97 protein-coding genes and 1 pseudogene (2 of these 98 running past the window's edge) are annotated in these 115,343 nt (G+C 61.0%); 33 read left to right on the top strand and 65 right to left on the bottom strand.

Annotated features, from left to right (window positions below; genetic code table 11):
* Positions 1-566 carry the beginning of a methyl-accepting chemotaxis protein gene (locus HU725_RS10685; RefSeq protein WP_186477182.1) on the bottom strand. It extends 790 nt beyond the left edge of the window, so 566 of the gene's 1,356 nt are visible here — the first part of the coding sequence; it begins with the start codon at positions 564-566; its stop codon lies off the left edge, out of view.
* Between the two features lie 250 nt (positions 567-816).
* On the opposite strand from HU725_RS10685, the gene HU725_RS10680 reads away from it, so the two are divergent.
* On the top strand, positions 817-1,731 hold the full coding sequence (locus HU725_RS10680) for a LysR family transcriptional regulator (protein WP_186477181.1): 915 nt from the start codon (positions 817-819) through the stop codon (positions 1,729-1,731).
* Positions 1,732-1,749: 18 nt separating this feature from the next.
* On the opposite strand, the gene madM is transcribed toward HU725_RS10680, so the two are convergent.
* The 9 genes from madM to mdcA form a co-directional block, all read right to left on the bottom strand.
* A complete protein-coding gene (gene madM, locus HU725_RS10675) occupies positions 1,750-2,514 on the bottom strand; it encodes a malonate transporter subunit MadM (RefSeq protein WP_186477180.1) in 765 nt (254 codons plus the stop codon).
* 5 nt (positions 2,515-2,519) lie between these two features.
* Complete coding sequence (madL, locus tag HU725_RS10670) at positions 2,520-2,921, bottom strand: malonate transporter subunit MadL (protein WP_186477179.1); 402 nt, start codon at positions 2,919-2,921, stop codon at positions 2,520-2,522.
* A gap of 63 nt (positions 2,922-2,984) precedes the next feature.
* Positions 2,985-3,902 (bottom strand): malonate decarboxylase subunit epsilon, encoded by a 918-nt coding sequence (mdcH, locus tag HU725_RS10665; protein ID WP_186477178.1) that lies wholly within the window; start codon positions 3,900-3,902, stop codon positions 2,985-2,987.
* Entirely contained in the window at positions 3,899-4,513 is a 615-nt protein-coding gene (locus HU725_RS10660; RefSeq protein ID WP_186477177.1) for a malonate decarboxylase holo-ACP synthase, read from the bottom strand. Before HU725_RS10660 ends, mdcH begins: the two co-directional genes overlap by 4 nt.
* Before the next feature lies 1 nt (position 4,514).
* Positions 4,515-5,306 (bottom strand): biotin-independent malonate decarboxylase subunit gamma, encoded by a 792-nt coding sequence (gene mdcE, locus HU725_RS10655; RefSeq protein ID WP_186477176.1) that lies wholly within the window; start codon positions 5,304-5,306, stop codon positions 4,515-4,517.
* Positions 5,303-6,151, bottom strand: a complete 849-nt coding sequence (locus tag HU725_RS10650) for a biotin-independent malonate decarboxylase subunit beta (protein ID WP_186477175.1) — start codon at positions 6,149-6,151, stop codon at positions 5,303-5,305. The genes mdcE and HU725_RS10650 overlap by 4 nt, the downstream gene beginning before the upstream one ends.
* Complete coding sequence (locus HU725_RS10645) at positions 6,144-6,443, bottom strand: malonate decarboxylase subunit delta (protein WP_186477174.1); 300 nt, start codon at positions 6,441-6,443, stop codon at positions 6,144-6,146. The genes HU725_RS10650 and HU725_RS10645 overlap by 8 nt, the downstream gene beginning before the upstream one ends.
* A gap of 1 nt (position 6,444) precedes the next feature.
* Entirely contained in the window at positions 6,445-7,329 is an 885-nt protein-coding gene (locus HU725_RS10640; RefSeq protein WP_186477173.1) for a triphosphoribosyl-dephospho-CoA synthase, read from the bottom strand.
* Entirely contained in the window at positions 7,330-8,991 is a 1,662-nt protein-coding gene (gene mdcA, locus HU725_RS10635) for a malonate decarboxylase subunit alpha (RefSeq protein ID WP_186477172.1), read from the bottom strand.
* Between the two features lie 261 nt (positions 8,992-9,252).
* Here mdcA and HU725_RS10630 point away from each other — a divergent pair, with 261 nt between their 5' ends.
* Entirely contained in the window at positions 9,253-10,323 is a 1,071-nt protein-coding gene (locus HU725_RS10630) for an enoyl-CoA hydratase/isomerase family protein (protein ID WP_186477171.1), read from the top strand.
* Positions 10,324-10,337: 14 nt separating this feature from the next.
* Positions 10,338-11,489: an acyl-CoA dehydrogenase family protein gene (locus HU725_RS10625; RefSeq protein ID WP_186477170.1), complete on the top strand. Its 1,152-nt coding sequence runs from the start codon at positions 10,338-10,340 to the stop codon at positions 11,487-11,489.
* A gap of 96 nt (positions 11,490-11,585) precedes the next feature.
* On the opposite strand, the gene HU725_RS10620 is transcribed toward HU725_RS10625, so the two are convergent.
* The 3 genes from HU725_RS10620 to mntP all read right to left on the bottom strand — a co-directional run bounded on the left by HU725_RS10620 (position 11,586) and on the right by mntP (position 13,837).
* The gene (locus HU725_RS10620) at positions 11,586-12,317 is read right to left on the bottom strand and encodes a hypothetical protein (protein ID WP_060476622.1); all 732 of its coding nucleotides are present in this window, start codon (positions 12,315-12,317) and stop codon (positions 11,586-11,588) included.
* 107 nt (positions 12,318-12,424) lie between these two features.
* Entirely contained in the window at positions 12,425-13,216 is a 792-nt protein-coding gene (gene hisN / locus HU725_RS10615; RefSeq protein WP_060476472.1) for a histidinol-phosphatase, read from the bottom strand.
* Positions 13,217-13,270: 54 nt separating this feature from the next.
* Positions 13,271-13,837, bottom strand: coding sequence for a manganese efflux pump MntP (mntP, locus tag HU725_RS10610; RefSeq protein ID WP_060476473.1), 567 nt, complete (start codon positions 13,835-13,837; stop codon positions 13,271-13,273).
* A gap of 344 nt (positions 13,838-14,181) precedes the next feature.
* On the opposite strand from mntP, the gene HU725_RS10605 reads away from it, so the two are divergent.
* A complete protein-coding gene (locus HU725_RS10605; protein ID WP_186477169.1) occupies positions 14,182-16,317 on the top strand; it encodes a TonB-dependent siderophore receptor in 2,136 nt (711 codons plus the stop codon).
* Between the two features lie 31 nt (positions 16,318-16,348).
* Here HU725_RS10605 and HU725_RS10600 read toward each other — a convergent pair whose 3' ends face one another.
* A complete protein-coding gene (locus HU725_RS10600; RefSeq protein ID WP_060476475.1) occupies positions 16,349-16,870 on the bottom strand; it encodes an acyloxyacyl hydrolase in 522 nt (173 codons plus the stop codon).
* A gap of 268 nt (positions 16,871-17,138) precedes the next feature.
* Positions 17,139-18,005, bottom strand: a complete 867-nt coding sequence (gene ptrR, locus HU725_RS10595; protein ID WP_217872387.1) for a putrescine utilization regulator PtrR — start codon at positions 18,003-18,005, stop codon at positions 17,139-17,141.
* 107 nt (positions 18,006-18,112) lie between these two features.
* On the opposite strand from ptrR, the gene HU725_RS10590 reads away from it, so the two are divergent.
* Entirely contained in the window at positions 18,113-19,498 is a 1,386-nt protein-coding gene (locus tag HU725_RS10590) for an aldehyde dehydrogenase family protein (protein ID WP_186477167.1), read from the top strand.
* Between the two features lie 36 nt (positions 19,499-19,534).
* Here HU725_RS10590 and HU725_RS10585 read toward each other — a convergent pair whose 3' ends face one another.
* Entirely contained in the window at positions 19,535-21,448 is a 1,914-nt protein-coding gene (locus HU725_RS10585; protein ID WP_186477378.1) for a DEAD/DEAH box helicase, read from the bottom strand.
* A gap of 301 nt (positions 21,449-21,749) precedes the next feature.
* Positions 21,750-22,649 carry a helix-turn-helix domain-containing protein gene (locus HU725_RS10580; protein ID WP_186477166.1) on the bottom strand — a complete coding sequence of 300 codons (900 nt, stop codon included), beginning with the start codon at positions 22,647-22,649 and terminating at the stop codon, positions 21,750-21,752.
* Positions 22,650-22,832: 183 nt separating this feature from the next.
* On the opposite strand from HU725_RS10580, the gene HU725_RS10575 reads away from it, so the two are divergent.
* The 3 genes from HU725_RS10575 to HU725_RS10565 all read left to right on the top strand — a co-directional run bounded on the left by HU725_RS10575 (position 22,833) and on the right by HU725_RS10565 (position 26,657).
* Positions 22,833-24,191, top strand: a complete 1,359-nt coding sequence (locus tag HU725_RS10575) for a glutamine synthetase family protein (protein WP_186477165.1) — start codon at positions 22,833-22,835, stop codon at positions 24,189-24,191.
* A 67-nt stretch (positions 24,192-24,258) separates the two neighbouring features.
* Positions 24,259-25,347: a polyamine ABC transporter substrate-binding protein gene (locus HU725_RS10570; protein ID WP_186477164.1), complete on the top strand. Its 1,089-nt coding sequence runs from the start codon at positions 24,259-24,261 to the stop codon at positions 25,345-25,347.
* 14 nt (positions 25,348-25,361) lie between these two features.
* Positions 25,362-26,657: an NAD(P)/FAD-dependent oxidoreductase gene (locus HU725_RS10565; RefSeq protein ID WP_186477163.1), complete on the top strand. Its 1,296-nt coding sequence runs from the start codon at positions 25,362-25,364 to the stop codon at positions 26,655-26,657.
* 18 nt (positions 26,658-26,675) lie between these two features.
* On the opposite strand, the gene HU725_RS10560 is transcribed toward HU725_RS10565, so the two are convergent.
* Positions 26,676-28,052, bottom strand: a complete 1,377-nt coding sequence (locus HU725_RS10560; protein WP_186477162.1) for an L-serine ammonia-lyase — start codon at positions 28,050-28,052, stop codon at positions 26,676-26,678.
* Between the two features lie 147 nt (positions 28,053-28,199).
* Between HU725_RS10560 and HU725_RS10555 the strand changes: the two genes are divergently transcribed.
* Positions 28,200-29,144, top strand: a complete 945-nt coding sequence (locus HU725_RS10555) for a LysR substrate-binding domain-containing protein (RefSeq protein ID WP_186477161.1) — start codon at positions 28,200-28,202, stop codon at positions 29,142-29,144.
* Here the strand turns inward: HU725_RS10555 and HU725_RS10550 are convergent, their stop codons facing one another.
* The 11 genes from HU725_RS10550 to HU725_RS10500 form a co-directional block, all read right to left on the bottom strand.
* Entirely contained in the window at positions 29,145-30,806 is a 1,662-nt protein-coding gene (locus HU725_RS10550) for a phosphoethanolamine transferase (protein ID WP_186477160.1), read from the bottom strand. It abuts the gene before it with no gap.
* 34 nt (positions 30,807-30,840) lie between these two features.
* The gene (locus HU725_RS10545) at positions 30,841-32,262 is read right to left on the bottom strand and encodes an undecaprenyl-phosphate glucose phosphotransferase (protein WP_060476485.1); all 1,422 of its coding nucleotides are present in this window, start codon (positions 32,260-32,262) and stop codon (positions 30,841-30,843) included.
* Positions 32,263-32,459: 197 nt separating this feature from the next.
* A complete protein-coding gene (locus tag HU725_RS10540; protein ID WP_186477159.1) occupies positions 32,460-33,209 on the bottom strand; it encodes a WecB/TagA/CpsF family glycosyltransferase in 750 nt (249 codons plus the stop codon).
* Complete coding sequence (locus tag HU725_RS10535; RefSeq protein ID WP_186477158.1) at positions 33,209-34,396, bottom strand: glycosyltransferase family 2 protein; 1,188 nt, start codon at positions 34,394-34,396, stop codon at positions 33,209-33,211. The genes HU725_RS10540 and HU725_RS10535 overlap by 1 nt, the downstream gene beginning before the upstream one ends.
* Positions 34,393-35,595, bottom strand: a complete 1,203-nt coding sequence (locus HU725_RS10530; protein ID WP_186477157.1) for a glycosyltransferase — start codon at positions 35,593-35,595, stop codon at positions 34,393-34,395. Before HU725_RS10530 ends, HU725_RS10535 begins: the two co-directional genes overlap by 4 nt.
* Positions 35,596-35,617: 22 nt before the next feature.
* A complete protein-coding gene (locus HU725_RS10525; protein WP_081016576.1) occupies positions 35,618-36,565 on the bottom strand; it encodes a DUF535 family protein in 948 nt (315 codons plus the stop codon).
* Positions 36,566-36,572: 7 nt separating this feature from the next.
* Positions 36,573-37,550: a glycosyltransferase family 2 protein gene (locus tag HU725_RS10520; protein WP_186477156.1), complete on the bottom strand. Its 978-nt coding sequence runs from the start codon at positions 37,548-37,550 to the stop codon at positions 36,573-36,575.
* A 28-nt stretch (positions 37,551-37,578) separates the two neighbouring features.
* The gene (locus HU725_RS10515; RefSeq protein WP_060476490.1) at positions 37,579-38,103 is read right to left on the bottom strand and encodes a serine O-acetyltransferase; all 525 of its coding nucleotides are present in this window, start codon (positions 38,101-38,103) and stop codon (positions 37,579-37,581) included.
* Positions 38,104-38,111: 8 nt separating this feature from the next.
* On the bottom strand, positions 38,112-39,068 hold the full coding sequence (locus HU725_RS10510; protein ID WP_186477155.1) for a glycosyltransferase family 2 protein: 957 nt from the start codon (positions 39,066-39,068) through the stop codon (positions 38,112-38,114).
* A complete protein-coding gene (locus HU725_RS10505) occupies positions 39,061-39,678 on the bottom strand; it encodes an acyltransferase (RefSeq protein WP_186477154.1) in 618 nt (205 codons plus the stop codon). The genes HU725_RS10510 and HU725_RS10505 overlap by 8 nt, the downstream gene beginning before the upstream one ends.
* A 121-nt stretch (positions 39,679-39,799) precedes the next feature.
* Positions 39,800-41,266 (bottom strand): FAD-dependent oxidoreductase, encoded by a 1,467-nt coding sequence (locus HU725_RS10500; protein ID WP_186477153.1) that lies wholly within the window; start codon positions 41,264-41,266, stop codon positions 39,800-39,802.
* Between the two features lie 423 nt (positions 41,267-41,689).
* Between HU725_RS10500 and HU725_RS10495 the strand changes: the two genes are divergently transcribed.
* From HU725_RS10495 to galE, 3 genes are all read left to right on the top strand, one after another.
* Entirely contained in the window at positions 41,690-43,216 is a 1,527-nt protein-coding gene (locus HU725_RS10495) for an O-antigen ligase family protein (RefSeq protein ID WP_186477152.1), read from the top strand.
* A 4-nt stretch (positions 43,217-43,220) separates the two neighbouring features.
* Positions 43,221-45,821, top strand: a complete 2,601-nt coding sequence (locus HU725_RS10490) for a glycoside hydrolase 5 family protein (RefSeq protein WP_186477151.1) — start codon at positions 43,221-43,223, stop codon at positions 45,819-45,821.
* 75 nt (positions 45,822-45,896) lie between these two features.
* The gene (gene galE / locus HU725_RS10485) at positions 45,897-46,859 is read left to right on the top strand and encodes a UDP-glucose 4-epimerase GalE (RefSeq protein ID WP_060476497.1); all 963 of its coding nucleotides are present in this window, start codon (positions 45,897-45,899) and stop codon (positions 46,857-46,859) included.
* Between the two features lie 40 nt (positions 46,860-46,899).
* Here the strand turns inward: galE and HU725_RS10480 are convergent, their stop codons facing one another.
* The 8 genes from HU725_RS10480 to HU725_RS10450 all read right to left on the bottom strand — a co-directional run bounded on the left by HU725_RS10480 (position 46,900) and on the right by HU725_RS10450 (position 55,946).
* Positions 46,900-47,706: a CpsD/CapB family tyrosine-protein kinase gene (locus tag HU725_RS10480; protein ID WP_060476498.1), complete on the bottom strand. Its 807-nt coding sequence runs from the start codon at positions 47,704-47,706 to the stop codon at positions 46,900-46,902.
* 11 nt (positions 47,707-47,717) lie between these two features.
* Complete coding sequence (locus HU725_RS10475) at positions 47,718-49,283, bottom strand: GumC family protein (RefSeq protein WP_060476499.1); 1,566 nt, start codon at positions 49,281-49,283, stop codon at positions 47,718-47,720.
* Positions 49,284-49,303: 20 nt separating this feature from the next.
* Positions 49,304-50,377 (bottom strand): hypothetical protein, encoded by a 1,074-nt coding sequence (locus tag HU725_RS10470; protein ID WP_189657981.1) that lies wholly within the window; start codon positions 50,375-50,377, stop codon positions 49,304-49,306.
* Positions 50,378-50,447: 70 nt separating this feature from the next.
* Positions 50,448-50,990, bottom strand: coding sequence for a polysaccharide biosynthesis/export family protein (locus HU725_RS10465; RefSeq protein ID WP_060476501.1), 543 nt, complete (start codon positions 50,988-50,990; stop codon positions 50,448-50,450).
* Between the two features lie 284 nt (positions 50,991-51,274).
* On the bottom strand, positions 51,275-51,451 hold the full coding sequence (eppA, locus tag HU725_RS23030; protein WP_353844294.1) for an EPS-associated small membrane protein EppA: 177 nt from the start codon (positions 51,449-51,451) through the stop codon (positions 51,275-51,277).
* 364 nt (positions 51,452-51,815) lie between these two features.
* Positions 51,816-52,934 (bottom strand): glycosyltransferase 61 family protein, encoded by a 1,119-nt coding sequence (locus HU725_RS10460; RefSeq protein ID WP_186477149.1) that lies wholly within the window; start codon positions 52,932-52,934, stop codon positions 51,816-51,818.
* 52 nt (positions 52,935-52,986) lie between these two features.
* Positions 52,987-54,129, bottom strand: a complete 1,143-nt coding sequence (locus HU725_RS10455; RefSeq protein ID WP_186477148.1) for a GNAT family N-acetyltransferase — start codon at positions 54,127-54,129, stop codon at positions 52,987-52,989.
* 266 nt (positions 54,130-54,395) lie between these two features.
* The gene (locus HU725_RS10450) at positions 54,396-55,946 is read right to left on the bottom strand and encodes a putative bifunctional diguanylate cyclase/phosphodiesterase (RefSeq protein WP_225915529.1); all 1,551 of its coding nucleotides are present in this window, start codon (positions 55,944-55,946) and stop codon (positions 54,396-54,398) included.
* Positions 55,947-56,134: 188 nt separating this feature from the next.
* Here HU725_RS10450 and HU725_RS10445 point away from each other — a divergent pair, with 188 nt between their 5' ends.
* From HU725_RS10445 to HU725_RS10435, 3 genes are all read left to right on the top strand, one after another.
* On the top strand, positions 56,135-57,754 hold the full coding sequence (locus HU725_RS10445; protein ID WP_186477146.1) for an NADP-dependent glyceraldehyde-3-phosphate dehydrogenase: 1,620 nt from the start codon (positions 56,135-56,137) through the stop codon (positions 57,752-57,754).
* Between the two features lie 111 nt (positions 57,755-57,865).
* Entirely contained in the window at positions 57,866-58,333 is a 468-nt protein-coding gene (locus HU725_RS10440) for a VOC family protein (RefSeq protein WP_186477145.1), read from the top strand.
* A 63-nt stretch (positions 58,334-58,396) separates the two neighbouring features.
* Positions 58,397-59,584, top strand: a complete 1,188-nt coding sequence (locus tag HU725_RS10435; protein ID WP_186477144.1) for a DUF8534 domain-containing protein — start codon at positions 58,397-58,399, stop codon at positions 59,582-59,584.
* 126 nt (positions 59,585-59,710) lie between these two features.
* Here the strand turns inward: HU725_RS10435 and yiaY are convergent, their stop codons facing one another.
* The 5 genes from yiaY to HU725_RS10410 form a co-directional block, all read right to left on the bottom strand.
* Complete coding sequence (yiaY, locus tag HU725_RS10430) at positions 59,711-60,859, bottom strand: L-threonine dehydrogenase (protein WP_186477143.1); 1,149 nt, start codon at positions 60,857-60,859, stop codon at positions 59,711-59,713.
* Between the two features lie 78 nt (positions 60,860-60,937).
* The gene (gene ilvA / locus HU725_RS10425) at positions 60,938-62,500 is read right to left on the bottom strand and encodes a threonine ammonia-lyase, biosynthetic (RefSeq protein WP_186477142.1); all 1,563 of its coding nucleotides are present in this window, start codon (positions 62,498-62,500) and stop codon (positions 60,938-60,940) included.
* A 181-nt stretch (positions 62,501-62,681) separates the two neighbouring features.
* The gene (locus tag HU725_RS10420) at positions 62,682-63,113 is read right to left on the bottom strand and encodes a PACE efflux transporter (RefSeq protein WP_060476508.1); all 432 of its coding nucleotides are present in this window, start codon (positions 63,111-63,113) and stop codon (positions 62,682-62,684) included.
* Between the two features lie 151 nt (positions 63,114-63,264).
* Complete coding sequence (locus HU725_RS10415) at positions 63,265-64,563, bottom strand: ATP-binding protein (RefSeq protein ID WP_186477141.1); 1,299 nt, start codon at positions 64,561-64,563, stop codon at positions 63,265-63,267.
* 6 nt (positions 64,564-64,569) lie between these two features.
* The gene (locus HU725_RS10410) at positions 64,570-65,271 is read right to left on the bottom strand and encodes a response regulator (protein ID WP_060476509.1); all 702 of its coding nucleotides are present in this window, start codon (positions 65,269-65,271) and stop codon (positions 64,570-64,572) included.
* A 183-nt stretch (positions 65,272-65,454) separates the two neighbouring features.
* Here HU725_RS10410 and HU725_RS10405 point away from each other — a divergent pair, with 183 nt between their 5' ends.
* From HU725_RS10405 to HU725_RS10385, 5 genes are all read left to right on the top strand, one after another.
* Complete coding sequence (locus HU725_RS10405; protein ID WP_186477140.1) at positions 65,455-66,624, top strand: efflux RND transporter periplasmic adaptor subunit; 1,170 nt, start codon at positions 65,455-65,457, stop codon at positions 66,622-66,624.
* An 11-nt stretch (positions 66,625-66,635) separates the two neighbouring features.
* Complete coding sequence (locus HU725_RS10400) at positions 66,636-69,758, top strand: multidrug efflux RND transporter permease subunit (protein WP_186477139.1); 3,123 nt, start codon at positions 66,636-66,638, stop codon at positions 69,756-69,758.
* A gap of 61 nt (positions 69,759-69,819) precedes the next feature.
* On the top strand, positions 69,820-70,395 hold the full coding sequence (gene mobA / locus HU725_RS10395; protein ID WP_186477138.1) for a molybdenum cofactor guanylyltransferase MobA: 576 nt from the start codon (positions 69,820-69,822) through the stop codon (positions 70,393-70,395).
* Between the two features lie 204 nt (positions 70,396-70,599).
* Positions 70,600-71,244: a DNA oxidative demethylase AlkB gene (gene alkB, locus HU725_RS10390; RefSeq protein ID WP_186477137.1), complete on the top strand. Its 645-nt coding sequence runs from the start codon at positions 70,600-70,602 to the stop codon at positions 71,242-71,244.
* A 209-nt stretch (positions 71,245-71,453) separates the two neighbouring features.
* Positions 71,454-71,741 (top strand): hypothetical protein, encoded by a 288-nt coding sequence (locus HU725_RS10385; RefSeq protein ID WP_060476514.1) that lies wholly within the window; start codon positions 71,454-71,456, stop codon positions 71,739-71,741.
* Positions 71,742-71,829: 88 nt separating this feature from the next.
* Here HU725_RS10385 and HU725_RS10380 read toward each other — a convergent pair whose 3' ends face one another.
* The 4 genes from HU725_RS10380 to HU725_RS10365 all read right to left on the bottom strand — a co-directional run bounded on the left by HU725_RS10380 (position 71,830) and on the right by HU725_RS10365 (position 74,854).
* On the bottom strand, positions 71,830-72,090 hold the full coding sequence (locus tag HU725_RS10380) for a DUF1652 domain-containing protein (protein ID WP_060476515.1): 261 nt from the start codon (positions 72,088-72,090) through the stop codon (positions 71,830-71,832).
* Positions 72,091-72,352: 262 nt separating this feature from the next.
* Positions 72,353-73,240 carry a pirin family protein gene (locus HU725_RS10375; protein WP_186477136.1) on the bottom strand — a complete coding sequence of 296 codons (888 nt, stop codon included), beginning with the start codon at positions 73,238-73,240 and terminating at the stop codon, positions 72,353-72,355.
* 100 nt (positions 73,241-73,340) lie between these two features.
* Entirely contained in the window at positions 73,341-74,213 is an 873-nt protein-coding gene (locus tag HU725_RS10370) for an alpha/beta fold hydrolase (protein WP_186477135.1), read from the bottom strand.
* A 20-nt stretch (positions 74,214-74,233) separates the two neighbouring features.
* Entirely contained in the window at positions 74,234-74,854 is a 621-nt protein-coding gene (locus HU725_RS10365; protein WP_060476518.1) for a LysE family translocator, read from the bottom strand.
* Positions 74,855-74,982: 128 nt separating this feature from the next.
* On the opposite strand from HU725_RS10365, the gene HU725_RS10360 reads away from it, so the two are divergent.
* A complete protein-coding gene (locus HU725_RS10360) occupies positions 74,983-75,462 on the top strand; it encodes a GNAT family N-acetyltransferase (protein WP_186477134.1) in 480 nt (159 codons plus the stop codon).
* A 3-nt stretch (positions 75,463-75,465) separates the two neighbouring features.
* Here HU725_RS10360 and HU725_RS10355 read toward each other — a convergent pair whose 3' ends face one another.
* The gene (locus HU725_RS10355) at positions 75,466-76,599 is read right to left on the bottom strand and encodes an MFS transporter (protein WP_186477133.1); all 1,134 of its coding nucleotides are present in this window, start codon (positions 76,597-76,599) and stop codon (positions 75,466-75,468) included.
* A gap of 260 nt (positions 76,600-76,859) precedes the next feature.
* Between HU725_RS10355 and mexE the strand changes: the two genes are divergently transcribed.
* The 5 genes from mexE (at position 76,860) to HU725_RS10330 (ending at position 85,636) form a co-directional block, all read left to right on the top strand.
* On the top strand, positions 76,860-78,101 hold the full coding sequence (mexE, locus tag HU725_RS10350; protein ID WP_186477132.1) for a multidrug efflux RND transporter periplasmic adaptor subunit MexE: 1,242 nt from the start codon (positions 76,860-76,862) through the stop codon (positions 78,099-78,101).
* A gap of 12 nt (positions 78,102-78,113) precedes the next feature.
* Positions 78,114-81,293, top strand: coding sequence for an efflux RND transporter permease subunit (locus tag HU725_RS10345; RefSeq protein WP_060476522.1), 3,180 nt, complete (start codon positions 78,114-78,116; stop codon positions 81,291-81,293).
* Complete coding sequence (locus HU725_RS10340; protein ID WP_186477131.1) at positions 81,290-82,708, top strand: efflux transporter outer membrane subunit; 1,419 nt, start codon at positions 81,290-81,292, stop codon at positions 82,706-82,708. Before HU725_RS10345 ends, HU725_RS10340 begins: the two co-directional genes overlap by 4 nt.
* A gap of 164 nt (positions 82,709-82,872) precedes the next feature.
* Entirely contained in the window at positions 82,873-83,928 is a 1,056-nt protein-coding gene (locus tag HU725_RS10335; RefSeq protein WP_186477130.1) for a tetratricopeptide repeat protein, read from the top strand.
* 103 nt (positions 83,929-84,031) lie between these two features.
* Entirely contained in the window at positions 84,032-85,636 is a 1,605-nt protein-coding gene (locus HU725_RS10330; RefSeq protein ID WP_186477129.1) for a response regulator, read from the top strand.
* Between the two features lie 6 nt (positions 85,637-85,642).
* Here the strand turns inward: HU725_RS10330 and HU725_RS10325 are convergent, their stop codons facing one another.
* Positions 85,643-87,709, bottom strand: a complete 2,067-nt coding sequence (locus HU725_RS10325; RefSeq protein ID WP_437180324.1) for a hybrid sensor histidine kinase/response regulator — start codon at positions 87,707-87,709, stop codon at positions 85,643-85,645.
* Positions 87,710-87,927: 218 nt separating this feature from the next.
* Here HU725_RS10325 and HU725_RS10320 point away from each other — a divergent pair, with 218 nt between their 5' ends.
* Entirely contained in the window at positions 87,928-88,614 is a 687-nt protein-coding gene (locus tag HU725_RS10320; protein ID WP_186477128.1) for a type 1 glutamine amidotransferase domain-containing protein, read from the top strand.
* Positions 88,615-88,830: 216 nt separating this feature from the next.
* Positions 88,831-89,550: a CSS-motif domain-containing protein gene (locus HU725_RS10315; RefSeq protein ID WP_225915528.1), complete on the top strand. Its 720-nt coding sequence runs from the start codon at positions 88,831-88,833 to the stop codon at positions 89,548-89,550.
* Positions 89,551-89,570: 20 nt separating this feature from the next.
* On the opposite strand, the gene hppD is transcribed toward HU725_RS10315, so the two are convergent.
* Positions 89,571-90,647, bottom strand: coding sequence for a 4-hydroxyphenylpyruvate dioxygenase (gene hppD / locus HU725_RS10310; protein ID WP_060476529.1), 1,077 nt, complete (start codon positions 90,645-90,647; stop codon positions 89,571-89,573).
* Positions 90,648-90,948: 301 nt separating this feature from the next.
* Here hppD and HU725_RS10305 point away from each other — a divergent pair, with 301 nt between their 5' ends.
* A complete protein-coding gene (locus HU725_RS10305; RefSeq protein WP_186477127.1) occupies positions 90,949-92,535 on the top strand; it encodes an EAL domain-containing protein in 1,587 nt (528 codons plus the stop codon).
* Positions 92,536-92,567: 32 nt separating this feature from the next.
* On the top strand, positions 92,568-93,455 hold the full coding sequence (rarD, locus tag HU725_RS10300; protein WP_060476531.1) for an EamA family transporter RarD: 888 nt from the start codon (positions 92,568-92,570) through the stop codon (positions 93,453-93,455).
* Here the strand turns inward: rarD and HU725_RS10295 are convergent.
* Complete coding sequence (locus HU725_RS10295; protein WP_186477126.1) at positions 93,418-94,989, bottom strand: TerC family protein; 1,572 nt, start codon at positions 94,987-94,989, stop codon at positions 93,418-93,420. The two genes, rarD and HU725_RS10295, sit on opposite strands and share 38 nt — an antisense overlap.
* A 258-nt stretch (positions 94,990-95,247) precedes the next feature.
* Between HU725_RS10295 and HU725_RS10290 the strand changes: the two genes are divergently transcribed.
* A complete protein-coding gene (locus HU725_RS10290) occupies positions 95,248-95,829 on the top strand; it encodes a LysE family translocator (RefSeq protein ID WP_060476533.1) in 582 nt (193 codons plus the stop codon).
* Here HU725_RS10290 and HU725_RS10285 read toward each other — a convergent pair.
* The 4 genes from HU725_RS10285 to HU725_RS10270 form a co-directional block, all read right to left on the bottom strand.
* Entirely contained in the window at positions 95,774-96,661 is an 888-nt protein-coding gene (locus tag HU725_RS10285) for a helix-turn-helix transcriptional regulator (protein WP_186477125.1), read from the bottom strand. The genes HU725_RS10290 and HU725_RS10285 overlap by 56 nt on opposite strands.
* Positions 96,662-96,692: 31 nt before the next feature.
* A complete protein-coding gene (locus tag HU725_RS10280; protein WP_186477124.1) occupies positions 96,693-98,111 on the bottom strand; it encodes a short-chain fatty acid transporter in 1,419 nt (472 codons plus the stop codon).
* A 140-nt stretch (positions 98,112-98,251) separates the two neighbouring features.
* A complete protein-coding gene (locus tag HU725_RS10275; protein WP_186477123.1) occupies positions 98,252-98,908 on the bottom strand; it encodes a CoA transferase subunit B in 657 nt (218 codons plus the stop codon).
* A gap of 35 nt (positions 98,909-98,943) precedes the next feature.
* Positions 98,944-99,642 carry a CoA transferase subunit A gene (locus HU725_RS10270; RefSeq protein ID WP_060476536.1) on the bottom strand — a complete coding sequence of 233 codons (699 nt, stop codon included), beginning with the start codon at positions 99,640-99,642 and terminating at the stop codon, positions 98,944-98,946.
* A gap of 138 nt (positions 99,643-99,780) precedes the next feature.
* On the opposite strand from HU725_RS10270, the gene HU725_RS10265 reads away from it, so the two are divergent.
* The gene (locus HU725_RS10265) at positions 99,781-100,686 is read left to right on the top strand and encodes a LysR family transcriptional regulator (RefSeq protein WP_060476626.1); all 906 of its coding nucleotides are present in this window, start codon (positions 99,781-99,783) and stop codon (positions 100,684-100,686) included.
* On the top strand, positions 100,674-101,495 hold the full coding sequence (locus tag HU725_RS10260; protein ID WP_186477122.1) for an aldo/keto reductase: 822 nt from the start codon (positions 100,674-100,676) through the stop codon (positions 101,493-101,495). Before HU725_RS10265 ends, HU725_RS10260 begins: the two co-directional genes overlap by 13 nt.
* Before the next feature lie 13 nt (positions 101,496-101,508).
* Here HU725_RS10260 and HU725_RS10255 read toward each other — a convergent pair whose 3' ends face one another.
* The 11 genes and pseudogenes from HU725_RS10255 to HU725_RS10205 all read right to left on the bottom strand — a co-directional run.
* Complete coding sequence (locus HU725_RS10255; RefSeq protein WP_186477121.1) at positions 101,509-104,589, bottom strand: error-prone DNA polymerase; 3,081 nt, start codon at positions 104,587-104,589, stop codon at positions 101,509-101,511.
* Positions 104,586-106,004, bottom strand: a complete 1,419-nt coding sequence (locus tag HU725_RS10250) for a Y-family DNA polymerase (RefSeq protein WP_186477120.1) — start codon at positions 106,002-106,004, stop codon at positions 104,586-104,588. Before HU725_RS10250 ends, HU725_RS10255 begins: the two co-directional genes overlap by 4 nt.
* Positions 106,005-106,010: 6 nt before the next feature.
* Positions 106,011-106,631: a translesion DNA synthesis-associated protein ImuA gene (gene imuA / locus HU725_RS10245; protein ID WP_060476540.1), complete on the bottom strand. Its 621-nt coding sequence runs from the start codon at positions 106,629-106,631 to the stop codon at positions 106,011-106,013.
* Positions 106,631-107,239 carry a transcriptional repressor LexA gene (lexA, locus tag HU725_RS10240; RefSeq protein WP_455430542.1) on the bottom strand — a complete coding sequence of 203 codons (609 nt, stop codon included), beginning with the start codon at positions 107,237-107,239 and terminating at the stop codon, positions 106,631-106,633. Before lexA ends, imuA begins: the two co-directional genes overlap by 1 nt.
* A gap of 179 nt (positions 107,240-107,418) precedes the next feature.
* A complete protein-coding gene (locus tag HU725_RS10235) occupies positions 107,419-108,801 on the bottom strand; it encodes an LLM class flavin-dependent oxidoreductase (RefSeq protein ID WP_186477118.1) in 1,383 nt (460 codons plus the stop codon).
* 200 nt (positions 108,802-109,001) lie between these two features.
* Positions 109,002-109,469 (bottom strand): peptide-methionine (S)-S-oxide reductase MsrA, encoded by a 468-nt coding sequence (gene msrA / locus HU725_RS10230; protein WP_186477117.1) that lies wholly within the window; start codon positions 109,467-109,469, stop codon positions 109,002-109,004.
* Positions 109,466-110,383 (bottom strand): homocysteine S-methyltransferase family protein, encoded by a 918-nt coding sequence (locus HU725_RS10225; protein WP_186477116.1) that lies wholly within the window; start codon positions 110,381-110,383, stop codon positions 109,466-109,468. Before HU725_RS10225 ends, msrA begins: the two co-directional genes overlap by 4 nt.
* Positions 110,380-111,387 (bottom strand): ABC transporter substrate-binding protein, encoded by a 1,008-nt coding sequence (locus HU725_RS10220; protein ID WP_225915527.1) that lies wholly within the window; start codon positions 111,385-111,387, stop codon positions 110,380-110,382. The genes HU725_RS10225 and HU725_RS10220 overlap by 4 nt, the downstream gene beginning before the upstream one ends.
* 59 nt (positions 111,388-111,446) lie before the next feature.
* On the bottom strand, positions 111,447-113,534 hold the full coding sequence (locus HU725_RS10215) for an ATP-binding cassette domain-containing protein (protein ID WP_186477114.1): 2,088 nt from the start codon (positions 113,532-113,534) through the stop codon (positions 111,447-111,449).
* 464 nt (positions 113,535-113,998) lie between these two features.
* On the bottom strand, positions 113,999-114,955 hold the full coding sequence (locus HU725_RS10210; RefSeq protein ID WP_186477113.1) for an aliphatic sulfonate ABC transporter substrate-binding protein: 957 nt from the start codon (positions 114,953-114,955) through the stop codon (positions 113,999-114,001).
* A gap of 16 nt (positions 114,956-114,971) precedes the next feature.
* Positions 114,972-115,343 (bottom strand): annotated as a pseudogene (locus tag HU725_RS10205) (ABC transporter substrate-binding protein); it runs 595 nt beyond the window's last position.

Below are 115,343 nucleotides of genomic sequence, written 5' to 3'. Positions count from 1 at the left end.
AGGCGGTGGTGCTTGCCTTTGAGCTCGTTCAGGCCATAGCCCATGGTCCTCAGGAAATTGTCGTTGGCCCAAAGGATATTGCCATCGAGGTCGAACTCGATCACGGCCATGGCGCGGTCGAGCGCCGCAAGCTTACCGCGCGTCAGCGCTTGCTGACCCACGTTCTCGGTGACGTCCAAGGCATATTTGACGATCTTGCTCACCCGGCCGCGCTCGTCCAGCACAGGGTTGTAACTGGCTTCCAGCCAGACGTTCTTCCCCGACGCGTTGACACGCTGGAACGTCCCCGACACGAACTTACCAGCGCGCAGCTCAGACCAGAACTGGCTGTAATCGGCACTGCCAACCAGCGCAGGCGTGCAGAAGTCTCGATGCGATTTGCCGTGCAATTGCTCGGCGGCATAGCCCATGGCGGCGAGAAAATTATCATTGGCTCGCAACACCTTCCCATCCAGGCCAAACTCCACAACCGCCATGGAGCGACCCAGCGCTTCGAACAATCCCTTGTAACTCTGGACTTCAGCCTTCCTGGCCTCTAGTTCATCTTTGAGTGATTTATTGAACATGGAGTGACCTCGGAGTAACCGTCAAGGGATTCGACGTAACTTGCTATCGGCGCGCCATCGCGCGCCTGAATGGTAACGGGGCGGATTATTATTTGACGTCATTGAATCGCCCGCCCTGGCCTAAGGTGACGGCGACGGCGGACTAGTTCGCCATACAAGCCCAGGCGGGCACAAGGCTGATTGCAATGGCGCCGTCAGGCTCTGGCCTGTGGCATGATCAAGGCCCCCAAATCGCGCTGGCCCAATCGGCATGCTGATCGACGAAGAACTGACTCTGAAAAAGCTCGAGACCTTTCTGGCCTTCATGCGCAGCGGCAACCTCGGCCGGGCGGCCGCCGACCTGTCGACCAGTGCGGTCAGCGTACACCGGGCCATCCATTCCCTGGAAAGTGCCCTGCGCTGCCCGCTGTTCAAGCACGAAGGCCGCCAGTTGATCCCCTTGGAAAGCGCCTACGTGCTGGAGAAAAAAGCCCGGCAGCTGATTCAGGACGCCGAACAGATGGTGCGCCACACCCGCGAGGCGGCTGGTTTCTATGCCGAGCGTTTTCGTCTTGGCGCGCTGTACTCGCTGACCGTCAAGACCGTACCGAAGCTGGTGATGGGCTTGAAGCTTCGGCGCAGCGAGCTGAACATCGACCTGACCCTGGGCTCGAATGTCGACCTGTTGCAGCGCCTGAAAAACCACGAACTGGAAGCCATTCTGGTATCGCTGGACGACGGCGCGGCAGATCCGGCCTGCGAACAGCTGGCGCTGTTCTGCGACGATATCTTCCTCGCGGTGCCTACCGACTCGCCGTTCGCCGAGCAACAAGAGGTGGACCTGGCGGACCTGGCCGACTCCACCTTCATCACCCTGACTCCCGGCTTCGCCACCCATCGCGACGGTGCGCGGGTGTTCCAGCAAGCAGGTTTCGAACCGAAGGTGGCGATGCAGGTGAACGACATCTTCACCCTGCTGAGCATGGTCAGCTCAGGCGTAGGCTTTGCACTGTTACCGGGGCGTATCGCAGCCGTGTACGAAAACCGGGTCAAGCTGATAGCCCTGCAGGCGCGCTACCGCCTGCAGCAGCATATTGGTGTGGTATTCCTCAAGGCACGCGAGCGCGAACCGAACCTGCTGGCCTTGCTGGCCGAGTGCCGGATGTACAGCGCCGCCTTGGCCTGAGCCGCAGCGGCGCTGGGCTCATGCAGCTACCGCACGCATGATGAAGAACAACAACGAAGGCCCAAGCAGGCAACCCAACGCCGTGTAGAACGCTGCAGTCAGGCAACCGTAAGGCACCAGTTTCGGGTCGGTGGCGGCCAGCCCACCAGCCACACCACTTGAGGTGCCCATCAAGCCGCCGAAAATCACGGCGGTGCGCGGGTTGTTCAAGCCGATCATCGGCGCCACGAAGGGTGTGGCTATCATCACCAAGATGGCTTTGACCAGCCCTGCGGCAATCGACAAGGCCATGACTTCGGAACTGGCGCCGATGGCCGCACCGGTTACCGGGCCAACGATATAGGTCACTGCGCCCGTGCCGATGGTGGTCAGGCTGACCGCATCGGTGTAACCGAAGGCCAGCGCAACCCCCACGCCCGCCACGAATGACACCCCAATGCCGAAGAACAACGAAATGATGCCAGAAACACCGGCACGCTTGAGCTCTTCGATGTTCACACCAAAGGCCGTGGCAACGATTGCGAAGTCTCGCAACATCGCACCGCCCAATAATCCGATACCCGAAAGCAGCGGAATATCCACCAGGCCTTTCTGGCCACCTGTTATTGCGCCGCCAAAGTAACTGAGCACAAGGCCCAGAAAGATAGCGATGGCCGAGCCGTGCAGGCGGCCATGGGTCAGCTTTGCCGACAGCCAGTAAGACAGCCACATGGTCACGCCAATCACTGCAAAGCCGCTCACCAGGCCGTAGCCACTGATCACTTTCATCATCGATTCGTACATGGCGGTCACCGTTGTGGCGTGGTCAGAGGTTTGTCGGCAACCGGCTCAGGCTTTTTTTGGCCCAGGCGGTCCAGCAACGGCACCATGGCGAAACTGGCCACCACGGCGGCGGTGCCGGCAAGCACTGCCATCGGCCCACCCGACAGGGCACCGAATACATTCTGCTGCGCGGCCATGGCCACCACGATGGGGATGTAGATGGCGCTCCAGAACTCCACGCCTTGTTCGGATTTGGCCGTTATCAGGCCCCGTTTGTTGAGGTAACTGCCGATGAAGATCAGCAGCAGCATGGCGATGCCCACACCGCCGACATTGGCAGGCACGCCCAAAAGCTTGCCCAGCAGCTCGCCGATGAACAGGCCGACCAAGGTGCACAAGGCCAGCAAAGCTACACCGTAGATAATCATTGTTATTGTCCTCGCGTTGGGTCGAAGTTGCTTGTTGTTGTCCTTCGAAAAACACGGCACCGCTCAGTATCGGCCCACCTCCTGGCGCATCAGCGCATCGACGGTGTCCCAGCGCGTGGCGTCAAGCGCCAACACCCTGCCTTGCTCGAACACCGGCCGGGCCAGGCCGCTGAGCACGCTGCCCGGTGGCATTTCCAGGTGCAGGCGCACACCGCGTTCATAGGCGTTGCGCAACGTAGCACGCCAGTCGACCAGCCGGGCCATGTTGCCGGCCAGGTCATCGCGCAGGCGTTGCGGGTCGTGGATGGGGCGCGCAGTGCTACCGCTCAGGTAGCTGATGCGCGGGCGGCGTAACTCGATACCGGCAAAGGCCGTCGCCAGTTGTTGGGCTGGGCCGTCGAGCAAGGCGCAGTGTGAGGGCACGCTCACCGCCAGGCGCCGGGCCACGCCCTGCCCGCGCGCGCGGGCCCGGGCCGCGACCTCGGCCATGGCGGTGTCACTGCCGGCTATGACGATCTGGTTGTCGCTATTGAGGTTGGCCAGGTACACCTCACCGCCGACTTCGGCCAGCAGGCGTTCGGCCGATGCCAGGTCAAGGCCGCTCAGTGCAGTCATGCCGTAGCCTTGCGGGTAGGCACGTTGCATCAGTTCGCCGCGCAGGGCGACCAGCCGTACCGCATCGGCCAATGCCAGCGCCCCGGCCGTTACCGCGGCCGGGTACGCACCGATGGACAACCCGGCAACGTAATCCGCGGCGGGGCTGCGCTGCAGCAGCCACCGCGCCCAGGCAACCCCGGCCAGCAGCAGGCAGAGCTGCACGGCACGGGTAGACTGCAAAGCCTGAGCGCTATCGAGCGTCGAAACATCCTCGCCCAGCACATCGCTGGCCTCTTCCAGTACCGCTGCGCCGCCCTCCGGCAGACGCTGCAGCATGCCGGGCTGCTGCGCGCCCTGGCCGGGAAACGCCCAAAGGCTACTCACGCTGCGCACTCGATGGGGTGCCAAGGATTTTGCACAAGGCGCGGGCCCAAGGCTGACTTGAGCAACACTCGGCGCGCCTGGCCGGCCCACTCACGCAGGGCGACGGCCCCTGCCGGGGTCTCTAATTGCACATCGATACGGCATGGGCCGCAGGCGAAGATATCCAGCAGCTCGCGCGCCGTCGCACGGGTCATCGATTGCGGGGTACGTACCAACAGGTCGAGGTCGCTGGCCTGATGCACGACCGGGCAGCCGGTCGCCAGTTGGTAGCCGACGCCGCCGGTCGGCCCCCAGGCCAGCCCGCTGGCATCCAGCACGGCTGCCACCGAGGCCAGCGCCTCAAGCGCAGGCCAGGGGCTTGGCGCCGACCAGCGCAGTGCCTCTGGCCGCACTTGCCGCTGGATATCACCCAAGCGCATCACCACGCCCAAGCGCTGCGCGCGCCCCTGCCCGCGTACGCCCACAGCCACCCAACCCGCGTCGCAGCTGGCACGCCTGACTACCACTGGCTGCCCGGCGTTCAGTGCCTGCACCGCCCAGGCTGGGGCATCGTCAGGCAGGCCGGCCGCCGGCATGCCCCAGAGCAGGTCATGTGGTTGTGGCAGGTTCATGTCACGCCTCCTGCCACTGGCTGCGCAGGCGTGCCCGCACTTCACGGGAAGCTTTGCGGTGTTCGCCGGCGAGCCTGGATGTGAGATCAGTCGACTGGCCAATGTCGCGCACAGCCTCGCTCAGGCAAGCGCGCACCTGGGCAATGTCAGCGGCAGTGGGTGCGTCGGCACGCTCGACCTGCGGGCGCCGCCAGAGCAAGCCCAAGGAGGCATAACTGGCCAGGTCATACGCCATCGGCGGTACCTCGGCGGCCAGCGCCTCGAGCTGTTCGACACTGCGCAGGGTAATGCGCGCCGCCGCGGCCTTGCCCATGGCATGCACCAGGACCCCGCTATCATCCAGTGCGATCAGCCGTTGCGCCTGGTAGCCATGGGCCAGGAAGGCACCTGACATGGCCTTGCCGACCAGCAAGCCGATCACCGGATGCCCGGCCAGACGAGCCTGCGCATAGGCCTGCACCGCCCCGGCCAAAGCCTGGTGAATACCCAAAGCCTCCTCACGGCGGCCGTAGGCCTGGCTGGGGACATCGATGACTGCGACGATGGCCCGCTTCTGGCCTGCGCGGTCTTGTTCGACGGCATCGGCCACAGCCTTGGCCAAGCCCCAGCCTTCGAGCAGGCCGACTTCACCGGCACGCGCCCGCGGGAAAGGGTTGTGGGCATCGGGGACTACAGCGATGAAGCGCGCCGGGCGGTTATCCAGCTCGCCATCGACCACCTGCACTGACGGTGGGTAACCTGCCAGCGGCTCACCACCAGCAAGGCCTGGCAGCCAATTCAAGGCACGGTTCATTGGGCTTCTCCTTGGTAAAGGGCACGCACGGCAGCCGCGTCCAGCTGAGGGCAGTCGCCGCCCAGGCTGGCCAAGCGCTGCAGGAACCAGGCATGGCGGCCAGCGCGATCTGCCGATGGCTTATCCAGCAGTTGCAGCAACTGCTCGCGGATGCGCTCGACGTCATCGGCCACATAGGCATCCACCAAACCGCTGGCGTAACGCTGCTCGCCTCCGGTCAGGCTCCAGATGAACGGCCGGTCTTTGGCGTCGTACTCGACAATGCCGGCTTCCTGCTCGATCACCTGTGGGCCGTTGAGCCCCAAGCGAGCCTCGCGGGTGACCAACAGATGGCTGCACAACCCCGCCGCGATGGACATACCGCCGAAGCACCCCACCGCGCCTGCTACCAGGCCAATCACCGGTTGATAGCCCCGTAGTTCGACGATCGCTGCCTGAATTTCGGCAATGGCTGCCAGGCCAAGATTGGCTTCCTGCAGCCTTACCCCGCCGGTTTCCAGTAACAGCACGGCGCAGGTAGGGATGCCATTACGATTGTCTTCGATAGCCAGTTCCAAGGCGCCTGCGATTTTGGCGCCACCCACCTCCCCCATACTGCCACCCTGGAACGCGCCCTCGATGGCCGCCACCACGGCAGGCCGACCTGCGAGCAGGCCCTTGGCAATCACTACGCCGTCGTCGGCCTGGGGCACGATGCCCTGACGTGGCAGCCAGGGGGACATCAGGCGCTCGAATGGCCCAAGCAACTCTCGGAAACTGCCCGCATCAAGCAACGCGCGGGCACGCTGGCGGGCACCGAGTTCGACGAAGCTGCGGCTTTGCAGCAGACGGGCGTTGTCAGTCATGGGCTATCTCCTCCAAGCCTTGCTCCAGGCGCAGGCGAACAACCCCAGGCGTGGCGCCAAAATCATGGATATCGATCTTCACCGCCGGTAATGCGCGGCCTTGGAACAGGCGGTCGAACAACTGCTGCCAGCGCGCAGCGCTGCCGTTCACCGACGTCACCACCTGGATGTCCAGACTGCCAGCCAGGCCAGGCTCGATCAGCACTTCGAGGTCGCCCGAGCTGACACAGCCGACCAGCGTCCGACCGCGACCGGGTTGGGCGGCGGGGAATTGAAAATTCAAGGTTTCCATGTCACAGGCTCCCGGCTTTGTCGAGAAACAGGCAGGCCGCTAGCAGATCGGCGGCGCCGCCCGGTGAGGCGTTGAGTTGCAACAGTTGCGCGTCCAGTTGGCGCAACCTGCGCCGGCCTTGCAGCGTGGCGCTGCCCCCAGCTTGGAGCACCGCACGGGCACCGCTTTGCACCTGGTGCAGGCCTTGCGGGCCGGCGCGCCAGAGCACGCAGGTATCACTGAGCGCGGCCATGATCGCCAGCAAGGCATCGACCCGGGCCTGGCTTTCACTGGCCCCGCTGGCACGACTGCGGCGCAGTTGCGGCAGGCCATGTTCCAGGGCAGTCGGGAAACCTTGTTGGGCCTGCTCGCGGGCGCCGCTGGCGCCATAGCGCTGGCGTACCTGGGCACCGTGGCTGCTCTGACTCGGCGCCGCCGGGTCATCGATCAGGGCGATGCGCCCGGCACAAGCCGCCACTGCCATGGCATCGGCCTGGGGCTGTAGCGCTTGGGCTGCGACTAGCAGCCCCAGCGCCCAGATTGCGCCGCGGTGGGTATTGACACCCCCAGTAGTGGCGAGCATGGCCGCTTCGCCCTCGCGGCCCAGGCGGCCCAATTCAGCGCGCAGCGCCAAGCCAATTTCGCTGTGATACTCGGCGGCCTCGGCCATTTGTCGCAGGCAAGGCCACAGGGCCAGCGCCGAGGCGTGCATCAAGGCCAGCGTCATGTCACTGTGGGCGCCACTGCTGCGACGGTCGACCAGGCCTGGTTTGGGCGACAGCTCGGCTTCATCTATCAGGGCTTGCACCGCCAGGTCGGCCAGTTGGTCAGCCAGGCCGAGCTGAGGCCGGCGTAGCGGCCTGATCGCGGCGCAAGCCGCTGCTGAGAGATTCGGGTATGCGCTCATTCACCAACTCCTGAAACGTGCTGGCGGGTTGTAGAGGCCCCCAGACCACTCGACCAGGTCGGCAATACTGCGCGCCGCGAGCAGTTCGCGGCTGGCATCGGTACGGCGGATGCCAAGGTCCTCGGGCAGCGCGATCAGGCCCTGCTGGCGCATGCGCAAGGTGTCTTTGGGGTCGTGGCGCAAGCCGATGGCAGTGACCCCGGCCACGGCCGCGATCATCTGCTGGCGCTCCTCTAGGCTGCGCGCCTTGTACAGGTAGGCGATGCCCTCCTCGGTGAGCAAGTGGGTGACGTCGTCGCCGTAGATCATCACCGGCGCCAGAGGCATGCCCGCCTTTTTCGCGACTTGCACCGCGTCGAGGGTTTCGACGAAAGTAGGTTTGCCCCCCTCCTGGTAAGTTTCGACCATCTGCACCACCAGCTTGCGGCCCCGTTCCAGCAGGGTGTCAGGCACTGTCATGTCCAACCAGGCGGGGGTCGCATGGCGCCGGCCACGGGGGTCGTGGCCCATGTTCGGCGCACCGCCGAAGCCTGCCAGGCGGCCGCGGGTGACGGTCGAGGAGTGGCCATCGCCATCGACCTGCAGGGTGGCGCCGATGAACAGGTCCACTGCGTATTGCCCGGCCAGCTGGCACATCATCCGGTTCGAGCGCATGGAGCCGTCGCGGCCGGTGAAGAACACATCCGGGCGTTGGGCAATGTAGTCTTCCATCCCAAGTTCCGTGCCAAAGCAGTGCACGCTCTGGACCCACCCGCTTTCGATGGCCGGAATCAGGGTCGGGTGTGGGTTGAGGGTCCAGTTGCGGCAGATCTTGCCTTTTAGCCCCAACGACTCGCCGTAGGTCGGCAGGATCAATTCGATGGCGGCAGTGTTGAAGCCGATGCCGTGGTTCAGCGACTGGACCTGATGCTTTTCGTAGATTCCGCGGATGGCCATCATCGCCATCAGCACGTGGACCGGCTTGATATGACGCGGGTCGCGAGTGAACAGCGGCTCTATGTAGAACGGCTGGTCCGCCACCACCACGAAGTCGACCCAGGACGCAGGAATGTCCACGCGCGGCAGATCGTCCACGCGCTCGACCAATTGGTTGACCTGGGCGATCACCAAACCGTCACTGAAAGCAGCCGGCTCGACCAGCGCCGGGGTATCTTCGGTGCTAGGGCCGGTATACAGGTTGCCCTGGCGGTCAGCCATGAAGCCTGCCACCAGCGTGACATTGGGAATAAGGTCGACCAGCAACCGCGAGTACAACTCGATGTAGGTGTGGATTGCGCCCACTTCGAGCAGGCCGTCTTCCAGCAATTGGCCAATGCGCAGGCTCTGTGGGCCTGCAAAGGAGAAATCGAGCTTGCGGGCGATGCCGCGCTCGAACAGGTCCAGGTGCTCGGCACGGCTGACGCTAGGCATGATCATGTGCAGGTCGTGCAGGCGCTCAGGGTCTGCCTTGGCCAGCGAACGGGAAAGAAAATCGGCCTGCTTCTGGTTGTTGCCTTCCAGCACCACGCGGTCGCCTGGTGCGATCAACAATTCCAGGGCTTCGGTGATCCGCTCGGTGGGCAGCACCACACCGTCGGCCAGGTGACGTACGCGGTCCAGGCGGCGCTGCTTCTCGGCGCGCCGCCTGGACCATTGCGGCGGTGGATTCTTTGTTATGGTCATTGAGTGACTCCACAGGTTCGCTGTCGTGGAGGCACATTAGGGCGCTGGCGCTAATCCGATCAATCAAGCTAGGCGGCTGATCGTTACGCTTAAAGTAATGAACGACCCCACTGCATCACTTGGGTGTAGGCCGGGCATAAATGCACGATGGCGCTGCACAATTGTCCATTGTGCAGCGCAATTTTGCATGACAGGATCCTGCGATCCTCCAGCGCGCTGCAAACTTCATTGGAAAATCAATAACAAAGCAGGGAGAACGCGATGACCGCGTACGCTACTACCTCGGTAACCACCCATGTACTGGCCGAGGTTCGCAACCAGATTGGCCACCTCACCCTCAACCGCCCTGCCGGCCTCAATGCCCTGACGCTGGACATGGTGCGCTGCCTGCACCAGCAACTGGACTGCTGGGCGAAGGATCCGCAGGTGCAGGCCGTGGTGCTGCGCGGCGAAGGGCCCAAGGGCTTTTGCGCAGGCGGCGATATCCGTTCGTTACACGACAGCTACAAGGCGGGCGAAACCCTGCACGAAGCGTTTTTCGTCGAGGAATATGCCCTGGACCTTGCCATCCACCGCTACCGTAAGCCGGTGCTGGTGCTAATGGACGGCTTCACCCTTGGCGGCGGCATGGGCCTGGCTCAGGGCTGCGACCTGCGTATCGTGACCGAGCGCAGCCGCCTGGGCATGCCCGAAGTCGGCATCGGCTATTTTCCCGATGTGGGGGGTAGCTACTTCCTGTCGCGCATCCCCGGTGAGCTAGGCACTTACCTGGGTGTCAGCGGCGCCCAGATCCAGGCTGCAGATGCGTTGTACTGCGGGCTTGCCGACTGGTACCTGGCCAGCGACAAGCTGGCAGCCCTGGATGAGGGCCTGGACCAACTGCGCTTTGGCGACCACCCACTCAAGGACCTGCAGAACTTGCTGGCCAAGCTGGGTAGCCAGGTACTGGACGAAGCGCCCCTGCAAAAGTTGCGTCCGGTCATCGACCATTTCTTCGCCCAACCCGACGTGGCAGCGATCGTCGAACAACTGCGTACCGTGCGCATCGGCGACAGCCACGATTGGGCTGTGGCCACTGCCGACCAGCTGGAAAGCCGCTCGCCATTAGCCATGGCAGTTACCCTGGAGATGCTGCGCCGGGGCCGCTACATGGCCTTGGAGGAATGCTTCGCCATGGAGCTGCACATCGACCGCCAGTGGTTCGAGTATGGCGACATCATCGAGGGCGTACGCGCGCTGATCATCGACAAGGACAAGCAGCCGCGCTGGAACCCGCCAACCCTCGCCGGGCTGACGCGCCAGCGGGTCGATCAATTCTTCGAAGGCCTGTGAGCCGGGAGTACAGCATGCAAGACCTGGAACTGAGCGAAGAACAAATCATGATCCGCGACATGGCCCGTGACTTCGCCCGCGGCGAAATTGCCCCCCACGCGCAAGCCTGGGAAAAGGCCGGCTGGATCGACGATGGCGTGGTACGCAAGATGGGCGAGCTCGGCCTGCTGGGCATGGTCGTGCCGGATACCTTCGGCGGCAGCTACACCGACTACGTGGCCTACGCCCTGGCGGTGGAGGAAATCTCCGCCGGATGCGGCGCCACGGGGGCGATGATGAGCATCCACAATTCGGTCGGCTGCGGCCCGCTGCTGGCCTATGGAAGCCCCGAGCAACAACAGGCCTGGTTGCCAGGCCTTGCGGTAGGGCAAACCATCGGCTGCTTCTGCCTGACCGAACCCCAGGCAGGCTCCGAAGCGCACAACCTGCGTACCCGCGCCGAGCTGATCGATGGCCAGTGGGTGATCAACGGGGCCAAGCAGTTCGTCAGCAACGCCCGCCGCGCAGGCCTTGCCATCGTTTTTGCCGTGACTGACCCGGACCTGGGCAAGAAGGGCCTGTCCGCGTTTCTGGTGCCGACCGACAACCCAGGGTTCAAGGTCGAGCGCAGCGAGCACAAGATGGGCATTCGTGCCTCGGACACCTGCGCAGTCACGTTCGACAACTGCCGCGTGCCGGCAGCCAACCTGCTCGGCGAGCGTGGCAAGGGTTTGGCCATCGCGCTGTCCAACCTTGAAGGCGGCCGCATCGGCATCGCCGCCCAGGCCCTGGGAATCGCCCGCGCCGCGTTCGAGGCAGCGTTGGCTTATTCGCGCGACCGTATCCAGTTTGGCAAACCGATCAACGAGCACCAGAGCATCGCCAACCTGTTGGCGGACATGCAGGTGCAAGTGAATGCCGCACGCTTACTGATACTGCATGCCGCGCGCCTGCGTAGCGCTGGCAAGCCATGCTTGTCGGAGGCCTCTCAGGCCAAGCTGTTCGCTTCGGAAATGGCCGAACGGGTATGTTCGATGGCGATCCAGGTACACGGCGGCTATGGCTACCTGGAGGACTACCCGGTAGAGCGTTATTACCGCGATGCGCGTATCACGCAAATCTACGAGGGTTCGAGCGAGATTCAGCGCATGCTGATCGCGCGCGAACTCAAGCATTACCCGTTATAAGCCCGGTCAAGGGCGCGGCCTGAAGGTCCGCGCAGGCAGCTCGCCGAAGCGTTGCTGGCAATAGTGGGCACTCGGCCATCGGTGACGATGGCCGGCTCATTGCACAGGCAGAAAGTTCATCAACAACAGGCTCTGCGCATAATTGAGCCCGATCCGCCGGTAGCGCTCATCCAGCAGCTCTGCCAGCAAATCCAGCCGGGCAACGATCTTGCCGAATTCAACGGCGAAACTCAGATTACTGCCCTGCTCGGATATTTCATTGGAGAACAGCAACAGCACCCCGTTGGCATCCTGGCGTTGGCTGAGCATCCAAGTGGCCTTTTCGATGTTGCGCGCGGCGTTGTTGATGAAAAGCGGGTCGAGCGTATCGGTCATGTAGAACTCGCTACGCCCACCGTGGGCGGTGATCAGCATACTGCCGATGGCATAGATGAAAGCACCCACCCGGTCCCCCCGAAAATCAGGGTCCAACGCATAGCTCAAGGCCGCTAGGTCACGTCGATTGCCCAGCTGCGGCAGCGGCTTGCGCTGCTCGATGGCCACGCGGATCTGCCGCTCGGCAGTGGTCGCGTCCAAGTAGCCAGAGAGCTTCCACTGGTTGGGGTTGCGCAGGTAGAGCTTGTTCATCAGCAGATACAAGCTTTGCAGGTTGTCGCGCATGGCCAACGTCGCCATGCGGTCGACGCTGGTCTGGAACAGCTCACTGGGCTTGCCTTCACCCAACTGGCTGACAATGTCGTGCCCTTGCCGCTCGCTGCAGCCGGCCAGGCCAATCAGGGCGCCTGCCAGCAGCAGGCGTGGGAGAATTCTGGGATAGCTCGCAACCATCGGCACCGGGTCGAAATCGGCGGCCGCACCGGGTGTCGGTGCGGCCTGGCCAAGGATAGAGCCCGGAAAACGCAAAAAGTGCGGCTTAGCACCAAGCCGCTGGCCAATTACATGGCGTGACGCAACAACTGCACCACCTGCGCATGCAAAACCGGGTCACCACAGGCGACCACACAACCGCCGTTCTGCGCGCTGCTGCCGTCCCACGCGCTGATCACCCCGCCGGCCCCCTCGATGATGGGCATCAGCGCCTGCACGTCATACGGCTGTAGGCTGGCCTCGACGATTACATCGACAAAGCCCGATGCCAACATGCAGTAGGCATAGCAATCACCGCCATAACGCATCAACCGCGCCTGGCCAGCTACGTTTTCGAACGCCGCCTTACGCTCGGCGGTGTCGAACATGTCCGGCGTGGTGCACATCAGGGTGGCAGTAGCCAATTCACGGCATGCGCGGGTTTTCAAGGGTGTGCCACTGCGCCAGGCACCCGCCGGTGTACCTACGAAACGCTCACCGGTGAAGGGTTGGTTCATGACACCGAGCACGGGTTTGGTGCCGTCATTGAGGGCGATCAAGGTCCCCCACAGCGGCAGGCCGGTGATGAAGGCGCGAGTGCCATCGATGGGGTCAAGCACCCAGGTCAGGGGGCTGCTGCCCACCGCCACACCGGCTTCTTCACCAAGAATGCCGTGTTCGGGGTAATGCGCCTGGATCAATGCCCGCATGGCGTCCTCGGCGGCCTTGTCCGCCACGGTCACCGGGTCATACAGGCGCCCGCCCTTGTCCTCGACCTCGAGGCTGGCACGAAAATACGGCTGGATCGCCTGCGCAGCGGCATCGGCCAGCTGTTCGGCAAAGGCTTGGAATTCGCCGATCTGTTCAGCGCTCAGGGTCATGGCATGGCCTCTTGGGGAATATCGGGGGCTGCATCATACTCGACAATCGGCGATTCACACCGCGCTCAGGTGCTCGTAAAGAATGGTGGTGCCCACCAGCATCAGCACGATCCCACCAATGATCTCGGCGCGCTTGCCCACCACAGAGCCCAACGCCCGCCCGAGCATGGTGCCGATGGTCACCATGGTCATGGTCGCCAGGCCGATCGCCGCAGCGGCCACCCAGATATTCACGTCAACGAAAGCCAGGCCGATGCCCACCGCCAGGGCGTCGATGCTGGTTGCCACCGCCGTGACCGCCAGAATCCAGAACGAATGCTGGCTTTGTTTTTCCTGCTCTTGTTCATCGGGCTTGAGCCCGGCATGCACCATGTGCGCGCCTAGCAGTAGCAACAGGGTAAAGGCGATCCAGTGGTCCCACTGTTCGACATACTGGCTGGCGGCTTGACCCAAGAGCCAGCCGATCACCGGGGTGATGGCTTCGATGATGCCGAAGATCAGACCCGTGCGCAGGGCCTCGGCCAAGCGTGGCTTGTGCAGGCTCGAGCCCTTGCCGATTGCGGCTGCGAAGGCATCGGTGGACATGGCGAAGGCGAGAAAGATCAGGGAAATGGGGTTCAAGGTTCAAGCTCCAACCGGGCAACGAGTCAACGACAGACGACCTGCAGGCCCGGCTTGGCTGCAGGAAGGTCGTTGGTCTCGCCAATCCGAATGGATGCGCTGGCCATGGCAGGTTGCCAAATATGTTGACCAGAGCGCCGCCGCAAGGCGCGAAGGCAGGCTACTCCCCAAAGAGTGGCGCGATCATAACAGCGCAAGGTGAAAAAAACATGAAGTCTTGTCTGTGCCGCCTAAAGTGGTACGTCCGTACAAATTATAACTAATGCATTTGATAATGATTCGTAGTAGCTTCCTGCTGCTAAAACCATTCTCCCTCAGCGCTTTCTTCCAGGATCGTACCGTCGATGCGTCGCACGTTCGTTTCGCTATGTGTTCTTCAAGCTATGTCCCCTTGGGCCTTCGCCGAGCCTGAGCCGCTGGCCGACGGTGGCCAGATCGAACTTCAGGCTCTGAGCATAACCAGCAGTGCCGACACCGAGCGGGCCGATGGGCCGGTGCAAGGCTACAAAGCCAACCGTTCTGCCAGCGCCACACGTACCGATACAGCGCTGCACGAGATACCCCAATCGATCAGCGTGGTGCCTAAAGACGTGCTTCAAGATACCGGCGCCACTCGCCTGCAAGAGGGCCTGGATTACGCCGGCGGGGTTGGCCGTGCCAACAACTTCGGTGGCCAGGGCCTGACCACTTTCACCGTGCGCGGCTTCACCACCGGTGAGTTCTACCGTAACGGCTTCCCGATCAACCGCGGCTACCCCAATGCCCCGGACGCCAATAGCGTCGAGCGCCTCGAGGTGATCCGCGGCCCGGCCACCAGCCTGTACGGCCGGGGCGACCCTGGCGGCACCTTCAACGTGGTCAGCAAGCAGCCATTGAGCGCACCTAAAGTCACGCTAGGCAGCCAGGTCGACGACCAAGCAATGCGCCGCGCGACCCTGGACGCCAGCGGGCCGTTGAATGCCGATGGCGCATTGGCTTACCGCCTGAATGTGGTGGGCGAAGACGCAGAAAGTTTTCGCGACGATGTGCAAAGCGAGCGCTATGGCGTAGCGCCGGTCATCAGTTGGCAGCTCAACGAATCCACCAAGGTCATCTTCGAGGGTGACTTCATGCGCAACAACCACCCCCTCGATCGAGGTTTGACCCGCCTGCCCGGCCAACGCGGCAGCGCCTCGCGCGATACCAATATCTGGGAAAAAGGCAGCGACAACCTGCTGCATAACGACAACAACATGGCCCAGCTGCGCTTCGAGCATTGGCTCAACGACGACTGGACCCTGGCTGGCGGGCTGCAGTGGCTGGACGGCTCGCTGCAAGGCAATGCGGTGGAGGCAAACGGCCTTCAGGCCGACGGCCGCACGCTGGGGCGCAACTTCAACTACCGCAAGTTGCAATGGCGCGATCGCGACTACCAGCTCAACCTGACGGGCCACTTCGATACCGGCGGTTTCGCCCATACGCTGCTCACGGGTATCGAGTACGAAGATTACGACTACAACTCGATCATTCAGCGTTCGGCGGCAGGCGCCGGCGCTTATCCGGTCGACATTTTCGACCCAGTCCTGGGCCAGCCGCGCCCTGCCCTCACCCGTACCACCACCCATGACCGGGAAAACCTCAAAACCTGGGCGGCATTCGTCCAGGACCAGGTAGCCCTCACCGAACGCCTTAAAGCCTTGGCCGGGGTACGCTTGGAACGCTTCGAACATGACTACGACACCAAGCTCAACAATACTGGGGACTTCAGCAAAGCTGAGAACGGCGTGACGCCCCGTCTGGGCCTGATCTACGACCTGACCGATACGCTGGCTGTGTACACCACTACCTCGCGCTCGTTCAAGCCCAACAGCGGTGCCAGCCTGCAAGGCACAGGCTTCGACCCTGAAAAAGGCAAAGCCTACGAACTGGGCGTCAAGTGGGAGGCGCTGGACCGTCAGCTGAGCGTAGATGCCGCGATCTACCACATCGTCAAAGAAAACGTGCTGACACGCGACCCGAACGACCCCACCGGCACTTACAGCGTGGCAGCGGGTGAAGTACGCAGCCGCGGCGTGGACATCAACGTGGCGGGCAACCTGACGCCCGAGTGGCGAATGATCGGCGGCTATGCCTACGTCGACGCCGAGGTCACCAAGGACAACAGCCTTCCTCTCGGTACGCGCCTTGCGAACATCCCGCGCAACAGCTTCAGCCTACTCAACACCTATGAGTTTCAGGACGGGCTGGCCAAAGGCTTGGGGTTGGGCGTTGGTGTGAAGTATGTGGATGACCGCGCCGGGCAAACGGCTGCGACCACCTACACCATGCAGCGCTATAGCGTGGTGGATCTGTTGAGCTTCTACCAGGTCAACGAGCACGTGCGCTTGAACCTGGATGTGAAAAACCTATTCAACAAAGGCTACGACGAGGGGGCGTTCAACACCTACGTGTATCCCGGCGCACCGCGCACGGTGCAGGCGGGGGTTGCCTACACCTTCTGAGAAAACCGGGGCCGCTAAGCGGCCCCAGCTTTTAGAACCCTTTGCTGTAGAAAAGCGAGTACGACTCGATGCCATCGTTGGGCTGTTTGATGCCGGCGTTGGAATAGTGGATCGCCCGCACACCCACCTTTTGCTCGCCCGGCAGTTTCAGCCCCAAGCCGATACGGTCTTCGAAGTTGAACGAAGAACCCAGGCGCTGATCACCCACGTCAGTTTTGGAGAAAGCCGCCAAACCAATGCCGGCCTCGATGTAAGGGGTGTAGGTGAAGCCGCTGAACTCATAGGTGAACACTGGGCTGAACGACAGCGAGTGTGCGCCACTGGCCTCGCCACCTTCCCAGTAGGTGTAACCGGCATCCCAATAGCCAGTCACGTAGCCGATGTCGCTTTGCAGCCACTTTTTGTCCCAGTCGAACGACATGCCCAGACGGTAAGTCATGTCGCCCTGGCTGGTAACCCCGACCGCACCGGAAACCTGCGCGGCCTGGGCCAGTTGGCTGCCAGCTAGGGCGAGTACAGCGACAGCCAGCGTGCTGGCAAGACGGCTTTTCATCAATGACTACTCCTGATGTTCATACAGGCGAACCGCTGCCATCGGACAACGGTTGCTGGCAAGTTGGGGGGCTTGAACCCCTCGATTTTGACGGTGAGCGACGTTACAGCCGGTCACACGAGGTAATACTTTGTTGATTATTGTCCAGCTAATCAGAAAGATGAAAGTGAATTGCCAGTATTGGCGTATTTAATTGCCAGTATGCCTCTGTCACGGGGCTCACGGCGGTATCGCCGCCGTGGCGATCGCGCCTAGGGCCACACCCCAGTCACCCCGCACGACGTTCTTCCAGCAACTTCACGAACATGCTCAAACTGCGCGACACCGTGCCCCGGCGCCAGACCAGCCAAGTCTTGAGATAGCGAAACTGCTCTTGCATCGGCCAGGCACTGACCGTGCTGCAGCCAGGCATGTTGTCGAGCATGCTGCGCGGCAGCATGGCAAGCCCGGCACCGGCACTGACACAGGCGAGCATGCCGTGGTACGACTCCATTTCGTGGATTTTGCCGGGTACGGCCTGGTCCTGAACAAACCAGCTTTCGAAGTGGTGTCGGTAGGAGCAGTTGGCGCGAAAGGCGTAGATGCTCGCGCCGTTTACATCCTGGGCGCGAGTGACCGGGGCGTGGTTAAGTGGCGAAATGATCACCATCTCCTCTTCGAACACCGGTATGCCTTCAAGGCTTGGGTGCAGCACCGGGCCGTCGACGAAGGCCGCCACCAGGCGCCCTGACAACACGCCCTCGAGCATGGTCCCGGAGGGGCCGGTGGACAAATCCAGGTCGACCTTGGGGTAACGCTGGTTATAGAGCGCCAGCAGTGCCGGAATACGCACGGCGGCGGTGCTTTCCAGCGACCCGAGGGCGAATGTGCCTTGGGGGTCTTCGCCAGCAACGGTCAGCCGCGCCTCATGCACCAGATCAAGAATGCGGCGAGCATATTCAAGAAAATTCCAGCCGGCCGGCGACAGGCGCAAGCGGCTCTTCTCGCGAATGAACAGCTCGACCCCCAAATCCTCTTCCAACTGCTTGATGCGCGTGGTCAGGTTCGACGGTACACGGTGGATATGCTGGGCGGCGGCGCTGATGCTGCCCTGCTCGGCCACGGCCTTGAAGATTTCCAGTTGCACCAGGTCCACAGTCATTCTCCAATCGTGAATGTTTCGCTCATTATTATTCAGTTTTCATTAAAGCTGTAGCCCACTAGTCTGGCGTCACTGAGTAACAACGACGAGAGTGTCCAGCCATGAGTGCAATCAGCAGCCTGACCCACGCCATCTCCCTCGACCCGTTCACCGGTGAGCAGATTGGCGCCTACCCTTACGACACCGACGCCGCACTGGAAGCGGCGCTGCAGCGGGCCAAGGCAGGCTACGGCCAGTGGCGTCAGGTGTCGCTGGGTCAGCGCAGCGAATACCTGCTCGCCCTGGCCAAGACCCTCGACGCCAAGGCCGAAGCCTTCGCCCAGATGATCAGCCGCGAAATCGGCAAGCCGATCAGCCAGGCCCGGGGCGAAGTCAGCAAGTGCGTGGGTTTGTGCCGCTGGTATGCCGAACACGGCCCGGCGATGCTGGCGCCTGAGCCCACCCAGGTCCAGAAAGCACGCATCGAGTACCGCCCGCTGGGCCCGATCCTTGCTGTGATGCCGTGGAACTTCCCGATCTGGCAAGTGCTGCGCGGTGCGGTGCCCGCGATCCTGGCAGGCAACACCTATGTACTCAAGCACGCGCCGAACGTGATGGGCAGCGCGTACCTTCTGGGTGAACTGTTCAAGGACGCAGGCGTGCCAGAGGGGGTTTTCGAGGTGCTGAACGTGACCCCGGAGGGTGTCACCCGCGCCATCAATGACGTGCGTATCGCCGCGGTGACACTGACCGGCAGCGTGCGCGCCGGCATGGCCATCGGCGCCCAAGCCGGTGCCGCGCTGAAGAAGTGCGTGCTGGAACTGGGCGGCTCGGACCCCTTCATCGTGCTGGCCGATGCCGACCTCGACGCAGCCGTGCAGGCCGCTGTCATCGGTCGCTACCAGAACACAGGCCAGGTATGCGCGGCGGCCAAGCGCTTGATCATCGAACAAAGCATCGTTGAGGCATTCACTGAAAAGTTCGTCGAGGCAACACGCAAGCTCAAGCTCGGCAACCCGCTGGAAGACGACACCTATATCGGCCCAATGGCCCGTTACGACCTGCGTGACGAACTCGATGGCCAGGTGCAGGCAACGCTTGGCGAAGGTGCCACCCTACTGCTGGGCGGTAACAAGGTCGAAGGCGTGGGCAACTTCTACGCACCGACCGTGTTCGGCAATGTCACCCCGGACATGACCGCCTTCAAGCAGGAGCTGTTCGGCCCGGTGGCGGCGATCATTACCGCTCGGGATGCCGAGCATGCGGTGGAACTGGCCAACGACAGCGAATTCGGCCTGGCGGCAACCATCTATACCGCCGACTACGCATTGGCTGAGCGCATGACGGCAGCACTGGATACCGGTGGCGTGTTCATCAACGGCTACTGCGCCTCCGACCCCCGGGTTGCGTTTGGCGGGGTGAAGAAGAGCGGCTTTGGGCGCGAGCTGTCGCACTTTGGTGTACGCGAGTTCACCAACGCCCAGACCGTGTGGTTGGATCGCAACTGATTCAGCGCTGCCGGGGCCGCTCTGCGGCCCCGGCCCTCAACCTCTGAGCTGGTCCTTGACCCAGTCCAGCATTGCTCCGGGCACGATAAGTTCATGCCGCGCCCGCGAACAGGCGGTATACAACCCCGCCAGCATTCTTGCTCGCTCATTGCGGTTGCCCGCCGCAGTGGGTGCGACCATCAGCTCGGGTGACACCATTACCCTGGCGAATTCCATGTTCTTCACATCACTCACCCGGCCCAGGAACAGCTTCGGCGCCTTGTCCCAGCGGTAACGGCTCTTGGCTTTGGCAAAGTGCTCGGGGGTGTAACCTTTGCGCAGCATGCCAGCCACGGCGATAAATGCCTTGTCCTCACCTTTGTCCTGCTCCAGCGCCTGCCAGCTAGGGTAACGGAACAGCATCGAGTGACGGGCGCGGGTGCCGTAACGGTAAAGCTCGATGCAATCTTCGACGAACAGCTCGAAATCCTTGCGCGCGCCGTGCAGCAGCACGAACGGCACCCCTTGGTGGGTCAGGCGCTGGAACCAGCCAAACAAGCCCCATTCATCGTCGACGATCAACGCAGTGGGCTGCTCGGGCAACGTCACCGTGTCGAAGAAGCTTACCCGCGTGTAATGCTCGGCACTGCCGGTGAATGCGGCCTGAATCGCCGCCGGGTGCGCCTGGATCAACGGGTTGAGCACCGCGTCCATGGAGGGGCCGGCGCGCAGCGAATGGTCGATGTAACGTTGGCGAATGAAGTTGCTGTGGTGCGAGCTGAGGCCATTGAGGTTCTGCAGCTCGTCGCCCAGGGCAATGACCGCTTGCGGGCTGCGGTCAAGCACCGCAAGCATCGGCGCGGACAGCTCATGGGCTTCGTCCACGATGACATGGGTGTACCGGCTGTCGATCGCGTGGGCTGTCAACGACAGTAGCTTGACCCTGTGATAATCGCGCACCGGCAGCTGAATCTCGCGCGCCGAGGGGCGAATCAACTCCTGCCAGTACAAGCGAGCCTTTTCCAGCAGAACCTGCTGATCCAGTGGTGTGGTGCCTGGCCCTGCCGATGGCAAATGATGCAACTGCAACTGGCTGTCAGCGCCGCGACAGAAATTGCGCACAGCCTTGATGCAAAGGGCAACCACGTCGCGCGCCGCCAGCGGGCCGATATCGGGGATGCTCAGCCAGCGCACCACCTGCGCTTCCTGCGGGCGCCAGGACAGTTTGGTGCGGTACGGGTCGCGCAGGCGCCAGCCATTGCTGGTCATGTCGCGGTTGAGCATTTCATCGGCCAACTGGCCGAAGGTCAGGGCTGCGTAAGCCTGGGCATCTTTCACCCGCCCCTTCAATGCTCGCAATTGGCCCTCGGTGAGGGCCAGCAACAGGGTGCGCTGAGGGTCGAGCAACCGTGCGAACTGATGGATCAGGAATGTCTTACCGGTACCGGCGAACCCTTGCACCGCGACCGATTCGTCGACGCCGCTGAGAAACTCGCGCAGCAGGCGGTTCTGCTGGTCGCTGAGTTCCAGGTTACTGGCCAGCGAGGGCAAGTGCACCGGATGCAGTGGGGTGACGCGTTGCCGGTAACGCTCGGCGAACTGAAAATTCCACTGGCCTTCGCCGTCCAGGAACTCATCGGCCTTGTATTGGCTGTCGGCAGACACCAGGGCAGCGCCGTTATCCCCCAGCATTCCCAGCCCCATGGCGAACGCTTCACGGTCGAAACGCTGCGCTACCTGGCCCTGAAAGCGGCCAGCGGCCGCACTTTCAACGTCATGGGCGATGCGAACGATCTCGGCAAACCGGCGCTCCTGTGCCTCTGCCGAGGCGTTTGCCGGTTGCCGCGGCAGGTTCTGCACGAACAGCACAGCAGCGGCCTCCAGCAGGCTGGCGGTCGGGAAGAAGTCGGTGGCGGTGGGCTCGCTCGCCAGGCGGTCAGCCTGGTCGCTGGGCAATGGCAGGTAGAACATCGAAACCTCGGGTGGAAACTGCCGCGCACGATAGCAATTTTCCGCCGTCAATGCTGGGTTGACTGTGCTGGCCTCTTCGCGGGTGCGCTCGCTCACGCGCAGTCAACGCAGGCCTTGAGTCATCGGCTATTACCACTGGCCCAGTGGTCAGCACGGGCGCGACATATCGCTGGCACTGTTCGCTGGCGTATCGATAGAAAGGACTTTAACAATTGCTATCAAGTATCTGATAAAAATAATAATTCTTTAGTGAGAAGAACCTACCGTGCGCCATTCAGGCCTATGCAGTCACCCATCTGTCTCAAGCCCTGCAGCGCTTGAGTGTCTCGCTTGGAAATTCCTTGAACAATTGCCGGTAACTCTCTGAAAACCTTCCCAAATGCCAGAAAGACCAGCGCATAGCAACCTCTGCCACGGTAACCTCACCGCCGCACAGCAGGTCTCGCCGCGCACCGTTGAGCCGACGCAAGCGCAGCCAATGGGCCGGGGGCATGCCGGTGAAGGCCTTGAACGCTTGCTGCAGCTGACGCAGCGAAACCCCAGCCACTTCCGCCAGCTCCATCAAATTCAAGCTTTCTTCGGGGCAATCGGCCGCCCATTCGCTAACCCGTTGCATGATCGCCCGCTCCTCGCCGCGACGCCCCAGAGCGCCGCCTTGCAGGCGCTGGCAGGCATTGTCGAGGATGAACAGGCAGTCCTCGAGCAGCTGCTCGGCCAGCGCCTGCCCCTGTAACGTGCAGTCGGCCTGCCCGAGACGCGTCAAGGTAGCGCTGAGCCAACTGCCAAACAATGCATTCTGCCCGCTGCCTAGGGGCACCATGAACAAGCCCTCCATACGCCCCGGGTTCAGGCCATGACGGGCTAGAAACGCCTGATCGAACACCACTGCCACTTCCTGGTAGTTCTCTGGCGTGATCCAGATATTGCGGCTCTGCTCGTTGAGCAGGTACAGGCTGTTCTCGCTCTGGTCGAAACAGAACGCCAGCGAACCGCTGGGGGCACGGAAAAATTGCTCGACCCGGGTATTCAGACGCTCTTCGTAGACCTCTACACCGTCGAGTTCCAGGCAGCGCAGCTGGCCGCTGAAATGCCCCGGTGACATCTGCCGATACTGCTGTTGCCAACCAGGGGTGGCACGCACTTGCTCGGTGACGTCGGTGGTGTGAAAAGCTTGAACCTGCAAGGCGTTGGGCGTTGTCACGCTTAGTCCTATTTGCACTCTTTTGGTGCATTGCTTGACGAAGAAAGTGGATAGATGCCGTTGCCGGCCTGCCGCCAAGATAGTCCTCAGCGTGTCACCTGGGAAGCGTGAACCCATAGAAACCGCGCAACGGCTTTCAAGGGCAACGCGGCTCCCATAAAAAAACCCAACCAAGAGGTCTGTATGAACGCCCCTTTCGATCAGCTGTCCGCCTGGCTGAAAGAACACCGCATCACCGAAGTCGAATGCGTGATCAGCGACCTGACCGGCATCGCCCGCGGCAAGATCGCACCGACTGCCAAGTTCCTGCATGAGCGTGGCATGCGCCTGCCTGAAAGCGTGCTGCTGCAGACCGTCACCGGCGATTACGTCGATGATGACATCTACTACAGCCTGCTCGATGCCGCAGACATCGACATGGTCTGCCGCCCCGACCCCAGCGCCGTTTACCAGATCCCCTGGGCCATCGAACCGACCGCCATCGTGATCCACGACACCTTCGACAAGCAGGGCAACCCCATCGAGCTGTCGCCGCGCAACGTGCTTAAGAAGGTGCTCAAGCTGTACGCCGACAAAGGCTGGCAGCCGATCGTCGCCCCGGAAATGGAGTTCTACCTGACCCAGCGCTGCGAAGACCCAGACTTGCCCTTGCAAGTGCCGCTGGGCCGTTCTGGCCGGGCAGAGAGTGGACGCCAGTCGTTCTCCATCGATGCCGCCAACGAATTCGACCCGCTGTTCGAAGATGTGTACGACTGGTGCGAACTGCAAGGCCTGGACCTGGACACCTTGATCCACGAAGACGGCCCCGCGCAGATGGAGATCAACTTCCGCCATGGTGACGCACTGGACCTGGCCGACCAGATCACCGTGTTCAAGCGCACGATGCGCGAGGCAGCGCTCAAACATAACGTCACCGCCACCTTCATGGCCAAGCCAATCACCGACGAACCGGGCAGTGCCATGCACCTGCACCAGAGCGTGGTCGACATTGCCACGGGCAAACCGGTGTTCGCCAATGACGATGGCAGCATGAGCGAGTTGTTCCTGCACCACATCGGTGGCCTGCAGAAGTACATCCCCAAGCTGCTGCCGATGTTCGCGCCGAACGTCAACTCGTTCCGCCGCTTCCTGCCCGACACTTCGGCGCCGGTGAACGTCGAGTGGGGTGAGGAAAACCGCACGGCCGGCCTGCGGGTACCTACCTCCAGCCCCGAGGCGATGCGTGTGGAAAACCGCCTGCCGGGGGCCGACGCCAACCCGTACCTGGCGATCGCCGCCAGCTTGTTGTGCGGCTATTTGGGCATGATCGAAGGGGTCGAGCCGAGTGCGCCTGTGCAAGGCCGGGCCTACGAGCGGCGCAACCTGCGCTTGCCGATCACCATCGAGGATGCCCTGCAGCACATGGAGGACTGCCAGACCGTGCAGCAGTACCTGGGCCAGCAGTTCGTCCAAGGCTACGTCGCGGTCAAGCGCGCCGAGCATGAAAACTTCAAGCGCGTCATCAGCTCCTGGGAGCGCGAGTTCCTGCTGCTGAGCGTGTGATTGCCGCCGGGGGCGCCAGCGCCCCCCTTGCACCGAACGTGAAGAACAAAACCAACGAGGTGTCGACATGCGTCATCTGCAAGCCCTGATCCCCGCCACATTCGCCCTGTTGTTCGGCGCCGCCGCCCAGGCAGCGCCGAGCGTCAGCGTGTATAACTGGACCGACTACATCGGTGACACGACCCTGGCCGACTTCACGGCCAGTACCGGGATCAACGTCGTCTATGACGTGTTCGACTCCAATGAAACCCTGGAAGGCAAACTGCTGGCCGGCCGCACTGGCTACGACGTAGTCGTGCCGTCCAACCATTTCCTCGCTCGCCAGGCCCAGGCCGGTGCGTTTCTGCCGCTGGACCGCAGCAAGCTGCCGAACTGGCAGCATCTGGACCCCAAGCTGCTCAAGCAGCTGGAGCAGAACGACCCAGGCAACAAATACGCGGTGCCGTACCTATGGGGCACCAACGGCATCGGCTACAACGTCGAAAAGGTCAAAGCAGCGTTGGGCGTTGATCACATCGACTCATGGGCAGCCCTGTTCGAGCCAGAGAACCTGAAGAAGCTCAAGCAATGTGGCGTGGCCTTCATGGACTCGCCCGACGAACTGTTCCCAGCGGTGCTCAATTACCTAGGCCTTGACCCTCGCAGCGAGAAACCCGGCGACTATGCCAAGGCCGAAGCGCGCCTGATGGAGTTGCGCCCCTACATCACCTACTTCCATTCCTCCAAGTACGTCTCGGACTTGGCCAACGGTAATATCTGCATCGCCTTCGGTTACTCCGGCGACGTGTTCCAAGCCGCCAATCGCGCCGTGGAGGCCAAGAACGGCGTCAAGATCGCCTACAGCATTCCCAAGGAAGGCAGCAACTTGTGGTTCGACCTGCTGGCCATCCCCAAGGATGCCAGCAACCCCGAGCAGGCGCTGGCCTTCATCAACTACCTGCTCGACCCCAAAGTCATCGCCAAAATCAGCGCCACGGTCGGCTACGCCAACGCCAACCTTGACGCCAAGGCCTACATGGACAAATCCCTGGTCGAGAACCCCGAGATCTATCCGCCCCAAGAAGTGCTCGACAAGCTGTACATCTCAAGTACCCCCAGCCCGAAGATCATGCGTGTCATGACCCGCTCCTGGAGCAAGATCAAGTCCAACCGCTGAGCCGAGAACGCACCATGCCTTTCGAAAATCAACATACCGCGTCTTACTACGCCGCCACTGCGCGCGATGCGGCGCCCTACCCCAGCCTTCAGGGCGAGCTTACGGCAGATGTGTGCGTGGTCGGCGGCGGCCTGACTGGGGTCAACACCGCGCTGGAACTGGCCGAGCGCGGCCTTAGCGTGGTGCTGCTGGAGGGCCGGCGCATTGGCTGGGGCGCCAGCGGGCGCAACGGCGGGCAACTGATACGCGGGATCGGCCACGACGTCAGCGGCTTTGCCCGTTATGTCGGGCAGGAAGGCGTGCGCTACCTGCAGCATGCGGGCATTGAATCGGTGGCCCTGGTGGCACGGCGCATCGAACAGTACGCAATCGCCTGCGACCTGCGCTGGGGCTTCTGCGAACTGGCCAATACCCCAGCGCAGTTCGCCGCTTTCAAGGCTGAGCAGGAAGAACTGGCACACCTTGGCTACCGTCATGAAACACGCCTGGTCGGGCCGCAGGACCTGCACACCATCGTCGCCAGCGACCAGTACGCAGGCGGGCTGGTAGACATGGGTTCGGGCCACCTGCACCCTCTGGACCTGGTTCAAGGCGAGGCACGTGCCGCCCAAAGCCTGGGTGTGCGCATTTTCGAGCAGAGCCCGGTGCTACGCATCGAGCATGGCCCCACGGCGATCTTGCACACTGCCAGCGGCAAGGTGCGCGCGCAAAACCTGGTGCTGGGCTGCAATGCGCACCTTGACGAGCTGGAGCCCCGCCTGAGCGGCAAAGTACTGCCCGCTGGCAGCTACGTGGTGGCAACCGAGCCGCTGCCCGCAGCATTGGCCAGCCGCTTGATACCGCAGAACATGGCGCTGTGTGATCAGAAGGTCGGCCTGGACTACTACCGGCTCACCGCCGATCGTCGTCTGCTGTTCGGCGGCGCCTGCCATTACTCCGGGCGCGATCCCAAAGACATCGCAGCCTACATGCGCCCGAAGGTGCTCAAGGTGTTCCCGCAGTTGGCCGATGTGCAGATCGACTACCAGTGGGGCGGGATGATCGGCATCACCGCCAACCGCTTCCCCCAGGTCGGGCGCCTGCGCCAGCACCCGAACGTATTCTACGCCCAGGGCTACTCCGGGCATGGCCTGAACGTGACGCACTGGACGGCCAAGCTACTGGCCGAGGGGATCGCGCAGGGTCAGAGTCAGGGGCTGGATGTGTTCAGTGCGGTGCCTCATTTGACCTTTCCGGGGGGCAAGGCTCTGCGCTCGCCGCTGCTTGCCCTGGGGATGTTGTGGTATCGACTACGCGAGGCGTTGGGCTAGCACCAGGCGGTGCTACGCTCAGCACTCGGGGAAGGCCACGGCCAGACCACCGCGGGAGGTTTCCTTATAGTTGGCATGCATGTCGGCACCGGTATCGCGCATGGTTCGGATTACCCGGTCGAGCGAGATGAAATGCTCACCGTCACCACGCAGCGCCATCTGCACGGCATTGATCGCTTTCACCGCGGCAATGGCGTTGCGTTCGATGCACGGCACCTGCACCAGCCCACCGACCGGGTCGCAGGTCAGCCCCAGGTTATGCTCCAATGCAATCTCGGCGGCGTTTTCCAGCTGCGCCGGGGTTGCCCCAAGCAATTGTGCAAGGCCTGCGGCAGCCATCGAGCAGGCCGAGCCGACCTCCCCTTGGCAACCAACTTCGGCACCTGAGATCGACGCATTCATCTTGCACAAGATGCCGACCGCTGCAGCGGCCAGTAGAAACGCCACCACATCGTCGTCACAGGCAGTGGGGTTGAACTTCATGTAGTAGTGCAATACGGCCGGGATGATCCCGGCAGCGCCATTGGTAGGTGCGGTGACCATGCGTCCGCCAGCGGCATTTTCTTCATTGACCGCCAAGGCGAACAGGTTGACCCACTCCATGGCGCTCAAGGTCGAGCCAATCACATTGGGCTGCCCGGCCACCTGCAAGCTGCGATGCAGCCGCGCGGCGCGGCGCTTGACATTGAGCCCGCCGGGTAGCACGCCTTCGTTGCGCAGGCCGTTGTCGACGCACTGGCGCATGGCTGCCCAAATTTGCAGCAGCCCTTGGCGAACCTCGGCCTCTGGGCGCCAGGCGCACTCGTTGGCCATCATCAGTTGTGCCACGCTCAGCTGGTTGGCCTTGCACAGGGCAAGCAGTTGGGCGCCGCTGGAAAACGCGTACGGCAGCTCGACCGTTTGTGCCTGGCCCTGCGGCGCATCGACCTCGCCCTGCTCGACGATGAAGCCGCCGCCGATGGAATAGTAGGTCTGCTGCAACAGGCTGCCCTGCCCGCCCAAGGCCTGCAGGCTCATGGCGTTGGGGTGGTAAGGCAGGCTTTCGTCCAGCAACAGCATGTCGCGCGGGTAGTCGAACACCACAGGGTGGCTGCCATCGAGCAACAAGCAGCGTTCCTGCAGCAGCTGCTGGATACGCGACTCGATGGTGGCCGGGTCGATGCGATCGGGCCACTGGCCCATCAGGCCGAGCAGGCAGGCACGGTCGGTGGCATGACCCACACCGGTAGCCGACAGCGAGCCATACAGGCGCACCTCCACCCGCTGCACCTGGGGCAACAAGCCATGCTCACGCAAGGTCTGGGCGAAGCTTGCCGCTGCTCGCATAGGCCCTACCGTGTGTGAGCTGGAGGGGCCGATACCAATCTTGAAAAGGTCGAAAACACTGATAGCCATACTAATGCCTGAACCGTGCCGGCGGTCAGAGCGGCGCCACGGATGTCTGAGAAAATTGAACGGTACTGCAAAGTTGCGCGATACTGCCGCGCTCACGCAAGGATGACCAACGAAACTTCCTAAGCCAGCTTTTAGCGGTACTAAACGATGCGACGCCAACTCAATGGTCAGATGTTCGTCTGGCTGCATGTATTTTCCTGCGCAGCACGGCATCTGTCGTTCACCCGCTGTGCAGAGGAACTGCACATCACCCCTGGCGCGGTTAGCCAGCAAATGCGTCAGCTCGAGCAGCGGCTGGGCTACAGACTGTTTCTGCGTCGGGCTCGGGGTGTGGAGCTGAGCGCCGAAGGCCAGCGGCTGGCGCAGACGGTGACCGACGCCTACGGCGCTATCGAGGCTGAGCTGTTGCGCTTGGATGCCGGTGAGATACGCGGCACACTGCGCCTGCGCTCGATCCCGTCGTTTCTGGCGAAATGGCTGACCCCCAGGTTGCCGAGGTTTCAACAGCGCTATCCGGACATCGAGCTACGCCTGGTCGCCGAAGACAGCGCCCAGGCTTTGCACCCTGGCGATTTCGACCTGGCCATTGACCTCAACGACGGCAGTTATCCCGGAATGCTGTCGACACCGTTGCTGGATGAGCAGATCTTCCCGGTGTGCTCACCCGCGCTGCTGCGTGCCCGGCCGCCACTGCACGGCCCGGCAGATCTGGCTCACTACCCGCTGCTGCACGACATCACCGCGTGGCGAGGCAGTTCCGAATACGCCGAATGGGAGTTCTACCTGGAAGGTATCGGCGCCACTGGCCTGGACGTGCGCCGCGGGCACACCTTCAACCGTAATCACCTGACCATCGAAGCGGCAATCGCCGGCATCGGCGTAGCCATTGCTCGGCGCACGCTGCTCAATGACGAACTGGAACGAGGGGCTTTGATCGTGCCGTTCGGCCACCCGATCGCCAATCACAAACGCTATGTAGTGCACTATCCGCCAGGAGGTTTGAACCAGCCGGGCGCCCGCGCGGTGCATGACTGGCTGGTAGAAGAAGCGCACAACTTCCGAGCCTTGCATCCATTGGTACTTGCAAGCTGATCACTCAGCCGCAATGTGCTTGATGCTGAAGTCGAACGTCGGTACATAGCCTGTGCCCAGCAGGTGTGAGCAACGCGAGGCCTTGAAATCGTCGCTGAGCAAGTCCTGGGTGCTGTCGTAGCCGGGCATCGTAATGCCGGCGATGTTGAGCAGCGTATGGGGCAATGAGGCGATGCTGACCTGCTGGTCCTGCCGGGTTTTCAACTTCTGCAACTTGCGCATCTGCGCGGCCGACAGGTCGCCAGTGGACCAGACAAACGCCGTGGTCGCCAGGTCATACTCGTTACCCATGCCGTGCCCCAACAGTTTGCGGCCGTCATCGAGCAGATTTTCGCCATGGTCCGAGGCGTATACCAGCAGCGCTTTGCTCTGACTGGCCGTGAGCTGATGCATGATCGAGGACAATATCCAGTCTGTGTACAGGACCGAATTGTCGTAATCGGCCGTAATCCGATCCTTCTGGGATCCGCTGGCGGGTTTGAACCGGGCGAAGTCGCTTGGAAAGCGCCTGGCGTATTCGAAGTGGCTACCTTTGATATGCAGGAATATCGCCTGTCTGCGCCCGTTGGCTTTGCTCAGCACGTTGTGCAACACCGGCAGCAGTGCGCCGTCGTAGCTGCGTTCCAGGTACTGGCGGTACTGCGCTTCTGCGGCAATTTGCGGGATGATCCCACCAAAGCTGTCGACCTCTTGCGACGACAACCAGTAAGTGTCGAACCCGGCGGCCCGCAGGATCCCCACCAACGATTTGTTGGATGCGATCAAGTTCCAGTCGCTGATCGGCTCCAGGCTGAGCAATGAAGGCACGGCCACGGAGGTATAAGGCGCGGTGGTGCACATGCGGTTGAACTTGAACAGCCCTGGCTGGCGCTCAAGGTTGGGCGTGGTCTTGTTTGGGTAGCCGTAAAGGGACCAGTTGTGCGGGCGCGAAGATTCGCCTATCACAAACACCAGTGTCTGAATGCCGGCTTGGTCGGAAACACCCGTGAGCTGCACCTGCGATTGCTGGCGCTTCCTGATGTACCCTTTGGACTCCTCGTACAACACCACTGTCAGTGCAAGCTGCGACAGGTAGCCCACTGGGGTGCTCTGGTCCTTGGCCACCAGATCGAGTACGGCGTCCTTGTTCAACGCGTTGATGCTGACGGTTTTAACGAAGTAGGCGCCATAACCGAGCACCAAGCCGGCCAATGCCAATTGGCACATGGCTTTGCTACGGCGCTGGCGCCGCCCATACAGGCCGGCAAGGCCCACCCCGTAACAGCCAACGAACACCACCACGATGCCCGCCATCGAGCGCCAGTAGGTGGCGAGGAAATCCGTTGCCTCCTTGTAGTTGGTCAGCCCGATGAGCAGGTAGGCCGCGGTCAGTCGGGAGCCGAAATTCAGCACCAGGAACAAATCGATACTGGCCAGCAGATAAAAGGGCAACAGCCACAGATGCACTTTGAACTGGTTGGCCCAGCCGCAGCGCAGCACCAGCAGCCACAGCACTGAAATGAGGAAGGTGTAGAGCACCAAGCCATCGAACTTGGCGCATTGGCAATCGGACAGCAGTCTGGCAAATAACGGCGACAGCAGAAACGCCCACAGCAGCAGCGAAGGCCACTGCGCCCTCAACAGCTGCGCGCCAGCGCTCCCACCTGCTGACCAGATGCTCATCGATCCCTCCCCTGCACGCTATTCAATTGCGGCGTCAATAAGCCTGCTTGCCGGTGAAGGCATTGACCGTGCGCACCAGGATCACGAAATCGAGCCACAAGGACCAATTGTTGATGTATTCGATGTCGGAATTGACCCGTTGAATCATCTGCTCGATATCCTTTGTTTCGCCGCGGTATCCGCGCACTTGCGCAAGGCCGGTCATGCCAGGCTTGATGTTGTGGCGAGCGAAGTAATCGACGATGTCCTGGGAATACAGCGTGTCGTGTTGCAAGGCGTGGGGCCGTGGGCCGACCAAAGACATGTCCCCGGTCAGCACGTTGAACAGCTGGGGCAATTCATCGAGGCTGGTGCGCCGAATGAATGCGCCGACTCGCGTCAACCTGGGGTCGTTGCGCTGCGCTTGCTGGACCACGCCGTTTTCCGGCTGATGCACATGCATGCTGCGGAATTTCCAGATCCGGAACGACTCTCCGGTCCAGCCGGTGCGGTCTTGGCGGAAGAACACAGGCCCTGGGCTGTCGAGCTTGATGATCACCGCCAGTGCCAGCAGCACAGGCGAGGCGCACAGCAAGATAAGCGCGGCCAGCACACGGTCTTCGAGGTTTTTCAAGAACAGGCTGGTGCCGGTCAGCGGTGTTTCCGACAGGGTCAGTACCGGGATTCCGGCGATTTCCCGGACGCTGTGGTTGATCAGGCGCAGCGAGAAGATATCGGGCACCCAATTGACTGCAATGCACTTGTCGAGCAACTTCAGATACACATCCTGGATGACTGCAGAGCCGCCTAACGGCGTCACCAGGTAAACCGTGCGAATGTTGTGCTGGGCGATGATCTGGTCCAGGTCGGCGATGCTGCCCAGCACCGGCAGGCGCTGCTTGCCTTCTTGCGATTGGCGCGCCTGATCGTCGTCCTGATCGACCCAGATGCAGCCCATCACCCGCTCCCCGAACCACGGGTTGTTGCTGATTTTCTGATAAAGGAAATTGGCCAGGTCGCCGTCGCCGATGATCAAGGCATTGTCCAGCCGAGCATGGGCGGTGAAGCGTTTTTGCAGCTCACGCATCGCCACATGCAGAAATAGCTGCACGAAGTACCCAATGACGAACAACTGGACCACCAGCAGCCGTGAATAAGTTTCGCTCTGTTTGGTCAGGAAGGCGATCACCACCAGGAAACAGAACGTCGCCGACCAGGCCTTGAACAGCCTGAAAGCCTTAACCGACAGCCCAACATTGCTGCGATAGATGGCGTAATGGTCATAGATGACCGCCAGCGCCCCGATCAGCAGCAACAGCATGATCACGTAGTCGGAAGTGATGTAACCAAACTGGTCGTAAATCAGGTACCACGCCACGCTGGTTACGGCGATACCGTCGAGCCCCGCCTGAATGGCGTTGCTGACGCTACTTCTACGCTGGAGTAACGAACGACTGCTTCTGGGTTCAAAAACCATCGTAAGGCCTCACTGAATCGTGCGTGGCAACTGCCTGACCATCACAACGAAGGGATGGAGATTCAACTCAGGTACCTGAAAAATCTGTGAAATCTTCTGCAAACCGCGCCGGTCTGTTTGATATCACTGTAGCAGCACCGTGGTCATGCTGCGGTGAAGATCCACCACTGTTCGACAGATAGCGTTGAGCATGGCCGCTAACGGCGATGCATCGGCGAGCGGGCATAAAACCGAGCGCGCAACAGGAACAATGGGTTGCCTAGCACGTAACGCTTGAACAGGCGTTTGGGCTCTCTGAGTAACCTGAACACCCATTCGGCGTTCATCCGCCTTACCCAGCGAGGCGCCCGCGCGACCTTGCCACCGAGAAAGTCCAGGATCGCCCCACCGCAGACGATCAGGCAGGGGTAATCGAGAACGGCCAAGCGTGCGGCCAACTGCTCCTGCTTGGGCATCCCCATGCCAAGCACGATCAACCCAGGGCGATGTCGCTCAGCCAGGCCCAGGTAAGTATCGGTATCGGCAAAACCGTGGTGTCGCGACACCACCTGCAGGCCGAACTCTGCCTCGCAACGCCGCGCGGCTTCGGTCAGGAATGGCTCCTGCGTTCCCCAGAAAGCCACATTGCGGCCTTCAAACCCCGTAAGGAGCTTGGGAATCAAATCGGTGCCGTTCATGTTCAGGCCCGGCGCAAGCCCCAGGCGACGCAGCAGCACTGCCATGCCAGCACCGTCGCGCAGCAGCACATCGGCAGCAGCCAGCGCATGGCAATAATCGGCGTTGCCAGCCACCAGGTTCATCGCGTGGGCATTGACGAAGCCCAGCACCGTTGGCCGCTGCGCCGAACACAGTGACTGCAGCAGCCGCTGCTCGTGTGCCGCATCATCCACCAGGCACAGCTTGCCCATGACCATCTTCCAGCGCTGCAGCCAACCCTGCTCTGTCATCAGTTGTCATCCCGTTTGGAACGCACCCAGTCGACCTGGCGCTTGAGCAGGAACCCCAGATACAAAGGGATTTTCCGCGCCGCGTAGAACGGTGCGTACAGCAGTACCGAAAACGGAATCAGCTCCCGTGCAAAACAGGCCCACGCCAACAGGATGGCAGCGCCAAGCAAGGCCAACGCCAAGCTGGCGAGCAGTGCAGGCAGCAGCGTCCCCCCTACGCCGAACATGAGCCAGCTCAGAGCGAAGACCACCATCAACAGCAACGACAGCAAGGCCAGGGGCGGCACCAGTAAGTCAACTGCCATGCCCAACAGTGGCCAATTACGCTTGAGCAGCGCAGCGGCGAGCAGCCTGGGCCCATCGGCCAAGACCACCCCCAAATGCCCATGCTCCCAGCGCTTGCGCTGAATATTCAGGCCTTCCTGGCTAGTGGGAAAATGGCTGTTCACCACAGCCTGCGGGCAGAATACCGGCGCCTTACCGTGCGCGGCACACTCAAGGCCAAGCTTCAGATCTTCGACCAGGTGACCGGTAGCCAGGTTGACGGCCGACAGGTCTTGCCAGCTGAACGCCATGCCTGCCCCCATCAACTGGCATGGCAGGCCCGCCCGTGCCCAACCCTGCGGCCGAACCAGGTTCTTCACCCGCCAGGCGAAAGCTGCAACCTGCACCTTCAGCCCCGCCCCAGGCGGCGCATGCATCAGGTACAACGCCTGTGCAGGCCGGCCGCGGTCTATACAACTACAAGCCAGGTGCTCGAGCGCACCGGCCCCAACCTGGCAGTCTGCATCGATGATGATCACCACCTGCGGTGGCGACAGGCGCAGGTGCTGCACCCCGAAATCCAATGCATAACCCTTGCCTCGGCGCAGCAGGTCCTCGCGCTCGACCACTTGCGCTCCCGCCGCGCGGGCAAGGCTTGCGGTCTGGTCGCTGCAGTTGTCGGCCACCACCAGCAGTTGGTCACCATCGCGCAGCTGCGGCCGGATGCTGGCCAGCGTCGAAACGATCAGCGACGCCTCGTTGTGCGCAGGTACCAGCACTGCCAACCGCGGCCGCGGCAGGTGAGGCCTCTGTCGCACCCGAGCAGGTAGGCAGGCCAGCACCACCTGGATGAACAGCAGCAATGCCGGTACCAATAGCAACAGCGCCACGCCACCCAGCAGCCAAGCCAGCAAGGTCATCATGCCGGCACCTTGAAATGGCTGAGCAGCTTGGCTGCCTCGGTATCGATGTCGTGGCGTTGCAATACCCGCTCATAGGCCGCATCGCCCATGCGCTGCAACACCTGCACGGGCTGCTCCAGGCATTGGCGCATCGCTTCGGTCAAGGCTTCGACGCTACCAGCCGGGAACAGCCAGCCGTTCTCGCCGTGGCGGACCAGTTCAGGGATACCGGCCACGTAAGTGGTAAGAACAGGTCGGCGCAGCGCCATCGCCTCCATAATGACCACCGGCAAACCTTCGGCAAAGCTTGGCAGTACCATGGCCCGCGCGGCCAGAATCTCGTCGCGCACCTGCGCGCTGCTGATCCAGCCGGTGATGCGCACCTGCGCTTGCAAACCGTAGCGCACGATGAGTGCTTCAATCGGGCCTCGCAATTCACCATCGCCAGCCAATACCAGTTCCAATTGCACGCCCTGACTGACCAGGCCACGTGCAGCTTCGATCAGCAGCAACTGGCCCTTCTGCTCACACAAGCGCCCAACGCAAACCAGCCGAGGCGTGGCGGTGATTGCTTGCGGTGCCACCTGGTGAAAACTGCGTTCCAGGCCGCAATGCACCACCTTGACCTTGCCCCACTGATCATGGGCCACCCAGCGCCATAGCTGGCTACGCCCGAAGGCGCTGACGGCGACAACGAATGATGCCCGCCGCACCTTTTCGCCCAAATGCAGAAGCTGAGCCTTGTCGAACTCTTCCGGCCCATGCACGGTGAAGCTGTAAGGCGGGCCGCCCAGCACGTTGGCCAGCATGACCACCTCCGTGGAGTTGGTGCCGAAATGTGCGTGCACATGTTCTGCCGCAGCGTCTTGCAACCATTGCAGCAGCCGGCATGCCTCGGCGAGATAAACCAGGTGGTATGGCCACGGGCGGTCGGCACGCCAACCCTGGCCAAGCGCCAGGCGCAGGGCCGTCAGGAACGCTTTTGGCCGTGCCCGCAGCACCTGCATCAGGGGTTTGAGCAACCCCCTCAGCCCGTCCTGCAGCACATAGCGGGTTTTGCCCCGCTCCGCCAAGTCTTCAGCGTCGTGCAGTTCAGCATCCCAGCCACGCAGGGCGATGCGCTGCACCTCGACGCCTTGGCGCTCCAGCGCCAGTATCTCGCGGCGGATGAAGGTATGGCTGACCTTGGGGTACTGATTGATGAAGTAAGCAATTCGCATAAGGCCCCAAATCTGTGTCCGTTCATCGAATGGCCAAGTCGGCCGCGCTGTGCTGCACCGTGCTGCCCACCATGGCAGCTTGGATCTGGGCAAACACGTCATCGAGCAAGGCATGGCGCCGGCGGTACATCGCCCGCTTCTTCGCCGCGATCTCCTCTACCGGGCGCTGGGCGGGGGCCAGGGGGATGCTGAAGAAATCCACCCACTCGCAGGGCTCGGCGCCGTTCTCCTGCCAGATCACGTCGTAATTGGCCGCCAGTTCCTGGTGCTTCTCGGCGCCGAAATACGGGTGTCGATGGTGGCGATATTCGTCCGCGACGGCATAGATACGCTGGGCGGCCAGGGTCCTGGCGACGCACTTGATGGCCTCGATCAGCAGGCTTCTGGGGCGTAGGCCTTCGAAGTCCTTGGTCAGGTCGCGGTAGATGGTCAGGGACGTGTCGCTGCCCACACCTTTGTGAATGCCTTGCACTGCGCCGATATACAGGCACACACCCTGGGCCTCGTGGCACAAAGTGAAGGCCAGCGAGGCCACACGCAGGTCGCCCTGGAACAGGTTGATCACCAGCTCCCCTTCGCGCTTGAACCAGATCGGCCGGTCCAGCACCAGCCGGCACCCGCTTGAGTAGCGTGACAGGTCGCATAGCTGGCGCTGCTCATCGCGCTGCAACAGCAGCAAAGGCGCACACTGGGCGGTCACCACTTCATAATGCGAGGCCACTGCTGCAAGCCGCTGCGCAGCGTTCCAGCGCTTGCTGATGTAGGGCCATTGCACCACACCGATGCAGTCCACACCCAACTGCTCGAAGCGCTCCTGGCCCAAGGCCTTGGACATGCGCTGAGTGAAAGCCTGCAACCCCGACCACTCGCGGGCCATCGAAACCGTCAACTTGTATTTGTTGTTGAGCGCTCGCAGCGAATAGCCTGGCTGCAGCGTGAGCACACTCTTGGCTAACGATCTGAAGGTCATCGACATGTCATTTGTACTCGATCAACAGCGCCTTACCGGCCGCAAACCTGTTCAGCAGGAACTTGGCCTGGCCGAGCATTTCAGGGAACTTGCCCAGCACCAGGAACACTGCCTGCCACCAGTTTTCCCGGCGTGAGCGGCTGCCCCGGCGGGCCAGACGTACGGTTTGCAATGGATAGATCAGTAACAGCCACAGCCCCCAGCCGCCCGAAAGAAGGCTCACAATCAGGATCGCCAACGGCAGGATCAGGCCCCAGAACCAGGCCCGTCGCGATTCACGCAACCAATGACGCTCGGGCTTGAGCCCATGCAAGTAGGCGCCTTCGGCATAGGCATAGCCGGCCCGCAGACTGCGTCGCCACCACTGCCCGAACCGGGTCATGGCGGCATCGTGCAGGGTCATCTCTTCGGGCAAGCGCCAGATTTTCCAGCCGGCTGCGCGCAACCGCAGGCACAGCTCCGGCTCTTCGCCGGCAATCAGTTCTGGGCGAAAACCGGACACGGCCATGAACGCATCGACGCGCATCAGTGCATCCCCGCCACACGCCTTGGTTTGCCCCACCGGCGTGTCCCATTCCAGGTCGCAGAGCAGGTTGTAAACCGAGCGCTGGGGAAAGCGCTCACGGCGCCGTCCGCACACCACCGCTACATCCGGGTGCTGATCGAGAAAGGCCTGGCCCTTGCTCAACCAACCGCCATCGACTTCACAGTCACCATCGACGAATTGCACATAGCTGATGCTCGGCACGATACCCATCAGGCAGGTGAAACCTTCATTGCGTGCACGCGCCGCTGTGAAGGGTTGGGTCATGTCCAGGGCCACTACCTGCACCCCCAGCTCAGCGGCAAATTCCACCGAGCCATCGCAGGAGCCGGAGTCCACGTACACCAGTTGGTCCGCCTGCCCAATCAAGGACAACAGGCAGCGCTCCAGGCGCTGGCCCTCGTTGCGGCCGATCACCACCACTCCAATCCCTGTCACCATGGCGTTCACTCGTCAGTTTCGGGCCGGCTCACGTGTATTGCAGGGTATCGCTGTGCTTGCGCGCCTTGATGCTAGCGGGCACCCCGACCGCCAGCGAGTTGTCCGGTACATCGGTCAACACCACTGCGTTGGAGCCTATCGCGACGTTGTTACCGATGCGTATATTGCCCAGCACCTTGGCGCCGGCGCCGATGTCGACGTTGTTGCCGAACACTGGCGCGATGGGTTCATCGACATTCTTCAACCCCACCACCACGCCGTTGCGAATCCGGCAGTCATCGCCAAACCGCGCGTAGCCGCTGATCACGATGCCGCCAAAGTGATCGATGACGAAGTTGCGGCCAATCACCACCTCGCAAGGCAACTCGACGCCGGTGATGATCTGCACGAACTTGAACAATACCTTGTAGACCAAAGAGCAGAGCTTGCGCAGCAACGCCGGACGCACACCATAGCGCCAGCGCCCGAAGCGATAGACCACCAGAACCCAAAACCCCTGGGCGCCCCAATCACCGCCATGGGCGCGCAAGTCTGCGCGGATGTTATCGAACATGGTTTCACCTACCGTGTGGGTTGGTTGGCAAACTGGGTCTTGAGCAGCAGCGACCACGTGGCGCGGGTATGCCGCCAACACGCCTTGATCGCCTCCATGCCGCGGCCTTTGAGCAGCGCCTTGAGTGCCAGCACCAGGTCGCCCAGGCTCACCAGCAGCATGTGCAAGGCCAGACCCCCCGCGCCATGGTGCTTGCGCATGTACAGCAGTTCGCTTTCGATCTGGTAAGCCGATATCTGTCGGCTGGCCGCCTCGAGCTCGGCCACCGACTTGGAGCTCTCGCCACCGATATGCACCACGGTGGTATCAGGGAAGTACACCACTTTCCAACCCGCGGCCTTGACCCGCTTGCAATGGTCCACTTCTTCGTAATAGAGAAAATAGCGGGGGTCGAACAGCCCTACCTGGTCGAGCACTTCCCGGCGTACCAGGTAGAAGCAACCCGGTAGCCAGTCGCACTCACGCACCGAGGCATGATCCCAGTCCATTTCGTCGACCATTTTCAGCCCTGGCATGAAACGCCCTAGCCCAGTTCGTGCAGCAAAGAGGTTCAACGGGTTTGGGAAATAGCGGCAGCTGGGTTGCAGTTCGCCATCGCGGCCCACCAGGCGCACCCCAAGAATGCCGCATTCGGGGTGCGCGTCCATGTAGTCGAGGGTTTTCTGCAGGCTGTCGGCGGCCACGAAGGCGTCAGTGTTGAGCAGTAGCGCGTACCTGCCGCGTAGGTGCGCCAGCAGCTGATTATTGGCCCGGCCAAAGCCGACATTGTGTTTGTTGCTCAACAAAAGCGCTTGCGGGCAGACCTGGCCCAGGCGTTCGACCGAGTCGTCGACCGAGGCATTGTCTACCACCAGGTAACTGGCCAAGGTTTCGCCGCCGGCCGCCCGCAGTGAATCGAACATCGGCTGCAGCAACCCGGCCGTGTTGAAATTGACCACCATCACATCGACAGGCTTGTTATCCATTGCTGCCGTCTCCGAAGAAATAACGGCGCCGGTGCATGGCCAGGGTAGGCTCCAGCGCCGGGTCATACGAGCCTTTGCGTTCTTTTATCAGCTCCATCCAAGGGTAGGCATTGCAGCGTTCTTCGACCCGCTTGATCAAATCTGCCGTGGTGCAGATGAACTTGGCAGGATTACCACCGACGACCGTGCCGGGTGGCACGTCCTTGGTTACCACGGCGCCGGCGGCCACAATCGAATCCGGGCCGATGGTCACCCTCGGCATGACGATCGCACCATGGCCGACGAAGCTGTTGTCCCTGACATCGATGACTCCGACCGAGTCGAGCTTCATGCCGTAGCAGAGCTCAATCAGCGCCACCACGCCGTCGTGGCCAATCAGCGTGCAATCGGACAGGCCGACGTTGTTGCCGATACGCACCAACGCCGGGTCTGTGACGTTACAGCCGACATTCATGTGAAAGTTGGTGCCTACCGAATAGAACTTGCCCCATCGGCACTGGTACTCCCCCCACTGCCTGGGTGTGGGGTTGCAGAGTTTTTTATAGGCCGCAACGCCGCGTCCGGTCGTATTGGCGTAATGCGCCACAGCACTGCGTATCCATCCCAACATATGGCAAGCCTCGCGATTCGAGCGATCCTGGACTGTCCCTGAGGCAAACACGGTCTCGTTCTTCTGGGTGCTGACCCTGTTGCACTCCACCCCTTCACAGCGCTACTTCAGTTGAATGTATTCAGGCTGCCGCCCCCGTAGCCGAGTGCATCTTCTGGTTGAGATGGTCGGCCAACCTCAAGGCGAACTGCAGCAGCGGCATCGTCGGGTTCGACGCCCCGCCGGTTGCGAATACACTGCTGCCGGCGACATACAGGTTTTCGGTGCCAAACACCTTGCAGTTGGTATCGACCACCCCATCCTTGGCTGAGGCCGCCATGCGCGTAGTGCCCATGTGATGGGCATGGGGGGACATCTTCAGCGGCAAGCTGGTGTCGTAGACGAAGTCGTTGAGCTTGACGAAACCCAGGCCCATTTCAGCGAACTGCTTGGCCAGTTCGCTGCCGATGCATTTGATGGTGTGCCGGTCGCTGTCGCTGAGCACCCAGTTGACGTTGACCTTGGCCACACCCAGTTCGTCCTGCTCGTCCAGCAGCGAGATACGGCTGTGCACATTGGGGAACTGCTCAATTAAAGTGCTGATCACCCCGTCGCCCGGGCAACTGAACTTGGCGACGAACTCGATCTTGCTAGCCACGCCCATGTCGCACGCCAGGTTTTCCAGAAAATGCTTGACCTCGGCCGTACGGCCATAGGTCTGCACATCGGCCAAAACCGACGCCAGAACATTGCCTCTGCCCGCCTGGTACTGGGCGACGAAAGCATCGGTGGTGAAATACTGCCGAGGATCGGTGCCTTCGCCACTGCGCAGGATGAACGTCCCCATGTCGATGTTCAGGTGCTCCATGAAGCATCGGCCAACCAGGCCGTCCTTGGTCACCACGCCCGCCTGGGCCAGCGATTTGCTGTTCAATAACTGCCTGGCATTTTCGATGGCGCCGGTGGCCAGGATGAAGTTGCGTGCCGCCACAGGCTGGCGCTTGCCCTCGTAGTCCGACACCTGCACGGCCTTCAATTTTCCAGCGTCTGGGTCGAACAACAAGTCGACGCAGTTGCAGTTGATGAAAACGTCCAAACCCGGGGTGTCGTCCAGCGCGCTGGCGTACTTTTGGGCAAAGCGCGTTGGCGGGCTGAGCAGAAAGCGGTCAGCCTCGAACTCACCGCCGTTCAGGCCGGGGTTCACGGCTTTGAATTCGGCCCCCTGAGGCAGATCGACGATTTCCATGGCACCCGGTAGGTACCGCTCGATTTCAGCGTATGGGATAGGCCAGCCGGGCATCTCCACCGGTGGTGGCACCGCAAAATCCGCAGCGGTGAAGGGGCGGCAGCGCCCTGCCCAGTGATTGGAGGTGCCGCCCAGGTAACGCAGGCGGTCTTCAGCGGCGAACACCTCAAGGCCTGTGGACGTGCACTTGTACAGCGCTTGGGACCGCGGCGTGTACTCACGGCTCCCTCCTTCGAGCAGAGCCACACTCCAGCCGGCACCTGCCAGGCGCAACGCCAGGGTGATCCCCGCAGGGCCTGCGCCGACGATGCAGAAGTCGTATGCCTCGCGCAGGCGCTTGTCGGCATCGTAGTCCTTGATCATGAGCGTTCGTCCTGAAAATACCCTACCGGCAACACCCAGCCGTTGATGATGACGAACCTGCCGGTTGGCTCAGGCTTGCGCGCTGCCTGCGCACTTCCCCCAAACATGGCGACCCCGGCACTGAACAACACACAGTTGCGTATAAAGCCTCTGCGCCCCAGCAATGGGGTACAAAACTGCAGCTTCCCCATGATCCCCGCCCCATACCATTGGTTTTTATTGTCGCCCCACGCTGTGTTGCCGAGACCGACAAGCGACCTCGCAGGTCAAGCGCAAAACTCAAACTGTGCTTGCTAGGCTGTTTTTGCCTGGCTTTCTCATCGCCTCAAGACTTTCCACGCGGCGCCTAGAAGTCACTATAGTTTCATTTAGCCACGATGCTAGCCTCCATCCAGCCCATCGAGGGATAGGTGCCTATAACCCATGCCTGAACATCTAAGAGCCCTGGTCGTCATTGTGTTTGTGGCCAGCGTGGTTTTCTTCATGGCCCGGCGTCCGGCAACGGACCTGATCCCCCCAGCGGACTTCAAACGGCGTCGCAATTTGTGGTTCGTGCTGACCCTGGTGGCATTCTTTGCCCAAAGCTTCTGGGTGTATGCAGGCGCAGCCACGGTCATTCTGCTGGTTGCCCAGCGCCGCGAGCACAACCCGCTTGCGCTGTTTTTCATGCTGCTGTTTCTCATCCCGCCGGCCGCTACCGAGATACCGGGCTTTGGCATCGTCAACTACCTGTTCGACATCAACCATCAACGCGTGCTGACCTTGTGCGTGCTGCTGCCTGCCGCGTGGGTACTGCGAAAGCAAAGCACGAGCATCCGGTTCGGCCGGCTATTGCCCGACAAGCTGCTGCTGGCAAGCCTGGCGTTGACCAGCGCCTTGGCGCTGCGCGAGACCACCGTCACCGATACCCTGCGCCAAATGCTGAGCCTGTACATCGACGTGTTCCTGCCCTACTACGTGGCCAGCCGCGGCTTGCGTGAGCTGAGCGACTTCAAGGACGCGCTGCTGGCATTCGTTATCGTGGCCTTCCTGTTGGCACTGCTGGGCGTGGCCGAATATGTGCGCCATTGGCTGCTCTACAACGCGCTGATCGACGCCTTGGGCCTGCAGTGGGACATGAAGGCCTACCTGAGCCGAGGGGGGGCACTGCGCGCCAGTGTCACCACCGGGCAGGCCATCGTGCTCGGTTATGTGATGGCCGTGGCGATTGGCTTGTTTCTGTTCGTGCAGCACTTCGTGCAGAAACCTGTGCACCGCTACCTGGGCGCATTGCTGCTTGCCGCAGGGCTGTTCGCACCGCTTTCGCGGGGCCCGTGGATCGGCGCTGGGGTGATCGTGGTGGTGTTCATCGCGATGGGCAGGCACGCGGCCTCGCGTTTGGCACTGCTTACCCTGGCCGGGGTGCTGAGCATCCCATTGCTGGCCGTGATGCCTGGCGGGGACAAGATACTCGACCTGCTGCCGTTCATTGGCAAGGTGGACACCGAAAACATCACCTACCGCCAGCGCCTGCTCGACAACTCGTGGATCGTCATCCAGCGTAATCCGCTGTTCGGCTCATTCGATTTTCGCAGCACCCCGGAGATGCAATCGATGATCCAGGGTGAAGGCATCATCGACATCGTCAACACCTACGTCGGCCTGGCGCTGCGCGTTGGCCTGGTTGGGCTTGGGCTGTTCCTGGGCTTTTTTGCCTACATCCTGCTGGGGTTGCGCAAGGCAATGCGGGCGGTGCCTGACAACGCCGACCCCTATCGGCTGCTGGGGCGTGTTCTGCTGGCCACATTGATGGGCATTCTGGTGACTATTTTCACCGTGAGCAGCATCACCGTCATCCCGATCATTTACTGGTCGATTGCCGGGGTCAGCGTCGCCTATATCCACATGATGCGCCGTCAGGCCGTGCCCCAAGACAGCCCAGTGACCACCATCAGCCTTCAACCGAGGTAGTTCGATGCTCACGCTCGCCCTGTCCAGATGGACCCGCACATCGTTGCTCATCAGCCTGCTGGCGGTGCCCGTCAATAGCTGGGCGTCGGCATGGACGGTACGTGTAGACGAACAGAACGGCCTGCCGACACTGACGTACGGAGGAGGCCCAGCGTTCGTACCCAGCTTCGACTTCTGGGGCGCGAACTGGGGCTGGACCGGGTTCTATCCAACCCTCAAAGTCGATGGGCCTTACCGCTATACACTCACCGGCAATAACAAGGACTTGGACTTCGACCTCAAGGCGGACATCCGCAAGCCCGAGCCGCAAACCCTGACCTGGGACTTCGATTTGCAGGCCCACAGCCGGCAAAGCGATGTCATGGGCGGCGGCATCGTCTGGCGTTTCGACCCCGGGTTGATCGCCGGTCAAATGGGCGACCCGGTGCTACTGCCCGAGAATCGCGGCTGGGCTTGGGGCAAGAACCCTGAAGGGCCGCATGTGGAAATGCGTTTTGACCCACCCCTGGCCAAGGTGTATTTCGAACGCGGCAACACCGACCAGATACGCACCTTTTTCTACACCGACCCTATCAAGCCTGGCCAACAGCTGATCAAGGCGCAGATGAGTGTCACCGGTGATATCAGCATCGGCCAGACCGCCAGCGAACGTTTCGGCATGAGCGACCCCAACACGTGGCCAGATGATCAGCTCGACTGGCGTACGTCGCCAGTTGACCTGTCGTTCCTCAACGCCGCCGAGAAACCTGCTGGCAAACGAGGGTTCGTCAAGGCCGAGGGTGAACGGCTGCTGTTCGCCGATGGCACCCCCGCGCGTTTCTGGGGCACCAACATGTCAGCCTATTCGTTGTTCCGCACCCCTGACGAGGACATCAAGCAGCAGGCCAAACGCTTGTCCGCCTTGGGTTTCAACCTGGTGCGCGTGCATCACCACGACTCCCCGTGGGTGACGCCCAACGTGTTCGGCGATCTGCAGCAGCTCAAAAACACCCAACAGCTGAGCGCTGACTCGTTGAAGAAACTCGACCTGTGGATCAAAAGCCTGAAGGACGAAGGGATCTACGTGTGGCTCGACCTGCATGTGTCGCGCCCGGTGACTGCGGCGGACAACATTTATGGCTTCGATGAACTGCCCAAAGAGCACGGCGTCGCAGAGCTCAAAGGCTACTTGTTCGTCAACGTCACTTTGCAGCAGGCACTCAAGCGCTTCGCCGAGCAGTACCTGACCCACGTCAACAGTTACACCGGCCTTGCCTACAAGGATGACCCCGCCATCGCTGCAGTACTGATCACCAACGAAAACGACATCACCCACCACTTCGGCAATGCCCTGCTACCGGACAAGCAGGTACCCAAGCACAGCCGCCTGTACATGGATCAGGCCAAGGCCTTTGCCCAGGCCCACGACCTGCCTGCGGACAAGACCTGGCGTGCCTGGGAGTATGGCCCTTCGAAGCTGTTTCTCAACGACCTGGAACAACGCTTCTACGCCGACATGATCAGCTACTTGCGCACGCTAGGGGTCAAGGTGCCCATCGCCACCACCAGCACCTGGGGCCTGAACGGTTTGTCCTCGCTGCCAGCGCTTACCGCTGGGGATGTTGTCGACGCGCATAGCTATGGCGGGCTGGGCCAACTGGAGAAGAACCCACTGACCAGCGACGGCATGATCAATTGGCTGGGGGCTGCCCAGGTGCTGGGCAAGCCGATGACCGTCACAGAATGGAACGCCGAACCCTTCCCTCTGCCCGACCGCCACTCCCTGCCCCTTTATGTCGCAGGGACTGCTAGTCACCAGGGCTGGGACGCGATCATGCAATACGCCTACAGCCAGCAAGCCTTGGTCGAGCAGTGGCGCCGTGCCGACAATTGGAATGCCTACAATGACCCTGGGCTGATCGCCACCCTGCCGGCAGCCGCCCTGCTCTACCGGCGCCAGGATGTGCAGCCGGCGTCGACCCGTTACGTCTTCGCACCCACTGCTCAAGCCCTGTTCAACCAGGATATTTCGCCGGCCAACTCGGTACTGCTACGCACCGCCATGGAAAAAGGCCGGCTGCAGATCGCCCTGCCATCAGCCTCCGAGCTACCCTGGCTGCAGCCCAGCAAAATCCCTGCCGATGCGCAAGTGTTCAACGACCCAGGGCGCTCACTGATCGCCCCCGGTGCCAGCGAAGCGCTGAGCGATACTGGCCAGTTGCGGCACAACTGGCAGCAGGGCCTTTACACCATCGACACGCCAATGACCCAGGCGGCAACCGGTTGGCTGGGAAGCCAGTCGCTGGCCCTGGGCGACATCGCCCTGCAGCTCAAGACCCCCTATGCCAGCGTGGCGGTCCAGAGCCTTGACGACAAGCCCTTGAGCCAGTCGCGCAGGCTGCTGATTTCACTCGGCAGCCGGGCCGTACCCAGGGCTGAGGATGTCACGCCTTTCCATGTCGAACCGCTGCAGGGGAGCCTGAGCATCAAGGCGCCAGCAGGGCTGAAACTCTACAGCCGCAGCAGTGACGGCGAGGAAAAAAACCAGCCCGTAGATTACAAAGACGGCCACTACCTGATCACGTTCGATGGCCAGCACATGGCCAATTGGCTGTTCTTGAAATAGGGCATATCGCCATCTACAGTCATTGAAGCCCTGCATGACAGGCATTCGACGCTACGTCTGCTCCAGGAGGATTGGATGAAGTACTTGGTTGTCGGTGGTGCAGGTTATATCGGCTCACACATGGTCAAGCACCTGCTGCACGCAGGCCATGAGGTGGTTGTGGCAGACCTTGAAGCGCCGGTGCCGGGCTTGCAGTGGGTATGCCTGGACATCGCCGACGGCCATGGGCTCGATACGCTGTTCAGCGACTATCACTTCGATGCTGTGTTTCACTTCGCCTCATTCATCCAGGTCGGCGAGTCGGTGGCCGACCCCGACAAGTATTACCTGAACAATGTTTGTGCAACCCTCAGCCTGCTCGAGGCCATGGTGCGGGCGGGGGTGAAACGGCTGATCTTTTCCTCGAGCGCCGCAGTGTATGGCGACCCCGAATATGTGCCGATCGATGAGCAACACCCCAAGGTGCCGATCAACCCCTACGGGCGCAGCAAATGGATGGTTGAACAAATGCTCGAAGATTTCGACCGGGCCTATGGCCTGCGTTCGGTGAGCTTGCGCTACTTCAACGCAGCCGGCGCTGATCCGGACGGCCAATTGGGCGAGTGTCACCTGCCAGAAACTCATCTCATACCGCTGATCCTGCAGGCGGCCGCTGGCCGTCGTGAATCCGTGACCGTGTTCGGCCACGATTACGACACCGCCGACGGAACCTGTGTCCGTGACTATATCCATGTGGCGGACCTGGCTTCGGCGCATGCGCTGGCTGTGGAGTACCTGCTGGCCGGCGGCGCGACGACGGCGTTCAACCTGGGCAATGGGCTGGGGTTTTCCGTGCAGCAGGTGATCGAGACGGCTCGCGAGGTTACCGGGCGAACCATCAAGGTCAACCAGGCGCCGCGGCGGGCCGGCGACCCGCCTCGGTTGGTAGCGGATGCACAGAAGGCCAGGTCCATACTGGGGTGGCAGCCTGGCTTTACCTCACTTCAGGACATTGTGCGCCATGCCTGGGCGTGGGAGCTGAAATATCCCTGGAGATGAACACCCCCTTGGCATTCAGCTCCAGATGCCCATCCACCGCTCAATAGTAAGTTCGTAACTGCTCATCTGCCTTGTTCAGTACTGCCCCCACCAGGTTCGACCCAGCCAGGTGGTACAGGCAATCCTCGATATCCTTCTTGCTGTTCATGCCGTTGGCCACGACCAGCAGCACGCAGTCGAATTTCGGCAGCACGGTGATTGCGTCATCCGAACTCAGTAAAGGCGGCAAGTCGAAAATGCAAATGCGAGAGTCGTAGCGATCGCGCAGCTCACTGATCAGCGTGTCGACCTTCGCCGATGACAGCACCTCGGTCGACATCGGTACCGGCTCGCGGGTAGGCAGAACTACAAAGCGTGGCAATGTCGGATTGACCAATGCCTCTTCAAGCCAGGCCTTGCCTTCGAGCACGTCGTTGAGTGCTTTTTCCATCGGCAACCCCAAGCTGCTGCCTACCCGCGGGCGGCGCAGGTCGAAGTCGGCCAGCAACGCGGTCTTGTTGGTGTGGTGGGCGATACTCATGGCCAGGTTGACCGCCAGCACGGTCTTGCCCGCCTCAGGAGTGGGCGAAGTGATCGCCAGCGTCCTCCAACCATTGTCTTCCATGGCCTGCAGCACTTGGGTGCGCAGCAGGTCGATGGCACCGCTCATGTTCGAATTCTTGTTGAACGAGACGATGCGATTGCGCTCCAGATGCTGCGCATCCAGCGGCACCACCTTGGTTTGCACATAGTCGAACTGACCAAGTTCACCCGGCCTTTCCCTGACCGAGGGCACTTGTGCCGTGTCGCAGGTGCCAGGCGAGACCTGATGAATGTTCTTGCCAACAGCCGGCGTACTTCTGTCCATCGCTGCGCTCCCTATTCAAACCGACCCATAGCTTTGAAAAGCAGGAGGTCCAACGGCATGTAGAACATGTGCACGACCACCAACAGGATAGCCACCAGCAGCACCCCGGCAACGACCATCATCGTGATCAGTTTCTTGCGCCTGGCCTTGTCTGCCTTGGTGGAGATGTAAGGTACCGCTACCAGCACGCGCCGGCCCAGCACGCTTTCAAGGGCGCCGACACCGCGCACGCGCTGGTTGAGCATCTCCAGCAACATCACCAGCCCACCCCCTGCGGCAGGCGCCAGCACCAAGCCAAGGGCGACAATTTTCTTGCGGTTGGGCTTGATCGGTTTTTCCGGCATCAAGGGCGGCTCAAGCAGCACGAAACGCTCTGCCTTGTTTTCCTGCTCCAGGCTTTCGGTGATCTTGGCACCCATTTCCTTGTTGCGGATTTCTTCGTACTTCTTGCGCGCGTTATCGTGATCGCGCATCAGCGTCACCAAGCCACGCTCCACTTGCGGCGCTTCCAGGATATCGGCCTCGTAGGCCTCCATCTTGCTGGTCAGCTGGCGCTTCTGTTCGGCCAGCGAGGCGATGCGCGACTGCGCAGCAGCCATTTTGGTGCGTACTCTGGCGGCATCCAGGTTCATCGCGCCGGCGGCTGCGATGCCTTTATCGCCCGAGGCCTTGAGCAGGTCGATCTTGTGCTTGATGGCGACCACATCCGGGTGCGCCTCGGTGTACTTGCTCAACAGCCGTGCGTATTCGGCCTTGAGGCTCGGCAGATCTTGCGGGTCAGGTGCAACTGCCCTGCCGTTGGCGGTTTGGGTAGAGACGCCTGAGTTGGCAGCAGCCAATTCAAGCTCCAGATAGCGCACTTCTTCCTGGGCAGCCTTGTAGTCGCGGTCGACTTCCCGGTATTCCAGCTCAGCGCGGGACAACATACTCATTCGCAGCTGCTGGTTCTCGGGCAAGGCATTGGAATGTGCCTGCTTGAAGTCTGCCAGCTGGTTTTCCAAATCGGCCAGCTCGGCGCCAAGCTTGTTGGCTTCCTGGGTCAGGAATTCGGTAGTTTCGGTGGCGCGCTCGGTGCGCTGCTTGACGTTTTCGTTGAGAAACAGCGACACCAGCTCATCGGCAACTTCTTTGGCCACATCCGCCCGTTTGTCTTCATAAGACACGGTAAAGGCCACGGTGGCCTCGCCGCGCCCTTTGACGAAGGTGCTCAACGTCGCCACCGCGATCGCGCTGCGCATCTGCTCGATCTTGTCGGTCTCGCTGAAACGGCTGCCGCGGTCGGCGAACAGGTTGTACTTGTCGATGATCTTCAGAAGGTTTTCGCGGGTCATCACCCGCTGGCGAATCACCTCGATGCGCTCATCGGCGAACGTGTTGTTGCCACCGGAGACCAAGTCTGGGGAAATCTGCTGCGACTCCACCAGAATGGTCCCGGTCGACTGATAGATTGGCGGCACGCTGATAGCAACCCCCACGGTTGCCGCCAACACGACCACTATGACGATCCCCAACAGCAAGGCGCGATCCTTGATGATGGCAATGTAATCCTTGATGGAAAGCTCGTACTCAGATTTCATAGTGGCCACCAATCCGAAATTCAGATGTCGGGGTATCTGTAGGTCAGCGTCAAACCAGCGATGGTAGCGTCGGCATCAGGCAGGCCATTCTGTTGACGTTCCTTGTACAACAACGAAACACGCAAATCCCAGGCCGGCGAAAATGCCCGGCTGGCCCAGATGCTGTAGGTTTGTAGGGTGTTGGGGTTCAGCCCCTTGCTGTCCTGCCACCAGGCATCGGCGCCGACCCGGGTAGTTTCGGTGAGCAAATAGCTCCAGCTGGCACGAACCATGTCCATCTCGGCCGCGCCGCCCTGGGCGTTGGCCATCGTGCTGCGCTCGGCACTGATGCTCGCTTCGGTGCGTAAACCACGATAGGTCAACGACGCACCGCCTTCGCCGCGGCGCTGCGTGCCGTCGCCGTTGGTCTGGTTGACGCCGACGTGCATGGCGCCGACCAGGCTGTCGGAAATCTGGTACTTGATGCCGATGCTAGGCACGTAGCTGTTGGTGGCGACCGCTATGCTGGTGCTGTCTGGCTCATAGCGCCGCGCTTGGAAGCCGGTAATGATATCGGTGCGCTCGCTCCAGGCGTAGGTCCAGGTGAAATCGTTGGTGTACTCGTCGTAACCGGTCAGTGAATTGACGTCATAGGTGGCGTGTGCGTAGCGAAGCTCGTTAGCCAGGGTGCTGCGCTCGGTGACCGCACTGCTCCAGTTGCCCGAGACGATGGACATCTTCTGGGTACCGTCGATGGTGGTGACGACCCCGGTATCCTGCACCGCGCCAGAAAGCGTCGAGCTTTCTTCGTAACTTGCCAGCAGGCCGAACCCGCCGCTTTCGGTCTCGCGCTGCCAGCCCAGGCTCAGCTTAGGGTCTTCGCGGTCCTTGATGACCGAGCGGTCGGACGAGCGCAGCACGTGCATGCCTAAGCCCATACGCAACTGATCCCGATCGAACTGACCCACCAACGTGTAATCGGGCGCAATGATGGTACGCGTCACACCTTTCTCCTTGGACGTCAGGAGCAATGGGTTGCTGTCATGTTCCACAGTCGTTGGAAGCTCGACTGAAGATTGCCAGCTGGCGGCATCAACCATTCCAGAAAACGGCATCATCATGATTGCCGTTACAACACTCGTCGTTTTATTGATAGGCACAAGACGTTCTTAATAATGTGAAAAATCAGGGTACGACCAGCGTATCGCCAGCCTGAAGTTGGAAGTTGGTGGACATGTCACGCCCAGAAACCAGGTCCTTGTAGCGCACCGGCATGACCTTTTGGCCACGGATGACCTTAATGGCACTTTCGTCAGCGAATTTGTCCATACCACCGGACATGCTCAATGCCTGAAGCACCGCCGTAGGGCCTGCCATGGGCACTGGTCCAGGTTTGATTACTTTGCCTTGAACGTAGACAAGGTTGCCAGCAGTGCTTGTGACAACCACGCTGACATTGGGCTGAGCCAGGTACGGTTTCAATGCGGTTTCGATCTTTCTTGCCACTGCAGTGGCTTCAAGGCCGGCGACATCGACGCGCCCGGCCAGTGGGAAGGTGATACTGCCATCGGGCAGCACAACTGTTTCCTGGCGCAGGGTATCTTCCTGCCACACCGAGATCATGACTTTATCGCCCGGGCTCAATAGGTAGGCAGAAGAGGAAGTATCGGCGGCGGTTGCAGAACAGACCGCCAAGGCGCAGAGAACAGACATCAGCAAACGTACCATGAGGGATCCCTCCGGCCTGACGGCCCAGGTTAAGAGCACTGAATGAGAACAACAGCAAACCTCTCGCTCCTCTTCGCGGTGGCGTGAGCCACCGCGCTGGCCTACCTTCCTGGAGGCCCGGCGCCAATATCTTGATATTTCACTCTGCCGCTTTGCCAGGTTACCGGCACTGGCTAGTGGAATATAGCAACGGCTGTAAAATTCACAAGCATCGGCACGCTGGAAAACTCAAATGTCGACATTTAACGCGTCAATAGATTGGCATTAAGATTGTGGGCTCTAATCTAGACTTTCCGTCGGTTTGCCACAGCCACGAAACCGACGATGGCGACCCCGAATAGCCAGGCTGCTGTGGCAAGCGGTACTATATTGGTTTGGCTCATATATGAGTCTGCGGCTCGCGCTGCACCACTCATTAACACCAAGAGAAAAATCGATTTGATGAACAGAGTCGAGCGCATAATCCCCTCCTGCGAAGAGGAAAGATAGTTATTATTTAGGTTGGCAGAGGCAGTGGTGGGTAGCTGTTTTGAGCTTATGGGCAGAGTGACACTACGTCAACGATCCGACACCATAATATAAATTAATCACCATGCCGCCATTGCGTCAGAAAGCCGTCGTCGGATATTGCAGGCCCTCTCTGGCTATTCATTATCCGAAAAGTTGGCTCTATTTCATGTATTTGCAGCGCAGTGACTGACCCACTACAAATGTGCGAGACGCCGTCACAACGACAGCGCCACTAATCCGTCAATAACATTGAGTTCAAACGTGAATAACGCAAGCGTTAGATCACCCGCTGCATAAGTCGGGCTCGGCCTGTGTTCAACCCGGTAGCATGTCGAGCGTTCGCTCCACTTCATCGATACTGATGGTGAACCCCTCACCTTCCGGGCTGCCGACCACGAAAGCGAAATGTTGGCCATCACGGTCAGTCAAGAATTTGTAATAGCTGACAAAACGGTTAGGCGGCTGCAAGGTGAACACCACGCCACCTGGCTGCAGGACATTGACGCCATGCACCAACTGGCTACCTTCTACCCCCATCACCACGCGGGCGCCGGCACAGGCTGCGACGATGTCCGGCACCTGCATCTTCAGCGGGTCCACGACCTTGAAACCGTGAACCTTACGCAGATGCTCAGCCAATTCCAGTTCGTTGCGCAACATGCGTAGCTCGCCGTCGCCCCCACGCAGAATGAAGACCCCCGGGTGCGGCACATGGGCCACGTGAGCCAGCAATTTGTGGCCCATGTCGCGAAAGCGCTGGTAGCGGCTGAAGTTGTTGCTCATGTCGTCAAACACCACCAGCTCACGGAAAAACGCCGTACGCAGCCGCAGCGGTTGCATCCCTAGCCAAGCCTCATAGGCAGGGGCCTGGGTGAACAGCGGAAAGCGCGCCGACGGTGCAATGGTAACCGGCACACCTTCATTGCAAGCCAAGGCATAGGTCGGGCAGTCCTCCATCAGCCAGGTGCCGAACCAACTGTTACCGTTGTGAGTGCAATAAATGGCCGCGCGCTCGACCTCGTGCTCGACCCTGACCGATGGGACGCTGACCTGCCGCAATGACAACCACTGGCTGGCTTTGCCCTTGTAAAGCGCCCCGTCGATCAACCATACATCCTTGAGCAAGTAGCCGCGTGTAGGGCCATGGGTGACTGTGAGCCCGCCTTGCATGGTCGGCCCTGGGTGTACATAGGGGAAGAACTCTTTTTCCTGCCAGCCTGTTACACGCTCCATCTGGCCGGGCAGGAACACGGCCGCAGGCGAAACCGTGCTGCCACCAGGGGCGATATCCCAGCTTCTTTCGGCCAGGCTTTTGAGTTCAAGGCCCGGTTGCTGACCCAGCCGCTTGCGCAGCACCTCGCGGTATGCCGCCAGCGTCCACCGATCCCGGCGCAGAGCGCTCGATGAAGCGAACCTGGAAATATCAGTACCCATTTGCGCCCTCCTTTGAAGGCCAGGTCAGTACTTGCGAAGGTAAGGCCGCCGGTCAGCGACAGGCCACCTGCTGAAGAATCGGAGGACTGGGGAAGCCAGCATAACGGTTGCGCAGGGTCTGCAGAAAAGCCTCCCCTGCCTGGGGGGCGCTGTAGAGGTAGATTTTATGCAAGCCGCCGAACACCATTTCCTGGTAACGGCTGGCAATTTCCTCCTCACTGGCCTCAGCTGGCAGGCCCAAGTGCAAGGTGACTTTGTTGCCTTCCATGGCAAACAGCGGGGTTTCCCACAGAAAATCCGCCTGACCGGTAGCGGGCAAGCGCACGAAAAGGCAGGCGTGATTGTTCAGCGTGTCCACATCGCCGCCACGCCTGCGCTTCCACTTGAGCAAGCCGTCGTCCGGGCGCGCAACGCATAAGCCGATATCGTGGTAATCGAAACCGTTGGCCAGTGCCCATTCCAGCGTCATGAACGTGGTCATGGAATTGACTTCTCGCAGTTTTTTGGCATCGCTGAAGACACTTTCGCAGTAGCCGAAGCGCAACGTGCTCCAATAGCGTTTGCCACCGCGGATGACCTCACAGCCAAGGTGGCAGGCTACCACTTCGCCGTTCAGGGTAATCAGATCCAGACGCCCGTACTCCTTGGCCAGGCGGAACACCTCCTCGGTGGGAAACTGCGCCGCCCTGCTGCCTTGGCGTGCAGTGGCGTACGGGCGCAACAGATCGCGGTCGGCCATGGCGATTTCCTCGTCCGACGCCACCGGGCGCATCTGATACAGCGGGCGGTTCTTACGGATAGTGCGGCGCAGTTCGCTGTCGTAGCGGGCGATGATCTCATCCAACGGGCGCCCCAAGGGCACCACCGCACTGACAAAGTGCGGAACCGACAATGCCCCTGCGGTGGGCAGCTCACTCACCACTACCACTGGGCGCTTTGCATCCCCGGCCATGCGTTCTACCGGCGACGGGTCCTTGCCTCCTATCAGCAGCGCAGCCATCTCCCGTTGCTGTTTGCGGCCTACATAGAGAATGTCGTAGGGGCTCTGCTGGCGTAGGCTGAACCGTGCGATTTCCCACTTCCAGAAACAGGCGCGGGCCAGCGTTTCGCGTAATTTGTCTGAGACAGTGCGCAGCTCATAACGCATCGATGGCGAGATGAAGCTTCGTGCCATAGCTTTGAGTTTTGCATTCATGTCTTTTTCAACGTCCTTCGCTGATGCCAATGAAACTGAGCGGGACAGAGCATGAAAACTTGCTGATATTCATATAAAACATTGATATACAGGTGTTATATGAAGATTAGTCAGCTTACATCCAGTAACAATTTAAGGTGCACCATCAGGTATTGGCAAGCGGCATTTTGACAGTATCTGAAGGTATTTCTTGGCGTCAAAAAAGCCCACTCATTCGATTATCCGACATCGACTTTGCTATATGAGCGGCCCCCCCACAGGCCCGCTCAACTTGGCGCACGCGCCGTTCGAGGATTGTCTGCCATCCACCTCTGCAACTGCGCGGCCGGCATCGGCCGACCCAGCAAATAGCCCTGGCCTTGATCACATCCGGCATTGCGCAGGAAGTCATACTGCTGCTGAGTCTCGATACCTTCGGCGGTGATGCGGTATCCCAATGCATGGCCGAGATCGATGATAGCCCGTGCAATGGCCACTGCATCATCGTCATCTGGCAAATCCTTGATGAATGCCCGGTCTATCTTCAGGTGATCGATAGGCAAGGAACGCAGGTAGGCCAACGACGAATAGCCCGTACCGAAGTCGTCCACCGCCGTGGCCACGCCCATCGCCTGCAGCTGAGCCAACGCCTCACAGGCCTGCTGTTGGCTTTCCATCAATAGGCTCTCGGTGATCTCCACTTCCAGCAGATGCGGCGCCAGGCCATAACGCTCAAGCGCCATGGCGAGGCTCGAAACATAGTCGCTTCGCTCGATCTGCAGCGCTGCCACGTTGACCGCCAAGGGCCCGGGCAGGCAGTCGGCGGCACACCACTGGGCCAACTGCGCACAGGCCAGGTCCAGGACGCGCTCGCCCAGCGGGATGATCAGGCCACTGCGCTCGGCCAGCGGAATGAACTCCCCTGGCGGGATCAACCCGTGCTCTGGGTCCCGCCAACGCAGCAGGGCCTCGACGCCTTCGAGCTGGCCACTGAAAAGATCGATCTTGGGCTGGTACCACAATTCGAACTCGTTCTCCTGCAACGCCCGGCGCAAGTTGCGTTCCAGTTCCAGGCGCTGGTGCAGCCGCGCTGTCATGTCAGGGTGGTAAGCGCGCCAGGCGTTGCGCCCGCCCTCCTTGGCGGCATACATGGCGGTGTCGGCATGGCGCAGCAGGCTGTCTACATCTTCGCCATGCTGCGGGCACCATGCTATGCCGATGCTGCCGGTCACCAGGGCGGTATTGCCGTTGAGGTCGAATGGCCGTTGCAGGCACCGCAGCAGCTGGCGTAGCTGTTGGCTGACCTGTATCTGGGTGCCTTGAAGCATGAACACGAATTCGTCGCCACCCAAACGGCAAACCCGGTCGCCGCCGCCCAGCTCTTGCACAAAACGCGCGGTGGCCTGCTGCAAGAGCAAATCGCCCATGGCATGCCCCAAGCTGTCGTTGACCTGCTTGAAACCGTCTATATCCAGTAGCAGCACGGCCAGGCCATGGCCTTGAGCGGTAGCCTGGGCCAATTGCCGCTGGAACAGCACCCGGTTGGGCAAGCCGGTGATGGTGTCGTAGTGCGCCAGGCGTTCGAGCTGGGCCTGGGAGCGCTGCAGTCGGCAATTACGCCGTTGCAGCTGGCGCTGCCTGCGGTTGATCCGGGCAACGAACAGGCTGAGCAGGCCACTGCAGATCATGGCGAACCAGAACAGCGGTGAGTGGAACAGACTAGTAGCCTGGGGGCTGCTCTGGCGCTGGATATCTGCATGGCCAAATACCATGGACACGCCGATACCGGTCAGCAATAGGCCGATTGGCGTCAGTGGACTGAGCGTATGACGCAACAAGCCGGCGGCGGATGTTCGTTGGTTTTTGATTGAGCGATTGTGCGAGGTCATAGGCCTGTTGGTGTAAGCGATTGCCCCTGTATCGGCGCCACTGTCGCGTTATTGAGCCACACTGGAGTTTTTCTTGAGCAAGGTGCATGCTCGAAGCTGAAGCGTTTCACCTAACCGGACATGTGAGGTGCAGTACCATGGATCATCTGCTCGATTCGCTATTTCCTGCCGCCGGCGACATCCCTGAAAACTGGCGCCTGGAAGGGCCGTTGGAGCAACGCGACTATCTGGTCAATGGCGAGTTGCGCCATTGGAGCGGGCCTTTGGCCACCGTGCGCAGCCCAGTGTGGCTCAAGCATGCCGACGGCGAGCGCCAAGTGGTGCTCGGCAGTGCGCCATTGCTCGATGCCGACACCGCCCTCACTGCCCTGGACGCCGCCGTGAACGCCTACGACAAGGGCCGTGGTGCCTGGCCGAACATGCGGGTTGCCGAGCGTATTGCACACGTCGAGACCTTTCTGGCGCGCATGCGCGAGCAACGCACTGCAGTGGTCAAATTGCTGATGTGGGAGATCGGCAAGAACCTCAAGGACTCCGAGAAGGAGTTCGACCGCACCTGTGACTACATCGTCGATACCATCAATGCGCTCAAGGACCTCGACCGGCGCTCCAGCCGTTTCGAGCTCGAGCAAGGCACGTTGGGCCAGATCCGTCGCGCACCGCTGGGCGTGGCACTGTGCATGGGCCCTTACAACTACCCGCTCAACGAAACCTTCACCACGCTGATCCCTGCACTGATAATGGGCAACACGGTGGTGTTCAAACCGGCGAAATTCGGCGTTTTGCTGATCCGCCCTCTGCTGGAGGCGTTCCGCGACAGTTTCCCGCCAGGGGTGATCAATGTGATTTACGGCCGTGGCCGGGAAACGGTCAGTGCCCTGATGGCCAGTGGCAAGGTCGATGTGTTCGCCTTCATCGGCACCCACAAGGCTGCCAGCGACCTGAAAAAACTTCACCCACGGCCCCACCGTCTGCGGGCCGCCCTGGGCCTGGATGCGAAGAACCCCGGCATCATCCTGCCCCAGGTCGACCTGGACAATGCCGTCGAAGAGGCCGTGACCGGTGCGCTTTCATTCAATGGCCAACGTTGCACGGCGCTAAAGATACTGTTCGTGCACGAAGATGTGGTCGAAGCGTTCCTCGACAAGTTCAAGCGCAAGCTTGCCGCACTAAAGCCCGGCATGCCCTGGGAGCCTGGCGTTGCGCTGACACCGCTGCCGGAGCAAGGCAAAGTCGACTACCTCGATCAATTGGTGGCCGATGCCAAGGCCAAAGGCGCCCAGGTCCTCAACGAAGCTGGCGGGCAGAGCCGCGGTTCGTTCTTCTACCCCGCCCTGCTCTACCCGGTAAATAGCGACATGCGCGTGTACCACGAAGAGCAGTTCGGCCCGGTAGTACCCGTAGTCCCGTATCGTGACCTGCAGACGGTGATCGACTACGTGCTGGACTCCGACTACGGCCAACAGCTCAGCCTGTTCGGCAATGACCCGGCCACCATCGGCAACCTGGTCGATATATTCGCCAACCAGGTTGGCCGTATCAATCTCAATGCGCAGTGCCAGCGGGGCCCTGACACTTACCCGTTCAACGGTCGCAAAAACAGCGCCGAAGGCACGTTGTCGGTGGACGATGCCTTGCGGGTTTTCTCCATTCGGACGTTGGTCGCAACGCGCTTCCAAGCGGCCAATAAAGAACTGATCAGCGAGATCATTCGCAACCGCCAGTCAAGCTTCCTGACCACCGATTACATCTTCTAACGGCTGCGCTTATGGAAAATCGATCTAGCGTCAGGGTCGATTTTCCCTCATTCCAGACGACTCTAAGCATCAGGGCGCCGTCCGGCGCCCCTTCGTCAAGGAGCGTCCACCATGCCCGCCAAACCCATCCCAGATGGCCAGCACAGCCTCACCCCCTACCTTTGCATCCACGGCGCGGCCAAGGCTATCGCGTTTTACAAGCAAGCTTTTGGCGCCATCGAAATGTTCCGCCTGGAAGGCCCTGAAGGCCGTGTCGGCCACGCCGAACTGCGCATCGGCGACTCCTCGCTGATGCTGGCCGACCCCTGCGACATGGAAAACGGCCTGACTGCCAGCCAGAAACTAGCCGGCGCTGGGGTAGGCCTGCACTTGTATGTCGAAGACTGCGACCGTGTCTTTGCCCAGGCCATTGCCGCTGGTGCTACTGCCCTGCATCCGGTTCAGGACCAGTTCTACGGGGATCGCAGCGGCTCACTGAAAGACCCATTCGGCCACCAGTGGTTCGTCGCCACCCATAAGGAAGACCTCAGCCCCGATGAGATCCGTGCGCGCGCGGCAAAGATGTTTGCCGATAACTAAGCCATCAGTTGAAAGCGCGGCGAGTTTGCCTGAAGCTTGAGGCTCGTAGCTTGGAGCTGCTTCATGCGAATCATCGACAAAACCGCCGCGCAGGTGCGCAGCCTGACCCCGGCTGAAGAGGAACTGCTGGTCGCTTTCGCCACCGGCCACCTCGTCGGGCCACGCCTGCTGCAAGCCAATCAGTTGCTGATGAAGGTGCGTAGCGCCAATCAGTGGCTGGCCTGCGATTGCCGCAAGGACGCCCTGCCGGTGCTCAATGTCACCCTCAACGGCAGCACCGGCACGCTGTTCTTGAAGAACAACCCCGGCACCGCCGAACATGCGCCGGGCTGCCCCTTCACCAAGGACGAACGCGAAGCCGACGACCGAGGGGATGAACCCCTAGCCCCTGCCGCCTGGCTGGCACCGGATACACCGCTACGGCTGATCGGTGATTACCGCATGGGCAACGAGCCCACTGCATCCAGCGCTGAGGGCGCAGGGCGGCGAGAGCAGCAGCGCCTCTTGTCGTTGCTGCTGACGTGGATCGAGACCAGCGGCCTTAACCTTTACGCTACCCACCTGAAAAAGGACCTGACCGGGCAGTTTGCCGAACTGCGCAGTGTCGCCAGTCGTTACCCGCTGCTCGAACGGGTGCCGGCCAGCAACTACCTGGAAACCCGTCTGGACATGAAGCACATGATGATGCTCAAGGCGCGGCTGCGCGAAGCCACGGTCTTCGGCAGCCACCGGCGCCATGGCCTGTTGCTGGACTGTGTGGAGCAGATCAGGGGGCGCAAGCTGTTCAATAACCGCAGCGAGGACGGCTTCGATTTTCAGGGGCACCATCTGTACTGGGGTGGCAGCCGGGCGTCAGGCCCATTGTTGGCCCTGGCACTGTACTCGCCGGCCACAGCGGGCAGCCAGTTCTACGAGCTGATTCACGTGGCCAGCGTACCCGTGCTCTCGCGCGCCCAGCTGTTTCCGGTTTACCGCGATGAGGAGCGAGAGCCGCTCAAGGCACTGGTGTCGCTGATCGACTGGATGGCCAGCAAAGGCGTCAAGGTCCAGATGCGTCGGCCGGTGATCGGCGGGCAGGTGATGGATGAACTGGTGCTGACCTCGGATCAGGACCGGGTGTTGTCGGTGTCGTTGCTGGAGCAACCGATCGGGCCAGAGCCCGATGCGGAAAACTTCAAGCGCTACGCCGACTTCAAGAGCCTCGATACCTTTCGCAAGTACGTGGCCGGGTTCTTCATGCGCGAGCGCTGAGCCCAAGCCGCCAGCTTCGTCACGACCGCCGCGCCAACAGCGACGCGCCGATCTTGAAGCTGGCGCGATTAGCGTAGGCGCGGCTTTAGCCGCGAAGCGGCCGGCTCCGCCACATCTTCCACTCTGTCAGAACGCCGCTCGGAAGATACCCTCGATCTCATCCTGGCTAGCTGGGCGCGGGTTGGTCAGCCCACAGGCATCCTTCAGGGCGTTGTGCGCCAGAATGCCCACATCTTCGAACTTGGCGCCCAATTCAGCCAAGCCTGCCGGGATACCTACCGCGGCGGCCAAGTGTTCGATGGCCGAAATCGCTGCGCCTGCGCCCTGCTTCTCGTCCAGCGCACAGACTTTGACGTCCATGGCCTTGGCCACATCGCGCAAGCGGGCGGCGCAGACCGTGGCGTTGAAGCGCTGCACATGCGGCAACAGAACGGCATTGCACACCCCGTGCGGTAGATCGTAATAGCCACCCAATTGGTGTGCCATGGCATGCACGTAGCCCAGCGATGCATTGTTGAACGCCATGCCGGCCAAAAACTGCGCGTAGGCCATATTCTCCCGCGCCACCAGATCGCTGCCATCGTGCACGGCCTGGCGCAGGTTCTGGCTGATCAGGCTGATTGCCTTGAGCGCGCAGGCATCGGTGATTGGCGTGGCAGCGGTGGAAACGTAGGCCTCGATGGCATGGGTCAAGGCATCCATGCCAGTGGCAGCGGTCAGCCCTTTTGGCATGGCCACCATCAGTGCGGGGTCGTTGACCGACAGAATCGGCGTCACATTTCGGTCGACGATAGCCATTTTCACATGGCGCTGCTCGTCGGTGATGATGCAGAAGCGGGTCATTTCGCTGGCCGTGCCCGCCGTGGTGTTGATGGCAATCAGCGGCAGCTGAGGCTTGCTGGAGCGGTCGACACCCTCATAGTCGCTGATATGCCCACCGTTGGTGGCGCACAGGGCAATCCCTTTGGCGCAGTCGTGGGGCGAGCCACCGCCCAGCGATACTACGCAGTCGCAGCGCTCGCGCTGCAACAGGGCAAGGCCGGCCTCGACATTGGCAATGCTGGGGTTGGGCTTGGCGCCGTCGAACACCACCGAATCGATGTCCTGCAAGGCCAGCATGCGGCCGATGCGAGCGGCGACGCCTGCCTTGGCCAAGCCCTGGTCGGTAACGATCAGCGCCTTGCGCAGGCCGTAGCCTGCGATCGCGACCATGGCCTGTTCAAGGCAATCGATGCCCATGATGTTGACGGGCGGAATGAAAAAGGTGCTGCTCATGGCCGGGTCCTCCTGGCTGGTCTGTCTGCCCAGGAGGATCCGCCTGATCACTAAACACGGTGTTGATCCAGGACAACGTTAGCCAAGGAACAGCCGATAGGCCGGATTGGCGGTTTCGTCCCAGTAGCGGTAGCCCATCTCATCCAGCGCCTGGGGCAAGCCGGCTTGCTCTTGGGCGGGTACTTCAAGCGCCGCGAATACCCGAGCCTCGGCTGCGCCGTGGTTACGGTAGTGAAACAAGCTGATGTTCCAACGCTTGCCCAGCCGCTCCAGGAACCCCAGTAGCGCTCCCGGTCGCTCGGGGAATTCGAACCGCAGCACCCGCTCATCGGCCCCGGGTGCTGCATGCCCACCCACGGTGTGGCGCACATGTAACTTGGCCAATTCGTTATCGGTCAGGTCAAGCACGCTGTACCCCTGCCCTTGCAGGCTGGCCAGCAGTTGATCACGCGGATCATGTTGCGGGTGGGTCTGCACGCCAACGAACAGTCGAGCCTCCTTGCCGGGGTAGAAGCGATAGTTGAACTCGGTGATCTGCCGCTTGCCCAGCGCTTGGCAGAAGGCCCTGAAGCTGCCGGGCTGCTCAGGGATGGTAACGGCGATGATCGCTTCGCGCTGCTCGCCAAGCTCGGCCCGCTCAGCGACGTGCCGCAGGCGGTCGAAGTTGACATTGGCACCAGAATCGATGGCCACCAGGGTCTGGCCGTGCACACCGCCACGGGCCACGTAGCGCTTGATCCCGGCTACCGCCAGGGCGCCGGAAGGCTCGGTGATCGAGCGAGTATCGTCGTAGATGTCCTTGATGGCCGCGCATAACTCATCGCTGCTGACCGTGATCACTTCATCGACGAAATGCCGACACAGTTCGAAGCAGTGAGCGCCCACCTGCGCCACCGTTACGCCGTCGGCGAAGGTACCGACCTGCGGCAGGATCACTCGCTCGCCGGCCGTCATGGCCGCCTGCAGGCAGTTGGAGTCTTCGGGTTCGACGCCAATGACCTTGACCTCAGGCCGCAGGTATTTGACGTAGGCGGCGATGCCGGCAATCAAGCCGCCGCCGCCAACCGGCACGAAGATCGCGTCCAGGGCGCCGGGCTGCTGGCGCAGGATCTCCATGCCCACGGTGCCTTGGCCAGCGATCACATCTGGGTCGTCGAACGGTGGTACGAAGGTCGCTTGTTCACTGTCGGCCAGTTTCAAAGCGTGAGCCAGCGCATGGGGAAAGCTCTCGCCATGCAGCACCACATGGCCGCCGCGCGAGCGTACCCCTTCGACTTTGAGTGAGGGCGTGGTGGTCGGCATGACGATGGTGGCTTTCATGCCAAGGTGCGCCGCCGCCAGGGCAACGCCCTGGGCATGGTTACCTGCAGAGGCCGTGATGACGCCACGTTCGCGCTGGGCCTGGGTCAGGCGCGACAGCCGGGTGTAGGCGCCGCGGATCTTGAACGAGAAGGTTGGCTGCAAGTCTTCACGCTTGAGCAGCACGTGATTGCCAAGGCGCTCGGACAGCGCTGGCGCCGCTTGCAGAGGCGTCTCGATTGCCAGGTCGTATACCGGCGCAGACAGGATGCGGCGTACCTGCTCCGACAGCAAATGCTGCGCTGAAGAGGACGTACGAGGGTTTAGGTTGAGGCTGGTCATCGAGGGCAACTCCTTGGCTTGTTCGGTGCCCAGGAGTCAGAGAGAAAAAACCCGCCTCCAGGGCGGGTTCGGTGCACGTAAGCGCTAGCCCGCCAAACTGATGATGGCGGTAATAATAATGGCGTTCACGTGCTGGAAGGTGTTCATGGCAAAGGACGTTAGCCTGCCGGCCCCCGCGAAGTCAACATTTGCCTTGCTGAGCCGACAGCGGCACGTCGAAGACCTTGTCAAAGCCCCATTGGAAGACGAAGGCGTAAACGAAGAAGAACACGAACAGTGCAAGGTTGGTCAGCAGCGCAGCCCACAGACTTACTTGCAACCAGAACGCTACCAGCGGCAACAGGATCAGTACCAGTCCGCCCTCGAAGCCCAGCGCATGCAACAGGCGCCGCAGGAACGTGCGATCGCGTTGCTGCTGTCGCGCCTCCCACTGCTCGAACGCCCAGTTATAGGCCATGTTCCAGCTCATGGCGATGCCCGACATCAGTACCGACAGTACCGCCGACTGGGCCATACCGGCACCGAACGCCAGCTCCAGCGCCGGTGCCACACAGGCTACGGCGATGGCTTCGTAAAGAATGGCCTGGACGATCTTGCGGGCCTTGCCTTGCATGTTCAGCTTCCTTGAAGAATCGGCGTACCAAGCTACAAGATGAAAGGGCCAATAGAAAGCCTCAATTTGAAGCCTGCGCAAGCTCGACCGCGCCCTCAACCAACGCACTGTGCAACTGCACACAAGGCCTGAGCGATCAAAAGCACAGGGGCTAACCTGCGGGTAAGCGAATGGTGAATTGTGCGCCTCCCAACGCCGATTGCGTCACGCTCAGCTGACCACCCTGCCCTTCGATCGCCCGTCGACTGATTGCCAACCCCAGGCCAAACCCGCCCGTGTTGCGGTCACGACTGCGGTCAAGCCGGTAGAAGGGCTGGAATATCCGCTCACGCTCCTGCACCGGAATGCCTATGCCGTCGTCCTCCACGGTCAGCAGGCAGGCGCCGTCTTGTTCCAGGCGCAAGCGCAACAAAATGCTCGTGTCGCAGTAGCGCATGGCATTGCGCACCAGGTTCTGCACCGCTCGGGCGGTCAGGCGCGGGTCGAGCACAAAGCGTGGCAGACTGGCTTCGGCCTGCACTTCCCATTGAATACCCCGGGCATCGAGCTCTTCGGCAAACCCGCCCAGTACACTGTCGACCAGCTCCAGCAACGATACCTCGACCCGCTCGCGAGCCTGATCGGCGTTGTACAGGCGACTGTAAGACAGCAGTTCGAGCACCAGTTCATCCAGCTCACGCACATGCCCGACCAATTCCAGCAGGCGTTTGCGGCTGGCAGCAGGGACTTCGTCAAACAGCAGCACCAGGCCAAAATCCAGCCGGGTCAGCGGGGTTCGCAGCTCGTGGCTGACGGCATTGAGCAGCTCGCGCTGCTGGTTGACGTGGCGTTCGAGGTCGCTGGCCATGGTGTCGAAAACACTGGCCAGCTCGCCGATGTTGGAGTGCGGCGAAATATGCGTGCGCTCGGACATCTGCCCCTGGCCCAGGCGCCGTGCGGTTTCCTTCATGCGCTCAAGGTCGCGCCAGTGCGGCCATACCCAAAGCAGCAGGCAGCCGAGCATCGCCGCACCGATCAGCACCGTCACACCCCAGGACAGGACGTTGATATCCAGCGGGTCGGGGGGTGAATGCAGGCTCACCAGCCAAGTCCCGTCCAAGGGCGCCAACACGGTCTCGTAGTAGCCCCAGTCACCAATGCGCACGGCATACAGGCCATGCTCAAGACGCGCTTGCTCGGCAGCGCTGAGCTCGGCCTGATCACGGCGCAACAGCTGGACCTGCAAGGGCGCGAACAACTTGGCGAGGTCTTGCTCCACCGCCGGCCACTGCTGCTGCGGCACCTGACGGAACTGGCGGACAATCAGCGACTGCACACCTTTGGCCTGATCCAGATTGTAGGCCATGAAACGATCGTGAAACAGGCCGACGATGGCGTCCGGTATCAACAGCAGTGCGCCGGCGTAAGCTACGATGACCAACAGATAAAGGCGCACCAGAATCTTCAGCATGCTCGCTCAGCACTCCCACTCGACGCGGCTGAACAAATACCCCTTGCCCCACACGGTCTTGATCTTGCGCGCTTCGCCGGCACTGTCGTCGAACTTGCGGCGCAGCTTGGAAATGGCCACGTCCACTGAGCGGTCGGTGCCGTTGAATTCGATACCGCGCAGTTGCTGAAGGATGCGGTCGCGGCTGAGCACCACACCGGCGTTGCGCGCCAGCACCACCAACAGGTTGTATTCGCCGCTGGACAGCTCGACTTCCTCGCCACGCCAGCTGACCAAGCGCTCGGCCAGGTCGATGACCAAGCCGCCGATGACGATCTGATGGTTGTCCAGCCGTGGTTCATTGACGCTGCTGCGACGCAGCAAGGTGCGCACGCGAGCCAGCAATACCCGTGGCTCGCAGGGCTTGGTCACATAATCGTCGGCGCCCATCTCAAGGCCGAGCACCTGATCATGGCTGTCGTCGCGAGCGGTCAGCATCAGGATCGGCAGGCTCAGCGACTCCTGACGCAACAGGCGACACAACTGCAAGCCATCGATGCCTGGCAGCATGAGGTCGAGGATCACCAGGTCCGGCTTGTCCTCCCGAAAAGCCTCCAGCACATGGTCGCCACGGGCAATCACCCGGACGTGGAAATCGTTGCGTTGCAGGTAGCTTGCGATCAGCTCGGACAACGCGCTGTCGTCTTCGACCAGAAGAATGTTGGGCATGAAAGTTAGCTTGTGGGAACGGGTTGATCGGCAACAAGGCCGGGGCAGGTCAGTGCAGAATATAGAAACCTGGTCACAGGCAGGGCTGTTCTTAACACTTTTTCACACAGCCTCTACAGCTGTTAACAGCTACCCCAGCAGCTGTTGCCTTAGGATAGGCGAGCTCATCATTGGAAGCCCCGCATGCCTATCACTTACCCACCCCTCCTGCGCCCGTTGGCGCTGGCGGCCCTGCTCACGCTGATGCTGGTCGGTTGCGACGACGCAACCCAGCCTGACGAACAACAGCCCCTTGCCCAGGTTCGCGTCGAGACCCTGCAATTGCAGCCGCAGGCAATTACCACCGAGCTTAGCGGGCGCATCCTCGCACCGCGCACGGCACAGGTGCGCGCACGCGTCGCTGGCGTGGTGCTCAAGCGGGTGTACCGCGAAGGCAGCGACGTCAAACAAGGCGATGTGCTGTTTCTCATCGACCCGGCGCCCTTGAAAGCCGACCATGATAGCGCCCGTGCAGCCTTGGCCAGAGCCCAGGCCACGCTGTATCAGGCGCGTCTGCAAGAGCAACGCTACCGTCAACTGGTCGATGACAAGGCCGTCAGCCGCCAGGAGTACGACAATGCCCGGGCGGCGTTTCTGCAGGCTGATGCCGCCGTTGCCGAAGCCAAGGCAGCGCTGGAGCGCGCCAAGCTGAACCTCGGGTATGCCACCGTCACTGCACCGATCGCCGGGCGCATCGGCCGTGCTCTGGTGACCGAGGGTGCCCTGGTCGGCCAGAACGAACCCACCCCACTTGCCACCATCGAGCAGCTTGATCCGATTCATGCCGATGTCACGCAGTCGACCCGCGAACTCAATGCGCTGCGCCGTGCACTGCGCGCCGGTCAATTGCAGCAGGCCAGCGATGGCCAGGCCAGTGCCACCTTGATTCAGGACGATGGCAGTGCCTACCCGTTCGCCGGCAAGCTGCTGTTCTCCGACATCAGCGTTGATCCCAGCACCAATCAGATCACACTGCGCAGTGAATTCCCCAACCCTAACCTTGACCTGCTGCCGGGCAGCTATGTGCGCGTGCGCCTGGAGCAGGCCGTCCAGCCCAAAGGCTTGAGTGTGCCGCAGCGGGCTGTCGTGCGCGACAGTGCCGGGGTGCCGAAGGTGCTGGTGGTGGACGCCCAGGCCCGGGTGAGCGAACGCCAGGTGGTACTGGGCAGCGCTCAGGGCGACCGCTGGCAAGTCAGCGAGGGGCTGGCGCCCGGTGAACAGGTGGTGGTCGAAGGCTTGCAGCACATCAAGGCGGGCGATCAAGTTCAGCTTGCCCCCAGCGCGCAACCCATCGTCCAGCACAACGGCCAGTGAGGGCCTGATCCATGCCGCAGTTCTTCATCGACCGCCCGATTTTTGCCTGGGTAATCGCACTGTTCATCCTGCTCGCTGGCGCACTGGCCATCCCTCAATTGCCGGTGGCGCAGTACCCCAACGTTGCACCGCCGCAAGTGGAGATTTATGCCGTTTACCCAGGCGCCTCGGCGGCGACCCTGGATGAAAGCGTGGTGAGCTTGATCGAACAGGAACTCAACGGTGCCGACAACCTTCTGTATTTCTCATCACAAAGCAGCCTGGGCAGCGCCACCATCACTGCAACCTTCGAGCCAGGCACGCACCCGGACCTGGCCCAGGTCGATGTGCAGAACCGCCTCAAGGTGGTCGAGTCGCGCCTGCCGCGTCAGGTGACCCAGCAAGGCCTGCAGGTGGAGAAGGTGTCCACCGGTTTTCTGCTGCTCGGCACCCTCACCTCAGAGGACGGCAGCCTGGATGAAACTGCGCTTTCCGACCTACTGGCGCGCAACGTGATGAACGAAATCCGCCGCCTCAAGGGTGTCGGTAAGGCGCAGCTGTATGGCTCCGAACGCGCCATGCGTATCTGGATCGACCCCCGTAAGCTGATCGGTTTCGATCTCACGCCCAATGATGTGGTGCAAGCCATCGCCGCGCAGAATGCTCAGGTCGCCCCTGGCAGCATCGGCGATCTTCCAGCCCGCCCTACTCAGGAAATCACGGCCAACGTAGTGGTTAAAGGCCAACTGAGCAGCCCTGAAGAATTCGCCGCCATCGTCCTGCGGGCGAAGCCCGACGGCTCCAGCGTGACCATTGGCGATGTCGCACGGGTTCAGATCGGCGCCCAGGATTACCAGTACGGCACTCGCCTGAACGGTAAACCCGCTACCGCTTTCAGCGTGCAGCTGGCGCCTGGGGCGAACGCCATGGAAACCGCCACCTTGGTCCGGGCGAAAATGCAGGAGCTTGCACGCTATTTCCCTGAAGGGGTGAAGTACGACATCCCCTACGACACTTCGCCGTTCGTCAAAGTGTCGATCCAGCAGGTCATCACTACCCTGTTCGAGGCCATGCTGCTGGTGTTCGCGGTGATGTTCCTGTTCCTGCAGAACCTGCGCTACACCCTGATCCCGACGCTGGTCGTTCCGGTGGCGCTGATGGGCACCTTCACCGTGATGCTGGCGCTGGGCTTTTCGGTCAACGTGCTGACCTTGTTCGGCATGGTCTTGGCCATCGGCATTCTGGTGGACGACGCCATTGTGGTGGTGGAGAACGTTGAACGGATCATGGCCGAAGAAGGCTTGACGCCCAAACAGGCCACGCGCAAGGCCATGGGCCAGATCAGCGGTGCCATCGTCGGCATCACCCTGGTGCTGGTCGCCGTGTTCCTGCCCATGGCCTTCATGAAAGGCTCGGTGGGGGTGATCTACCAGCAGTTCTCGGTATCCATGGCCGTGTCGATCCTGTTTTCGGCGTTCCTTGCCCTGAGCCTGACACCGGCACTGTGCGCCACCCTGCTCAAGCCGCTGGCCAAGGGTGAGCACCATGCACGCAAAGGCTTCTTCGGCTGGTTCAACCGCCGCTTCGAAAAGCTCAGCGACGGCTACCAGGGCTGGGTCATCCAGGCGATCAAACGCAGCGGCCGTTATCTGTTGCTGTACGGCGTGCTGCTGGCGGTGCTCGGTTACGGCTTCAGCCAGTTGCCCACGGCGTTCCTGCCCACCGAAGACCAGGGTTATACCATCACGGACATCCAGCTGCCGCCCGGCGCCAGTCGCATGCGTACCGAGCAGGTGGCGGCCCAGATCGAAGCGCACAATGCCCAAGAGCCGGGCGTGGGCAACACCACCATGATTCTGGGCTTCAGCTTCTCAGGCAGCGGCCAGAATGCAGCCCTGGCCTTCACTACCCTGAAAGACTGGTCCGAACGCGGCGCCGATGACAGTGCCCAGGCGATCGCCGACCGAGCTACGCAGGCTTTCACCCAGCTCAAGGACGCCATTGCCTACTCCGTGCTGCCACCGCCCATCGACGGGCTGGGGGAGTCGACCGGCTTCGAGCTGCGCCTGCAAGATCGCGGCGGTATGGGCCATGAGGCGCTGATGGCCGCTCGCGACGAGCTGCTGGCCAATGCAAACAAAAGCAAGGTTCTGGCCAATGTTCGCGAGGCCGCGCTGGCCGAGAGCCCGCAGGTACAACTGGAAATCGATCGTCGCCAGGCCAACGCCCTGGGGGTCTCGTTCGACGATATCGGCTCGGTGCTGGATGTGGCGGTGGGTTCCAGTTATGTGAACGACTTCCCCAACCAAGGCCGCATGCAGCGAGTGGTGGTCCAGGCCGAGGGTGACCAACGTAGCCAAGTCGAGGATCTGTTGCGCATCCATGTACGCAATAGCAGTGGCAAGATGGTGCCGCTCAGTGCCTTCGTTCAGGCCAAGTGGGTCAGCGGGCCAGTTCAATTGACCCGTTACAACGGTTACCCCGCGGTGGCGATTTCCGGTGAGCCGGCAGCCGGTTACAGCTCGGGTGAGGCCATGGCTGAAATCGAGCGGCTGGTGGCGCAGTTGCCGGCCGGTACGGGCCTGGAATGGACTGGCCTTTCGCTGCAGGAGCGGCTGTCCGGCAGCCAGGCCCCTTTGCTGATGGGGTTGTCGCTGTTGGTGGTGTTTCTGTGCCTCGCCGCCCTGTATGAAAGCTGGTCCATCCCTACCGCGGTACTGTTGGTGGTACCGCTTGGGGTGCTCGGTGCGGTAGTGGCCGTAACCTTGCGCGGCATGCCCAACGATGTGTTCTTCAAGGTCGGCCTGATTACCTTGATCGGGCTATCGGCCAAAAACGCGATCTTGATCATCGAGTTCGCCAAGCACCTGGTCGATCAAGGCATGGAGGCTACTCAAGCAGCGGTACAGGCTGCACGGTTGCGGCTGCGGCCGATCGTGATGACCTCCCTGGCGTTCATCCTCGGTGTGGTACCGCTGGCTATCGCTACCGGCGCGAGCTCCGCGAGCCAACAGGCCATTGGCACCGGGGTGATTGGTGGGATGCTCAGCGCTACGCTGGCGGTGGTATTCGTACCGGTGTTCTTCGTGGTGGTGATGAGGTTGGCCGGTCGCGCCCCTGCCAGAACCGAACGCGTACAGACCGACGAAGGCTGACTGGACAAGCCGGGCGTTGAATGAGAGGGTTCCGGGGATCGACTGCCCGGGACCTTTTTTCATGGCTGCTGCACTGCCCCCCTGCTCCGTACTGATCCTCGCTGGTGGCCGCGGTCACCGCATGGGCGGGCGTGACAAAGGCTTGCTGGACTGGCGCGGCGAGCCTTTGATCGCGCATCTACACCGTACGGTTCGGCCACTGACCGATGACCTGGTGGTTTCCTGCAACCGCAACCAGCACGCATACGGGCTTTATGCCGACCAATTGGTCAGCGATAGCGACCCGGATTTTCCCGGGCCGCTGGCCGGGGTGATAGCTGGGCTGAAGATAGCCAGGCATAACTGGGTGGTACTGCTGGCCTGTGATGCGCCATTGGTTGACCGGCCACTGCTCGATGACCTGCGGCAGATCGCGGCAGCAGGCGATGGTGCCGCAATGGTGCGCCAGGGTGGGTACTGGCAGCCTATGTTTTGTGTCCTGCCACGCAGGGTACTGGTGGTACTTGAACAGGCTTGGGCAGAGGGTGAGCGCAGTTTGCAGAAGGCCTTGCTGCGCGAGCGACTACAAGCTCTGGAATGCGCGGGTGACGATCGGCGATTGAGTAATTTCAACAGCCCTGATTGGCTACTGGGATGACGCTGAGCGCCGCCGGTGTGGCACGGGCACTCAGCTGAGCCTTGCTCCCCTGACCGCTGAGCAGATGTCTTCACGTGCCGCCCCATATCCCGCATAGTATGCCTGTATGAACGTCCAGCCTGCCCGCCGAGTTCACTGATTTCGTCTGCATAGGGGTGAACCACAGGCCGTTCCTGTCTTAAACCCAAACCAGGCATACGCTCCGTGATCCAGTCCGACCTCGACTTGTTCGGCCCTGAGCCGCAACACCTGGCCAGCCAGACTGTGCTATTGCCAGGTTTCGCCCTGAGCGTGCTTGAGCCGCTGCTCGATGCGCTACGCCCGGTGCTGCGGGCCGCGCCGTTGCGGCACATGCAAACACCCGGTGGGCTGAACATGGCCGTGGCATTGACCAACTGCGGGGCACTGGGCTGGGTTAGTGATGCCAAGGGCTATCGCTACACAACCAGTGATCCAATCAGCGGCCAAGCCTGGCCTGCCCTACCCCAGGTGCTGCTTGAACTGGCAGGCCGCGCAGCATTGGCAGCAGGCTTTGAAGGGTTCGTGCCGGACGCCTGCCTGATCAATCAATACCTGCCAGGTACTCGGCTGAGCTTGCATCAGGACCGCAACGAAAGGGACTTCGAGCAACCGATCGTGTCAATTTCGCTGGGGCTGCCTGCGGTTTTCCTGCTCGGTGGGTTGCAGCGCTCGGATCGCACTGCGCGGGTACCGCTGAGTCACGGTGATGTGCTGGTGTGGGGCGGCGAAGACAGGCTGCGCTTCCATGGTGTGCTACCGATCAAGCCAGGGCTGCATTCGCGAATGGGCGAGCGGCGGATCAACCTCACCCTGCGCAAAGCCGGTTGATTGGGGCTAGGTAACCCATGAGCTACGTGACAGTTGCAAGCCACTGACACTCCCTGAAGACTGCCACTTGGCAAAAAACCCGAAACTAATTGAACATCCGTCACCGCTAAGCTTCAAAAAGACGATAAATGCCATCGTTTAGCCAGGAGCCAGCTGCGAATGCCTACTCTTTGCACGTTCAATTACCCTGCTCAAGGCAGCCTGCAGCTATGAAAATGCCAGGCCGCGCCCCCAACTCCAACCTGCACCTGGACTACGTCCGTGACACCCTGTTCGGGCCAGTCGCTCAAACCGTGGAATGCCAGTGTCAGATGGCAGCACTGACGCTGCAAGGTCGCCCTGCGCTGCGGCTGCACATATGTCCACCTCTGCCGCACAAAGTCGAGCGGGCTCATAGCGTGGCTTTCATCTGGGATGGCCGCAGTTATCACGGGCTTGTGCGTCACCACGGAAAATGCGGTGACGGCGGCTTGAATTTGCTGCTTGAGCTGCAATAAGCGGTAGATAGCCAGCGTAGTATTCGAACTCGCGATCGCCGCCCCTAGACCAAGGCCGGCCAACTGACTGACCGGCCCACACTCGCCATCAGGCAATGGCCTTGATCACCTTAGGCTGCTTGCCGCGCAGCGTGTGAAGTTGGCCGACGAGGTTTACCAGGTCGCGGCAGTTGTTCAGGCTCTGTAATGAGATACCCGACAGGGTCACGGCTTGCTCCAGGCTCTGGCCCTGCCCCAACCGAATAGTCAAAGTAGTACCATCAGGGCAGCTGATTTCGCACCGGTCAGGCAGGCAGGCCTGTTCGATGATTTGCCGCATTTCCAGCATTGAAACGCCAATTAACGACATTGTCCGACCCTCTCTTGAGTGGATGGCCTGTTGTGTGATTACGCCTCATAGGGGCAGGATGCCAATTGAGAATGAGCATGCCAAAGCGGCCTTCCATGGTCTTTGGCAATGGTGATGCCTAAGAATCCTTAAGCACCTTAGTGGAAGAACGCCCGGCGCCTTCGACTGTTCGATCGAATGCTGGCACTTCGCGACAGGCGGTAAGCGTGGGCGGGCACTTGGGACAAAAGCTTATTGGCGCGGCGTCGCCCAAGGGCATCGATCAACGGGAAGTATCAGCGGCATTCCCTGCCATATGCCCGAAGCGTCCGGCGTGAAAGTCGTCGAAAGACTCCGCGATCTCTGCTTGGGTGTTCATCACGAAGGGGCCATACCCCACAATCGGCTCATCGATGGGTTCGCCACTGAGCAACAGCAAGCTGGCCCGCTCAAGCGCCTCAATGGCCACGTCCTCGCCCTCGCGCTCAAGTAGCACAAGGCTGGCCGGGCCTGCGTCACGCTCACCGTTGACGCGCACAGTGCCCCGCAGCACCACCAACGCGGCGTTACGCCCAGCCGCAACGGGTAATTGCAGCGTGCTGCCGGCATTCAACTGCATGTCCCAAACGTCCATCGCAGTGAAGGTCTTCGCAGGGCCGCTAAGGCCTTGATAAGCGCCAGCGATCACACGCAAGCTCCCAACATTGCCTGGCAGTTGCAGCACTGGAATATCGGCTGACAACAGCGTCTGGTAGCCAGCGGCTGCGCGCTTGTCCCGTGCTGGCAGATTGACCCACAGTTGGACCATTTCCAGCGTACCGCCGCTGCGGGCGAACGCCGGGGAGTGAAACTCCTCATGGATGATGCCGTTGGCTGCCGTCATCCACTGCACGTCACCGGGGCCGATCAAACCACCGGCTCCTGTGGAATCGCGGTGCTCCAGTTCACCCTGATAGACGATGGTGACGGTTTCGAAACCTCGATGCGGGTGTTGGCCTACACCTCGCCGGTCATTAGTGGAGGTGAAGTCATGAGGGCCAGCATAATCGAGCAACAGGAATGGGCTGATCTTGCTCGCCAGGTCGTCGTAGGTGAACAGGCTGCGCACCGGGAAACCATCGCCCACCCAATGAGCGTGGGGGCTGCGGTATGTACCCAGAATTTTTTTCACGAGAAACCTCCTCTTCAAACTGGGTAGACCTTAGCAATGCTACTAATCGACCGGTAGCCAGGCATATTGGCATTGATTGTTCCACCAGTGGAACAATCCTTTAGCCAAGTAAATGCTCAAGCACCTTTCGCCCGGCCATAGCTGGGTCCTCCTGCATGAAGCAGTGCCCGCCAGGAACTTGAAGAGCGCTCACCAGCGGGTTGAGGCTTGCCAAGCGCTGCACCGAGCGGGGCACGAACGGATAGGTTTGCCCGCCATAGAGCACCCGCGTAGGCACTTGGATCGAACCCATTTGCGCCCACATGCGTGAAGGGAACGAGCTGAAGATTTCCACCTCCCGGCTGGGTCGACACTTCAGTACCACGCCCTCGCCACAATCGCCGATGGCATGCTCGACATAGGCCTCAAGTGCGGCGTCGCTCCACCCCTTGAAAATGCCCCGCCCCTGTAGCGATACGCGTGCCGACTCCCGGTTCGGCCAATGGCTGCGTCGGCTGGCCGCCTTGCGAGCCAAGGCGTGATGCCGGTGCAGGCCAACCCACGCTGCCGCCCCCATCACGCCCAGCATGCGCCGGCTGAACAACACTGGGTCGAGCAATACCGCGCGCGCGAACAGACCCGGTTCACTGGCCAGCATCAAACCGGTCAACACCCCGCCAAAGCTATGCCCCACGGCGTAACGAGCAACTTCGCCATACTCCCTGCGGCCAGCCTCGAACGCCTCGATAGCCAACGCTGCGCTGCGGTTCCAGCCTAGAAAATCGCCACCATGGTCACTGTCACCATGGCCCTGGACATCACTGAGCCACAAATCGAAGTGGTCGCTCAGGGTCATGAGCAAAGGCTGATAGGCCAGGCAACAAAAGCCATTACCGTGCAGAAAGTGCAGCAGCGGCTTGCCGCTGGCGGGTGAACGCCATCCACGCAAGGTAAAGCCTTCACGGGCCTCGAAGGACCAGGGGATCAACTGCATGGTTTACTGCACCCGATGGTTCATGAAAAGGCCGATTCTACAAACAGCAGGGGATAAAGCGAAATCACCAGCAGCACGGCCATCAGGACATTAAATAGCATCAGCCAGCGAGGATTGTGCAGCAGAGTGCGCAGCGCGCTGCCGAACATCACCCAAACGCCTACGCTGGGTAGGTTGACCAAGGCGAACAGCGCAGCAATCACCAGCACGTTCGTGACGTAGCCCTGAGCCGGCGTATAGGTTGTGATCGCCCCTACCGCCATGACCCAGGCCTTTGGGTTGACCCACTGAAACGCCGCCGCGCCCCAGAAGCTCAAGGGTTTACGGGCACTGGGCGAGTCGGTTGCGAGCGGACCTGAGGTTGCGATTTTCCAGGCCAGATACAGCAGGTACGCCGCCCCGGTATAGCGCAATACGCTGTATAGCGGCGGCCAGGCCTTGAATACCTCGCCCAGCCCTAGCCCAACCGCCAGTACCATCACCATGAAACCCACGCTGATCCCCATGGCATGGGGGATCGAACGCCGCACTCCGAAATTCACCCCCGATGCCAACAACATGGTGTTATTGGGCCCAGGAGTGATGGAAGAGACGAAGGCGAACAGCATAAAGGCGCCGAGTAGATCCAAAGACGCAAACATTGCAGATATTCCAGAATGATGGCGAGTGCTGTCACACTAGTGCAGTTGCCTGATCGGCGACCGATACAGTTAACTAAAATTATGTAGACACACCTTACTGTACCCATTCGAAGCCAAGGAAGCCTTTCATGAGCTTGAGCATTCGCCCCGCCGTTCGTAACGATGCCGCGCAGATCCTTGCGTATATTACCGAATTGGCCGAGTACGAACGCGCGCGTCACGAGGTGGTCGCCACTGTGGCCGACATCGAGAGAACCCTGTTCGACGAGGGGAGCAACGTACACAGCCTTATTTGTGAGCGTGACGGTCAAGCAATCGGTTTTGCCGTGTACTTTTACAGCTATTCGACATGGCAAGGTCGTAATGGCATCTACCTGGAAGACCTTTACATCACGCCCCAGCAACGGGGGGGTGGTGCTGGTCGTGAGGTATTGCGGCACATTGCCCGAGAAGCGGTGGCCAAAGGATGCGGGCGTTTCGAGTGGAGCGTGCTGGACTGGAACACCCCGGCGCTCGAGTTTTATCAATCTCTGGGGGCCGAGCCCCAGGCCGAGTGGGTACGCTACCGGCTCGCCGGCGACAAACTGTTGGCATTTGCACAAGGGTGACCTTCACACTCCGTTGGCCTGGTGTCTCACACGGCGCATCACCATCACCACCAACAGCACATTGGTCAGCGCCAGCAGGATGAGAGCCAACAACACGCCGATGGCGCCGTAATGCTCGAACAGAAAGCCTCCTACCACTGGTGTCACGGCCTGCCCGATCAACGCCGGCCGAGACATCCGCCCCATCAGCAGCACGTACTGGTCTGGCGGCATCAACGCCAGCGGTAGCAGCCCCCGCACGATCGCTCGCAGGCCATTGCCACAGCCAAATATCAGCAAACCCACGGCCGTGGCTGCAGGCACGAATGCCACGATCAGCAGCCCGGCCAGCACCAGGCTGACCCAGGCCAGCGCGGTCCATATCGGGTGACGTTTGCCCGCCAGGATCTGCAATACCCGCGATGCCACCTGGCTGGGGCCGAGCATGGCCGCCAGGCCGATGGCCATCGGCAAAGAGTGCCCCAACCCCTGCAATACCGCCACCAGTTGTACAGCGATAGCGGTCATGATGATCGCGCCGATGGCGAACATACTCGTCAGCATCAGATACAGGCTGCGCTCCACCCCCATTGTGCTCGCCTGGGCTTGCGATCTGGCCGGCAGTTCGACCCTCCCTCCCTCTGGTAGCACCCGCCAATACAGCGGCGCGACCACGACGAGCAGCAGCAGTGCATAGCAGACGCACGTCGCTCGCCAGCCGATGTGCTCGATGCCCAATGCCACCGCTGGCCACGACAGCGTCGAAGCGAAGCCGGCAATCAGCGTGATGCCAGTGATGGCCTTGCCCGCGCCTTCGCCATACAGTCCACCGAGGGTGGCGAACAGTGCTTCGTACAAACCCATGGCCATGCCAATGCCTATTACGGCCCAGGCCATCATAAACCACGCCAAGGCGTGACTGGCGCCCATGATCAACAATCCCAACGCCACCACCGCGCCGCTGGCCGCCATTTGTGGGCGCCCGCCGTAGCGGGCGATCAGCCGGCTGGACCAAGGGGCGACCAGCGCTGAAACCATCAGGCTCAGGGACAGCGCACCGTAGACCCATTGGCTGGGCCAGCCAGTATCGCGGCTGATCGGGTCGGCCATCACGGCCATGAGAAAGAACGAGCCGCCCCAGACCAGAATCTGCAGCATACCGAGCAGAACGATGCCAAAGGGGCCGGGTAAACGCGAATGAGTCTGCAAGGTAAGCCTATGTCAAATGAGGGTGCGAAGGTCTGTGCGGCGGCAATATCATTGCAGAGCTTAACTGCAAGCACGGTCGCATGCCTGGCATCGATAGTAGTCGTGTAGATATCATTGCCCGTGATAATGACCTTCGCTGCGTTCGATTCGTGCGTTGCGCGCAAGACACTCACACTCCGCCCACTACTAATACATTGGCGGAGTTCTCCATGGATCACTCAATCAAACCCTTGCGCTTTCCCCTCGCTGCCCTGGCAGTGGTGGTGATCAGCGCTTGTGGCCGCACCCCTGACGCCGTGCAGGCTCCCGCCGCGCCCAAGGTCAGCGTTGCCAAGGTCATCGAGCAGCCGATCAACGAGTGGGACGAATTCACCGGCCGCCTGGAGGCCCCGGAAACCGTCGAAGTGCGGCCACGCGTATCGGGCCAGATCGACTCCGTGGGTTTCACCGAAGGTGCCCAGGTGAAGAAAGGCGATCTGTTGTTCCAGATCGACCCTCGTCCGTTCCAGGCCGAAGTCCGCCGCCTCGAAGCGCAATTGCAACAGGCCAAGGCGACCGCCATGCGCAGCGCCAACGAAGCCCGCCGTGGCGAACGCCTGCGTGACAGCAATGCCATTTCCGCCGAGCTGGCCGAATCGCGCAGCAGCGCCGCTGCCGAAGCACGCGCTGGGGTCGATGCGATCCAGGCGCAGCTCGACCTGGCACGCCTGAACCTCAGTTTCACCCGTGTCACTGCGCCGATCAGCGGCCGGGTCAGCCGTGCTGAATTCACTGCCGGCAACATCGTCACCGCCGATGTGACGCCGCTGACCAGCGTGGTTTCCACCGACAAGGTGTACGCCTACTTCGACGCCGACGAGCGCGTGTACCTCAAGTACACCCAGCTGGCGCGTGAAGGCCAACGTGGTCAGAGCACCCCGGTGTACTTGGGCCTGACCAACGAAAACGGCAACCCGCACCTGGGCCACATGAACTTCGTTGACAACCAAGTCAACCCGCGCACAGGCACCATCCGTGGTCGCGCTGTGTTCGACAACCGCGACGGCCAGTTCACCCCCGGCTTGTATGCCCGCCTGAAGCTGGTGGGCAGTGCCCAATATGACGCCGTGCTGATCAACGACGAAGCTGTCGGCACCGACCTTGGCAAGAAGTTCGTGCTGGTCATGGACAAAGACAACAAGGCCGCCTACCGCGCCGTTGAGCTGGGGCCAAAGCTTGAGGGTTTACGCATCGTGCGCAGCGGCCTGGCCAAGGACGACCGCATCGTGGTCAAGGGCCTGCAGCGGGTGCGCCCTGGCTCGCCGGTGACCCCGGAAGAAACGCCTATGGCCAGTGAGCAGACCCTGGCTGCTCTGGCCCAGCAGCGCCAGGCCCTGCAAGCCAGTAACCCGGTGCAGAAGGTAGCGGGCTCAACCGATAAAGTCGCCAGCGCCCAGGCGCCACGCGGTTAAAGGACCACACCGATGAACTTTTCGAAATTCTTCATTACCCGGCCTATCTTCGCCGCGGTGCTATCGCTGGTGCTGTTGATCGCAGGCTCGATCTCGTTGTTCCAGTTGCCGATCAGTGAATACCCTGAAGTGGTGCCGCCAACCGTGGTCGTGCGCGCCAACTTCCCCGGCGCCAACCCCAAGGTGATCGGTGAGACCGTTGCCGCGCCACTGGAGCAAGCCATTACCGGCGTCGAGAACATGCTGTACATGTCTTCGCAGTCCACTGCCGACGGCAAGCTGACCCTGACCATTACCTTCGCCCTTGGCACTGACCTGGACAATGCCCAGGTGCAGGTGCAGAACCGCGTCACCCGGACCCAGCCCAAGCTGCCAGAGGAAGTGACACGGATCGGTATCACCGTGGACAAGGCGTCCCCCGACCTGACCATGGTCGTGCACCTGACCTCGCCGGACAACCGCTACGACATGCTGTACCTGTCCAACTACGCCATTCTCAACATCAAGGACGAACTGGCACGCCTTGGTGGGGTCGGCGACGTGCAACTGTTCGGTATGGGCGACTACTCGCTGCGCGTATGGCTGGACCCGAACAAGACCGCTTCGCGCAACCTCACCGCCAGCGATGTGGTCGCCGCCATCCGCGAGCAGAACCGTCAGGTCGCTGCCGGCCAGCTTGGTGCCCCGCCCGCCCCTGGCTCTACCAGCTTTCAGCTGTCGATCAACACCCAAGGCCGCCTGGTCAACGAGGAAGAGTTCGAAAACATCATCGTTCGCGCTGGCGCCGATGGCGAAATCACTCGCCTGAAGGATATCGCCCGGGTCGAGTTGGGCTCCAGCCAGTACGCCTTGCGCTCGCTGCTGAACAATCAGCCGGCTGTGGCCATTCCAATCTTCCAGCGCCCCGGCTCCAACGCCATTGATATCTCCGACGAAGTGCGGGCGAAGATGGCCGAACTGAAAAAAGACTTCCCCGAAGGGATGGACTACAGCATCGTCTATGACCCAACCGTGTTCGTGCGTGGCTCCATCGAAGCGGTGGTGCACACACTGTTCGAAGCCTTGGTGCTGGTGGTGCTGGTCGTGATTCTGTTCCTGCAGACCTGGCGCGCCTCGATCATCCCGTTGATGGCAGTACCGGTTTCGCTGATCGGCACCTTCGCGGTCATGCACCTGTTCGGCTTCTCACTCAACGCCTTGTCGTTGTTCGGCCTGGTGTTGGCCATCGGCATCGTGGTGGACGACGCCATCGTGGTGGTAGAGAACGTCGAGCGCAACATCGGGCTGGGCCTCAAACCCCTCGAAGCCACGCAAAAGGCCATGAGTGAAGTCACCGGGCCGATCATCGCCACCGCCCTGGTACTGTGCGCTGTGTTCGTGCCTGCGGCGTTCATTTCCGGCCTTACCGGGCAGTTCTACAAGCAGTTTGCCCTGACTATCGCGATTTCCACCGTGATCTCGGCGTTCAACTCGCTGACCCTGTCGCCTGCGCTGGCCGCGGTGCTGCTCAAGGACCATCACGCGCCCAAGGATCGTTTCTCGCGCTTGCTCGAGCGGCTGCTGGGTAGCTGGCTGTTCGCCCCGTTCAACCGCTTCTTCGACCGCGCCAGCCACCGCTACGTGGGCGGCGTACGCCGGGTCATCCGTTCCAGCGGCATCGCATTGTTCGTATATGCAGGGCTCATGGGCCTGACCTACCTGGGGTTCTCCAGCACGCCAACCGGTTTTGTGCCGGCCCAGGACAAACAGTACCTGGTGGCCTTCGCTCAGTTGCCTGACGCCGCCAGCCTCGACCGCACCGAAGCGGTCATCAAGCGCATGAGCGAAATTGCCCTTGAGCAACCGGGCGTGGCCGATTCGGTCGCCTTCCCTGGCCTTTCGATCAACGGTTTCACCAACAGCCCCAACAGCGGCATCGTGTTCACTCCGCTCAAACCCTTCGACGAGCGTAAAGACCCGAGCCAATCGGCTGCTGCGATCGCCGCTGCACTGAACGCCAAGTTCGCAGATATCCAGGACGCCTACATCGCGATTTTCCCGCCACCACCGGTACAAGGGCTGGGCACCATCGGCGGCTTCCGCCTGCAGATCGAGGACCGCGGCAACCTGGGCTACGAAGCGCTGTACAAAGAAACCCAGAACATCATCGCCAAGAGCCATGAGGTGCCGGAACTGGCGGGCCTGTTCACCAGCTACCAGGTCAACGTGCCCCAAGTCGATGCCGCCATCGACCGGGAAAAGGCCAAGACCCACGGCGTGGCGATCACCGATATCTTCGACACCCTGCAGGTCTATCTGGGCTCGCTGTACACCAACGACTTCAACCGGTTCGGCCGCACCTACCAAGTCAACGTTCAGGCCGAACAGCAGTTCCGCCTCGACGCTGAGCAGATCGGCCAGCTCAAGGTGCGCAACAACCTGGGCGAGATGATCCCCTTGGCGACCTTCCTCAAGGTCAGTGACACCTCCGGCCCAGACCGGGTGATGCACTATAACGGCTTCATCACCGCCGAGATCAACGGTGCTGCAGCACCAGGCTATAGCTCAGGCCAAGCCGAAGCGGCGATGGAAAAGCTGCTCAAACAAGAGCTGCCCAACGGCATGACCTTCGAGTGGACCGACCTGACCTACCAGCAGATTCTCTCGGGCAACACGGCGCTGTTCGTATTCCCACTGTGCGTGCTGCTGGCCTTCCTGGTGCTGGCCGCCCAATACGAAAGCTGGAGCCTGCCGCTGGCGGTGATCCTGATCGTGCCGATGACCTTGCTGTCGGCTATCACCGGGGTGATCGTATCGGGTGGGGACAACAACATCTTCACCCAGATCGGCCTGATCGTGCTGGTGGGGCTTGCGTGCAAGAACGCCATCCTGATCGTCGAGTTCGCCAAGGATGAACAAGCCAAGGGCCTCGATCCCCTCGCTGCGGTGCTGGAAGCCTGCCGCCTGCGCCTGCGGCCGATCCTGATGACCTCGATCGCCTTCATCATGGGCGTGGTGCCGTTGGTGTTCAGCTCCGGTGCAGGCTCAGAGATGCGCCATGCCATGGGTGTGGCGGTGTTCTCGGGGATGATCGGTGTGACCGTATTCGGCCTGTTCCTGACACCGGTGTTCTTCTTCCTGATCCGCCGCTTCGTCGAGCGTCGCCAGGCCCGCAAGGCCGAGCACGCGCACGTGCTGGAGAACCACGCATGAACCTGCTCAAACCCCTGACGCCCAGCCTGCTGGCGCTGGCCCTGGCCGCCTGCGCGGTCGGGCCGGACTACAAGACCCCCGACACCGAGCCTGCGCGCTTGGACAACAGCAACATGCAAGCCACGGCCCTGGATCGCAGCCGCTTCGAAAGCCTGTGGTGGAAGCAGTTCGACGACCCTGTGCTGAACCAGTTGGTGCAGGCATCGCTGCAGGGCAACCGCGACCTGCGTGTGGCGTTCGCGCGGTTCAAGTCGGCCCGAGCGATCCGCGATGACGCTGCCAACGATCAGCTTCCGGTCGTCACAAGCCGCGCCAGCAGCGAAATCGGCAAAGGCCAGATTCCTGGCCAGACCGATCAACGGGTCAATAGCGAGCGCTACGACCTAGGCTTGGACATGGCCTGGGAGCTTGATTTGTTCGGCCGCATTCAGCGCCGAATCGAAGCCAGCGAAGCCCAGGCAGCGGCGGCCCAGGCCGACTTGCAGCAGCTGCAGGTCAGCCTGATCGCCGAGCTGGTCGATGCCTACGGCCAACTGCGGGGCGCGCAACTGCGCGAAAACATCGCCCAGGCCAACCTCAAGACTCAACAGCAATCGCGGACCATCACCGTGACCCTGCGCGACGCGGGGGTTGGCAACGAGCTTGATGTGGTGCGTGCCGATGCGCGCCTGGCAGGTGTGCAAGCCACGATTCCGCAGTTGCAGGCCGAACAGGCCAGGGCGCGTCACCGTATCGCCACCCTGCTGGGCCAGCGCCCCGAGGCGCTGAGCGTTGACCTGTCGCCCAAAGCCTTGCCGGCTATCGCCAAGGCCCTGCCGGTGGGTGACCCCGGCGAGCTGCTGCGCCGCCGCCCGGATGTGCGCAGCGCCGAGCGCCAGCTGGCTGCGGCCACTGCCAACGTGGGTGTAGCCACCGCCGACCTGTTCCCTCGGGTGAGCCTCAGCGGCTTCCTGGGCTTTACCGCTGCCCGTGGCTCGCAGATCGGCGCTTCGGCCGCCAATGCATGGGCGTTAGGGCCAAGCATCACCTGGGCGGCATTCGATTTGGGCAGCGTAAGGGCCCGTCTGCGTGGCGCCAAGGCAGATGCCGAGGGCGCCCTGGCCAATTATGAGCAACAGGTACTGCTGGCCTTGGAAGAGTCGGCCAACGCCTTCAGCGACTACGACAAGACCCAGCAGCGGCTGATGTCGCTGATGCGCCAGAGCGAAGCTAGCCGCAAGGCCGCAGACCTTGCGTCGGTGCGTTACCGCGAGGGCACCGTGGACTACCTGGTATTGCTCGATGCCGAGCGCGAGCGCCTGAGCGCCGAAGATGCTCAGGCCCAGGGCGAAGTAGAGCTGTACCGCGGCATCGTCGCGATCTACAAGGCCCTGGGTGGCGGCTGGCAACCAGAGACGGTTGCCAGCGTGCGCTGACCCCTGCAGCTTCAACGACTCCTTTGGTTGGTTTTCCCAACCGTTTGCCCCGCCGGCTTAGGTCAGCGGGGCTTTTTTTGTCTCGCCCAGCCACCCTGCAACTTGCAGCTCAAGGCATTCTGCCCCAAGCTTTGCGTTTTCACGGCCATGGACCGCAGTGCCCGATGCCCAGACGCCACAGCTACCTGATCGCCATCCTGCTGCTGATTCTGGTGTTCATCGCCATCGTTTTACTGCGCCGGGGCGATGAGCCCTCTGCGCCAGCGCAACCGCCTTACAGCTACAGCAAGGCGCTGCGCCAGGCACATGATGGCCTGCCAGGTGCAGCCCGAGTGCTGTATCAACAGCTGCGACGCGATGATCTGACGCCGATCCGCCGCGCGGCGCTTTACGCCGAGTTGCCCAATTATCCCTCGCCCCAGGCCCTGCAGCTGGCCCGCCTTGGCTTGGAGAACGATGAACCCTTGGTGCGCCGCGCTGCCATCGCCAGTGTTCGAAGGCTCTTGCAGCCTTCCCAACGCAGCTTGGTACTAGGCCCTTTGCTGGACGATGATGATCAGAGCGTGCGCTTTGCGGCGGTTGACGCCTTGCTCGGCCTCGACCCGGACGCCATTGGCCTTTATTTCGGGCCGTTGCAGAGCGCACTGGAGCAGTACCAGCAGGTGCTGGAAACCCAGCCCGACGATGCGCAAGCCCAGGTGCACCTGGCACGCCTTTATCTGCACGAAAATGATTACGACCAGGCTGCCGCGGCCGTGCAGCGCAGCCTTGCCGTTGACCCCGAGAACCTCGACGCCCTCGCCACAAATGTGCGTTTGCTCGAACGCCAGGGCCTGCATGACCAATCCCGCCAGGTGCTTGCCAAAGCCTTGGCCCTGCGCCCGAACTCAGCATTTCTGCAGTATGAACTCGGGCTGTGGCTGATTCGCCATAATCAGCGTGAGTACGCCCTGCTCGCGCTGTCGCGGGCAGTGGAACTGGAGCCTGGAAACACCGACTACCGCTACACCCTGGCGGTCACCCTGCACGACCTGGAACAACCAGACGCCGCGCAAAAGCAGCTGGAAACCGTGCTCAGCCGCCAACCGGCCAATCGCCGAGCACGGGTGATGCTGATCCAGTACTGGAAGGAGAGCGGCCAGTTACAGAACGTTCAAGTCTTACTGGCTGAGCTGGAGCGCCAGAACCCGGACGACCCCTTCCTGCAAAAAGGCCTGTAGATGCGTTGAACCCTCAGAGAATAGCCATGGTCGAGTGATTATCGGACCATTGAAGGTGACGAGGTCCCCAATCGACCTTGTCGACATCATCAGGAGAATCGCATTGGCCAGTCCGCTGTCGATGGACGAACGTGCTCTGATCCTGGCTCCGCGGCGGCTTGCCAGTAATGCTTCGAAATTGCTGGCCGCTGCTGGGGTGCAATGTTTGTGTGCAAAGGATGTCGCCAAATTGCACAGCTGCCTGTTCGAGGGTGCAGGCGTGGCAATCATTGCCGAACAGGCGCTGGACAGCGAAGCAGCGTTGCTCCTCAAAAGCTTTGTCGACCAGCAGCCGCTCTGGTCGGACCTGACCATCGTGCTTTTGACCCCTACGCCCGAGGTAACTCGCTCAAGCTCTGTGCTAGCACTTGGCAACCTCATACTGCTGGCCGTGCCGTACGATGAACAACACCTGCTTCACCTGATCCGCACAGCCTTGCGAAACCGAAACCGGCAGTACCTGGCCCGGGACCATATCAATGAGCTACAGCAGTGTCTTGATGCGCGCCGCGATGAGCAGCGGGCGGCCGAACAGGCCCGGCAACAGACCCGCAAAATGGAAGCCATTGGCCAGTTAGCTGGGGGTGTTGCGCACGATTTCAATAACCTACTGACCAGCATCGGGGGTAGTTTCGAGCTGATCGAACGGCGCTTGAAGCAACATCGCAGCGATGGCTTGCAAACAATCCTGCAGATGGGCCAGGAAGCCGTGTCCCGCGCAGCAGCACTCACCCATCGGTTGCTGGCGTTTTCGTCCAGGCAGTCGCTGCAAAGCCAGCACATAGATCTGCATGCCCTGCTCGAACCACAGCGGCTTCAGGCCTGTATCGATCCTGGCGTAAGCCTGCAGGTAGAATTGCCGCAAGATCTGTGGCCGGTTCAGGCCGATAGTGAGCAACTGCTGGAGGCAATCACCAATCTTCTGGTCAATGCCTGCGAAGCCATGCCCAATGGTGGCACGGTTAGGATCCAGGCCAGCAACCAGCGTATGGATGCCCATGGCGCTGCCATCATCGCCCTGGAACCCGGCGAATTTACTCGGCTGAGCATCATTGATGATGGTTACGGCATGTCGCAAAGCACATTGGAACACGCCTTCGAGCCTTTCTTCAGTACCAAGCCCGTGGGCCGAGGTATAGGCCTTGGCCTGTCGATGGTCTACGGCTTCAGCAAGCAGTCCCATGGCCAAGTCAAACTGTGGAGTGAGATCGGCCATGGTACTCGGGTCGATCTTTATCTACCTCGCTACCTCGACCAGCAGCAACCTTGCACTACACCTGAACCTTCACCACAGCCCCGTGAAGGTCGACATGTGCTGGTGGTCGAAGATGACCCCCATGTACGCCAACTGCTGTGCCAGGCACTTGAAGATGAAGGCTTCCCTTGCCAGAGTGTGGGCAACGCCACCGAAGCCCTGCAACTGCTGCGTTCAGGCCAGGCGGTCGACCTGCTGTTAAGCGACGTCGGTTTACCCGGCATGAGTGGGCGACAACTGGCAGAGATCGCGCGAACCCTGCGCCCGCATCTGCCAATACTGTTCATCACCGGCTATGCCGAGACGGCCATGGCACGTGAAGGTTTTCTCGCCCCCGGCATGCAATTAGTGAGCAAACCTTTCGAACTCAAGCAGTTGCAGGCTCGAGTGGCAAATATATTGGGCAAACCCTGAGCGCGTTCATTCGCCCAACATAAGCAGCGCTTGGTTCATCAGGCTGGACAACGCGAACGGCTTGAGCAGTAAAGCGGTACCCGGTGCGTTGGCCAATTGCGGTTCCAGTGGCTGGTCATTGAAGCCGGTAATCAACAGGATCTTTTGCTCAGGCCTAGCCATGCGCATCGCCCGGGCCACCTGCCGCCCGCTGAAACCGCCGGGCAAGCCGATATCGGTGATCACCAGATCGAATGGGCCGTGGTGGCGGAAGCGCTCGAGCGCAGACCTGGCATCGTCCGCATCGCAGACATCAAAGCCACGCTCCTGAAGGTACTCCTTCATCACCAGGCGCAGGTTTTCTTCATCGTCCACCAGCAACACGCGCTGCCCATTGGCCCTTGAAACGCTAGGTACAGGCTGCTGAGGGGGCTGGGGAATGTGTTCGAGGCAACGTGGGAACAACATACAGACTTTCATACCCTGATCAGGCTCGGACTCAAGCCAGACATGGCCACCTGACTGGCCGACGAACCCATAGACCATCGCCAGCCCCAATCCGGCTCCATGGCCCATTGGCTTGGTGGTGAAGAAGGGTTCAAACGCGCGCGCCAGGTCAATCTCAGGCATACCGTGGCCATCGTCGCACACGTAGAGTGCGACATAGTCACCTGGGGCAACGCCACGCTCATCGGAAGAAGGCGCCTGCACGCGCGTGTTGATCGTGCGTAACGTGACCAGGCCTCGCCCCAGGCAAGCTTCGCGCGCATTGGCTAGGAGGTTCAGCAGAGCATTCTCCAGCTGCGCGACATCCAGGCAGACGGTCCATGGTAAGACATCCAGTTCCCAGTTCACTCGCATTTCAGCGCCCAGCACCTGGCGTAGCAGCGGCTCCATCGCATTGAGTTCGCGATTGATGTCCAAGGGTTTGGGTGACAACGGCTGATGGCGGGAAAATGCCAGCAAATGGTGGGTGAGCGACATAGCCTTGCTCACCGAATCGTTGGCCATCGACACGTAACGATCGATCTGCTCTAGGCGGCCTTGTTCCATCCGTCGCTGCATCAATTCCAGGCTGCCACTGATGCCCGAAAGCAGGTTATTAAGCTCGTGGGCCATGCCCCCTGCTACGTGGCTGACGGCATCCAGACGCTGACTGGCCCTGACCAGGTTGTCGAGTTGACGCAAGGCATCGTCTTGATCCTGTGACACGTCGCGGCCCACGGCAGTCAGCAACGTGCCGTCGAACGTAGCGGTCCAGCGGAACATACGGTAGTGCCCGTCCTTGTGGCGCAAACGTGTTTCCAGTTGCTCGAGCCCGCGGTCATGAACGAATTCCATCACCGCCACCTCAACCTCGGCCCTGTCGGCAGGATGGACCAATTCCAATATCGCCGTACCCCGCACTTCATCCTCGGCCCAGCCAAGAACGCGCTGCCAAGTTGGATTGACCGCTTGCAACAGCAGGTCGCGGGTCACCACGATCATGGCGTCCCGGGAAAGCTGCCAGATCTGATCGCGGTCGGCCAGAACGCGCTCGATCTGGCGCTCGAACGCCAGCGCTTGTTCACGCCATTTATCATGTGCATCGACACCGGCGCTGGTATCGATGACCGTGTGCATGAAACCTGCCACCTCATGGTCTTCGTCGCGTAGCGGGGTGTAGCTAAAAACGAAACAGGCTTGGCCGCCCATGCGCTTGCGAACGAGCCGCACAGGTTGATTCTCGACAAAGTTCGCCCCTCCATTGAATGCCTCGAACACCCAAGGCCCGATGTTCTCCCAGGCTGTGGCCCAGAGCGTGTCAAAGGCTTGGCCCAGCCCATGGCCATCACCCTCGATCAATGCCAGGTAAGGGTCGTTATGCACCACTGTCATCTCGGCGCCCCAGACCACCGCGCTGGGAAACGGCGAGAGCAGCATCATATCTACGGCTGTGCGCAAAGGTGCCTGCCAGTGCGGCAGCGCCCCAAGTGGAGTGTTATGCCAGTCGAATTGGGCAATCTGTGCAGCCATGCCCGATGGCGATTGCCCCCCAGTGGCCTGCCCCCTGCCCTGCCCCGACGCCTTGTGCGGCCTGTCTTTTGCGAACATCGCTGTGATTCCACCACTGCTGGTTGAAAGTCCGTTTTACGCATCTGCTGGAAAATCCGTCAGCGCATTCACTGCGCGCGAGTGGCGCATGCAGCAGGTGCTGCCTTGAGCATAGAAGCCGTTGCGCAATGGCGCTTGGTACAACGCAAGCTATGCTCAAAAGGTTTACCCGCGCCAAGCAACGCATAGCCTCGAAAGAATGATCAGAGAGCGTGGCGATGAGCAAGAAAATTCTCGTGGTACTGACCAACACGCCTAAATATCCCGTCATTAAACGAGCTACTGGCCTGTGGTTGGGTGAGGCCGTGCATTTTGTCGATGCCGTACTCAAGGCTGGATACCAAGTTGATTACGTGAGTCCTGGCGGCGGTTATGTGCCTATCGACCCCCATAGCTTGCAGATGGCGCCGGAGCTGGACTGGCAATGGTTAGAAGACAAGTCGTTCTTGAATCTTCTAGGCTCAACCTCAAGCCCGGACCAGCTCAAGGCTGAGGATTATTGCGCCATGTATTACACCGGGGGTCACGGGGTGATGTTCGATTTCCCCAACAATCAACCGCTTCAAGGCGTGGCGCGCAAGGTCTATGAAAGCAATGGCATCATTGCCGCAGTTTGTCACGGCGTGGTCGGCTTACTGAACATCAAGCTCAGCGACAACAGCCTGCTGCTCAAGGACCGGCAGGTAACCGGTTTTTCCAATACAGAAGAGAAATTGGCAGAGTTGGACAAAGTCGTGCCTTTTCTCACTGAAAATGAGTTGATCGCACGCGGCGGCCTCTATCACAAAGGCGATGACCCCTGGCAACCGTTCGTGGTTGGCGACGGGAGGTTACTCACCGGGCAGAACCCTGCCTCGACGGCGCTGCTGGCGCAAAAGGTGATTACTGCACTGCAGGCGCAGTGAGTCCTACAGGCGAGCGGCGTAGTTCACGAAGCGGCAAAGGCGTTGGACTACATCCCATGCATCGATTGATTCTTAGGCTTGCCGTTGGGCGGCTCATCTCGAGCTGCTGGGAAATGGGGCTGGACATTCATGTCAAGAATCAAAACTGCAGGGCAGAGTTTGATCGAACTTTTACTGACATTGGCGATAAGTTTGCTGCCGGTGGGCACTGGGCTGATGATCATGTTCTATCAACAAGACAAGAAGCTCGAGGAGACGGCAAGAATCTCGGTTGGCGAAGCCATCTATTCGGTGGACTTGGCACTGGATCGCATCAAGGCATCGGCCACTGCTGCAATGACACTGGCAGGAACCCACTGCGAGAACGCCGAGCCACAATTGATCGACCTGGTAACCCAAGCACCTCACCTACGCTCGCTAGCTTTGACTTCCAACGGGCGACCCTACTGCAACAGCATGAAGGCGCCGTCTGCACCGGATCAAAGCTTCGCCGATGTCAGCTCGCAGTTTCGTTTGATGCTGGACCCTCCTGTAACACCTCACGACATGCTCTTGGTCTATCAGACCACGCAAGAGAACAGAGGAGTCATCGCCACGTCTTATGGCATCCTGCTTCAAAATGAACTGCGCGCTTTTCAAACTGGCCTGACATTGTTGCTGGAGTTCGAAGACCTGTATATCTGGAGCGACGGCGATAGTCGCGACGCGTCCAGGCCCTCACAAGCCGAGTTTTTCCAAGAGGGTGTTTCGAAAAAGTACGGGTACACCGTCAAAGCGGGGTACCCGTCAGGCTACTCGGCCCGGGAAACTCGCCAGACCATGAAACAATTATTCCCATCCCTGGCGCTGGTGGGCATCATCACCGGCGCAATTGCCTACTGGGGCTTGTTCCGGCAGCGTAGCCGCCGCGTGAGGGGCGCCGTCAGCCAGGGCTGACGGCGCAACGCGGTATGCATTCAGTCGGCACTGAGCACGCCACGGCGCACTTGATCGCGCTCGATGGACTCGAACAATGCCTTGAAATTGCCCTCACCGAACCCGTCATCCCCTTTACGCTGGATGAACTCGAAGAAAACCGGGCCAAGTAGCGTTTCCGAGAAAATCTGCAGCAGAAGGCGTTTGTCGCCTGACTCGGAAGCGCCATCGAGCAGGATACCGCGCGCTTGCAGTTGGCCCACTGGCTCGCCGTGGCCAGGCAGGCGTTCTTCGAGCATTTCGTAGTAGGTTTGCGGCGGCGCGGTCATGAAGCGCATACCAAGGCCCTTGAGGGCATCCCAGGTCTTGAGCAGGTCATCGGTCAAGAAGGCCACATGCTGGATGCCTTCACCGTTGAACTGCATGAGGAACTCTTCGATCTGCCCCGCCCCCTTGGACGACTCTTCGTTGAGCGGAATGCGGATCATGCCGTCAGGTGCGGTCATGGCCTTGGACGTGAGGCCGGTATATTCGCCTTTGATGTCGAAGTAACGGATTTCACGGAAGTTGAACAGCTTTTCGTAGAACCCGGCCCAATAAGCCATGCGCCCGCGGTAAACGTTGTGGGTCAGGTGGTCGATGATCTTCAGGCCCGCGCCAACCGGGTTGCGATCGACACCCTCGATGAAATTGAAGTCGATGTCATAGATCGAACTGCCTTCTTCGAAACGGTCGATCAAGTAGAGCGGAGCACCACCAATGCCTTTGATAGCGGGCAGGCGCAACTCCATCGGGCCAGTTTCTATCTCGACCGGCTGAGCCCCCAGCTCCAGAGCCCGGGCATAGGCTTCATGCGCGTTGCGCACGCGGAACGCCATGCCGCACACGGACGGCCCATGCTCGGCCGCGAAATACGAGGCAATGCTCTTGGGTTCGTTGTTCAAAATAAGGTTGATACCGCCCTGGCGATACAGGTGCACATCCTTGGAACGGTGAGTGGCCACCTTGGTGAAGCCCAGTGTCTGGAATACCGGCTCCAGCACCCCTGGCGTCGGCGAGGCGAGCTCAATGAATTCGAAGCCCATCAGGCCCATTGGATTGTCAAAGATATCAGCCATGTTCGTACCCTCATCTGCAGCGAAAATTAAAGAATGCGTAGGATGTGGAACGACAGTGGCGGAGAGCACGGGATACCGCGCACGCTACGCGCGAGGAAGTCACCAATGATCAGCTTGAACCCATGGTATGTCATATGGACCCATTCTCGGCGGGGTTGACCCTTCACGCTGGAAGGACCTTATTGTTGTATTCGTAAATGAATTCTACATGGCGTAAATGGCTTTGTCGCGCATTAGTTAGTCACGCTACCCAGCAAAAGGCTATCCTCAGCTTGTCAGCATTCAGGAAGATCGACAGCGCATGCCTCTCACCTCCAAACGCCCCGCTCGGTGCAGTTGGCGCTCTCTGCTGCCGTGGGCGGTCGGCGTGCTGCCGCTGGCCTGCGGCCTGGCGGTGATGAACTGGCAAATCGAGCGCGAATTGCGTGCCAGCAGCCAGGCGACTACACAGCAGGTGGTCGAGCATGTCGATCACATTCTAGACAACCTGGCCAACGCCGCGCAGGCGCTGCTGCCGCTGGCAGGAAGCCCGTGCAGCGAGGTGGAGCTGGCGCTGCGCACTCAGGTCACGCGCAATGCTTTTGTCAGGTCAACCAACCTGTTTCGCCAGAACAACCTGTATTGCACCTCACTGTTTGGCGATTACCACGAGCCCGTTCACGCGAGTGATTACACTGACGGGCAGCTCTGGCTGATGAATGGCAACTCGGTAACGCCTGGCCACCCCCTGCTGGTGTATCGCGCCATCGATGGCGATCGCGGGGCGATCACCACGCTGGACGGCGACCATCTGCTCTCGGCTTTGCGTTTGATCGGCTCGCAGGAGGCACTACAGATCCGTGTCGGCAACGCCTGGATGGGCAAGGACGGCGTGGTGCATAGCGGCGTTCCACCGGTTGCCGCCACCGCCGATGTAACCCTAGGCTCGGCTCGCTACCCTTTCAGCGTGCACGGTGGCTACGGGGCCGACAAACCTGCCCAGATGCTGCGCAGTCAATACCCTGCCCTGCTCAGCCTGTTGTTGATACTCGGGGTGGCCGCCGGCAGTGTCTGCCACTGGCAACTGCGCCGCGCCAGCTCCCCCCGTGCGGAACTGCAGCGGGCGTTGCAAGCCGATGAGTTCTTGCCCTATTTCCAACCGGTTGTGCGCAGAGGGGACTACCGCTGGGCGGGGGCCGAAGTGCTGATGCGCTGGAACCATCCCCGCGAAGGCCTGGTCCGCCCGGACCTGTTCATCCCCTACGCCGAACACAGCGGCCAGATCGTCGAGATGACCCGGGCGCTGATGCTGCACACTGCGCAGAACCTCGCCCCTTACGCAGCGTTGTTGGAAGACGGCTTTCATATCGGCATCAATATCACAGCCGATCACTGTCGAGACTTGAGCCTGCTCGACGACTGCCGAACCTTCCTTGAGCATTTTCCCGAAGGACGGATACGGCTGACACTGGAGCTGACCGAGCGCAAACTGCTCGAGGCCACGCCGGTCGCATTGGAATTGTTCGCCAAACTGCATGAGATGGGGGTGATGATCGCCCTCGATGATTTTGGCACCGGCCAATCAAGCCTCAACTACCTGCGCCAGTTCAAGGTCGATTACCTGAAGATCGACCAGAGCTTCGTGGCCATGATCGGGGGCGATGCGTTGTCGCAACATATCCTGGACAGCATCATCGAGCTTTGCGCCAAATTGAGCTTGGGCATCGTTGCCGAAGGGGTGGAAACCGAGGTTCAGCGGGACTACCTGGCGCGCAGCGGCGTGGACTTCCAGCAGGGTTACCTGTTCGCTCGGCCAATGCCAGCAGCCGATTTTCTTCGGGCACTCGCGGCGCGACCGGGCGGCCCAAGGTTGCCGCAGGACGCGCCCCCTGAGATCATGCCCGGCTGATCCACCGGTCCACTCTCCTATCCGAGGCATTCGTGTCAAAAGGCATTATTTCATCGGTCATGGCGTCCTGTCTGTTCGCCGTGATGTATTTCTATTCCTCCCTGCTTTCGCCGCTCGATGGCGAGGAGATCTTTGGCTGGCGTACATTGCTGACCTTACCTTGCCTGACGCTGTTCATGCTGGCCAGCAAAGACTGGAAGCGCGTCGGCGAGCTGCTCGCTCGGGTTCGGCAGACGCCGGCGCTGCTGCTGGGTATGGTGGGTACTTCCTGGCTGATGGGTGTGCAGTTGTGGCTATTTCTTTGGGCTCCCCTGCACGGGCGCAGCCTGGAGGTGTCGATGGGGTACTTCCTGCTGCCGCTGGCGATGGTGCTCACCGGGCGGCTGGTCTATGGCGAGCGGCTGTCACGCCTGCAGGCTGTGGCGGTTTGTTGCGCAGCTGTGGGGGTGGGGCACGAGCTTTACCAGCATGGCAGCTTCGCCTGGGAAACCCTGGTGGTGATGATCGGCTACCCGATCTACTTCGTGCTGAGGCGACGCTGTCGCACCGATCACCTAGGCGGCCTGTGGTGCGACATGTGCCTATTGCTGCCCTGGGCGTTGTACTTCGTCACCCAAGGTGCACTGTCGGCGACAGACATGCAGCAACACCCTGGCCTCTATGGCTTGATCCCGCTGCTGGGGGCGATCAGCGCCTGCGCACTGATCGCGTATGTGCTGGCAAGCCGCCTGTTGCCCTTTAGCCTGTTCGGCCTGCTGAGCTATGTCGAACCCGTCTTGCTGGTCGGCGTCGCCCTGCTGCTCGGGGAGACGATCGGCCCGGATCAGTGGCTGACTTACCTACCGATCTGGGCCGCTGTACTGGTGCTGGTGCTTGAAGGCTTCAAGCACCTGCTGCGTCAGCGTCGGCGCTCTGTGTGAGGCGCACCTGGCGTACCCGCCGCTCCTCGACCGCCACCACCGTCATGCTCCAGCCACCGTAGGCTAACCGGTCACCTACCACTGGCAGACGGTCCAGCAGGCTCATGACCAGGCCTGCAAGGGTCTGGTAGTCCTCGGTGGCACGGGCGCTGAAGCCTGTGCGGGCCTGGACCTGGCTGAGGCTCATGGCGCCATTGACGATGAAGCCATCACCCTCCTCGACGATCGCTGGGCCCTCGACCTCGCTGGCATCAGGCAATTCGCCAGCGACCGACTCGAGGATGTCGGTCATGGTCAACAGCCCGGTGAAATCCCCGAACTCATTGATCACGAAAGCGATATGGGTCGACTGGCTGCGCATCTGCTCCAGGGCATTGAAGATACTGAAGCTCTCCAACAGGTTCAGCGGGGCTCGGGCCATGCGTTCGAGGTTGGGCTGGCTGCCGCCGAGCATTTCCTTGAGCAATTCCTTCTTGTGTACGAAGCCCAACGGCTCTTCGATATGGCCATTTCGAATCAACGGCAGACGCGAATAGGGCGAGTTGGCCAGCGCTTGGCTGATGGCCTGCGCAGGTTGCGCAAGGTCAATGACATCGACCTGCGCCCGTGGGGTCATCACCGTGCGGATCGGTCGCTCGGCCAGGTTCAACACACCACTGATCATCACGCGTTCACGGCGGTCGAACAGCACCTGCTCACCGCCACCTTCGACCAGGTCGGCAATTTCTTCACCGACCTCGTCAGCTTCCACCCGGCGCCCGCCCAGCAGGCGCAAAACGGCGTGAGCCGTGCGCTCACGCAGCGGACGATGCTGTTGCAGGCTGCGTTTGCGACGGGCGCGAGCCAACTGATTGAACAGCTCGATAAGGATCGAGAAACCAATGGCCGCATAAAGGTAGCCCTTGGGAATGTGGAACCCAAGGCCTTCGGCGGTCAGGCTGAAGCCGATCATCATCAAGAAGCCCAGACACAGCATGATCACCGTCGGGTGAGCATTGACGAAGCGGGTCAGCGGCTTACTGGCCACGATCATGATACCGATCGAGAAGATGACCGCGATCATCATCACCGACAGGTGTTCGACCATACCCACCGCGGTAATTACCGCGTCCAGCGAAAACACCGCATCGAGCACGACGATCTGCGCCACGATCGGCCAGAACGCAGCATGGCGCAGCACGCCACTGGCCTGTGTCACATGCCCTTCCAGCCTCTCATGCAGCTCCATAGTGGCTTTGAACAGCAGGAACACACCGCCGAACAGCATGATCAGGTCACGGCCGGAGAAACTCTTGCCCATGACTTCGAACAACGGCGCGGTAAGGGTGACCATCCACGAGATACTGGCCAGCAGGCCCAGACGCATGATCAGCGCCAGGCTCAGGCCGATCACTCGCGCACGGTCACGCTGATGCGGCGGCAGTTTGTCGGCAAGGATGGCGATGAACACCAGGTTGTCGATACCTAGCACCAGCTCGAGGACGATAAGCGTCAACAGGCCTAGCCAGGCCGTTGGATCGGCTAGCCATTCCATTAGCGGGTGCTCACGTTGAAGGCGTCACATGGACGGGGGGAGGATGGCCAGGAAGGCCGAAAACTGGGGGGCTCCGCGAAGGTGCTCATATAGACCTGAAAACAGAATAGGGAACACGATCCTACAAGTGAGGTAGCTTTTTCGCATAGCGCGAAACTATTTCAAAACCTTAACGGCTTTCACAGGGGATTATTCTTCAATACCTGGCCATTGAAGGGGCGCAGGATTGCTAAATTGTCCATCAATCGGAGCCACCCCATGACCCTGTCCATTTCAATGGCCGCATTCGCCCTTGCAGCATCGATCTCGCCCGGGCCGGTCAACATCGTCGCGCTCGGCAGCGGTGCCCGCCATGGGCTGCGCGCCAGCCTCAGGCATGTGACCGGCGCAACACTGGGCTTTTGCCTGTTGTTGCTGCTGGTTGGCCTCGGATTGCACGAACTGCTGTTGCGCTGGCCGCTACTAGGCCAGGCGCTGCACCTGGGGGGCGTGGGGTTCTTGCTTTACATGGCATGGAAGTTGGCCAGCGACGATGGGCAACTGGGCAGCCCCGATCAGCACGACGCCCCAACGGCCTGGCAGGGTGCGGCGATGCAATGGCTCAACCCCAAAGCCTGGCTGGCGGCAGTCGCGGGAGTGGGCGCCTACACCGGCGGCGAACATCAATTGTTGTGGCTGTTCACCTGGATCTATGGGCCGATCTGTTTCGTCTCGGTAGCCTGCTGGGCCTGGGCAGGGAGTGTGATCGGCCAGTACCTGCGCCAACCCCGTTACCTGCAATTATTCAATCGCGGCCTGGCAGTGCTATTGGTGGGCAGCGCTGTGTACCTGCTGGTTTGAAGCTGCCAGTGCTGGCCTCTTCGCAACTCAGAGAAGCCACTGGTGCGGGTAGAGGCGGCGCATCGCGGTAATGCCCAGGCGTAGCCGCCAGATGTCGCTTGAAAGCACGCTGCAAATGCGACTGATCGGCAAACCCAGCCTCCACCGCCACCTCGGCGATCGCTCGGCCCTGGCGCAACTGCGCACGTGCCTGCTGTATCCGCAGGTCAAGCAGGTAGCCATGAGGTGTCAGGCCAAAGCGCTGCTCGAATGCACGGATCAGGTAAGACCGCGACAGGCCGCAAGCAGCGCATACGTCCGCCAGGGTCAAAGGGTCACTGCGGTGGGCGCGCATGAAAGCCGCCGCCGCATCCAGTTGTGGGTGGTCGGCGCGCAGCGTTTGCACCGGGCTGTGCAGGTAAGTGGGCAGCTCCTTGAAAAAAATGGCTAGCCGAGCTTGGCGGTCGGTAGTTTGGGCATCGAACAGATCGGCGAACAGCTGCAGCAGCCGGCTGTAAAGGCGCGCTGATGTGCTGAAGGTTTGCGCAGGCAGAACAAACCCATGCTGCTGCAACCACGGCATGTCGACGAATAGCATCAGGTAAGACCAAGGCTGCCCGGCGATCGGGTTGCAGCTGTGCACTACGCCAGGGTTCATCAGCACGGTGGTACCTGCCTGAACCTCTATCTGGCTCGCACCGCTGTGATAAGTGCTGCGCCCTCCAGTGATCACACCGATGGAGAAGCTTTCATGGGAATGGGGCGCATAGCAGACCTTGCACCCATCCCCCACGCGCCTGGCTTCGACGAAGGGCAATGCAGGATCGCGCCAGAACCGTGAAACCTCGATCATCACCCTGCCCCTTGCTGCATCCGGACTGCCCTCAAGGCATAACGGGCGGCATGTATTGCAACGTAGTGCCCAGCGCCCATAGCAGCAACAGCACCAAGGGCACATGCACCAATAACTGCACGAACGAGAAACCGATCAAGTCGCGCGCCTTGAGCCCCAACACACCGAGCAGCGGCAACATGTAGAACGGGTTGATCAGGTTCGGCAGCGCCTCGGCAGCGTTGTAAATCTGCACCGCCCAACCCAGATGGTACTGCAGGTCGTTGGCCACCAGCATCACGTAGGGCGCTTCGATGATCCACTTGCCGCCGCCGGATGGGATGAAGAAGCCCAGCACCGCCGAGTACACCCCCATCAGCAGTGCATAAGTATCATGGGTGGCGATCTGGGTGAAGAACAACGAAATGTGGTGAGCCAGCGTCTGTTCATCCACGCCTTTGACCTGGGTGAGAATCGCGGCGATCGAGCCATACAGGGGGAACTGGATCAGTACACCGGTGGTGGTCGGCACGGCCCGCGCCACCGCGTCGAGGAAACTGCGCGGCCGCCAGTGCAACAAGGCACCGAGCATGATGAACAGCAAGTTGTAGGTGTTGAGCCCGGAAATGGCAGTGATTGCAGGTTTGCTGGCGAACTCCTGATACAGCCAGCCGCCAGCCAGGGCCACCAGCATGATGATCAGAATCGGGCTATGTTCCAACCACTCGCCTGGGCGTGTGCGCTTGGCCGCCGGCGGGGCGGTGAAGCTGGGGTCGACGCCGCAATCTTCGGCGCTGCGCGCACTGTTTGGACCGGGTGCAGTGGCATAGGCGATCACCAGCGAGACGATGACCAGGGCCGCCAACATGACCCCCGACTGCCAGAGGAAGATGGTCTCGGTGAACGGGATCACACCGGTGATCGACAGAATCGAAGGCGGCAGGCTGGCCGGGTTGGCTTGCAACTGCGCGGCCGAGGATGACAAGCCCAGCGCCCACACCGCGCCCAGGCCCAGATAGGCGGCCGCACCGGCGGCGCGATAGTCCATTTTAAGCTCAGTGCGCCGAGCCAGGGCACGTACCAGCAAGCCGCCGAACACCAGCGACAGGCCCCAGTTGAGCAGCGAAGCCAGCATCGAGATCAATGCTACCCAACACACTGCAGAGCGGCCATTGCTGGGAATGCGCGCAAGACGGTCGATCAAGCGGGCGGCCGGAGGCGAGCTGGCCACGACATAACCGCCGATGACCACAAATGCCATTTGCATGGTGAAAGGGATCAGGCTCCAGAAGCCATCGCCAAAGGCCTTGGCGGTCTCGGTCGGTTTGGCGCCCATGGCCAGGGCTGCAATGCACACCAGCAGCACAGCAAGGGCAGCGAACACCCAGGAGTCAGGGAACCAGCGTTCGGCCCAATTGGAACAGCGCAGGGCAAAGCGGGCGGAGCGGCTGTCTTGAATTTCAGCGGCCACGGTTACTTCCTTTTATTGATTTTATGAAGTTTTCACGCAAAACGACAAAACCTGTGGCAGCGGGTTCACCCGCAAGAGCAACGGTGCAGTAACCGAAGCCTTGGCGGGTAAACCCACTGCCACAGGTGCAATACGAAGCGTCAGAAGGTCATTTCTTTCACATCGTCCGGCACGATCAACTTGCCGGCGGTTTTCTCGACGATCTCGTCGATGCTTACACCGGGCGCGGTTTCGCGCAGGATGAACGCGCCATTCTCGATCTCAAGGTAGGCCAGGTCCGTCAGCACCTTGCGGATGCAACCCGCGCCGGTCAGGGGCAAGCTGCAGCGCGGCAGCAACTTGGACTCGCCATCCTTCGAAGCGTGGGTCATGGTGACGATGATGTTCTCTGCACCGGCCACCAAATCCATCGCGCCGCCCATGCCTTTGACCAGCTTGCCGGGGATCATCCACGAAGCGATGTTGCCCTCAACGTCAACCTCGAACGCTCCCAGCACGGTGAGGTCGACATGACCGCCACGGATCATGGCGAACGATTGCGCCGAGTCGAAGATCGATGCGCCGCGCCGGGCGGTCACGGTCTGTTTGCCGGCGTTGATCATGTCGGCATCGATGCTGGCTTCGGTAGGGAATTCGCCCATGCCGAGCAGGCCGTTCTCGGACTGCAGCATGACGTCCATGTCCGCCGGGACATAGTTGGCCACCAAGGTCGGGATGCCGATGCCAAGGTTGACGTAGTAGCCGTCCTTCAATTCACGGGCGACGCGTTGTGCCATCTGTTCGCGGGTCAGTGCCATGGTCAGGATCTCTTTGTTGTTCTGATGGGCGGCGCTCAGGCCTTGACGGTGCGCTTTTCGATACGTTTTTCGAAGGTACCGAGGATCACTCTGTCGACATAGATACCAGGGGTGTGGATCTCGCTGGGCAACAGCACCCCAGGCTCGACGATCTCCTCCACTTCGACCACGGTGATCTTGCCGGCGGTGGCGGCCAGCGGGTTGAAGTTCTGCGCGGTGTGGCGATAAACCACGTTGCCGTAGTGGTCGGCCTTCCAGCCCTTGACGATGGCGAAGTCACCGGTAATGGCTTCTTCGAGGATGTACTTGCGGCCTTTGAACTCACGCACCTCCTTGCCCTCGGCAACCGGGGTGCCATAGCCGGTGGCGGTGTAGAACGCCGGAATACCAGCGCCCCCGGCACGCATTTTCTCGGCCAGCGTACCTTGCGGGGTCAACTCGACGTCCAGCTCACCACTGAGCAACTGCCGTTCGAATTCAGCGTTCTCGCCCACATAGGAGGCGATCATCTTGCGGATCTGCCGGTCTTCAAGCAGCACGCCCAGGCCGAAACCATCGACGCCGCAGTTGTTGGAAACCACGGTCAGCCCCTTCACGCCCCGGCGCTTGATCTCGGCGATGAGGTTTTCAGGGATACCACACAGGCCGAAACCACCTGCCAGTACCGTCATGTTGTCGGTCAGGCCTGCAAGGGCCTCTTCATAGGTTGCAACGCGCTTGTCCAGTCCGGCCATGTTGATCCGCCTTTGTAGTTGTTGAACCGACGAGGCTGTCGGTGAGCGTGTAACGACATCTTCACCGCTGGCGACTGATTTGTTAATTTTGTTTTCATCATTGATTGATAACTTTTGCAAAACAACGCTGAGGCTACCATGAACGTCAAGCAGCTACGTGCCTTCGCCGCCGTAGCCAAATACCAGAGCTTCGCCCAGGCCGGCGAACACCTGCATGTGTCGCAACCTGCCTTGAGCCTGACCATCAAGGCCTTGGAGGAAAACCTGGGCGGCGCACTGCTCACCCGCACGACCCGCAGCGTCAGCCTCACAGCCGAAGGTGAGGTGTTGCTGCCGCTGGCCCGACGCCTGTTGGCCGACTGGGACGACACCGAAGAAATGCTGCGCCAGCGTTTCACGCTGCAATTGGGCCGCGTCTCGGTGGCTGCCATGCCTGCCTTTGCCGGCAACCTGCTGCCGCATTCGCTTAAAGTGTTCCGCCAGCGTTACCCCAAGGTCAACGTTACGGTGCATGACGTGATCAACGAACAAGTACTGGAACTGGTGCGCCACCGCCGCGTCGAACTGGGCATCGGTTTCGAGCCGGAAAACACCGATGGCCTGCACTTTCACCCGCTGTACCTTGACCGTTTCGTTGCGGTGGTGCCGGCCGATTCACCGCTGGCGCTGCACACCCAGGTGACTTGGGCACAGCTGCTGGCCCAGGACTTCATTGCCCTGCAACGGCCATCGGCGGTGCGGCTGTTGCTTGAACAGAACATCGCTGTCCAGCATGGCAGGCTGGCGGTGGCGTTCGAAAGCCATCAGTTGTCCACCATTGGCCGCATGGTCGCCAGCGGCCTTGGCGTCAGCGCAGTGCCGGCGCTATGTATCAACCAGATGCAGGAGCTCGGTGCGCGATGCGTGACCTTGATAGAGCCTGCCGTTGAGCGGCGAATTGGCGTGATCGCGCTGGCCGACCACAAACTGTCAACGGCAGCCCAAGCGCTGCTCGAAGTGGTGCTTTCCCACACCCACACTCCGGAGGTGACATGCGTTACGTAGAACTGGCAGGTTGCAAGGTGCCGGCCATTGGCCAGGGCACCTGGTACATGGGCGAGGATCCTGCTCGCAAGGCCGCTGAAGTGGCGGCCCTGCAACAAGGAATCGAACATGGCATGGCCCTGATCGACAGTGCCGAGATGTATGCCGAAGGCGGTGCCGAGGCCGTGGTCGGCCAAGCCATTGCCGGGCGCCGCGATAAGGTGTTTCTCGTCAGTAAGGTGTACCCGCACAATGCCAGCCGCCAAGGCGTTGCCCAGGCCTGTGAGCGAAGCCTCAAGCGCCTGGGCACTGAAATGATCGACCTGTACCTGCTGCATTGGCGTGGTCAGTATCCCCTGCAAGAGACGGTCGAGGCCTTCGAGCGCTTGCGCGAACAGGGAAAAATCGGCCATTGGGGCGTATCGAACTTCGATGTGGACGACCTGCGCGAGCTGCACGACCCTCGATGCGCGACCAATCAAGTGCTGTACAACCCTGCGCAGCGTGGCATCGAGTTCGACTTGTTGCCGTGGAGCCGCCAGCGAGGCTTGCCGACCATGGCCTACTGCCCGCTGGCACAAGCTGGGCAGTTGCTCGATCATCCAGTGTTGAGAGAAATCGGTGAGCGCCACGGCGCGACCCCTGCCCAGGTCAGCCTGGCCTGGGTTACCCGCAAACATGATGTGATTGCCATCCCTAAAGCGGTGTCAGCGGAGCATGTGCGGTTGAATGCGGCTGCCGGGGCGTTGACCCTCACCCAAGAGGACTTGCGGGCAATCGACCGGGCATTCCCTGCGCCGCAGCGCAAGCAACATTTGGCGATGGTTTGACAGGCTCGGGAGGTCAGTGAAAATCTCGGCTTTTCACATCCAGCCCTTTTAGCAAAGGGCTGATGTCTTCAAGGCGCCGGGCAATCAGATGGCGCACGCCATTTTCCTGCTCGAGGCGCCCGCTGACCTTAAGCAACTGGGCCCCCACCAACGCCCGCCGCTGCCGTTCGGCCAGGTCCCGCCACACCACCACATTGACCATGCCGAACTCATCTTCGAGTGTCACGAAGGTCACACCACTGGCAGTCTGGGGCCGTTGGCGCCCTACAACCAGGCCGGTGACGGCTATCGCATCGCCATGTTCCAGCCCGGCGAGTTCAGCAGAGCTGCGGCAGCCCAGCGCCCGCAAGCGTGGACGCAATAGCCTGAGCGGGTGCGGGCCAAGGGTTGTGCCCAGGGTGTCGTAGTCGGCAACCAGGTCTTCACCCACAGTAGGCGCTGGCAACATCACCTCGGCCTCCGGCAACGCCTGAACCTCGGCGAACAGCGGCAACTGTGGCTGCACTGCCGCGACTTGCCAGCGCGCCTGGTGCCGGTCCCGCGCCAGTGCACGCAGAGCCCCGGCATCGGCAAGCCGGGCACGTGCACGGCTGTCCAGCCCTGCACGCAGGCACAGGTCTTCGATATCACGCCAAGGGCGCTGCGCCCTCGCCTGCTCCAAGCGGCGAGCATCCACTTCATTGAAGCCACGCACCTGGCGCAGGCCCAGGCGCAGGGCCAAGATGCCTTGGCCATCAGGCTCCAGGGTGCAGTCCCATTGGCTATGGAACACATCCACTGGACGCACCTCGATACCCTGCCGCCGAGCCTCCTGCAGCAACTGGTCCGGGCTGTAGAAGCCCATGGGCCAGCTGTTGATCAGTGCGCAGGTGAAGATCGCCGGTTCATGGCATTTGAGCCAACTGCTGGCGTAGCACAACAAGGCAAAGCTGGCGGCGTGGGACTCGGGGAAACCGTAGCTGCCAAACCCCTTGATCTGCTCGAATATACGTTCGGCGAATGCCACGTCGTAACCGTTGCGCAGCATGCCTTCGACCAGCCGCTGACGGTGGGGCTCCAGCCCACCATGGCGCTTCCAGGCTGCCATGCTGCGGCGCAGCTGGTCGGCCTCACCCGGGGTATAGTCGGCCGCGACCATGGCCAGCTCCATGACCTGCTCCTGAAACAGCGGCACGCCGAGAGTACGGGCGAATACTTCCTTGAGCTTCTGCGAGGGGTAGGTCACCGGCTCCTGCTTCAAACGCCGGCGCAAGTAAGGGTGAACCATATCACCCTGGATCGGCCCGGGGCGCACGATGGCGACTTCGATCACCAGGTCATAGAACGTGCTGGGTTTGAGCCTGGGCAACATGGCCATCTGTGCCCGTGATTCGATCTGGAACACACCCATGGTTTCGGCACGGCTGATCATCGCGTAGGTTGCGGGGTCTTCGCTGGGGATCGTCGCCAGGGTCAGTTGCCGACCACGATGGCGTTGCACCAGGTCAAAGCAGCGGCGCAAAGCGCTAAGCATGCCCAGGGCCAACACATCGACCTTCAGCAGGCCGACCATGTCCAGGTCGTCTTTATCCCACTGGATCACCGTACGCTCGGCCATGGCGGCGTTTTCTACCGGCACCAAGTGGTCCAGCGGCTGCTCGGAGATGACGAACCCCCCGGGGTGCTGAGACAAATGACGAGGGAAACCGATCAGCTCACCGGCCAGAACCAGAATGCGCCGCAGCGAAGGGCTGCCCGGTTCGAAACCGGCCTCGGCCAGACGCTGCGAGTCAGGAATACGGTCGCTCCAGCGACCGCAGCATTTGGCCAAGGCATCGACCTGATCGGCCGGCAGGCCCAACACCCTGGCGACATCGCGCACGGCACCGGCTGCGTGGTAGGTGTTGACCACTGCGGTGAGTGCAGCGCGATGGCGGCCATAGCGGCGAAACACATATTGGATCACCTCTTCGCGCCGGTCGTGCTCGAAGTCCACGTCGATATCGGGCGGTTCATTGCGCTCGCGTGACAGGAAACGCTCGAACAGCAAGCGATGCTCCATCGGGTCCAGCTCAGTGATGCCCAGCACGAAACACACCACCGAATTGGCCGCAGAGCCCCGGCCTTGGCATAGGATGTGCTGGCTGCGGGCAAAGGCGACGATGTCGTGCACGGTGAGAAAATAGCTCTCGTAGCCCAGTTCCTGGATCAGCGCCAACTCTTTGTCCAGCACCGCCCGTACCTTGCTGCTTGGCCCGGTTGGCCAACGCTGTGGCAAGCCACGCTCGCACAGCTGGCGCAGCCAACTGGCAGGTGTGTGCCCCTCGGGTACCAGTTCGCGCGGGTACTGATAGCGCAATTGCGCCAGGTCGAACTGGCAACGCTCGGCAATGAGCAGGGTCTCGGCCAGCAAATCTGCTGGGTAAAGCGCTGCCAGTTGCGCTATTGGCCGCAGGTGGCGCTCACCATTGGCGAACAGATGGCGGCCCGCCTCGGCCACGGTGCAGTGCTGGCCGATGGCGGTCATGCAATCCTGAAGCGCACGCCGGCCGCGCACATGCATATGCACGTCACCGCAGGCCACCGCCCGAATGCCAAGCTGCGCTGCCAGAACTCGCAAACGGGCCAGGCGCAACTCGTCATCACTGGCGCGATGCAAGTGAACAGCCAGCCACAGGCGCTCGGCAAACAGCTCGCGTAGCCAGTGGCCAGTCGCCTGATCATCAGGATCGTCGGCTACCCACAGCGCCAGCAAGCCTGTGTGATGTTGCCGAAGGTCATCGGCGAACAGTTGATAATCACCCTTCTCGGCCCGCCGCCGAGCGCGCGTGATCAGGGCGCAGAGGTTTTGATAGCCGGCCAGGTCCTGCACCAGCAAAACCAGTTTGGGGCCGTCCTGCAAACGCATTTCGCTACCGACGATCAAGCGCAGCTGCTGCGCCTTGGCAGCCTGCCAGGCACGCACGATACCTGCCAAGGTGCATTCGTCAGTGATCGCCAGGGCTTGGTAGCCCTGCTCGCGGGCGCGGACGAATAACTCCTCGGCACTGGATGCCCCGCGCTGAAAGCTGAAATTGGACAGGCAATGCAGCTCGGCGTAACCGCACGTGTTCATGCGAACCAGCCCTGCAGCCACAGCGGGCCAGGCTGAGCGAGGTCTTGATAGGCCCAACCACGCAGGCCATCACAGGTTTCGATGCGGTAATAGTCGCGGCGTACATCACCACCATCCCACCAGCCCGACTCGATGCGCTCTGCTTGCCCGAGCACGGTGTGTTGTGTCGCATCCAACGCCTGGGGTATGGGCAGTAACCAGCCGGGGCGGCTTCCGGGCAAGGCTGGCAGGCCTCCCTGAGCACCTTGTTCGGCCAACTGCCAGGCACATTCCGGGCGATGGTCGGCCCCTGCACGCAACCCCTTGACGGCGTCGTCCCCTAACCGCGCACGCAAGCGTTCGCGCAGTTGCTCCCAAGGCTGGGCCTGCTGGGCCCGTGGGTCGAACAGCGCCTGGTGCTGGGGCACGAAGGCCGGCAGATCATCTGCGACCAGGCGCAGGTTGCGTACAGGTGCGCGAATGCGCAGCGCTTCCAAACGACCGCGCGCCAGTTCCAAGAGCATGGCAGGGTCACGCTCTGCGGCCAGCAAGCCCACGTGCAGTTGTGTATCCGCGCCTTGGGCATGCTCCAGATACAGATAGAACCGCTGAACACCGCAATCGCGCCCAGCAAGAAAAACCCCCAGGTCATTCAACATGCGCCGTAACGGGAACAGCAGGGCCTGGTGCGATTCGACATCGAAGTTGAGCTCTAGACGTGACTCGAAGCGATCTGGTGGCTGGTAGAAATCCAGCCCGAAGGTACGCAGGCCAAGCAGTTGGTCAAGATGCAACTGGACCTGGGCAGAAAAACGCCGGGCCAACGCATCACGGGGCAATTCCAGAACCTGCCCCAACTGGCGCAGGCCCATGCGAACAAAGGCTTGGGCAGCGTCTGCTGGTAACCCGACCCGCTCGACAGGCATTCGCGCAAGCGCCGTTCGGGTCTGCTCAGCGCAGGTCAGGGCCAGGCCGTCATGGCCGTTGGCGAGCATGCGTGCGGCGACCGGGTTGGTAGCAAGGACGATGCGCTGGCGCAAACCCAATTCAGCGAGCTCTTCACGCAGGCGGGCCTGGAATTCAGGCCAGGGGCCGAACAACTGCAGGCTGGAGCCGACCTCAAGCAACAAGGCGCGCGGATAGTGAAGACTGACGTGGGCACTGAACCGGTAAGCCCAGGCTGCCAGCAACTGCTGCAGGTGATCGATACGCGCCGGGTCGGCCTCGACGCAGTGAAAACCATCGGCCAAGGCCCGTGCTGCCGTCAGTGTCAGCCCCGCGCGCAAGCCAAGCGCCGCCGCTGCTGGGTTCACAGCTTGCAACACGCGACGCTGGGCAGGGCCGCCGATTAGCACCAGTGGGGTATCGGGATCGTCACGCTCGCGCAGGATCGAGTCCAGCGCCAGCTGGGGCAAGAGGATACAGGCCCAGAGCATGCAACATCAGCCTCGCCCAGGACAGGCGATTGGCAGGGCCGGCGGCATACCGCCACGGCACTTGAGTACGCGCCATTGCGCCGGCCGCGTATCAACGGCTATACGCAGCGCCGCCGGTGACGGGTTGTTCGCAGCCTGTTGTGGGCGACAGGCGAAGGCCAGCGCCTGCCCGGTTTCGGCGGCCACCTGCAAACGCCGCAAGGCACGGTCATCGGCACGCTCCGGCCAGCACAGCACAGCGGCGCAGCTGGCCGAGCGCAAGCATTGTTCAGCTGCCCAAAGCACATCGGCCTGGGGGGCTTGGACCTGGATCAACCAGCGCAGGTCCACACCTGCGGCCTGCCAAGCGGGGGCATAGGGGATGAACGGCGGAGCTATCAGCACTACCCGGCCGCCTTGTGCGGTCAGGCGTGCCAGCGATGGCCAAAGCAGCTGCAACTCGCCACACCCTGGGCTGGCCAGCAGCAGCTCACTGAGGGCCGCCGCAGGCCAGCCGCCATCTGGCAAGTGCTGGTCGAGCGCTGCGTGCCCGGTAGGCTGCAGCCCTGCCGGGCGTACCTGGCCCTGGCGCCCCCGCCAGATCTGGCGTTGATCGAGCAGCCGATCAAGATCGACCACCGCGCCCATCAGTCGCGCCTCAACAGGCCACAGAACACGCCTTCGATGAAGAATTCGCGCTCTGGGCCTACGTCAATCGGCGCGTACGCCGGGTTGCGCGGTAACAGCCGATAACCACCGGGTTGGCGCTGCAGCCGCTTGATGGTGACCTCGCCGTCCAGACGGGCGACCACGATCTGGCCATCACGTGCTTCACTCTGCTGAAGGATGCCGACCAAATCGCCATCGAAAATGCCATCGCCGATCATCGAATCGCCGCGCACCTTGAGCAGGTAGTCTGGGGTGCGACGAAACAGGCTGGGGTCGAGAAGCAATTGCTCATGGATGCCCAGGTCCGGGCCGATGGGCGCACCAGCGGCCACCTGACCCAGTACTGGAAGCTCAAGGAGTTCAGGCCGGCGAAGCGGCTCAGCCAGGCGAATGCCCCGTGCCTGGTTGGGCGTGACATCGATATAGCCGGCCTGGCACAGCGCAGTGATGTGCTTGCGGGCCACGCTGCGCGAGGCGAAACCAAAGCGGCTGGCGATATCGGCCAGGCTTGGTGGTTGACTGTGGTCGGCAATGCGCTCGCGGATGTATTCGAGGATTGCACGGCGTTTTGGGGTGAGATTGTCCATGGAGCACATTTGTACTCTTTTCAGCGAACGCTGAAAAGACCTCTTCGTCACCTTATTCTTTCTCGACACAGATCAAGATTCAAAGCCCTACAAATGCCCCCTCACCGCACCTTTCTGAACCATCGTTTAGGGTGAATGCTCCACAGCGATGCGGATGAGTCGGCATGGCGAACGCAAGATCAGTTGGAGGCCGGGAAGCGGTAAGAGGCTCCGTAGGCGGACTCTGGTAGACGACTGGATCCATCAGCTCTGAGCCTCGAACGCAAACTCCCGCTCTGAGGGCTGGTTCGATAAAGCCCTCTTTTTTGCAGCTCCGGCACGACCAATTCCACAAAATCCTCCAATGTGCCAGGGCTCGTTAAGGGGTTAAGCATGTAACCACTGGTACCGGAGATCCGTGCATGCTCCTCGATGCTGTCCGCCACCTGCTGCGCAGTGCCCACCAAGATAAGATCGGTGCCCCGTGTAACGTTGGCGAAGCGCTTCTTGATGTCACCGGCGGTTAAAGGCCTCCCGCTTCCATCGGGTCGCATCATGTAGGACGTAAGACCTTCAGTATGAGTCGACAAGGCATCGCTGTCCGCATAGCGGCTCAGGTCGATGCCTGTGTCACCTGCATAGCTGACCAGTTGTGCCTCCAAGTGATAGTTGCTCTGGAGCTCGTCGTACTTGCGCTGGGCTTCAATCTCGGTTTTCGCCGTCACGATGCGCAGCACTGTTAGCGACTGCACGTCATCCCTAGCACGGCCACGTGCCTCAGCCATCGTCCAGATCTCTTCCAAGCCTTGGCGGATTTCATGTGGATTGGACTTGGCTATGAAGATCAGCTCGGCATGTTTGGCGGCGAACTCGCGCCCTCTTCCAGACCAGCCCGCTTGAATCAGCAATGGCGTTCGCTGTGGCGACGGAGCGGACAAATGAGGCCCTGCCACGCGGTAGCGCTCTCCTGCATGGTCGATCGGTTTGACCCGACCGCCTTGCGCGTACACACGGCGGGTTTTATCGGCGACCACTGCGTCGTCTGCCCAACTGCCCTCCCAAAGTTTGTACACCACATCCATGAACTCCTCGGCGCGCTCGTATCGATCTGCATGCTTGAGCATTTCTTCCAGACCGAAGTTACGCGCAGCACTGGAAAGATAGGAGGTGACAATGTTCCAACCCACCCGGCCGTTAGTCATGTGATCGAGCGTGCTGAAACGACGGGCATGGGCAAAAGGATGCTCGTAGGTGGTGGACACGGTAGCGCCGAACGCTAGGTTCTTGGTAATCGCTGCCAAGCCCGGGATGATCATCAGCGGGTCATTTGCAGGCGCCTCGACAGCCCACTCCACGGCTGCCTGCGCATTAGCGCCGAATACGTCATAGAAGCCCAACACGTCTGCGAAGAACAACATATCGAGGTTAGCCTGGTCAGCAATGCGTGCCTGGTTAGCCCAAAACTCGAAGGTGTTCGCAGCCAAGCGTTCATCTGCCGGGTGCGTCCACAAACTCGGCGCCCCACCGCAACCGACACTGGCCTGTTCGTACAGCGCAAACATAAGGGGTTTAGGGTCAGACATCACTGTTCCTTTAAATGTTTAGGGCGATGCATAGCATCTCGATGCTAGAGGCGACGGGATCCTTGCCGAGGTAAATCAGCATCGGCTTACTGTTAAGTGCTGCGGCTTGACGAGCTCGAGTCATCTACGCAGTAGATGACCTGCAAGTTCATCTGCAAGAAGCCGTGAGAAGATTCAGTCACTCAAGTCGGTGGCGCCATTCAAATTGAACAGCTGCTTGAGCCGTGTTTCTCCAGATACTGCTGCTGATCATCATGCGCGAGCTGAAAGTCACCCAGTGGAAGGATGACGGTCACAACCGGTTTGTCGAAGTGGCCTGAGGCTTGCACCTGCTGTTTGGCCTCCCGTGCCACAGCAGCCTGCTGCATAGAGTGATAAAACACTGCAGAACGATATTTGACCCCGACATCTGCACCTTGGCGGTCAATGGACGTCGGATCGTGAAGTGTCCAGAAATGTTCGATCAGCTGATCATAGGAGAGGACTGTTGTATTGAAGTCTACCTGGACAACTTCGATCGACTCAGTCTCGGCCGCGGTTAGTTGCACAAAACCCACGCGACTATCTACCACGCCTGGCAATGCCCTGAAGGCTGCTTCTGCGCCCCAGAAGCAACCGGCACCAAAAGTGGCCTGCTCAATTTCTAACCCAGCTTCGATATCTGTCATGGCTCAACCCCTTCGTTACCGATCAAGTGCAGGTGCAGATGTTCGATGTGCTCCGGGCCAATGCCGCAGCAACCACCAATGATGCTGGCGCCGGCAGCGACCCAAGATCTGGCCCACCCCAGATAGGACTCCGGGCCCAGATCGCGACGCACCTCCAGCAAGGTGCTGTTGGCCTCGGCCTCTGCGCTAACCGGTGGAAACGCGTTTGCGTAAACCCCCAGCTCAATGCACTGGCCAGACTGCGCAATGGCCTTTCGAGCCTCAGCAAGCGCTTGCGCCATGACTTCCGGCTGGCTGCAATTGAACAGCACCGCTTTAGCCCCTAGCTCGGCGGCCACCCTGACCGCATCAATGACGGGTTCATGCGAGCGCAATCTTGGCGGCGCCCCAGCCTCGTCGATGAGCGTGAACGACACCCACAGAGGTCTGGCGTCTGCAACGAGCGCCTGAGCGACTGCCTGTAGCTCGGCGATCGAGCTTTGGGTTTCAGCAAGCCAGACATCGACATACGCACTCAATCCGTCAATGAGCTCCCTATGGATGGCGATTGATCGGTGATGATCGAACAGGTCGGGCCGATAGGACCCCAACGCGGGTGGGAGCGAACCCGCTACGGTAACGTGTTCACTACTGCTCGAAGCGGCTTGTCGAGCCAACTGCCCAGCACGGTCGGCCAGCGTTCGTCCCTCTCGCTCAAAGCGCTCATCACCGATGTGAAAGGGAACAACCGCATAGCTGTTTGTGGTGATGATGCGAGCACCGGCCTCGATGAATGCGCTATGTGCCTTTAACACGAAACTGGGCGCTTCGATCAGGGCAAGTGCAGACCACTCAGGCTGACGGAATGGCGCTCCGATACGCTTTAGCTCTCGACCCATGCCGCCGTCCAGCAAGCGCAAAATTGAGGTACTCATTGCGCTTTACTCACCAGGGGGGCCGAGGCTGCCAACCATTGATCAACCGTGGCGCCATTGGCTTTGATCCAAGCCTGAGCGGCCTCATCAGCCGGTATTTTCTCCTTTTCTATTTTCAGGATCAGCTCATTGAGCTGCGCAGGCTCGATGGCAACATTGCGCAGAAACTCAGCGATTCTCGGTGCACGCTTGCCTAATGCTGAAGACGCCAGAATATGGACCTTGGCATCGGGGAACGCGCAGGTGATCTGACTTTTGTTGAGCCAATCCGGGTCCACGGTTGGGCTTATGAACTTCCAGCAGCCGTCGGCCTTGTAGAGCGGGTCATCTTTCTTGTTGTCCTGGGCGTAGCCATCAAATGCCGGCTCTTCGAGACGACGCAGATCAAACGCCGAGAAGATCCAGTCCGGGGTATACGCATAAAACACCACACCACGTTGCGCTTTATAAGCTGCGGCCAGTTTTGCATAGGTCACCGATGCTTCGGTCGACACAGACTCAAACTTGTCGGCAAAGCCGTAATCCTTAGCCTTGATCTGGCCAATGTAGGTCGATTCCCAACCTGCCGGTCCAACCAGCAGTTGTGCCTTACCACCGCCCAGTGGCTCGAACAACTTCGCCACTTCCGGTTTTTGGAGATCGTAGATTGATTTGACTCCGTATTTGTCCTGCAAATACCCAGGAATGTAGAACCCTTGCTCGCCAGCATAAGGGTGAGTGTTCGGTATCAGTGAGCGGGTACCCCCTGTAACATACTTGGCCCAGGCGGCAGACTGATTGGGCAGCCAGATGTCGGTCAGCACATCAACGGTGCCATCACCTTTCGCCGCGGCACTAAAGAGTACCGGAACATCACCCGCCAAATACGACACATCGCCATCGAGCCGATTTTGAATGATGTTTCCAAGGATATGTTGAATGGCGATGGCGCCTGTCCAGTTCTGCTCGCCGATGACAATTTTTTCTTTGGCAAGCACGGTTGCTGGAATGATCAGGGCGGTCACCGTTACCGCGTGCACTAGTTTGCGCAAGAGGTGTGTCTTCACTTTAAATCTCACTATTATCAGGTATGCAGATGAGCTTGCTTGTTCAAGCTGGATTGAATGATTCGATCAGGGACAAGTGCGCACAGTACAATCGCCACTCCGGCGAGCACCCCTTCTCCCCCCTTGATATTGCGCAGAGCCGTCATCACGTCGTAACCCAGCCCGCCTGCACCGATCAGGGCCGCCACGACAACCATCGACAGGCTCATGACCAGTGTTTGGTTGATCCCCAACAACAATGAGCGACGGGCCAGCGGCAACTGCACCTTGATCAGGGTTTGCCAGGGGCTAGCGCCATGAGCTCGGGCAGCCTCGACGGCATCTTTGGGGACTTCCTGAATACCCAGGGACGTCAGGCGAATCATAGGCGCCAAGGCAAATATCACCGTAGCAATCACGGCGGGTGTCTTACCCACAGAGAAGAACGCAACGGCCGGGATCAAATAGACAAAGGTGGGCAGGGTTTGCATAACGTCTAGCAGCGGCGTGACCAACCGCCTTACGAGAGGACGCTTCGCCAGCAGGATGCCCATCGGGACGCCTAAGACCAGGGCGATCAGCACCGATGATCCGACCAGTGCCAGCGTGGCGATGGTTCGCTCCCAGAACCCGAACACGCCAATGTAGAGCAGTGCCGCGCCACTGGTGAGTACCAACCCCAAGCTGGCTGAACGCCACGCCAAAAGCATCAAAGCCAGAGCCGGAACAGGCCATGGTAACCAAGAAAGGACATTCTCAATGCCTTCGATGACAGTTCGCACCGCAAAAATGATGCCGACGAATGCGCCTTCAAATGTCAGTTGCGACCAGCTGATGAACTGATCGATGCTTTGGGCTACTAGCAGCAAGATCTGGCGGTCAGCAGGGAACTCAAACAAAACGCCAGATGCATCTGGTGTCACCATGCGCAAAATCACCAATGCCTGACTAGCCACGAGCACCGCCAATGGCAGCCCCCAACCCGCTTTTGGTTGCCGCCTGGGTTGGGTGCCAAGCCAAACCGCCATGAAGCGGCTGCTTCCCAAAATGACGATTGCGAACAAAGCCGCCAGCCATGACGACGTGACAATTCCTTTTACCAGTGTCGCCATAGCCGCAAGCTCTGTTGCAAAGCCTAGCCAGAACCTCCCACCTTGGCCGTGCGCAGCCAGCGCGGCTGGGCCCAGTAACAAGGATTGCCAAGCGCGCAACCCCGGGCGCTGATGCGGCACTGAGGGCATGCTCTGGGGCGTTTCGTTGACTAGATCTGCGACACTTCGCGTAGGTCCAGGCTTGGTAGCGCAGTCCTGGAAAAAATCCGCTACCCCAGCATCAGCCGGATGCTCGAGCATGTCGTGAGGCGTGCCCAATTGGACCAACTCGCCTCGGCGCAGCACGGCAATCCGGTCGGCAAGACGAATGGCTTCAGCAGGGTCGTGGGTGACCAGTAAAGTGGTGATACCGCGCTCGCGTGCAAGCGCCAGGAAATGGTTCTGAAGATCGCGACGGATGGTCGGATCCAAAGCACTGAATGGCTCATCCATCAAAAGGATGTCCGGGTCAATTACCAGCGCCCGTGCGAAACCGATCCGTTGCTGCATACCGCCTGACAGCTCATGTGGATAATGCTCTGCCCAACCTTCCAGACCGACTGCCTGCAGCTGCACCATAGCTGCTGCATGACGACTTGACTCAGGCTCGCCACGCAATTCAAGGGGTAACGCGACGTTATCCAGCACGGTGCGGTGAGGCAACAACCCAAAATGTTGAAATACCATGCCGATGCGGCGCGATCTCAAATCACGTAAGGCTTTGGGGCCCAAGCCGCTAATGGCCTGACCATCGATCAGGATTTCACCACTGGAAGGCTCGATCAGCCGGTTGACGTGCCGCAACAATGTGGACTTGCCGCTTCCCGATGTTCCCATCAGGCACAGGACTTCGCCGCGCAGCACTTTCAAGCTGAAGTCGCTAACCGCCGGCAGCGCCGACGCATTTTTGCTGTCATAGGCCTTGGTCAAATTGCGCAGTTCAAGCACGACCTCACCTTTATTCGCATAATTGCTTAAGGACTGCGCAAGTCTCTGAGATGAGTCGATCGATAAGGTGGCCGAAGAAGTTTGCATGACTGTCACTGGAGCTCCGGGCGAGCAACCCTGGCATGCGCACAACTTGCCCGCACCAGAGTAGAAAAATTGGCTGAGCGCAGGCTGGAAACAAAATTCTGTAAGCCTGGCGCCTAAAAACGCTGCACGCCTGGCGCGACAGCCTCTCAAGGCATAAAGCTAATCGATCTTAAAAAGGGTGAACAAATACCTTTTTGGAATTACCTTAAGCTCTGCAAACCCCTGCAAACCGTGCTGCCTAGTGAGCAATCAGTGCCTGCCTGTCGCTGCCGCAACTCTGCGGCCATGGCGCCGAGCAAGAAGAGCCGCAGCTCGACAACGTCTATGTGATTTCTTCCGGCCTGCTTGAGCAGCAACGCACGATTACCCAGAGCCCCTTATCCTCGACATCATCAACAACCAATTACTGCGAACAGACGACTTTGCTGGGGCACTGCGAGCACCCCAACGCTTTGCTCGTATAGCTAGTTCTGCGCCGGTTCATAAAGGCTCACCGAGCTGGCATCCACTGCTTTTGGCAGCAGCCCCTCGCGATAGAATGCATCGGCAATGCGCTGCTGTTCGGCCAGGTTCTCCACCTTCACAGGCTGCACGTCATAACTGCGCCGTGCATTGGCTTGCTGGACCGTGGAGCTATCGAGGTTGCCCCACAACGGGCCTAGGATACGGGCCGCCTCCACCGGATTGGCCTTGGTCCAGGCCCCGACCTCTCGCAAAGCAAGATAGACCTGCTGCAGCACCTCGGGATGGGCCTTGGCGTAGTCGCTACCGGCCAGGTAGTAGCGCTGGTAGCTGGCCAGATCGCTGCCATCTGCCAGGATGCGCGCGTTCTGCTGGCGCTGGGCACTGGCCACGTACGGGTCCCAGGTCACCCAGGCATCGACCTTGTGATTCTCGAACGCGGCTCTGCCGTCAGCAGGAATCAGGTACGCTGGTGTGATGTCCTTGAAAGTCAACCCGGCCTTGGCCAAAGCCTGGATCAGCAGGTAGTGGCTGCCGGCCGCCTTGGTCACTGCAACACGTTTGCCTTTTAGGTCAGAAAGGGTCTTGAGCGGCGAGTCCGCCGGCACCAGAATCGCCTGGGCTGTAGGCGATGGCGCCTCACGGGCGAAATAGGTCAGCTTGGCGCCTGCCGCCTGGGTGAACACTGGCACGGTGTCAGCCACATCCGCCGATAGGTCGACGTTGCCCAGGTTCAGTGCTTCCAACAGCGGTAGCCCGCTGGGGAATTCGTGCCAGCTAATCCGAATACCCTGGGCCTGCAGGCGGTGCTCAAGGCTGCCACGGGCTTTGAGCAGGGTCAGCAGGGTCGAAGACTTCTGGTACCCGATGCGCAACGTCTGATCGGCGCTGGCCATTGTTGGCAGCAGAGCGCTGGTCAGCAGCGCGATAGTAAGCTGGCGTAGAGTTTTCAATTGCATGAAGCGATCTCCAGGGTCAAGGATGCGCAGCCAGTTTGGTTGCATCAGGAACGGTGAAACCATTGGCGAAGGTCGGTGCTACGTCCAGGCGTTCGGTCATCAGGCCGTGGGCATGATAAAAATCAGCGGTGTCTTGCTGTACGGCTACCGTTTGTGGCTCGATCACTTGCCAGCGCAGCTGGCGTCGCTCGAACTGCAAACGAGCGGCGTCTTTGGGGAAGCCGATGATTGCGGCCAGGGTGTTGGAGTAGCTATCCAGATGCTGGTTAGCCCATACCTGCGCCTGCGCAAGACGGTTGAGATAGTCTTGTAGCGCCGCACGCCGAGCAGGGTCGTCCAGCGCCTTATCGGTTGCAGCTAGAAAGCTGTTGCCGCTGGACAGCCCTCG

The organism is Pseudomonas promysalinigenes, assembly GCF_014269025.2.
In the GTDB taxonomy this organism is placed as follows: Bacteria; Pseudomonadota; Gammaproteobacteria; order Pseudomonadales; family Pseudomonadaceae; genus Aquipseudomonas; species Aquipseudomonas promysalinigenes.
This window is presented reverse-complemented; position numbering and strand designations above follow the sequence as displayed.

Coding starts and splice junctions, on each gene's coding strand:
- HU725_RS10680 (WP_186477181.1), top strand. CDS start 817: ATGCTGATCGACGAAGAACTGACTCTGAAAAAGCTCGAGACCTTTCTG.
- madM (WP_186477180.1), bottom strand. CDS start 2,514: ATGTACGAATCGATGATGAAAGTGATCAGTGGCTACGGCCTGGTGAGC.
- madL (WP_186477179.1), bottom strand. CDS start 2,921: ATGATTATCTACGGTGTAGCTTTGCTGGCCTTGTGCACCTTGGTCGGC.
- HU725_RS10660 (WP_186477177.1), bottom strand. CDS start 4,513: ATGAACCTGCCACAACCACATGACCTGCTCTGGGGCATGCCGGCGGCC.
- mdcE (WP_186477176.1), bottom strand. CDS start 5,306: ATGAACCGTGCCTTGAATTGGCTGCCAGGCCTTGCTGGTGGTGAGCCG.
- HU725_RS10650 (WP_186477175.1), bottom strand. CDS start 6,151: ATGACTGACAACGCCCGTCTGCTGCAAAGCCGCAGCTTCGTCGAACTC.
- HU725_RS10645 (WP_186477174.1), bottom strand. CDS start 6,443: ATGGAAACCTTGAATTTTCAATTCCCCGCCGCCCAACCCGGTCGCGGT.
- HU725_RS10640 (WP_186477173.1), bottom strand. CDS start 7,329: ATGAGCGCATACCCGAATCTCTCAGCAGCGGCTTGCGCCGCGATCAGG.
- mdcA (WP_186477172.1), bottom strand. CDS start 8,991: ATGACCATAACAAAGAATCCACCGCCGCAATGGTCCAGGCGGCGCGCC.
- HU725_RS10630 (WP_186477171.1), top strand. CDS start 9,253: ATGACCGCGTACGCTACTACCTCGGTAACCACCCATGTACTGGCCGAG.
- HU725_RS10625 (WP_186477170.1), top strand. CDS start 10,338: ATGCAAGACCTGGAACTGAGCGAAGAACAAATCATGATCCGCGACATG.
- HU725_RS10620 (WP_060476622.1), bottom strand. CDS start 12,317: ATGGTTGCGAGCTATCCCAGAATTCTCCCACGCCTGCTGCTGGCAGGC.
- hisN (WP_060476472.1), bottom strand. CDS start 13,216: ATGACCCTGAGCGCTGAACAGATCGGCGAATTCCAAGCCTTTGCCGAA.
- HU725_RS10605 (WP_186477169.1), top strand. CDS start 14,182: ATGCGTCGCACGTTCGTTTCGCTATGTGTTCTTCAAGCTATGTCCCCT.
- HU725_RS10600 (WP_060476475.1), bottom strand. CDS start 16,870: ATGAAAAGCCGTCTTGCCAGCACGCTGGCTGTCGCTGTACTCGCCCTA.
- HU725_RS10590 (WP_186477167.1), top strand. CDS start 18,113: ATGAGTGCAATCAGCAGCCTGACCCACGCCATCTCCCTCGACCCGTTC.
- HU725_RS10585 (WP_186477378.1), bottom strand. CDS start 21,448: ATGTTCTACCTGCCATTGCCCAGCGACCAGGCTGACCGCCTGGCGAGC.
- HU725_RS10575 (WP_186477165.1), top strand. CDS start 22,833: ATGAACGCCCCTTTCGATCAGCTGTCCGCCTGGCTGAAAGAACACCGC.
- HU725_RS10570 (WP_186477164.1), top strand. CDS start 24,259: ATGCGTCATCTGCAAGCCCTGATCCCCGCCACATTCGCCCTGTTGTTC.
- HU725_RS10565 (WP_186477163.1), top strand. CDS start 25,362: ATGCCTTTCGAAAATCAACATACCGCGTCTTACTACGCCGCCACTGCG.
- HU725_RS10560 (WP_186477162.1), bottom strand. CDS start 28,052: ATGGCTATCAGTGTTTTCGACCTTTTCAAGATTGGTATCGGCCCCTCC.
- HU725_RS10555 (WP_186477161.1), top strand. CDS start 28,200: ATGCGACGCCAACTCAATGGTCAGATGTTCGTCTGGCTGCATGTATTT.
- HU725_RS10550 (WP_186477160.1), bottom strand. CDS start 30,806: ATGAGCATCTGGTCAGCAGGTGGGAGCGCTGGCGCGCAGCTGTTGAGG.
- HU725_RS10545 (WP_060476485.1), bottom strand. CDS start 32,262: ATGGTTTTTGAACCCAGAAGCAGTCGTTCGTTACTCCAGCGTAGAAGT.
- HU725_RS10540 (WP_186477159.1), bottom strand. CDS start 33,209: ATGACAGAGCAGGGTTGGCTGCAGCGCTGGAAGATGGTCATGGGCAAG.
- HU725_RS10535 (WP_186477158.1), bottom strand. CDS start 34,396: ATGATGACCTTGCTGGCTTGGCTGCTGGGTGGCGTGGCGCTGTTGCTA.
- HU725_RS10530 (WP_186477157.1), bottom strand. CDS start 35,595: ATGCGAATTGCTTACTTCATCAATCAGTACCCCAAGGTCAGCCATACC.
- HU725_RS10525 (WP_081016576.1), bottom strand. CDS start 36,565: ATGACCTTCAGATCGTTAGCCAAGAGTGTGCTCACGCTGCAGCCAGGC.
- HU725_RS10520 (WP_186477156.1), bottom strand. CDS start 37,550: ATGGTGACAGGGATTGGAGTGGTGGTGATCGGCCGCAACGAGGGCCAG.
- HU725_RS10515 (WP_060476490.1), bottom strand. CDS start 38,103: ATGTTCGATAACATCCGCGCAGACTTGCGCGCCCATGGCGGTGATTGG.
- HU725_RS10510 (WP_186477155.1), bottom strand. CDS start 39,068: ATGGATAACAAGCCTGTCGATGTGATGGTGGTCAATTTCAACACGGCC.
- HU725_RS10505 (WP_186477154.1), bottom strand. CDS start 39,678: ATGTTGGGATGGATACGCAGTGCTGTGGCGCATTACGCCAATACGACC.
- HU725_RS10500 (WP_186477153.1), bottom strand. CDS start 41,266: ATGATCAAGGACTACGATGCCGACAAGCGCCTGCGCGAGGCATACGAC.
- HU725_RS10495 (WP_186477152.1), top strand. CDS start 41,690: ATGCCTGAACATCTAAGAGCCCTGGTCGTCATTGTGTTTGTGGCCAGC.
- HU725_RS10490 (WP_186477151.1), top strand. CDS start 43,221: ATGCTCACGCTCGCCCTGTCCAGATGGACCCGCACATCGTTGCTCATC.
- galE (WP_060476497.1), top strand. CDS start 45,897: ATGAAGTACTTGGTTGTCGGTGGTGCAGGTTATATCGGCTCACACATG.
- HU725_RS10480 (WP_060476498.1), bottom strand. CDS start 47,706: ATGGACAGAAGTACGCCGGCTGTTGGCAAGAACATTCATCAGGTCTCG.
- HU725_RS10475 (WP_060476499.1), bottom strand. CDS start 49,283: ATGAAATCTGAGTACGAGCTTTCCATCAAGGATTACATTGCCATCATC.
- HU725_RS10470 (WP_189657981.1), bottom strand. CDS start 50,377: ATGCCGTTTTCTGGAATGGTTGATGCCGCCAGCTGGCAATCTTCAGTC.
- HU725_RS10465 (WP_060476501.1), bottom strand. CDS start 50,990: ATGGTACGTTTGCTGATGTCTGTTCTCTGCGCCTTGGCGGTCTGTTCT.
- eppA (WP_353844294.1), bottom strand. CDS start 51,451: ATGCGCTCGACTCTGTTCATCAAATCGATTTTTCTCTTGGTGTTAATG.
- HU725_RS10460 (WP_186477149.1), bottom strand. CDS start 52,934: ATGGGTACTGATATTTCCAGGTTCGCTTCATCGAGCGCTCTGCGCCGG.
- HU725_RS10455 (WP_186477148.1), bottom strand. CDS start 54,129: ATGAATGCAAAACTCAAAGCTATGGCACGAAGCTTCATCTCGCCATCG.
- HU725_RS10445 (WP_186477146.1), top strand. CDS start 56,135: ATGGATCATCTGCTCGATTCGCTATTTCCTGCCGCCGGCGACATCCCT.
- HU725_RS10440 (WP_186477145.1), top strand. CDS start 57,866: ATGCCCGCCAAACCCATCCCAGATGGCCAGCACAGCCTCACCCCCTAC.
- HU725_RS10435 (WP_186477144.1), top strand. CDS start 58,397: ATGCGAATCATCGACAAAACCGCCGCGCAGGTGCGCAGCCTGACCCCG.
- yiaY (WP_186477143.1), bottom strand. CDS start 60,859: ATGAGCAGCACCTTTTTCATTCCGCCCGTCAACATCATGGGCATCGAT.
- ilvA (WP_186477142.1), bottom strand. CDS start 62,500: ATGACCAGCCTCAACCTAAACCCTCGTACGTCCTCTTCAGCGCAGCAT.
- HU725_RS10420 (WP_060476508.1), bottom strand. CDS start 63,113: ATGCAAGGCAAGGCCCGCAAGATCGTCCAGGCCATTCTTTACGAAGCC.
- HU725_RS10415 (WP_186477141.1), bottom strand. CDS start 64,563: ATGCTGAAGATTCTGGTGCGCCTTTATCTGTTGGTCATCGTAGCTTAC.
- HU725_RS10410 (WP_060476509.1), bottom strand. CDS start 65,271: ATGCCCAACATTCTTCTGGTCGAAGACGACAGCGCGTTGTCCGAGCTG.
- HU725_RS10405 (WP_186477140.1), top strand. CDS start 65,455: ATGCCTATCACTTACCCACCCCTCCTGCGCCCGTTGGCGCTGGCGGCC.
- HU725_RS10400 (WP_186477139.1), top strand. CDS start 66,636: ATGCCGCAGTTCTTCATCGACCGCCCGATTTTTGCCTGGGTAATCGCA.
- mobA (WP_186477138.1), top strand. CDS start 69,820: ATGGCTGCTGCACTGCCCCCCTGCTCCGTACTGATCCTCGCTGGTGGC.
- HU725_RS10385 (WP_060476514.1), top strand. CDS start 71,454: ATGAAAATGCCAGGCCGCGCCCCCAACTCCAACCTGCACCTGGACTAC.
- HU725_RS10380 (WP_060476515.1), bottom strand. CDS start 72,090: ATGTCGTTAATTGGCGTTTCAATGCTGGAAATGCGGCAAATCATCGAA.
- HU725_RS10370 (WP_186477135.1), bottom strand. CDS start 74,213: ATGCAGTTGATCCCCTGGTCCTTCGAGGCCCGTGAAGGCTTTACCTTG.
- HU725_RS10365 (WP_060476518.1), bottom strand. CDS start 74,854: ATGTTTGCGTCTTTGGATCTACTCGGCGCCTTTATGCTGTTCGCCTTC.
- HU725_RS10360 (WP_186477134.1), top strand. CDS start 74,983: ATGAGCTTGAGCATTCGCCCCGCCGTTCGTAACGATGCCGCGCAGATC.
- HU725_RS10355 (WP_186477133.1), bottom strand. CDS start 76,599: ATGCTGCAGATTCTGGTCTGGGGCGGCTCGTTCTTTCTCATGGCCGTG.
- mexE (WP_186477132.1), top strand. CDS start 76,860: ATGGATCACTCAATCAAACCCTTGCGCTTTCCCCTCGCTGCCCTGGCA.
- HU725_RS10345 (WP_060476522.1), top strand. CDS start 78,114: ATGAACTTTTCGAAATTCTTCATTACCCGGCCTATCTTCGCCGCGGTG.
- HU725_RS10340 (WP_186477131.1), top strand. CDS start 81,290: ATGAACCTGCTCAAACCCCTGACGCCCAGCCTGCTGGCGCTGGCCCTG.
- HU725_RS10335 (WP_186477130.1), top strand. CDS start 82,873: ATGCCCAGACGCCACAGCTACCTGATCGCCATCCTGCTGCTGATTCTG.
- HU725_RS10325 (WP_437180324.1), bottom strand. CDS start 87,709: ATGTTCGCAAAAGACAGGCCGCACAAGGCGTCGGGGCAGGGCAGGGGG.
- HU725_RS10320 (WP_186477128.1), top strand. CDS start 87,928: ATGAGCAAGAAAATTCTCGTGGTACTGACCAACACGCCTAAATATCCC.
- HU725_RS10315 (WP_225915528.1), top strand. CDS start 88,831: ATGATCATGTTCTATCAACAAGACAAGAAGCTCGAGGAGACGGCAAGA.
- hppD (WP_060476529.1), bottom strand. CDS start 90,647: ATGGCTGATATCTTTGACAATCCAATGGGCCTGATGGGCTTCGAATTC.
- HU725_RS10305 (WP_186477127.1), top strand. CDS start 90,949: ATGCCTCTCACCTCCAAACGCCCCGCTCGGTGCAGTTGGCGCTCTCTG.
- HU725_RS10295 (WP_186477126.1), bottom strand. CDS start 94,989: ATGGAATGGCTAGCCGATCCAACGGCCTGGCTAGGCCTGTTGACGCTT.
- HU725_RS10290 (WP_060476533.1), top strand. CDS start 95,248: ATGACCCTGTCCATTTCAATGGCCGCATTCGCCCTTGCAGCATCGATC.
- HU725_RS10285 (WP_186477125.1), bottom strand. CDS start 96,661: ATGATCGAGGTTTCACGGTTCTGGCGCGATCCTGCATTGCCCTTCGTC.
- HU725_RS10275 (WP_186477123.1), bottom strand. CDS start 98,908: ATGGCACTGACCCGCGAACAGATGGCACAACGCGTCGCCCGTGAATTG.
- HU725_RS10270 (WP_060476536.1), bottom strand. CDS start 99,642: ATGGCCGGACTGGACAAGCGCGTTGCAACCTATGAAGAGGCCCTTGCA.
- HU725_RS10265 (WP_060476626.1), top strand. CDS start 99,781: ATGAACGTCAAGCAGCTACGTGCCTTCGCCGCCGTAGCCAAATACCAG.
- HU725_RS10260 (WP_186477122.1), top strand. CDS start 100,674: ATGCGTTACGTAGAACTGGCAGGTTGCAAGGTGCCGGCCATTGGCCAG.
- HU725_RS10255 (WP_186477121.1), bottom strand. CDS start 104,589: ATGAACACGTGCGGTTACGCCGAGCTGCATTGCCTGTCCAATTTCAGC.
- HU725_RS10250 (WP_186477120.1), bottom strand. CDS start 106,004: ATGCTCTGGGCCTGTATCCTCTTGCCCCAGCTGGCGCTGGACTCGATC.
- imuA (WP_060476540.1), bottom strand. CDS start 106,631: ATGGGCGCGGTGGTCGATCTTGATCGGCTGCTCGATCAACGCCAGATC.
- lexA (WP_455430542.1), bottom strand. CDS start 107,239: ATGGACAATCTCACCCCAAAACGCCGTGCAATCCTCGAATACATCCGC.
- HU725_RS10235 (WP_186477118.1), bottom strand. CDS start 108,801: ATGTCTGACCCTAAACCCCTTATGTTTGCGCTGTACGAACAGGCCAGT.
- msrA (WP_186477117.1), bottom strand. CDS start 109,469: ATGACAGATATCGAAGCTGGGTTAGAAATTGAGCAGGCCACTTTTGGT.
- HU725_RS10225 (WP_186477116.1), bottom strand. CDS start 110,383: ATGAGTACCTCAATTTTGCGCTTGCTGGACGGCGGCATGGGTCGAGAG.
- HU725_RS10215 (WP_186477114.1), bottom strand. CDS start 113,534: ATGCAAACTTCTTCGGCCACCTTATCGATCGACTCATCTCAGAGACTT.
- HU725_RS10210 (WP_186477113.1), bottom strand. CDS start 114,955: ATGCAATTGAAAACTCTACGCCAGCTTACTATCGCGCTGCTGACCAGC.